The sequence below is a fragment of the Comamonas kerstersii genome (assembly GCF_002056725.1).
GTDB classification, from domain to species: domain Bacteria; phylum Pseudomonadota; class Gammaproteobacteria; order Burkholderiales; family Burkholderiaceae_C; genus Comamonas; species Comamonas kerstersii.
In genome coordinates this window covers 3434927-3545375 of sequence record NZ_CP020121.1, presented here as the reverse complement: position 1 = coordinate 3545375, position 110449 = coordinate 3434927, and the positions used below count along the sequence as shown (strand labels likewise).

The 110449-nt window shown below is 58.5% G+C and carries 113 protein-coding genes and 22 tRNA genes (2 of these 135 cut by a window edge); 61 read left to right on the top strand and 74 right to left on the bottom strand.

Annotation, left to right across the window (positions count from 1 at the left end):
* Positions 1-724, bottom strand: partial view of a nitrate regulatory protein gene (locus B5M06_RS16755; protein ID WP_054066987.1) — the 5' portion only. Its footprint begins 527 nt before the window's first position; the window shows 724 of its 1251 coding nt (coding positions 1-724); it begins with the start codon at positions 722-724; the stop codon falls past the left edge of the window.
* A 69-nt stretch (positions 725-793) separates the two neighbouring features.
* Positions 794-2425: a methyl-accepting chemotaxis protein gene (locus tag B5M06_RS16750; RefSeq protein WP_162777442.1), complete on the bottom strand. Its 1632-nt coding sequence runs from the start codon at positions 2423-2425 to the stop codon at positions 794-796.
* A 288-nt stretch (positions 2426-2713) separates the two neighbouring features.
* Between B5M06_RS16750 and B5M06_RS16745 the strand changes: the two genes are divergently transcribed.
* Positions 2714-3397, top strand: coding sequence for a c-type cytochrome (locus tag B5M06_RS16745; protein WP_077344648.1), 684 nt, complete (start codon positions 2714-2716; stop codon positions 3395-3397).
* A 156-nt stretch (positions 3398-3553) separates the two neighbouring features.
* Positions 3554-4438 (top strand): glutamate racemase, encoded by an 885-nt coding sequence (murI, locus tag B5M06_RS16740; protein ID WP_054066990.1) that lies wholly within the window; start codon positions 3554-3556, stop codon positions 4436-4438.
* 34 nt (positions 4439-4472) lie between these two features.
* Here murI and B5M06_RS16735 read toward each other — a convergent pair whose 3' ends face one another.
* Both B5M06_RS16735 and B5M06_RS16730 read right to left on the bottom strand, forming a co-directional pair.
* Complete coding sequence (locus B5M06_RS16735) at positions 4473-5213, bottom strand: DNA/RNA non-specific endonuclease (RefSeq protein ID WP_420809987.1); 741 nt, start codon at positions 5211-5213, stop codon at positions 4473-4475.
* Between the two features lie 181 nt (positions 5214-5394).
* Positions 5395-5829: an RNA-binding S4 domain-containing protein gene (locus B5M06_RS16730; protein ID WP_054066991.1), complete on the bottom strand. Its 435-nt coding sequence runs from the start codon at positions 5827-5829 to the stop codon at positions 5395-5397.
* 198 nt (positions 5830-6027) lie between these two features.
* Here B5M06_RS16730 and B5M06_RS16725 point away from each other — a divergent pair, with 198 nt between their 5' ends.
* The gene (locus B5M06_RS16725; RefSeq protein WP_054066992.1) at positions 6028-6576 is read left to right on the top strand and encodes a tripartite tricarboxylate transporter TctB family protein; all 549 of its coding nucleotides are present in this window, start codon (positions 6028-6030) and stop codon (positions 6574-6576) included.
* Entirely contained in the window at positions 6567-8093 is a 1527-nt protein-coding gene (locus B5M06_RS16720) for a tripartite tricarboxylate transporter permease (protein ID WP_054067032.1), read from the top strand. The genes B5M06_RS16725 and B5M06_RS16720 overlap by 10 nt, the downstream gene beginning before the upstream one ends.
* Positions 8094-8188: 95 nt before the next feature.
* Here B5M06_RS16720 and B5M06_RS17680 read toward each other — a convergent pair whose 3' ends face one another.
* The 5 genes from B5M06_RS17680 to B5M06_RS16700 form a co-directional block, all read right to left on the bottom strand.
* A complete protein-coding gene (locus B5M06_RS17680) occupies positions 8189-9841 on the bottom strand; it encodes a methyl-accepting chemotaxis protein (RefSeq protein ID WP_080025119.1) in 1653 nt (550 codons plus the stop codon).
* A gap of 345 nt (positions 9842-10186) precedes the next feature.
* On the bottom strand, positions 10187-10354 hold the full coding sequence (locus tag B5M06_RS17285; protein WP_205245376.1) for a hypothetical protein: 168 nt from the start codon (positions 10352-10354) through the stop codon (positions 10187-10189).
* Between the two features lie 18 nt (positions 10355-10372).
* Positions 10373-11470, bottom strand: a complete 1098-nt coding sequence (locus B5M06_RS16710; RefSeq protein ID WP_054066993.1) for a YeeE/YedE family protein — start codon at positions 11468-11470, stop codon at positions 10373-10375.
* A gap of 125 nt (positions 11471-11595) precedes the next feature.
* The gene (locus B5M06_RS16705; protein WP_054067033.1) at positions 11596-12543 is read right to left on the bottom strand and encodes a sulfurtransferase; all 948 of its coding nucleotides are present in this window, start codon (positions 12541-12543) and stop codon (positions 11596-11598) included.
* Positions 12544-12655: 112 nt separating this feature from the next.
* Positions 12656-13558, bottom strand: coding sequence for a LysR family transcriptional regulator (locus B5M06_RS16700; protein WP_054066994.1), 903 nt, complete (start codon positions 13556-13558; stop codon positions 12656-12658).
* 198 nt (positions 13559-13756) lie between these two features.
* Here B5M06_RS16700 and B5M06_RS16695 point away from each other — a divergent pair, with 198 nt between their 5' ends.
* The 3 genes from B5M06_RS16695 to B5M06_RS16685 are packed head-to-tail and all read left to right on the top strand — an operon-like array spanning position 13757 to position 17017.
* On the top strand, positions 13757-14974 hold the full coding sequence (locus B5M06_RS16695; protein ID WP_054066995.1) for a CaiB/BaiF CoA transferase family protein: 1218 nt from the start codon (positions 13757-13759) through the stop codon (positions 14972-14974).
* Positions 14971-15975 carry a hydroxymethylglutaryl-CoA lyase gene (locus B5M06_RS16690; RefSeq protein WP_054066996.1) on the top strand — a complete coding sequence of 335 codons (1005 nt, stop codon included), beginning with the start codon at positions 14971-14973 and terminating at the stop codon, positions 15973-15975. Before B5M06_RS16695 ends, B5M06_RS16690 begins: the two co-directional genes overlap by 4 nt.
* A 58-nt stretch (positions 15976-16033) precedes the next feature.
* The gene (locus tag B5M06_RS16685; RefSeq protein ID WP_054066997.1) at positions 16034-17017 is read left to right on the top strand and encodes a Bug family tripartite tricarboxylate transporter substrate binding protein; all 984 of its coding nucleotides are present in this window, start codon (positions 16034-16036) and stop codon (positions 17015-17017) included.
* Between the two features lie 79 nt (positions 17018-17096).
* On the opposite strand, the gene B5M06_RS16680 is transcribed toward B5M06_RS16685, so the two are convergent.
* Positions 17097-18335: an MFS transporter gene (locus B5M06_RS16680; RefSeq protein WP_054066998.1), complete on the bottom strand. Its 1239-nt coding sequence runs from the start codon at positions 18333-18335 to the stop codon at positions 17097-17099.
* Positions 18336-18757: 422 nt separating this feature from the next.
* On the opposite strand from B5M06_RS16680, the gene B5M06_RS16675 reads away from it, so the two are divergent.
* Positions 18758-19093 (top strand): H-NS histone family protein, encoded by a 336-nt coding sequence (locus B5M06_RS16675; RefSeq protein WP_054067034.1) that lies wholly within the window; start codon positions 18758-18760, stop codon positions 19091-19093.
* Positions 19094-19151: 58 nt separating this feature from the next.
* Here B5M06_RS16675 and hemH read toward each other — a convergent pair whose 3' ends face one another.
* On the bottom strand, positions 19152-20195 hold the full coding sequence (gene hemH / locus B5M06_RS16670) for a ferrochelatase (protein ID WP_054067035.1): 1044 nt from the start codon (positions 20193-20195) through the stop codon (positions 19152-19154).
* A gap of 81 nt (positions 20196-20276) precedes the next feature.
* Between hemH and B5M06_RS16665 the strand changes: the two genes are divergently transcribed.
* Both B5M06_RS16665 and B5M06_RS16660 read left to right on the top strand, forming a co-directional pair.
* The gene (locus tag B5M06_RS16665; RefSeq protein WP_054066999.1) at positions 20277-20972 is read left to right on the top strand and encodes an HAD family hydrolase; all 696 of its coding nucleotides are present in this window, start codon (positions 20277-20279) and stop codon (positions 20970-20972) included.
* Between the two features lie 43 nt (positions 20973-21015).
* Entirely contained in the window at positions 21016-21228 is a 213-nt protein-coding gene (locus tag B5M06_RS16660) for a DUF2788 domain-containing protein (RefSeq protein WP_054067000.1), read from the top strand.
* A 78-nt stretch (positions 21229-21306) separates the two neighbouring features.
* Here B5M06_RS16660 and hpnE read toward each other — a convergent pair whose 3' ends face one another.
* On the bottom strand, positions 21307-22650 hold the full coding sequence (gene hpnE / locus B5M06_RS16655) for a hydroxysqualene dehydroxylase HpnE (protein WP_080025403.1): 1344 nt from the start codon (positions 22648-22650) through the stop codon (positions 21307-21309).
* A gap of 12 nt (positions 22651-22662) precedes the next feature.
* Positions 22663-23502, bottom strand: coding sequence for a presqualene diphosphate synthase HpnD (gene hpnD / locus B5M06_RS16650; RefSeq protein ID WP_054067001.1), 840 nt, complete (start codon positions 23500-23502; stop codon positions 22663-22665).
* A 274-nt stretch (positions 23503-23776) separates the two neighbouring features.
* Here hpnD and B5M06_RS16645 point away from each other — a divergent pair, with 274 nt between their 5' ends.
* Positions 23777-25390, top strand: coding sequence for a methyl-accepting chemotaxis protein (locus B5M06_RS16645; RefSeq protein ID WP_240183964.1), 1614 nt, complete (start codon positions 23777-23779; stop codon positions 25388-25390).
* 67 nt (positions 25391-25457) lie between these two features.
* On the opposite strand, the gene hpnC is transcribed toward B5M06_RS16645, so the two are convergent.
* Positions 25458-26321 carry a squalene synthase HpnC gene (gene hpnC, locus B5M06_RS16640; RefSeq protein ID WP_054067003.1) on the bottom strand — a complete coding sequence of 288 codons (864 nt, stop codon included), beginning with the start codon at positions 26319-26321 and terminating at the stop codon, positions 25458-25460.
* 221 nt (positions 26322-26542) lie between these two features.
* On the opposite strand from hpnC, the gene B5M06_RS16635 reads away from it, so the two are divergent.
* The 14 genes from B5M06_RS16635 to B5M06_RS16570 all read left to right on the top strand — a co-directional run bounded on the left by B5M06_RS16635 (position 26543) and on the right by B5M06_RS16570 (position 35069).
* Positions 26543-26629: transfer RNA gene (locus tag B5M06_RS16635), tRNA-Leu, on the top strand.
* Between the two features lie 86 nt (positions 26630-26715).
* A complete protein-coding gene (gene tig, locus B5M06_RS16630; RefSeq protein WP_054067004.1) occupies positions 26716-28026 on the top strand; it encodes a trigger factor in 1311 nt (436 codons plus the stop codon).
* Positions 28027-28174: 148 nt separating this feature from the next.
* Entirely contained in the window at positions 28175-28783 is a 609-nt protein-coding gene (clpP, locus tag B5M06_RS16625; RefSeq protein ID WP_054067005.1) for an ATP-dependent Clp endopeptidase proteolytic subunit ClpP, read from the top strand.
* Between the two features lie 106 nt (positions 28784-28889).
* Positions 28890-30152 carry an ATP-dependent Clp protease ATP-binding subunit ClpX gene (gene clpX / locus B5M06_RS16620; RefSeq protein ID WP_054067006.1) on the top strand — a complete coding sequence of 421 codons (1263 nt, stop codon included), beginning with the start codon at positions 28890-28892 and terminating at the stop codon, positions 30150-30152.
* Positions 30153-30275: 123 nt separating this feature from the next.
* Positions 30276-32717, top strand: coding sequence for an endopeptidase La (gene lon, locus B5M06_RS16615; RefSeq protein ID WP_054067007.1), 2442 nt, complete (start codon positions 30276-30278; stop codon positions 32715-32717).
* A 107-nt stretch (positions 32718-32824) separates the two neighbouring features.
* Positions 32825-32900 (top strand) — tRNA-Gly (locus B5M06_RS16610).
* 28 nt (positions 32901-32928) lie between these two features.
* Positions 32929-33002, top strand: a tRNA-Cys gene (locus tag B5M06_RS16605).
* A 4-nt stretch (positions 33003-33006) separates the two neighbouring features.
* A tRNA-Gly gene (locus tag B5M06_RS16600) sits at positions 33007-33082 on the top strand.
* 62 nt (positions 33083-33144) lie between these two features.
* Positions 33145-33220 (top strand) — tRNA-Gly (locus tag B5M06_RS16595).
* A 62-nt stretch (positions 33221-33282) separates the two neighbouring features.
* A tRNA-Gly gene (locus tag B5M06_RS16590) sits at positions 33283-33358 on the top strand.
* 63 nt (positions 33359-33421) lie between these two features.
* Positions 33422-33497 (top strand) — tRNA-Gly (locus B5M06_RS16585).
* A gap of 62 nt (positions 33498-33559) precedes the next feature.
* Positions 33560-33635 (top strand) — tRNA-Gly (locus tag B5M06_RS16580).
* A 142-nt stretch (positions 33636-33777) separates the two neighbouring features.
* A tRNA-Leu gene (locus B5M06_RS16575) sits at positions 33778-33867 on the top strand.
* A gap of 230 nt (positions 33868-34097) precedes the next feature.
* A complete protein-coding gene (locus tag B5M06_RS16570; RefSeq protein WP_240183963.1) occupies positions 34098-35069 on the top strand; it encodes a site-specific integrase in 972 nt (323 codons plus the stop codon).
* Here the strand turns inward: B5M06_RS16570 and B5M06_RS16565 are convergent, their stop codons facing one another.
* The 13 genes from B5M06_RS16565 to B5M06_RS16515 all read right to left on the bottom strand — a co-directional run bounded on the left by B5M06_RS16565 (position 35070) and on the right by B5M06_RS16515 (position 41570).
* Entirely contained in the window at positions 35070-35789 is a 720-nt protein-coding gene (locus B5M06_RS16565) for an RES family NAD+ phosphorylase (RefSeq protein WP_054067009.1), read from the bottom strand.
* Positions 35786-36160: an MbcA/ParS/Xre antitoxin family protein gene (locus tag B5M06_RS16560; protein WP_080025320.1), complete on the bottom strand. Its 375-nt coding sequence runs from the start codon at positions 36158-36160 to the stop codon at positions 35786-35788. The genes B5M06_RS16565 and B5M06_RS16560 overlap by 4 nt, the downstream gene beginning before the upstream one ends.
* Before the next feature lie 192 nt (positions 36161-36352).
* Positions 36353-36580 carry a helix-turn-helix transcriptional regulator gene (locus B5M06_RS16555; protein ID WP_054067010.1) on the bottom strand — a complete coding sequence of 76 codons (228 nt, stop codon included), beginning with the start codon at positions 36578-36580 and terminating at the stop codon, positions 36353-36355.
* Positions 36581-36602: 22 nt separating this feature from the next.
* The gene (locus tag B5M06_RS16550) at positions 36603-36833 is read right to left on the bottom strand and encodes a hypothetical protein (protein ID WP_162781742.1); all 231 of its coding nucleotides are present in this window, start codon (positions 36831-36833) and stop codon (positions 36603-36605) included.
* Positions 36834-36886: 53 nt separating this feature from the next.
* Positions 36887-37129 (bottom strand): hypothetical protein, encoded by a 243-nt coding sequence (locus B5M06_RS16545; protein WP_162777445.1) that lies wholly within the window; start codon positions 37127-37129, stop codon positions 36887-36889.
* A gap of 68 nt (positions 37130-37197) precedes the next feature.
* Positions 37198-37434, bottom strand: coding sequence for a hypothetical protein (locus tag B5M06_RS16540; RefSeq protein ID WP_054067013.1), 237 nt, complete (start codon positions 37432-37434; stop codon positions 37198-37200).
* Between the two features lie 25 nt (positions 37435-37459).
* Positions 37460-39376 carry a replication endonuclease gene (locus B5M06_RS16535; RefSeq protein WP_054067014.1) on the bottom strand — a complete coding sequence of 639 codons (1917 nt, stop codon included), beginning with the start codon at positions 39374-39376 and terminating at the stop codon, positions 37460-37462.
* 8 nt (positions 39377-39384) lie between these two features.
* Entirely contained in the window at positions 39385-39786 is a 402-nt protein-coding gene (locus B5M06_RS16530) for a hypothetical protein (protein ID WP_054067015.1), read from the bottom strand.
* A gap of 190 nt (positions 39787-39976) precedes the next feature.
* A complete protein-coding gene (locus B5M06_RS17205) occupies positions 39977-40192 on the bottom strand; it encodes a hypothetical protein (protein ID WP_162777446.1) in 216 nt (71 codons plus the stop codon).
* Positions 40192-40344, bottom strand: a complete 153-nt coding sequence (locus B5M06_RS17200) for a hypothetical protein (protein WP_162777447.1) — start codon at positions 40342-40344, stop codon at positions 40192-40194. Before B5M06_RS17200 ends, B5M06_RS17205 begins: the two co-directional genes overlap by 1 nt.
* On the bottom strand, positions 40341-40694 hold the full coding sequence (locus B5M06_RS16525; RefSeq protein ID WP_054067016.1) for a hypothetical protein: 354 nt from the start codon (positions 40692-40694) through the stop codon (positions 40341-40343). Before B5M06_RS16525 ends, B5M06_RS17200 begins: the two co-directional genes overlap by 4 nt.
* 111 nt (positions 40695-40805) lie before the next feature.
* Positions 40806-41306, bottom strand: coding sequence for an Ogr/Delta-like zinc finger protein (locus B5M06_RS16520; protein ID WP_080025319.1), 501 nt, complete (start codon positions 41304-41306; stop codon positions 40806-40808).
* A gap of 12 nt (positions 41307-41318) precedes the next feature.
* Complete coding sequence (locus tag B5M06_RS16515) at positions 41319-41570, bottom strand: hypothetical protein (protein WP_162777448.1); 252 nt, start codon at positions 41568-41570, stop codon at positions 41319-41321.
* A gap of 66 nt (positions 41571-41636) precedes the next feature.
* On the opposite strand from B5M06_RS16515, the gene B5M06_RS16510 reads away from it, so the two are divergent.
* From B5M06_RS16510 to B5M06_RS17195, 4 genes are read left to right on the top strand one after another with little or no spacing between them, the layout of a single operon-like run.
* On the top strand, positions 41637-41972 hold the full coding sequence (locus B5M06_RS16510) for a helix-turn-helix domain-containing protein (RefSeq protein ID WP_080025318.1): 336 nt from the start codon (positions 41637-41639) through the stop codon (positions 41970-41972).
* A 54-nt stretch (positions 41973-42026) separates the two neighbouring features.
* Positions 42027-43334, top strand: a complete 1308-nt coding sequence (locus B5M06_RS16505) for a hypothetical protein (RefSeq protein WP_162777449.1) — start codon at positions 42027-42029, stop codon at positions 43332-43334.
* Between the two features lie 2 nt (positions 43335-43336).
* Complete coding sequence (locus tag B5M06_RS16500; RefSeq protein WP_054067019.1) at positions 43337-43657, top strand: hypothetical protein; 321 nt, start codon at positions 43337-43339, stop codon at positions 43655-43657.
* A 2-nt stretch (positions 43658-43659) separates the two neighbouring features.
* Positions 43660-44424, top strand: a complete 765-nt coding sequence (locus B5M06_RS17195) for a hypothetical protein (protein WP_162777450.1) — start codon at positions 43660-43662, stop codon at positions 44422-44424.
* A 3-nt stretch (positions 44425-44427) separates the two neighbouring features.
* On the opposite strand, the gene B5M06_RS16490 is transcribed toward B5M06_RS17195, so the two are convergent.
* From B5M06_RS16490 to B5M06_RS16380, 23 genes are all read right to left on the bottom strand, one after another.
* Positions 44428-45438 (bottom strand): phage late control D family protein, encoded by a 1011-nt coding sequence (locus B5M06_RS16490; RefSeq protein ID WP_054067021.1) that lies wholly within the window; start codon positions 45436-45438, stop codon positions 44428-44430.
* A 4-nt stretch (positions 45439-45442) separates the two neighbouring features.
* On the bottom strand, positions 45443-45901 hold the full coding sequence (locus B5M06_RS16485) for a phage tail protein (protein ID WP_338028318.1): 459 nt from the start codon (positions 45899-45901) through the stop codon (positions 45443-45445).
* A gap of 16 nt (positions 45902-45917) precedes the next feature.
* Positions 45918-48857 (bottom strand): phage tail tape measure protein, encoded by a 2940-nt coding sequence (locus B5M06_RS16480; RefSeq protein ID WP_054067023.1) that lies wholly within the window; start codon positions 48855-48857, stop codon positions 45918-45920.
* A gap of 5 nt (positions 48858-48862) precedes the next feature.
* Positions 48863-48991 carry a GpE family phage tail protein gene (locus tag B5M06_RS16475; protein WP_080025316.1) on the bottom strand — a complete coding sequence of 43 codons (129 nt, stop codon included), beginning with the start codon at positions 48989-48991 and terminating at the stop codon, positions 48863-48865.
* Positions 48992-48999: 8 nt separating this feature from the next.
* Entirely contained in the window at positions 49000-49302 is a 303-nt protein-coding gene (locus B5M06_RS16470) for a phage tail assembly protein (protein ID WP_054067024.1), read from the bottom strand.
* Positions 49303-49373: 71 nt separating this feature from the next.
* Positions 49374-49883 (bottom strand): phage major tail tube protein, encoded by a 510-nt coding sequence (locus B5M06_RS16465; RefSeq protein WP_054067025.1) that lies wholly within the window; start codon positions 49881-49883, stop codon positions 49374-49376.
* 31 nt (positions 49884-49914) lie between these two features.
* Entirely contained in the window at positions 49915-51108 is a 1194-nt protein-coding gene (locus tag B5M06_RS16460; protein ID WP_054067026.1) for a phage tail sheath protein, read from the bottom strand.
* 100 nt (positions 51109-51208) lie between these two features.
* Entirely contained in the window at positions 51209-51637 is a 429-nt protein-coding gene (locus B5M06_RS16455; protein WP_240183962.1) for a hypothetical protein, read from the bottom strand.
* A gap of 154 nt (positions 51638-51791) precedes the next feature.
* The gene (locus tag B5M06_RS16450) at positions 51792-54044 is read right to left on the bottom strand and encodes a phage tail-collar fiber domain-containing protein (protein WP_080025315.1); all 2253 of its coding nucleotides are present in this window, start codon (positions 54042-54044) and stop codon (positions 51792-51794) included.
* Positions 54041-54682, bottom strand: coding sequence for a phage tail protein I (locus B5M06_RS16445; RefSeq protein ID WP_054066025.1), 642 nt, complete (start codon positions 54680-54682; stop codon positions 54041-54043). The genes B5M06_RS16450 and B5M06_RS16445 overlap by 4 nt, the downstream gene beginning before the upstream one ends.
* Positions 54675-55535 carry a baseplate assembly protein gene (locus tag B5M06_RS16440; RefSeq protein WP_054066026.1) on the bottom strand — a complete coding sequence of 287 codons (861 nt, stop codon included), beginning with the start codon at positions 55533-55535 and terminating at the stop codon, positions 54675-54677. Before B5M06_RS16440 ends, B5M06_RS16445 begins: the two co-directional genes overlap by 8 nt.
* A complete protein-coding gene (locus tag B5M06_RS16435) occupies positions 55532-55870 on the bottom strand; it encodes a GPW/gp25 family protein (protein WP_054066027.1) in 339 nt (112 codons plus the stop codon). The genes B5M06_RS16440 and B5M06_RS16435 overlap by 4 nt, the downstream gene beginning before the upstream one ends.
* Positions 55870-56586: a phage baseplate assembly protein V gene (locus tag B5M06_RS16430; protein ID WP_162777393.1), complete on the bottom strand. Its 717-nt coding sequence runs from the start codon at positions 56584-56586 to the stop codon at positions 55870-55872. The genes B5M06_RS16435 and B5M06_RS16430 overlap by 1 nt, the downstream gene beginning before the upstream one ends.
* A 52-nt stretch (positions 56587-56638) precedes the next feature.
* Positions 56639-57091: a phage virion morphogenesis protein gene (locus B5M06_RS16425; RefSeq protein WP_054066029.1), complete on the bottom strand. Its 453-nt coding sequence runs from the start codon at positions 57089-57091 to the stop codon at positions 56639-56641.
* 3 nt (positions 57092-57094) lie between these two features.
* Positions 57095-57595: a phage tail protein gene (locus tag B5M06_RS16420; RefSeq protein ID WP_054066030.1), complete on the bottom strand. Its 501-nt coding sequence runs from the start codon at positions 57593-57595 to the stop codon at positions 57095-57097.
* On the bottom strand, positions 57579-58133 hold the full coding sequence (locus B5M06_RS16415; protein WP_054066031.1) for a hypothetical protein: 555 nt from the start codon (positions 58131-58133) through the stop codon (positions 57579-57581). Before B5M06_RS16415 ends, B5M06_RS16420 begins: the two co-directional genes overlap by 17 nt.
* Entirely contained in the window at positions 58130-58684 is a 555-nt protein-coding gene (locus B5M06_RS16410) for a lysozyme (RefSeq protein ID WP_054066032.1), read from the bottom strand. The genes B5M06_RS16415 and B5M06_RS16410 overlap by 4 nt, the downstream gene beginning before the upstream one ends.
* The gene (locus B5M06_RS16405; RefSeq protein ID WP_054066033.1) at positions 58681-58965 is read right to left on the bottom strand and encodes a holin; all 285 of its coding nucleotides are present in this window, start codon (positions 58963-58965) and stop codon (positions 58681-58683) included. The genes B5M06_RS16410 and B5M06_RS16405 overlap by 4 nt, the downstream gene beginning before the upstream one ends.
* Before the next feature lie 2 nt (positions 58966-58967).
* A complete protein-coding gene (locus B5M06_RS16400; RefSeq protein ID WP_054066034.1) occupies positions 58968-59180 on the bottom strand; it encodes a tail protein X in 213 nt (70 codons plus the stop codon).
* Positions 59181-59185: 5 nt separating this feature from the next.
* The gene (locus tag B5M06_RS16395; RefSeq protein WP_054066035.1) at positions 59186-59674 is read right to left on the bottom strand and encodes a head completion/stabilization protein; all 489 of its coding nucleotides are present in this window, start codon (positions 59672-59674) and stop codon (positions 59186-59188) included.
* 110 nt (positions 59675-59784) lie between these two features.
* Positions 59785-60516 carry a phage terminase small subunit gene (gene gpM, locus B5M06_RS16390; protein WP_054066036.1) on the bottom strand — a complete coding sequence of 244 codons (732 nt, stop codon included), beginning with the start codon at positions 60514-60516 and terminating at the stop codon, positions 59785-59787.
* 92 nt (positions 60517-60608) lie between these two features.
* Positions 60609-61625, bottom strand: coding sequence for a phage major capsid protein, P2 family (locus tag B5M06_RS16385; protein ID WP_054066037.1), 1017 nt, complete (start codon positions 61623-61625; stop codon positions 60609-60611).
* Positions 61626-61670: 45 nt separating this feature from the next.
* Positions 61671-62516 carry a GPO family capsid scaffolding protein gene (locus B5M06_RS16380; RefSeq protein WP_054066038.1) on the bottom strand — a complete coding sequence of 282 codons (846 nt, stop codon included), beginning with the start codon at positions 62514-62516 and terminating at the stop codon, positions 61671-61673.
* A 263-nt stretch (positions 62517-62779) separates the two neighbouring features.
* On the opposite strand from B5M06_RS16380, the gene B5M06_RS16375 reads away from it, so the two are divergent.
* Positions 62780-64555, top strand: a complete 1776-nt coding sequence (locus tag B5M06_RS16375) for a terminase large subunit domain-containing protein (protein ID WP_275886671.1) — start codon at positions 62780-62782, stop codon at positions 64553-64555.
* The gene (locus B5M06_RS16370) at positions 64556-65587 is read left to right on the top strand and encodes a phage portal protein (RefSeq protein WP_054066039.1); all 1032 of its coding nucleotides are present in this window, start codon (positions 64556-64558) and stop codon (positions 65585-65587) included.
* A 208-nt stretch (positions 65588-65795) separates the two neighbouring features.
* Here B5M06_RS16370 and B5M06_RS16365 read toward each other — a convergent pair whose 3' ends face one another.
* From B5M06_RS16365 to B5M06_RS16350, 4 genes are all read right to left on the bottom strand, one after another.
* Complete coding sequence (locus B5M06_RS16365) at positions 65796-66344, bottom strand: hypothetical protein (RefSeq protein WP_054066040.1); 549 nt, start codon at positions 66342-66344, stop codon at positions 65796-65798.
* Positions 66345-66434: 90 nt separating this feature from the next.
* Positions 66435-66812 carry an effector-associated constant component EACC1 gene (locus tag B5M06_RS16360; protein WP_054066041.1) on the bottom strand — a complete coding sequence of 126 codons (378 nt, stop codon included), beginning with the start codon at positions 66810-66812 and terminating at the stop codon, positions 66435-66437.
* Positions 66813-66919: 107 nt separating this feature from the next.
* Positions 66920-67408, bottom strand: a complete 489-nt coding sequence (locus tag B5M06_RS16355; RefSeq protein ID WP_054066042.1) for a hypothetical protein — start codon at positions 67406-67408, stop codon at positions 66920-66922.
* A gap of 260 nt (positions 67409-67668) precedes the next feature.
* On the bottom strand, positions 67669-67866 hold the full coding sequence (locus B5M06_RS16350) for a hypothetical protein (RefSeq protein ID WP_080025313.1): 198 nt from the start codon (positions 67864-67866) through the stop codon (positions 67669-67671).
* A 602-nt stretch (positions 67867-68468) separates the two neighbouring features.
* On the opposite strand from B5M06_RS16350, the gene B5M06_RS16345 reads away from it, so the two are divergent.
* Complete coding sequence (locus tag B5M06_RS16345; protein WP_054066044.1) at positions 68469-69086, top strand: DUF6806 family protein; 618 nt, start codon at positions 68469-68471, stop codon at positions 69084-69086.
* A gap of 36 nt (positions 69087-69122) precedes the next feature.
* Here the strand turns inward: B5M06_RS16345 and B5M06_RS16340 are convergent, their stop codons facing one another.
* The 6 genes from B5M06_RS16340 to B5M06_RS16315 form a co-directional block, all read right to left on the bottom strand.
* The gene (locus tag B5M06_RS16340; protein WP_054066045.1) at positions 69123-71348 is read right to left on the bottom strand and encodes a sensor domain-containing protein; all 2226 of its coding nucleotides are present in this window, start codon (positions 71346-71348) and stop codon (positions 69123-69125) included.
* 178 nt (positions 71349-71526) lie between these two features.
* The gene (locus B5M06_RS16335) at positions 71527-72216 is read right to left on the bottom strand and encodes a DUF3334 family protein (RefSeq protein WP_054066046.1); all 690 of its coding nucleotides are present in this window, start codon (positions 72214-72216) and stop codon (positions 71527-71529) included.
* Between the two features lie 295 nt (positions 72217-72511).
* Positions 72512-73525 (bottom strand): glycine betaine/L-proline ABC transporter substrate-binding protein ProX, encoded by a 1014-nt coding sequence (gene proX / locus B5M06_RS16330; protein ID WP_054066061.1) that lies wholly within the window; start codon positions 73523-73525, stop codon positions 72512-72514.
* A gap of 122 nt (positions 73526-73647) precedes the next feature.
* Positions 73648-74751 (bottom strand): glycine betaine/L-proline ABC transporter permease ProW, encoded by a 1104-nt coding sequence (gene proW / locus B5M06_RS16325; protein WP_114070906.1) that lies wholly within the window; start codon positions 74749-74751, stop codon positions 73648-73650.
* Complete coding sequence (gene proV / locus B5M06_RS16320) at positions 74748-76082, bottom strand: glycine betaine/L-proline ABC transporter ATP-binding protein ProV (RefSeq protein ID WP_054066048.1); 1335 nt, start codon at positions 76080-76082, stop codon at positions 74748-74750. Before proV ends, proW begins: the two co-directional genes overlap by 4 nt.
* 546 nt (positions 76083-76628) lie before the next feature.
* Positions 76629-77249, bottom strand: coding sequence for a TIGR00645 family protein (locus tag B5M06_RS16315; protein ID WP_054066049.1), 621 nt, complete (start codon positions 77247-77249; stop codon positions 76629-76631).
* Positions 77250-77482: 233 nt separating this feature from the next.
* On the opposite strand from B5M06_RS16315, the gene acs reads away from it, so the two are divergent.
* The gene (gene acs / locus B5M06_RS16310) at positions 77483-79480 is read left to right on the top strand and encodes an acetate--CoA ligase (protein ID WP_054066050.1); all 1998 of its coding nucleotides are present in this window, start codon (positions 77483-77485) and stop codon (positions 79478-79480) included.
* 182 nt (positions 79481-79662) lie between these two features.
* Here acs and argG read toward each other — a convergent pair whose 3' ends face one another.
* The 4 genes from argG to B5M06_RS16290 all read right to left on the bottom strand — a co-directional run bounded on the left by argG (position 79663) and on the right by B5M06_RS16290 (position 82801).
* Complete coding sequence (gene argG / locus B5M06_RS16305; protein WP_054066051.1) at positions 79663-80994, bottom strand: argininosuccinate synthase; 1332 nt, start codon at positions 80992-80994, stop codon at positions 79663-79665.
* An 88-nt stretch (positions 80995-81082) separates the two neighbouring features.
* Positions 81083-81400 carry a pyrimidine/purine nucleoside phosphorylase gene (gene ppnP, locus B5M06_RS16300; RefSeq protein ID WP_054066052.1) on the bottom strand — a complete coding sequence of 106 codons (318 nt, stop codon included), beginning with the start codon at positions 81398-81400 and terminating at the stop codon, positions 81083-81085.
* 89 nt (positions 81401-81489) lie between these two features.
* Entirely contained in the window at positions 81490-82302 is an 813-nt protein-coding gene (locus B5M06_RS16295) for a glycine zipper 2TM domain-containing protein (RefSeq protein ID WP_054066053.1), read from the bottom strand.
* A gap of 130 nt (positions 82303-82432) precedes the next feature.
* Positions 82433-82801, bottom strand: coding sequence for an ArsC family reductase (locus B5M06_RS16290; RefSeq protein ID WP_054066062.1), 369 nt, complete (start codon positions 82799-82801; stop codon positions 82433-82435).
* A gap of 47 nt (positions 82802-82848) precedes the next feature.
* Here B5M06_RS16290 and folC point away from each other — a divergent pair, with 47 nt between their 5' ends.
* From folC to B5M06_RS16195, 19 genes are all read left to right on the top strand, one after another.
* Positions 82849-84174, top strand: coding sequence for a bifunctional tetrahydrofolate synthase/dihydrofolate synthase (folC, locus tag B5M06_RS16285; protein ID WP_054066054.1), 1326 nt, complete (start codon positions 82849-82851; stop codon positions 84172-84174).
* 23 nt (positions 84175-84197) lie between these two features.
* On the top strand, positions 84198-85064 hold the full coding sequence (locus B5M06_RS16280) for an SPOR domain-containing protein (RefSeq protein WP_054066055.1): 867 nt from the start codon (positions 84198-84200) through the stop codon (positions 85062-85064).
* Between the two features lie 32 nt (positions 85065-85096).
* On the top strand, positions 85097-85588 hold the full coding sequence (locus B5M06_RS16275) for a CvpA family protein (RefSeq protein ID WP_054066056.1): 492 nt from the start codon (positions 85097-85099) through the stop codon (positions 85586-85588).
* Between the two features lie 77 nt (positions 85589-85665).
* Positions 85666-87174, top strand: coding sequence for an amidophosphoribosyltransferase (purF, locus tag B5M06_RS16270; protein WP_054066057.1), 1509 nt, complete (start codon positions 85666-85668; stop codon positions 87172-87174).
* Between the two features lie 182 nt (positions 87175-87356).
* Positions 87357-88571, top strand: a complete 1215-nt coding sequence (locus B5M06_RS16265) for an O-succinylhomoserine sulfhydrylase (RefSeq protein ID WP_054066058.1) — start codon at positions 87357-87359, stop codon at positions 88569-88571.
* Positions 88568-89974, top strand: a complete 1407-nt coding sequence (gltX, locus tag B5M06_RS16260; RefSeq protein ID WP_054066059.1) for a glutamate--tRNA ligase — start codon at positions 88568-88570, stop codon at positions 89972-89974. The genes B5M06_RS16265 and gltX overlap by 4 nt, the downstream gene beginning before the upstream one ends.
* 60 nt (positions 89975-90034) lie before the next feature.
* Positions 90035-90110 (top strand) — tRNA-Ala (locus tag B5M06_RS16255).
* Positions 90111-90150: 40 nt separating this feature from the next.
* Positions 90151-90226, top strand: a tRNA-Glu gene (locus tag B5M06_RS16250).
* Positions 90227-90283: 57 nt separating this feature from the next.
* Positions 90284-90360 (top strand) — tRNA-Asp (locus B5M06_RS16245).
* 90 nt (positions 90361-90450) lie between these two features.
* Positions 90451-90526 (top strand) — tRNA-Glu (locus tag B5M06_RS16240).
* A gap of 61 nt (positions 90527-90587) precedes the next feature.
* Positions 90588-90664, top strand: a tRNA-Asp gene (locus tag B5M06_RS16235).
* Positions 90665-90754: 90 nt separating this feature from the next.
* A tRNA-Glu gene (locus tag B5M06_RS16230) sits at positions 90755-90830 on the top strand.
* Positions 90831-90891: 61 nt separating this feature from the next.
* A tRNA-Asp gene (locus B5M06_RS16225) sits at positions 90892-90968 on the top strand.
* Positions 90969-90973: 5 nt separating this feature from the next.
* Positions 90974-91049, top strand: a tRNA-Ala gene (locus tag B5M06_RS16220).
* 40 nt (positions 91050-91089) lie between these two features.
* A tRNA-Glu gene (locus tag B5M06_RS16215) sits at positions 91090-91165 on the top strand.
* A gap of 61 nt (positions 91166-91226) precedes the next feature.
* Positions 91227-91303: transfer RNA gene (locus B5M06_RS16210), tRNA-Asp, on the top strand.
* A gap of 5 nt (positions 91304-91308) precedes the next feature.
* A tRNA-Ala gene (locus B5M06_RS16205) sits at positions 91309-91384 on the top strand.
* 40 nt (positions 91385-91424) lie between these two features.
* Positions 91425-91500: transfer RNA gene (locus tag B5M06_RS16200), tRNA-Glu, on the top strand.
* Between the two features lie 47 nt (positions 91501-91547).
* Positions 91548-91624 (top strand) — tRNA-Asp (locus B5M06_RS16195).
* Between the two features lie 105 nt (positions 91625-91729).
* On the opposite strand, the gene B5M06_RS16190 is transcribed toward B5M06_RS16195, so the two are convergent.
* Positions 91730-92488: a 3-hydroxyacyl-CoA dehydrogenase gene (locus B5M06_RS16190; protein ID WP_054067190.1), complete on the bottom strand. Its 759-nt coding sequence runs from the start codon at positions 92486-92488 to the stop codon at positions 91730-91732.
* Positions 92489-92740: 252 nt separating this feature from the next.
* On the bottom strand, positions 92741-93298 hold the full coding sequence (locus B5M06_RS16185) for a phasin family protein (protein ID WP_054067191.1): 558 nt from the start codon (positions 93296-93298) through the stop codon (positions 92741-92743).
* Positions 93299-93561: 263 nt separating this feature from the next.
* Here B5M06_RS16185 and B5M06_RS16180 point away from each other — a divergent pair, with 263 nt between their 5' ends.
* Entirely contained in the window at positions 93562-94020 is a 459-nt protein-coding gene (locus tag B5M06_RS16180) for an acyl-CoA thioesterase (RefSeq protein WP_054067192.1), read from the top strand.
* A 25-nt stretch (positions 94021-94045) separates the two neighbouring features.
* Here the strand turns inward: B5M06_RS16180 and B5M06_RS16175 are convergent, their stop codons facing one another.
* The 3 genes from B5M06_RS16175 to B5M06_RS16165 form a co-directional block, all read right to left on the bottom strand.
* Positions 94046-95353 carry an NAD(P)/FAD-dependent oxidoreductase gene (locus B5M06_RS16175; protein ID WP_054067193.1) on the bottom strand — a complete coding sequence of 436 codons (1308 nt, stop codon included), beginning with the start codon at positions 95351-95353 and terminating at the stop codon, positions 94046-94048.
* 266 nt (positions 95354-95619) lie between these two features.
* A complete protein-coding gene (locus B5M06_RS16170; RefSeq protein WP_054067194.1) occupies positions 95620-97035 on the bottom strand; it encodes a sensor histidine kinase in 1416 nt (471 codons plus the stop codon).
* On the bottom strand, positions 97032-97745 hold the full coding sequence (locus B5M06_RS16165) for a response regulator transcription factor (RefSeq protein ID WP_054067195.1): 714 nt from the start codon (positions 97743-97745) through the stop codon (positions 97032-97034). Before B5M06_RS16165 ends, B5M06_RS16170 begins: the two co-directional genes overlap by 4 nt.
* Before the next feature lie 142 nt (positions 97746-97887).
* Here B5M06_RS16165 and B5M06_RS16160 point away from each other — a divergent pair, with 142 nt between their 5' ends.
* From B5M06_RS16160 to B5M06_RS16150, 3 genes are all read left to right on the top strand, one after another.
* Positions 97888-98847, top strand: coding sequence for a Bug family tripartite tricarboxylate transporter substrate binding protein (locus B5M06_RS16160; protein WP_054067196.1), 960 nt, complete (start codon positions 97888-97890; stop codon positions 98845-98847).
* Between the two features lie 131 nt (positions 98848-98978).
* Positions 98979-99527, top strand: coding sequence for a tripartite tricarboxylate transporter TctB family protein (locus B5M06_RS16155; protein ID WP_054067290.1), 549 nt, complete (start codon positions 98979-98981; stop codon positions 99525-99527).
* Positions 99527-101047, top strand: a complete 1521-nt coding sequence (locus tag B5M06_RS16150) for a tripartite tricarboxylate transporter permease (protein WP_054067197.1) — start codon at positions 99527-99529, stop codon at positions 101045-101047. Before B5M06_RS16155 ends, B5M06_RS16150 begins: the two co-directional genes overlap by 1 nt.
* Before the next feature lie 63 nt (positions 101048-101110).
* Here B5M06_RS16150 and B5M06_RS16145 read toward each other — a convergent pair whose 3' ends face one another.
* Together B5M06_RS16145 and nth are read right to left on the bottom strand one after the other, a co-directional pair.
* Positions 101111-102628 carry an SLC13 family permease gene (locus tag B5M06_RS16145; protein WP_054067198.1) on the bottom strand — a complete coding sequence of 506 codons (1518 nt, stop codon included), beginning with the start codon at positions 102626-102628 and terminating at the stop codon, positions 101111-101113.
* A gap of 239 nt (positions 102629-102867) precedes the next feature.
* Entirely contained in the window at positions 102868-103518 is a 651-nt protein-coding gene (gene nth, locus B5M06_RS16140) for an endonuclease III (protein ID WP_054067199.1), read from the bottom strand.
* Positions 103519-103699: 181 nt separating this feature from the next.
* Here nth and B5M06_RS16135 point away from each other — a divergent pair, with 181 nt between their 5' ends.
* Together B5M06_RS16135 and B5M06_RS16130 are read left to right on the top strand one after the other, a co-directional pair.
* Positions 103700-105397, top strand: coding sequence for a long-chain fatty acid--CoA ligase (locus B5M06_RS16135; protein WP_054067200.1), 1698 nt, complete (start codon positions 103700-103702; stop codon positions 105395-105397).
* 164 nt (positions 105398-105561) lie between these two features.
* Complete coding sequence (locus B5M06_RS16130; protein WP_054067201.1) at positions 105562-105999, top strand: universal stress protein; 438 nt, start codon at positions 105562-105564, stop codon at positions 105997-105999.
* Between the two features lie 47 nt (positions 106000-106046).
* Here B5M06_RS16130 and B5M06_RS16125 read toward each other — a convergent pair whose 3' ends face one another.
* Both B5M06_RS16125 and B5M06_RS16120 read right to left on the bottom strand, forming a co-directional pair.
* Positions 106047-106640 (bottom strand): energy-coupling factor transporter transmembrane component T family protein, encoded by a 594-nt coding sequence (locus tag B5M06_RS16125; protein WP_054067202.1) that lies wholly within the window; start codon positions 106638-106640, stop codon positions 106047-106049.
* 2 nt (positions 106641-106642) lie between these two features.
* The gene (locus B5M06_RS16120) at positions 106643-107377 is read right to left on the bottom strand and encodes an energy-coupling factor ABC transporter ATP-binding protein (RefSeq protein ID WP_054067203.1); all 735 of its coding nucleotides are present in this window, start codon (positions 107375-107377) and stop codon (positions 106643-106645) included.
* 140 nt (positions 107378-107517) lie between these two features.
* Here B5M06_RS16120 and B5M06_RS16115 point away from each other — a divergent pair, with 140 nt between their 5' ends.
* The gene (locus B5M06_RS16115; RefSeq protein ID WP_054067204.1) at positions 107518-108069 is read left to right on the top strand and encodes an NADPH-dependent FMN reductase; all 552 of its coding nucleotides are present in this window, start codon (positions 107518-107520) and stop codon (positions 108067-108069) included.
* Between the two features lie 96 nt (positions 108070-108165).
* Here B5M06_RS16115 and B5M06_RS16110 read toward each other — a convergent pair whose 3' ends face one another.
* The gene (locus tag B5M06_RS16110; protein WP_054067205.1) at positions 108166-108549 is read right to left on the bottom strand and encodes a hypothetical protein; all 384 of its coding nucleotides are present in this window, start codon (positions 108547-108549) and stop codon (positions 108166-108168) included.
* Between the two features lie 345 nt (positions 108550-108894).
* Between B5M06_RS16110 and B5M06_RS16105 the strand changes: the two genes are divergently transcribed.
* Positions 108895-109881: a TRAP transporter substrate-binding protein gene (locus tag B5M06_RS16105; protein WP_054067206.1), complete on the top strand. Its 987-nt coding sequence runs from the start codon at positions 108895-108897 to the stop codon at positions 109879-109881.
* Positions 109882-110100: 219 nt separating this feature from the next.
* Positions 110101-110449, top strand: the 5' portion of a protein-coding gene (locus B5M06_RS16100) for a TRAP transporter small permease (protein ID WP_054067207.1). It continues 167 nt past the right edge of the window; 349 of the gene's 516 nt are visible here — the first part of the coding sequence; its start codon is at positions 110101-110103; its stop codon lies beyond the right edge, outside the window.

Here is a 110449-nt window from a genome sequence, read left to right as displayed (position 1 = left end):
TACAGCCAATCCGTCTGAGACGTTCAATGGTGATCTGGTCAGGGCCCATGACGACGAGCTGATTCCACTCAAGGATCAGATCGGCAGGCGCGCATTCCGCGAACACCTGAAAGCAGCGTTCCTGCGACTCAATCAAATGCAGCCAGTGCTGCTGGCGCTCGCTGTCGCTGCGCCCAGCGCTAAAGGCTGCTGCGCCGGTGGCACGCTCCTGACCTGCCAGCTCCTTGCCCTGCATGAAGTGGAACATGGCCACCAGCAGGCGAGAGATGCTGGGGTAAGTGGCGCTGTCTGCGGCTTCAAACACGACCGCCAGCAAGCCTGCAATCAGGCGTGCATAGGCTTGTGTCGAGTCGTTGACGCTCAGGCGCTGCTGCGTGACGTGCTGGCGCAGCGCAGGCAGCGCCTCAATGCCTTGCAATACATAGGCAATATCGCTGCACAGGCGAGCACCTTGCCCACCCGAAAGACTGGAGACATCGAGCGTATGCAGCATGTCGCGCACGGTGGCAATGGCCTGATCGCTGGATATACGCTGCGCCTGCAAGGATTGCGCAGCACGACTGCCTTGGCTGGCCAGCCAGATGCTGGACAGGCCTCTTTCCTTTTGCAGGGCATGGATCAGTTCGGCAAGTGTCCGAACAAAGCTGCTGGTGCGCAGCAGCTGTTGCAGTTCATTGATTTCACACTGGCGTGCAGCGGTCAGAAAGTGCAGAGCAGTATCCATGGCGGGGCTTGGGAATGGTGATTCCCCGCTGTGGTGCAATTTTTATGCCGTAGAGCACCAGACAGGCGCTCAGACCGTGAGCGCAGCGGCTTGCTGGGTGGGCTGACCCGCGCTGCCCAATGATGCTGGTATGCGTTGCAGTGACTCTGTAGGTTGCGCTGCTTCATGCTGCACCTTGAAACGCTGCACCAGTGCACGCAGATGCTCCGACTGGGCGCGCAGGCTGTGGGCAGCCGCGGCGCTTTCTTCGACCAGGGCGGCGTTTTGCTGTGTCATCTGGTCGAGTGAGCCCACGGCTTCATTGACCTGCGCTACGCCGTCACGCTGTTCAGCCGCATGGTGGTTGATGTTTTCCATGACCTGGGTGACATGCTGGATGGCCTGTACCACTTCGGTCATGGTGCTGCCTGCGTCCTGCGCCAGCTGTGCACCATCGGCAATGCGGTCTACGGAGGCCTGAATCAGCGCCTTGATTTCCTTGGCGGCCTGTGCACTGCGCTGAGCCAGGGAGCGCACTTCGGCAGCGACCACGGCAAAGCCACGGCCCTGATCGCCTGCACGCGCAGCCTCTACGGCAGCGTTCAGCGCCAGGATGTTGGTTTGGAAGGCAATGCCGTCGATCACGCCGATGATGTCGGCAATCTTCTGGCTGCGCTGGTGGATGTCGGTCATAGTCTGGACCACGTCATGCACGACGGTGCCGCCATGCTGGGCTACGCCGCAGGCCTGCTGTGCCATCTCTGCCGCCTGCTGGGCGCTGTGGGCAGTGTCCTGCAGGGTCTGGGTCAGCTGCACCATGGCAGCTGCGGCCTGCTGCAGGTGGCTGGAGGTGATTTCAGTGCGCTGTGAAAGGTCCTGGTTGCCCGAGGCGATTTCATCGCTGGCCAGGTGAATGGCTTCACTGCTGTGGCGCACGTCTTCGATCATGCGCGACAGAGACTGCCTCATGTGCTGCAGCGACTGCAGCAGCTGACCGAATTCGTCACGCCGTGTGCTCTGGTGCGTGATGTTCAGATCACCACTGGCAATCTGTTCGGCCATCTGGTTGGCCTGCTGCAGCGAGCGGCGGATGCTGTTGATCAGCAGATAGGCACCCACGGCAATGCCCAGCAGCAGAAACACCATGTTGATGGCAGCGGCACGCACTACGCCCTGGCGTGCGGCGCCCATGTCAGAGCGCATCTGCGCCAGCTGCTCGGCCTGCTGACTCACAAACTGCTGCAGTGCCTGGATGTAGGCCTGTGCGGCCTGGTCATAGCGCTGACGCAGATCCTGCAGCTGCAGGCTGTGCCCCTGCGCTTTCAGTTGCAGCGCCTGTGCACCCAGGCTTTGCAGCTGCTGGCGCTGCTGGGCCAGCAGCTGCACCGTGGCCTGCTGCTCAGCGTCGAGGCTGGTGGTGGTGAGCTGCTGAATCAGCGTCTGCAGCGTGGACTGGGTCTGTGCCATCTGAGCTTCAAAGCGACGGGCATCCTCGGCGCTGCCGCTGGCCAGTGCAGCCTGTGTGCGCACGGTGTTGACCTGGGCCAGTGCGCTCCACTGTGCGGCCTGATCCAGTCGTTGTGACAGCAGGCTGTCCTGCTGGTTGAACTTTTGCTGGTGGCTGGCGGAGTTATAGCCTGCATGGCCCACGATGATGATGGCCCCCAGAACGATGCAGACTACGCTGAGCCAGAGTTTTTTTGTCACGCTGATGTGTTTCATGCGGCGGTTCACCATGACCTTCCAATGCGGCGCTGGTCGAGCGGACCAGCCAGGCGCTTTTCAAAAACGAACGATCGTGCGAAACCCTAGTTGAAACCAAACGTAAGTAAAAGCGTATTGGTGCATACGTGTATTGAGGGTTAGTCCGAGGCTGATTGAGCGTGTTTTTTGCGCTTTGACAAGTTGTTGGATCAAGCTTTGTTGAAGCTGCAGACAGGGGCTGGAATCGCAAGAAGATGTATTGATAATGGTGAGGTTTTGTCCTACACCTCTTGCTTTGAACGACCCATGCATTTGCGCTTTTGTGTTCCACGGCATCTGTGCCTGAAAACCGCATTGATTGCCGCGTTGTCGCTGGTTGCACCATGGTCCATGGCTGGCAGCAACTCCAAGCAACCTATCACCCAGGCAGCGCTGCAGGCGCGTTTGCAGGAGGCCCAGGGCAACCCGGAACTGGGTCAGCGGCTGTACAGCCTCGGCAAGAAAGTCGCAGCAGTGTGTGCCAACTGCCACGGACCACAGAAAAGCCGCGAGTTTCTGGAAGTGCCTTATCTGGAGGGGCAGAACCCGGCGTATCTGGTGGAACAGATTCGCCAGTTCTCGCAGGGTGAGCGCAAGAACGCTTTCATGGAAGGTATTCTCAAGGCCATGAACCGCGATGAGATGGTGGGCATGGTGCTGTTCTACGAGAAGGAAAAACTGCCTGTGCGTCAGCCTGCAGACCAGGAACTGTACGCCCGAGGCAAGGCTTACTATGGGCGCATCTGCATCAACTGCCACGCTGCCGACGGTCATGGCAATGAGCGCCTGCCGCGCATTGCTGGCCAGCATTACGGTTATGTGGACATGACGCTCAAGCGCTACCGCGATGGCAGCACCGTGCGCTCTGACCCGAACATGGCATTCGTGACCAAGGCCATGACGGACCAGGACATTGCAGCGGTGGCCACCTATCTTGAAACCATGCCCTAGGGTGGTGTTCGCGGCGTTGACTGCGAGCTTGCGTATGTCACGAGCCCCTGCAAGGCCCAGGCCTGCAGGGGTTTGTTGTCTGCAGCCTTCGCCCATGGGCTGCGCAGGCGCATACTTGGCGGCTTATTGTGTGGACTTCCGGACTTTTTTCACATCATGACCTTGGCAGCTGCGCCCATTGGTGTTTTTGACAGCGGTATTGGTGGCCTGAGCGTGCTGCAGGCGCTGCGCCATGAATTACCGCAGGAGCACTTTGTCTATCTGGCAGACAGCGGCCATGCGCCCTATGGCGAGCGTGGCGATGCCTTTGTGCAGGCGCGCACGCATGCGATTGCCCACCATCTGCGTGCCCGGCATGGCATCAAGGCGCTGGTGATTGCCTGCAATACGGCCACGGCTGCGGCGGTGGAGTCGCTGCGTGCGGCCCTGCCGGATCTGCCCATGATCGGGGTGGAGCCCGCGATCAAGCCCGCATCCCTTTCCAGCCAGACGCACCATGTGGGGGTGATGGCAACACGGGGCACGGTGGAAAGCCGCCGCTTTCACAAGCTGCTGCACGAGCATGGGCAGCACACGCAGTTTCATGCACAGGCCTGCGATGGCCTGGCACGAGCGATTGAGCTGAGTACGCAGGCCGAAGATGGCGCTATGGAAGTACAAGCGCTTTGCGCCCGCTATATCAGCGCTTTAGGCCAATTTGGCTTGAAGACTGGAGAGATGGACACGCTGGTGCTGGGCTGCACCCACTATGTGTTTGCCAAGCCACAGCTGCGCGCCCTGGTGGGGCCGGATGTGCAGCTGATTGATACCGGCGCAGCCGTTGCACGCCAGACGCGCCGCCTGCTGAACAAGGCGCAGACGCTGCGTGCAGAGCCTGCAGACCGTGACCCGGCGGCGCTGGCTGGGGCGCAGCAGATACAGCTTATGACCACCGGGCAGCTCAGTGCGCTGCAGGCCGCTGCTGCGCGTTGGCTGGATGTGCCTGCCAGCCGCTGCGTGCAAGTGCAGGTAGATTCAAAACCCATAGCTGCCAGCGCTTGATAGATAAGCGCTAGCGGATATTTTTGCTTGAAATTTAATGGGGCTGGACGCCGGGCAGAAATTCAATGCCGGTGCGCTTGACCAGCTCGGCATAGCTGATGGGCTTGCTCACACGTGCATCGTCGCGGTTGGGCTGCCAGTGTGCCCAGGCGCGGTTGGTGCTGGCGTCATAGACCAGCTTGTACAGATAGCTGGGCACAGCCACCTTGTTGTCGCCCACAGTGCTGGGCTTCTGGTCAAACACGGGGCCGGTGATGATGTAGACATCGCCCTTGGCGCGGCTGGCGTAGCTGCGCGTGTCTTTTTCAATGCGTGCCCAGGGGCCGCTGTTCTGCTTCATGGACTGGGGCACCATATTGGCCAGCGAAAAGCTCTGTGCCATGGCCTGTGCGGTGGGCATGTCTGCAGCAGGTGCCATGTGGCCACGTGAGTAACCGGAGTTCCTGTAGTCGCTCAGTTCTGCACGCTCGGCACGAGGCAGACGGGCGTCTGCAAAGAACTTGTTGGTGCGCTTTTCGTCCGCATCGGCTACCAGTGCGCGGTTCATGCGCTGCGCCACATACATGGGCGTGCGTGTATTGCCGTTGTGCATGATGGCAAAGGCGTCATAGCACAGGTCACGCAGTTTGGACTGGGTATGGATGATAGGCGGCTGGCCGGCGGCAAAGAACTGGCGGCAGCTCTTGAAGCTGTCACTGGTTGCAGCGCGTGCTGCGGGTGTGGCGGGGGTACTGGCCTGAGAGCTCGAACTGTTGCCCAAGCAGGCGCTGAGCAGGGTGATGCCCAAAAGGGCACCCAAGGCAGCACGTGCACTGCGTGCTGAAAACTTCTGAGAAATCACGGCAAATCCCTTGCAGCCTATGCGGCTGTTGTTCACAAATCAATAGCAAGGGATTGGAGCAGGTTTTGACAAAAGGTTCCGATGAATGGTTTTTGGGCCTTGTCTGGACAGCGGCTCAATTGCCGTCCCAGCTGGCGCTCCAGCGATCGCCCCAGTCCTGGCGTACGCGCTCGATGCTGCGCCGGTCGCGTTTGGTAGGGCGGCCAGTGTGCTGGGTGGCAATGCTGGCGGCTGGCTCAGGGGCCAGGCGGCGCTGCTCGGCCAGGCGTGCACGCTCGGCCATGCTCTCCTGCGTTTCGGCGTACAGCTGCTGAGCCACGGGGGCTGGGCCGCGCATATTGCTCAGGCCCAGTACCTTGACGGTCTTGGGTACATCACCCTGACGCAGGGCAATGGTGTCGCCTACACGGATTTCACGCGAAGCCTTGGCTGCCATGGCGTTCACGGTCACGCGGTTCTTGCTGATTTGTTCAACCGCAAGACTGCGCGTCTTGTAAAAGCGTGCAGCCCACAGCCACTTGTCCAGGCGCATGGAAGAAATTTCACTCATGGCCGTGATTTTCCCGGATGTAGCAACTTCTGCTGCGAAGGAATATGCATGCTGCTGCGGGTTTTTACTGTCTGCAGCCCTACCGATGAACGGGAAGATGCGGCAGCCTGCCCTTGATCCTGCGCAGAATGACCAACGGTCACAGGTGGCAGCCTGTGTCCTGTCTGCCGCAGTGACGCAATCACAGGAAAGCATGCGATGACGGAACAGAACATCAAGCAAGACAACGAGACAGCCATGGAAAGACAGACATGCCATGCCTGGCAGATGGGCGCGGGGGGCGCTATTGTGCTGGCCGCACTGGCGCTGGCATGGGGGGCATGGCGGATTCCTGCGCAGACGGCGCAAAACGATGGTGGTGCAGCTTTGCTGCCCACGCTGTGCGCTGCAGCATTGCTGTTGTGTGGCGGCTGGCTGGTGTGGGACGCAAGGCATGGGGGCTGGCGCAACATGGCGGCGTCTGCCGGGCAGGGGCAGCTGCAGATCACACCCTGGGTGTGGGTGAGCGCAGGCATGTTGCTGGGTGCACTGCTGATACGCCACAGCGGTTTTGTGCTGGCGGCAGCGCTTTGCTACGTGCTGGCTCTGCAGGGGCTGCGCCGCGCAGCACAGCCTGATCTGCCCTTGCGCGGCAGGCGCGTGCTGACCGATGTACTGGTGGGGCTGGTGCTGGCGGCGCTGGTGTATGTGCTGTTTGTACGGGTGCTGGGCGTGAGCCTGCCAGCGGGGTGGCTGCCATGGATGTGATGCAGGCATTGTGGCAGGGGCTGGTGCTGGCCTGTACCGTGCAGAACTTGGCATGGGCACTGGCAGGCTGTGTGCTGGGCACGGTGATGGGCGTGCTGCCGGGCTTTGGTGCGTCGGCAGCCATGGCGCTGCTGCTGCCCATGACGTTTCATGTGGATGTGACCCAGGCCTTCATCTTCTTTATTGCTGTGGCCTGTGGCGGCATGTATGGCGGCTCGACCACCTCCATTCTTTTTAACGCTCCGGGCGAGACAGCCAGCATGGTCACAGCCATGGAGGGCAAGCGCATGGCGCTCAATGGCCGTGCCGGGGTGGCGCTGGCTACGGCGGCGGTGGGTTCGCTGGTTGCGGGCACACTGGCGGCCTTGTTTGTGGTCTGGGCCGCGCCCTGGGTGGCAGGTATTGCGAGCAAGCTGGGGCCTGCAGAGATCTTCATGCTCATGGTGATGGCACTGGGTGCGGTGAGCGCCGCCATCGGCAAGAGCACGCTGCGTGGAGTGACGGCGCTGTGCGCAGGCATTGCGCTGGCCTGCATCGGCCATGAAACCGTGGGCGGCACGGAGCGGCTCACAGGCGGGCTGCCGCTGCTGTACGACGGCATTGACATGGTGCTGGTAGCTGTTGGCCTGCTGGTCGTGGCCGAGGTGCTGCATGCAGCCATGTTTGAAGGGCGTGTGCGCTACACGCTCAACACCGTAGGGCGTGTACGCATGTCGCGCGAGGACTGGAAGCGCTCCTGGCGGCCCTGGCTGCGCGGTACGGCCATTGGCCTGCCGTTTGGCTGTGTACCGCTGGGCGGCGTGGATATGCCCACGTATGTGAGCTATGCCTCGGAGCGCTATATGGCCTCCGAGCCGCGCCGCAGGGAGTTTGGGCGTGAGGGTGCGATTGAAGGCGTGGCCGGGCCGGAAGCTGCGAACAATGCCACGGTGACGGCGGCCTTGATTCCGCTGCTGGTCATGGGCATTCCCACCAGCAATGCCACGGCTGTGATGCTGGGTGCCTTTCAGAACTACGGCATGCAGCCTGGGCCGCAGTGGTTCAGCAATGGCTACTGGCTGGTGTGGGTGCTGATGGGCTCGCTGTTTATCAGCAACCTCATGCTGTGGGTGCTGAACATGCCGCTGGTGCGCATGTGGACGCCGCTGCTGCGCATTCCCCGCCCACACCTGCATGCGGCCATGCTGGTGCTGGCGACAGCCGGGGTCTATGGCATGCGCCAGAGTGTGGGCGATCTGTGCCTGCTGTATGGCCTGGGGCTGCTGGGCGTGGTCATGCGACGCTTTGACTTTCCTGTCACCCCGCTGGTAATTGGCGTGGCACTGGGGCCACTGGCCGAGGTGCAGCTGCGCCAGGCGCTGGCTGTGGGCCATGGCAGCTGGGCCATCTTTGTGCAGCGCCCCCTGGCTCTGGCGTTGCTGATCGCGGTGGTAGCTTTGATTGCCGCGCCAGCACTGCTCAAAGGCTGGGCCAGACGCCGCATGGCGCAGGCGCGCGGTCAGAAGCGGAATGTGTAGCGCAGCTTGCGTTCAGATCCCAAGAAAAACAAAAGGCCCTGGCATTGCGCCAGGGCCTTTTGCTTAGGGTGAGCCGCTGGTGTGCGGAGCAGCGCTTATTCGATCAGCATGGGCTCCTGCTGGCTGGATGCCAGTGCATGGCTGCGAGGTGCAGCCTGTGCAGCAGCTGCGGGAGCCAGTCGGGGAGCCTGCAGCTGGCTTTCACTGCCGGTCTTGAAAGTGGCTACCAGGCGGTTCAGCTCGGCAGCCTGATAGCTCAGGCTGTTGGCGGCGGCAGCGCTTTCTTCCACCAGTGCGGCGTTTTGCTGGGTGACCTGGTCGAGCTGGGCAATCGCATCGCTGACCTGGCCGGTACCCTGGCTTTGCTCCTGGCTGGCGTTGCTGATTTCCTGAATCAGGGCGGCCACGCTCTGGACCTGCTGCACCACGTCGCCAATGGTCTTGCCCGTGGCTTCGACCAGGGTCGTGCCTTCGTTGACCTGGCTGACGCTTTGCTGGATCAGCAGCTTGATTTCCTTGGCTGCCTCGGCACTGCGACCTGCCAGAGCACGCACTTCGCCAGCGACCACGGCAAAGCCGCGGCCCTGCTCACCCGCACGTGCGGCTTCCACCGCAGCATTGAGCGCCAGGATGTTGGTCTGGAAGGCAATGCCATCAATCACGCCGATGATGTCGGCAATCTTGCGCGAGCTGGCAGAAATGGTTTCCATGGTCTGTGTGACCTGCTCCATGGCCTCGCCGCCCTGGCTGGCAGTGTGTGCAGCATTGCGGGCCAGGGTGGTGGCCTGCTGGGCGTTGTCGGTGTTGCGACGCACGGTAGAAGCCAGCTCTTCCATGCTGGCCGCAGTCTGCTGCAGGTTGCTGGCCTGCTCTTCGGTGCGCTGCGACAGGTCGTTGTTACCGGTCGAGATCTGGGTGGCCCCGGTGGCAATGGACTCGCTGCTTTCGCGGATGCGGCCGACAATGCTCAGCAGGTTGTTGTTCATGCCCTTGAGCGCCAGCATCAGGCGGCCCAGCTCGTCCTTGGAGGTGACTTCAATGTGCGAGCGCAGATCGCCCTGTGCCACGGTCTCGGCCACCTGCACGGCGCTGTCCAGGTTGCGGGTGATGGTGCGGATGATGAGGCTGGCGCTGATGAGGGTCAGTACCAGCAAGATAGCAACGGTCACTGCTGCCAGCATCATGGTACGGGTGCTGGCGGCCTGTGCTTCTTCATAGGCCTGCAGCGCCAGCTGCTCCTGCATGGCAGACAGCTGCTGCAGACTCGCGGCGAGCGGGCTCACGCTGGGGAAAAGCCGGTATTCGATGAAGGAACCCAGACCTTCGTGGTCATCGCGCTCAAAGAGGCGCAGCACATCATCAATGCGCGGAGAAATGGCTTCCAGCAAGGTGTTGACACGGTCAGCCAGCGCTTTTTCCTCAGCAGTGAGTTGGGTCTGCATATAGGCGTTCCAGGCAGCCTGCGCGTCATTGCGCGCCTGTGTCAGCGTGTCCTTGCCGGATTCAGCCAGGATTTGCTGGTTGTAGACCTTGTTCGTGGTTTCCACCAGCTTGATGCCGTAGGCATCGGCAATCAGCTTGAGCTGCTGCATGGGCATCACGCGGTTGTTATAGATGCTGGCCATGCGCTGGTTGGCGCTGTTGAGTTCCAGCATCAGCGTGATGGAGGTGGCCAGTGTCAGCACCAGTAACGAGGCCACCAGCAGCCATAGCTTGGCCCGGATACTGAGGTTTTTTATCGTTTGCATCTCTTCCTTTTTTCCTGCTTGCTCCAGAACGACGGGCTGTGCTCCTAGCACAGTCGGATGGTCGAAGCTGAATCACCAAATGAAATCGACACAAATTGTGGCAGATTGTTACTTTTTGGACGAGACTGAATGGCAGGGCCTCTTGCATGCTGATGAATGCCTGTGCGCGTAATTTGCCAACAAGTGGTGGCACACGGAGGCAATTGGTGGGTAAAAGCGCCGATATGCATCGCGTACTGCGAAGTGAACATTTCCCAATTGCGTTTTGAGGTGGGCCCATGCCCTGCACGCTGGACACAAAAAAGCCCCTGGGGTGACCAGGGGCTGTGTAGTGCGAGGAGGGGCTCAGTCCGGCATGGAGCAATGGCCGCCCTGGACTGCCACGCCCGAGCCTGCGGCGATCAGCGGCGCTTCAAAGCGCAGATCGACGGGCTTGGAGGTGTGAAAGTCCCAGGCCAGAAAGGCCAGCAAAATCACCCAGAACGCGGTGCGCAGTACGACAGTTTGTTTCATGGCTGTGCGTCCTTTCCTTTACAGACCAAAGTGGCGGCGAATGCGCAGACCAAAGATGGTGCCTGCGAAGGCCAGTGGCACCCAGATCCAGCCGTGGATGGAACCCGTGGAAATGCCCGAGAACATGGCGCCCACATTGCAGCCAAAGGCCAGGCGCGAGCTGTAGCCCAGCACCAGGCCGGCGATCAGCACAACGATCCACTGCTTGCCGGTCAGGGCCTTGCCGCAGTCTGGTGAGGAAGCGCTGACCCACAGGGCACCCGCCAGAATGCCGATATTGGTGATGCTGGTTACATCCAGCAGCACGGTCTCATGCAGGCGTGCGGCATTGCCGGGCTGGCTCCAGAACCAGTTGGTGGACAGATCCATCAGGCCAGTGGTGTTGGCAATTTTTGCGGCCCACAGACCAAAGCCATAGACCACGCCCCAGGGCTGGCCGGCAATCACCAGGTTCAACGTGGCAAAGATGGCCAGCAGCACAGCGCCCACGATCCACTTGCGCACGAACATGGGCTTGGGCTGGCGGCCTGCCTTCAGGTGGTAGCGCTTGCAGTAAAAGCTGATGCCTGCGGCCACCAGCGCCAGACCGGCCAGCGTGGCGGCAAGGGCCACATCCCAGCCCCATTCAGACACCAGGCCTACGGGCTGAGTGCGGCCGAGATCGAGCCACCAGCCCAGATGCACGCTGCCCAGAAAGCTGCCAATGGCAAACACGGGCAGCACGGCGGCGTTCATGGGAATGCCCAGACCGGCCTTGTACAGCGTGCCGCTGCCGCAGCCGTCGGCAATCTGCATGCACAGGCCGAAGATAAAGGCGCCCACAATCAGGCTCACGCTGGGTGGGCCAAGGGCGGCGGTCAGTTCAGGAAAGTAGCCCAGCAGCGGCATGGCCATGCAAGCCGCCAGCGCCAGCAACAGCAGCTGGCCAAAGACGCCGGAGGGGTCTTTGTCTTCCACCAGCATGCGCCAGCCCGTGGTAAAGCCAAAGCGGCGGCTGGCCAGCACGCCACCCAGACCGATGCCAACGGCAAACAGCGCGGCCTGGCGCACGGAGACTGACCACAGCAGCCAGCCAAAGAACAAGGCCATCAGAATGGCCAAAGGTAATCGCTTCATGGGAAGGCAACCTCTCTTATTGATACTAAATCAGGAGCGGCTAGCGCTTGAAATATCTAGGTTTCCAATAGATTTCTATGTGAAACCCAATAAATACAAGCGCTGACAGCTCTCTTTTTTTGTTGTTAGTTGAACTTGCGTTCCCACCATTGCTTGGTAGCGCGCATCAGCTGCTCACCGCGGCCTGGCATGTTCTGCATGGCAGGAAAGTCCGGCTGCTGCGTCCAGTCCACCATGGAGCCAGCGTACAGCTTCACATTGGGAATGCCTGCCACTTCGCTCAGGCCAAACCAGTCGGTCGCGGCCCAGTGGCCGGTGTTGCAGAAGGCCACGGCATTCTGGCCTTCAGGCACATGGATCCTGGCGGCAATTTCCTGGGCCTTGTCTGCATCAACAAAGCGGCTGGTCTTGGGCTCGAACCACTGGTTGAAATCCAGCTGCACCGCGCCGGGCAGGGTGCCTGCGAGCTTGGCGGCAGGCGCCTGTGTCTTGCCCTGGTAGAAAGCATCAGGGCGCGAGTCCACCAGCACGGCGTTGCTCAGCTTGAGGCTCTGGGAAATTTCTTCACGGGTCGACAGCCAGCTGGCGTCAAACGTGGGCGCATAGGTGCTGGGCGCGACCTGGATGGCGACGTTGGAGTAAGGCAGCTTGGCAGCTTCCCACTCCTTGAGGCCGCCGTTGAGGATGGACAGCTCCTTCAGTCCCAGCGACTTGAGCGTCCAGTACACGCGCGCCATGGCGCCAAAGTCGGTGGTGTCCTTGCCATGCGAAACGACGACGGCATGGGTCTCAGGCGTCAGGCCCAGGGACTGCACCAGCGCGACCAGCTTGTCATGGTCAGGCAGCTCACCGGGATTGGTGGCAGGGCCGCGCCATTTGCCATACGGGGCATTCACGGCTCCCGGAATATGGTTGGCCGCAAAGTCCTTCGGCGGGCGAATGTCAATGACGCGCACCTGTGGCTGGTCCAGCAGGGCAGAAAGCTCGGTGGGCGACAGCAGCGGCGGGGCGGCAAATGCCCAGCCACTGATGCCCCATGTCAGAGCGATGGCAATAAGAGGTCGGTGTTTCATGAAAGGCAGCCGTTCAAACGCAGTTGCAAGCCACAGCGTGGCCAATGCCATATTGTCCGACGCTGCAAATATGGCTGCAAAAAAGAAAAAATTCTTGCGATATGCCTTGGGGTTATGAAGGGGCGGGTGCCTGCATCTGCATCAGATGGTCCACCAGCGCCCGTGCGACGGGCGGCAGGCCTTCATAGGAGCGCATGCACAGCACCAGCTGGCGGTGTGCCCATGGCTCATCGAGAGTGATGGCTTCAATGGCTAGCGTCTGCCGGTACAGCGCTGCACTCTGGCGGGGCAGCACACCCACGCCAAGCCCCGCCGCCACCATGAGGCACAGGGCGTCATAGCTGGTCACCTGGATGCGCAGTTTCAGCGGCATGTCCAGCTGCGCAGCGCTGCGTGTGAGCTGTGCATTGATGGCGCTGCCCGTGTGTGCGCCCACAAAGTCATAGGCCAGCGCCTGGCGCATGCTGACGCTGCGGTGCGCGGTCAGCGGGTGGCCTTTGGGGGCAATCAGGATCAGCTCGTCCTGCCGGTAGGGGGCAAAGTGCAGTTCGCAGCCATAGCTGCCGGGGTTGAGGATGCCAAAGTCTGCGGCGTTCTGGGCGACGGCCAGCGCGATCTCCGAGCTGACTTTTTCCTGCAGATGCACCTGCACATCCGGGTGCTGGCTCAGAAAGCTTTGCAGCTGCTCTGGCAGAAACTGCGTGATGGCCGAGATGTTGGCCACCATGCGCACATGGCCGCGCATGCCGCTGCCGTATTCGCGCATCTGGCGTGCAATGCCGTCGATCTCGCCCAGCACACTGCGCGCCAGATCCAGCAGGGTATAGGCCGCAGCCGTGGGTGTGATGCCGCGATTGCTGCGCTCGAACAGGCGCACCTGCAGCTGGACTTCCAGCTCCGACAGGCGGCGGCTGGCGGCGGAGGTGGCAATGTGTTCGCGTGCGGCCGCACGGGCAATGGCTTGTTCTTCCATCACGGCCACAAACAGCCGCAGTGAGACAGGGTCGAGTCGCATGCCAGGATTTTGCTTTGCTGTAATGGCAATGCAGGTGGTTTTGGCTCAATCTTTACCAAGGGTAATTACTAATTTTTGCAATTGCTTTGCCGAAATGCGATGGCTGTATCGCAATTGAGCGTTATGCAGTTGCGCTGCGCTTTTGCATCATCCCCTTCACGCCGGGCAGTCAGGGCCTGGCATGGAAAAGAGAAAGCAATGCAAGAGAAGATTTCGCAAAGTCTGCAGCCCGGCGCACTGGCCGGTGTACGGGTCGTAGAGATGGGGCAGCTGATTGCCGGCCCCTTTGCAGGCAAGACCCTGGGCGAGTTTGGCGCTGAGGTCATCAAGATTGAAACGCCGGAAACAGGCGACCCGCTGCGCAACTGGCGCATGATCAAGGATGGCACCTCCGTGTGGTGGCAGGTGCAGTCGCGCAATAAGAAATCCGTGGCGCTGGACTTGCGCCAGCCTCAGGGGCAGGATGTGGCCAAGGCCCTGCTCAAAGAGGCCGATGTGCTGATCGAGAATTTCCGCCCCGGCACGCTGGAAGGCTGGGGCATGTCGCCCGAGGAACTGCAAGCCCTCAACCCCGGGCTGGTGATTCTGCGCATTTCTGGCTATGGCCAGACGGGCCCCTACCGTGATCTGCCAGGCTTTGGCGTGGTGGGCGAGGCCATGGGCGGCCTGCGCCACCTGACCGGCGAGCCGGGCCGTGTGCCTGTGCGCGTGGGGGTGTCCATTGGCGATACGCTGGCTGCCCTGCACGGCACGATTGGCGTGCTGCTGGCGCTGTACCACCGCAAGGTCCATGGTGGCAAAGGCCAGGTGATTGATGTGGCGCTGCATGAAGCCGTGTTCAACATCATGGAAAGCCTGATTCCCGAGTACAGCGCCTTTGGCGCAGTACGTGAAGCTGCAGGCAGTGCATTGCCGGGTATTGCGCCTTCGAATGCCTACCCCTGCCAGGACGGCTGGGTGCTGGTGGCTGGCAATGGCGACAGCATCTTCAAGCGCCTGATGCAGACCATTGGCCGTGAAGACCTGGGCAATGCCCCTGATCTGGCCAACAACGCTGGCCGTGTGGCGCGCGTGCAGGAAATTGATGAGGCCATCGCGGCCTGGACACGCACGCGCAGCATTCAGGAGGTGCTGGACCAGCTCTCAGCCGCACGCGTGCCCGCTGGCCGTGTCTATACCGCCAAGGACATCTACGAAGACCCGCACTACCGTGCGCGCGACATGATCCTGCAGCAGGAAACACGCGATGGCTATACGGTGGATGTGCCTGGCATCGTGCCCAAGCTGTCTGAGACACCGGGCAGCATCCGCTCCAGCGCCCCAGGGCTGGGTGACGATACCGACGCCGTGCTGGCAGGCATGGGCCTGAGCACCGAGCAGATTGCGCAGTTGCGTGCACAGGGGGTGATTCAGTGAGCAGCAATGTCTGGCACGGCGCAGGTCGCCGTATCTATATCCAGGAAGTCGGCCCGCGTGACGGGTTGCAGATGGAAAAGGTCTTTGTGCCGACCCCGCAGAAGATTGCTTTCATCAACGCACTGTCTGCGACCGGTATGGCCAAGGTGGAAGTGACGGCCTTTGTGTCGCCCACGGCTATTCCTGCACTGGCGGATGCGCAGGAAGTCATGCAGGGGATTGCCCGCACAGCAGGCGTGGTCATGACCTGCCTGGTGCCCAACGTCAAAGGCGCAGAGCGCGCCATTGCCAGTGGTGCGGATGAGCTGAATCTGGTCATGTCCGTGAGCGAGACGCACAACCTGTGCAATCTGCGCATGCTGCGTGAGCACTCGTTTGCAGGCCTGCGCGACATCATCACTACGGCCCAGCAGGGCCAGGTGGCGGTGAACGTATCACTGTCGTGCAGCTTTGGCTGTCCCATGGAAGGCGATGTGCCGCAGGATGAGGTGCTGGGCTGGGTGGCACGCTTTGCCGCGCTGGGCGTGCAGGGCATCACCCTGTGCGATACCACGGGCATGGCCAACCCTGCACAAGTGCATGCCATGGTGCAGGCCTTCAAGGCGCGCTGGCCGCAGCTGGGGCTGACGCTGCACTTCCACGACACGCGCGGCATGGCGCTGGCCAATGTGCTGGCTGCCATTGCAGCCGGGGCTGACCGTTTTGATGCCTCGGTGGGTGGTCTGGGGGGCTGCCCTTATGCACCCGGAGCCAGCGGCAATGCCTGTACGGAAACCATCGTGCATGCACTGGCGGCCATGGGCTATGACACCGGGGTGAGTCTGTCTGCATTGACGCAGATTGCTGCGGGCTTGCCAGCACTGCTGGGTCATGAGATGGCCAGCCCCATTGTCAAGGCTGGGCCGTCCTGCCAGCTGCATGCCAGACCTGCGTCCTTTGATGACATCCGCGCGCGAGCGCAGGAGCGGTGGCAGGCTGCACAAGCAGCGCCAGCTTGTTAAGACCAGGGTTTAAGAGAGCCCATAGAGGCAAACAACAACACAATCCAAGGAGATTCGCATGAACACAATGACACGCAAGCAATTCGGGCGCATCGCGCTGGCTGCAGGACTGGCGCTGGGTATGGGCACGGTGGCCAGCGCGCAGGATGGCTATCCGAACAAGCCTATCACCATGGTGGTGCCTGCTTCTGCGGGCGGCACTACAGACCTGGCTGCGCGCATGACTGCACAGGCGCTTGGCCCCGTGCTGGGGCAGACGCTGGTGGTGGAAAACAAGGGTGGCGGTAACGGCAATATTGCGGCGGCCCAGGTCAAGCGTGCAGAAGCGGATGGCTACACGCTGCTGATGCAGTACTCTGGCTTTCATGTGATTTCGCCCCATCTGGGCAAATCCAGCTGGGAGCTCAAGGACTTTGTGCCCGTGGCCAATGTGCTTTCGGCTCCGCAGATCGTAGTGGTGCGTGGTGATTTGCCAGTGAACACCATACAGGAGCTGGTGGCCTATGCCAAGGCCAACCCCATGAAGCTGAACTACGCCTCGTCCGGCAATGGTTCGCTGCAGCACGTGACCGGTGTGCAGCTGGAGCGGGCCGCTGGTGTGCAGATGATGCACGTGCCCTACAAGGGCACAGGCCCTGCGCTGCAGGATTTGCTGGGCGGTCAGGTGGATCTGACCTTTGGTACCGCGCCTCCATTCATGCCCCACATTCAGGCAGGCAAACTCAAGGTGCTGGCTGTCACAGGCAAGGAACGTCTGCCCAGCCTGCCGGATGTGCCCACCACGGCGGAAACTGGCTTTCCCGGTGTGAATGCCACTTCGTGGTTTGCGATGTTTGCACCCGCGGGCACACCTGCTGCCATCGTGAGCAAGCTGGAGTCTGATGTGCGCAATGCGCTGGCAGAACCCGCTTTCCAGCAAAAGGCGCGTGATCAGGGCGCGGCTGCTGACTTCATGGACAGCAAGGCACTGGGTGACATGGTGCAGCGTGACTGGGACATGTGGGCCCAGATCGTCAAGGAAGCCAATATCAAGGGCGACTGATTCGACAGCAATCACTCTTCAAAAAAATGGGCAGCCGCGGTGGCTGCCCATTTTTTGTTGGTGACAAGCGCCTGCAGGCTTACTGCAATTCCTTGCCCTTGAGTTCGGGAATGCACAGGGCCGTGGCAATCATGTCCAGCACATAGATGGCAGCCAGCAGCGCAATCGCCATCTGGAAGCCATAGGCCATGGCCACGGCACCTACGACGACCGGGCCCAGGCCACCCACGCCGCGACCAATGTTGAACAGTACGTTCTGTGCAGTGGCGCGTGCTTCCGTGGGGTAGGCCTCGCTCATTACCGCGCCGTAGCCGCCCATCATGCCGTTGACGAACATGCCCAGAACCGCACCTGCCCACAGCATGGCCGTCGGGTCAGACAGCTGGGAGTACGTCAGCACCATGATCACAGCACCCAGCTGGAAGATCAGGAAGCTGGGCTTGCGGCCAATGCGGTCCGCCAACTGGCCGAAGATCCAGATGCCAGCCATCATGCCGACGATGGTCACGGCGGTCCACATGGACGACTTGGTCAGACTGAAGCCCAGCTGCTTGGACAGGAAGCTGGGCATCCAGATCATGATGCCGTAGTAGCCAAAGTTCTGAACCGATGTCAGCACGATCACGCCAATGCTTACCTTGGTCGTGGCCTTGTCTTTGACCAGCAGCTTGAAGGCTTCAAAGCGCGAGGCTTTACGCTCCTTGGGCTTGCGCACAAACACTTCAGGTTCGTGGATCTTGTTGCGGATGATCCATGCCACCAGGGCTGGAATCACACCCACCAGGAACATGCCACGCCAGCCAATGACAGGCAGCAGCAGGGGCGTCAGCAAAGCGGCTGCCAGCACGCCGACCTGCCAGCCCAGCGCCACATAGGACGAGACGCGGGCGCGGTGCTTGGCAGGCCAGGCTTCAGCCGCCAGCGCCATGCCAATGCCGAATTCACCGCCCAGGCCAATACCGGCGATGGTGCGGTAGATCAGCAGATCCCAGTAGCCGGTCGCAAAGGCGCACAGACCCGTGAAGATGGCAAACAGCATGATGGTCCAGGTCAGCACGCGGATGCGGCCGTAGCGGTCCGACAGTGCGCCAAAGACAATGCCACCGAAGACGGCACCGATCAGTGTCCAGGTGACGAGCGAGCCAGCCTGGCCGGGCGTGAGGTGGAGATCGGCAGAGATGGCGCTGAGCATGAAGCCCAGAATCAGCAGGTCAAAGCCGTCCATGGCATAGCCGACGGCTGAGCCAGTCAGGGCTTTCCAGCTATAGCTGTTCACAGCCGTAGGCTGTGCAGCAGAAACAGAAGTGGGTGAATTCATGGCAGAAGTTGTCCTGAGCAAATACGGAGCGTGAAATCGCTCTTCCAACGGGACAACCCCCAAGGCACAGGGACCGTGGGGCTATGCAGACCAGTGGTCAGTGAGATGCGTGGCGTACCTGATGACGCGCAGCAAAAGGCCTGCAAGAAACGCAGGCCGAAGATGTGGAAACTGATTGTAGAAAAAACGACGAAATGCTACAAAAAAGATGGCGCAACAGCTTAGTGTTTTAGATGGTTTCAGCACATGCTGCCTGCAGGATGGCGAGCAATCTGTCATTGAGGTGAGCGAGTGCAGCAGCCATTTGGCATGAGGGCTTTGTATTGGCCAAATGTGAGCAATGCTTGAATATCTTGCACAATTTCGCCTCTCAAAATACCAATAAGCAGCAGCTGTGGCTGCAGTTTTCTCTGTCATATTTCATGTCCAACTACCAAGAGCTCCTGGCTCGCAAGCGCGAGCTTGAAAAGTCGATTGAAGCAACACGTAAAAAAGAGAGTGTGGAGGCACTGGCCACCATTCGGGAGCTGATTGCAACCTTTGGTTTTACGGCGCAGCAAGTCTTTCCTTTCCAGCCTGCTGCCAAGAAAAAGGTGCAGGCCAAGTACTACGATCCGCAGACGGGCAAGTCCTGGTCGGGCCGTGGCAAGGCGCCCAAGTGGCTCGAAGGTGTGGACCGCAGCCAGTATGAAATTCAGGCGCCGCGCAGCACTCCCAGTCAGCCGCTGGATGAGAACAATCCATTTCCCATCCAGTAAGCACCAAGGGCCGCAAGATGCGGCCCTTTTTTCATGGTGTGGTGTCTATGCCTGTGCTTCAGGCCTTGAGCGGCCAGCCCTGCAGGTGCTGCTGCGCAATCTCGTGCAGTGCGCCAATCCAGGTGGGGTGGTCGTTCAGACAGGAAATAAAGCGGTAGTCCTTGCCGCCTGCGTGCTCAAAGGCTTCTCGTGCTTCCTGGTTGATTTCTTCCAGCGTTTCAATGCAGTCGCTGGTAAAGCCGGGGCACATGATGTCCACGCTCTCCAGCCCCTGTTGAGCCAGCTCGACAAGCGTAGGCTCGGTATAGGGCTCCAGCCACTTGGCCTTGCCAAAGCGTGACTGGAAGGTCAGCACGTATTGCTCCTCGCGCAGACCCAGGCGCTGCGCCAGCAGGCGGCCCGTAGCGTAGCACTCGTCGCGGTAGGGGTCACCCAGTTCGTAGGTGCGCTCGGGTACGCCGTGAAAACTCAGGAACAGCTTTTGGGCGCGGCCGTGCTGCTGCCAGTGCTGTTCCACGGTCTGGGCCAGGGCCTCGATGTAGCCGGGGTGGTCGTGGTAGCGCTGCACAAAGCGCAGCTCTGGAATATGGCGCTGGGTTCTGGCCCAGTCATAGACGGCATCGCAGACACTGGCTGTGGTGGTGCCGGAATACTGCGGGTACAGCGGCACGATCAGAATGCGCGTGGCCCCCTGTGCCTTGAGTGCATCGAGCTGCGCAGGAATGGACGGATTGCCGTAGCGCATGGCGTAGGCCACCAGTACATCAGTGCCTGATGCTTGCAGGCTGCTGCGCAGCAGGCTGGCCTGGCGTTCGGTGAAGTACAGCAGGGGTGAGCCAGTGGCGCCACCTTGGTCCCATACCGTGGCATATTTGGCGGCCGATGCCTTGGGACGGGTGCGCAAAATGATGCCGTGCAAAATAGGCCACCACGCGAGCTTGGGGATCTCGACCACGCGGTCATCGGCCAGAAATTGCGCCAGATAGCGGCGCACGGCAGAAGGGGTGGGGGCATCAGGCGTGCCAAGGTTGCACAGCAATACGCCTGTGCGTTCAGGTTGCCCGGCGGGGCGCTTGGGTTCTGGGGCAAAGCGAGACAGCATGTCTGCCATTGTGACAAAAGCAGGCCCTGCTGCCGAAGCATGCATGGGCAGCCCTAATAGGTTCCAGTATTCTTGCCAGCCATGCTTGACCCATCTCAAATTCGTGCCATTACGCTCGATCTGGACGACACCCTGTGGCCCATCTGGCCTGCTATTCACCGTGCTGAAGAAGTGCTTTTGCTATGGTTAAAAGAGCATGCGGCGAAGACTGCAGCGCTTTTCCCGACGTCAGAGGCTTTGCGCAGCATTCGACTGCAGATCGAGCGTGAGCGCCCCGATCTGCGTCATGACCTGAGCGCGCTGCGCCGCGAATCGATTGCCGAGGCCATGCGCCGGGCGGGCGATGATGAGCGTCTGGCTATCCCCGCGTTTGATATTTTTTTCGCGCAGCGCCAACAAGTGCAGCTGTTTGACGACAGTTTGCCGGCACTGGAGTTCCTGGCGCAGCGCTGGCCCATTGTGGCGGTGACCAATGGCAATGCCGATGTGCAGCGCATTGGCATCGGGCAGTTTTTCCGCGACAGCTTCAACGTCAGCCGCACGGGCTTTGCCAAGCCGGATATACGGATTTTTCACTGCGCGGCGCAAAGCCTGGGCGTGCCCAGTTCGGCCATCCTGCATATTGGCGATGATGCACAGCTGGATGTGGTGGCCGGCCGCAATGCAGGCATGCAGGTGATCTGGGTCAATCGTGAGCACAGGGACTGGCCAGTGCCAGACCAGGCTTCGCCTATGATGGTCAGCAGTCTTGCGCAGCTGTGTGATCTGCTGCGCTAGCTGGCACGGTGGCGTGCTGCGTTGACTTCAAGGAATGTAGACCGTGATTTTTGGCTTTACAGAAGAACAGATTACTGATTTTTTCATGACCTACGGCATCGGGGCGTTCATCCTCTTCATGCTGTTCATCATTGGTCATCTGGCCTGGGAATCCAAGGCGGGCAAGTTCGGTACCTTTGTGCTGTTTCTGGGACTGGCTGTGGGCTTTATCGGCTTTATTGCCAAGGCCGTCCTCCAGTGGTACCTGGAAAAATAATCAAAAACTGAAGCGTCTTGCGCTGAATTTACAAGGGTTTCAGATAGAAAACTATCTGAAACCCTTGTACGTTGGGCGCTAGGCGCTCTTTTTTTGATGAATAGCCTGCGCCACCTGCATGCCGCTGCGCACCGCACCTTCCAGTGTCGCGGGGTAGGGGCCTTGCACATGGTCGCCACAGGCCCACAGGCCTGGCGCAATCCAGGCGGCCGGGCGCTGCACATGCGGCGTGCAGGCAAAGGTGGCGCGCTTTTCGATCACGGTCTGCAGCGGCTGCAGATCGGGCAGGCCAAGCTGCTCGCGTGCCTGGGCGATGACTTGCGTCTGCAGCGCATCCCGCGGCAACTGGCAGGCGCTGACGACCAGCGCAATCAGTCCAGCAGGGCCGCCGAGCTGCAACTTGTCAAACGCAAACTGTGCGGGTGCTGAATCTGGGTGGCTGCGCAAGGCCACCATGGGGGCAGGCAGGATCTGGCCCCGCTGTGGTGGCCGTGCAGTCCAGGCATAGACCGTGGCCAGTGCCGTGTGGGGCAGGGTCTGTGCCGTGGCGGCCCATTCCTGCGCCTGTGCATGGGCGTGCGCTGGCAGTGAGGCATGCTGCAGCAGTCTGGCAGCTTCGACGCTGGGCGTTGCCAGCACCACGGCATCAAACAGCTGGCCCTGCACTTGCCAAGCAGTTTGCGCAGCATCCCAGTGCAGCTGACTCACGCGTGTGCCCAGGTGCAATGCCGCGCCGCGTGCATGCAGCCATTGCGCTGCGCTGGCGGGAAAGAGCTGGCTCAGGTCGGTGCGCGGAATCAGCAGGTTGGAGCCACCTTTGCCGGCAAACAGGCCGTCCTGCAGCACGCGCAGAAAAATACGGCCACTGGCCTGGTCGGCAGGCAGGTTGAGTGCCGAAATGCACAGCGGGTCTATGAAGTCATGCAGCAGCCGCGCGGGCAGGTGCTGGCACAGGTCTGCCACGGTGGCTTTCTCTGCGCAGGCAAATTGCTGGTGCTGCCAGCGGTGGGCTGTGCGCAGCAGTGCCAGTTTGTCATGCCAGCTCCAGCCCTTGGTGCGAAGAATGCCCAGCAAGGCATCCCAGGGTGGAGGCAGATCGGGTAGCTGCAGGCCAGAGCTATCGGCATAGCGCAGATCCAGTGGCAGGCGCAGCAGGGTCTGGCGGGCGTCCACCCCCACGGTTTGCAGCATCTGCAGACAGGCCTGGTAGGCACCGATCAGGATGTGCTGGCCGTTGTCTACCGTCCAGTGCTGGCCCGCAGGCCCTTGCAGGGGGAGTGCGCGTGCGCGGCCGCCCCAGGAACGGCTGGCTTCCCACAGTGTGATGCGGTGCCCCAGCTGCTGCAGCTGTACGGCGCAAGTCATGCCTGCCCAGCCACCACCGATGATGGCAATGCGCAGCGCTGGCGGTTGCTGTGACATGGCTGCGGGCAATTACATACGGCCCAGTGCCTGCATCTTCCAGGCCAGCCACAGCTTGCGCAGCGGCGTCAGCGCAATGCGCTGGTGCAGTACCTGGAAGTTTTCGGCCTCAATCTCGCACAGCAGCGTGCGGTAGATGCTGGCCATCATCAAGCCAGGTTTCTGGGAGCGGCGGTCAGCGGCTGGCAGCAGGGCCAGGGCTTCGTCATAGAGCTGGTGCGCGCGCTCGGCCTCAAAGCGCATCAGGGCCGTAAATCGGTCTGAGTATTCGCGTTTGGTGATTTCGTAGGCCTTGACGTTGAACTGCTGCAAATCGTTGATCGGCAGGTAAATGCGGCCACGCATGGCGTCCTCGCCCACATCACGGATGATGTTGGTCAGCTGAAAGGCCTGGCCCAGCTTGTGTGCATAGGCGGTGGTGGCAGGGTCGGTCTGGCCAAAAATACGGGCAGCCACTTCGCCCACCACGCCTGCCACCAGGTGGCAGTAGCGCTGCAGGCCAGCGTAGTCCAGATAGCGGGTCTGCTCCAGGTCCATCTGGCAGCCGTCGATGATGGCCTGCAGCTGCTGCTGCTCGATCTGAAACGGTGCAATATGTGGCTGCAGTGCCTGCATCACGGGGTGGCTGGGCTTGCCTGCAAAGGTCTGTGCCACTTCCTGGCGCCACCAGGCCAGCTTCTGGGCGGCCACGCCAGGGTCCTGGACTTCGTCCACGACATCATCTACTTCGCGACAGAACGCATAGAACGCCGTGATGGCTGCACGGCGCTGGGTCGGGAGAAATAGAAAGGCGTAATAAAAACTGCTGCCAGAGGCAGCAGCTTTTTCTTGGACGTAGGTTTCCGGGGTCATATGGCGGTAATTGTCCCATGCCTGTAGCCACAGCGCGGGCAGTTGTGACAAAGCGGCTGCTTTTGGTGAGAGCTTGATTTTCGTCAAGGGTTGCGCTGCTTGCTGTGTGCTGCTTGGCGATGGGGGAGGGTGCTGTGTCATGCTTTTCGTTTTTTATGCAACTATCTAAGATCCGTACGTTGCAACCTGACACATATTGATTGAGATGCCCAGCTTTAATTCACTGCGTTTGACACAGCGTTACATGCTGGTCTTCTGCGCTTATTTCCTTTCGATGGTCGTGGTAATCGCTATCAGCTGGCACGGGCTGATGAACGCCAGAGACAGTTTGCGCTACCTGCATGACCAATCCTTGCAGCGCATTTTGCTCGCCGACTCCATCAACGAAAGTGTGGCCCAGGCACGCATGCAGATGTTGCTGGCATTTCAGCATGCGCCAGATAGTGCGCTGGCTGAAGTGCACGATCACCCCGTCGCTGTGCATCTGGAGGCCGTCAAGCACAGTCTGCAGCAAGGCATGGCTTGGCAGCAGGAACTGAACCAGCGCATCGAGCCCGGCGTGGATAAGGATATGTTTGCGGAAGCCATGCGCGTGCAGGATGCCTGGAACAGCAAGCTCTCTGCCATGGTGCAAGCCGCAGAAGGGGGCGACTACAGCAATGATCTGATGGCACGCTTTCTGGCACTGGGTCGTGAGGAGGGCGATATGCTGGTGGCGCTCGTAGGTGCTTTCAAGGGCTTGCAGGTGACGCAGGCCGATGAGGCCTATCGGGCTGCGGACGAGCGCTACCAGGTCAGTATCTGGGTGTTTGTGCTGTGTGTGTTGCTCGGCGGAGTGCCAGCCACGCTGCTGTCCATTTCCTTGCTGAACCGCATGAAGCAGGGCTTCAAACAGGCACATGGCACGGCCAAGGCCATTGCTGCGGGTGATATTTCCCAGCGCGTGGCAGTCAGTGGCAAGGATGAAATCTCTGAGCTGCTGGTGCAGATGGAGGAAATGCGTTCTCACTTGCATGACATCATCTTCAAGGTGCGTGGCGCCGCAGATGCAATTGCGGGTGCGTCCACGCAGGTGGCAGCGGGCACGTCCGATCTGTCTACGCGCACGGAGCAGCAGGCTGCGTCGCTGCAGCAGACGGCGGCAGCGACGGAAGAGCTGTCCAGCACGGTGCAGAATAATGCGGAAAGTGCCATCCGTGCCAGCGAACTGGCGCGTGACGCCACGCAGGTGGCAGAGCGTGGTGGTGACATGGTGTCGCAAGTGGTCACGACCATGGAAGACATCAACCACTCGGCCAAGAAGATTGAAGCCATCATTGGCGTGATCGACTCCATCGCCTTCCAGACCAATATCCTGGCGCTCAATGCTGCTGTCGAAGCGGCGCGCGCTGGCGAGCAGGGGCGCGGCTTTGCTGTGGTGGCCAGCGAGGTGCGTGCGTTGGCTGGTCGCTCGGCAGAAGCAGCCAAGGAAATCAAGACGCTGATTCAGGATTCCGTCAATCGCGTGCGTGCCGGTGGTGAGCAGGTGCATCGCACGGGCGAGACCATGCAGGACATCGTGCAAAGCATTGCACGTCTGGCTGCTATCGTGCAGGAGATTGCAGAAGCCAGTCGTGAGCAGTCCAAGGGATTGGCGCAGATCAACGATGTGGTCGCCAACCTGGATGATGTGACGCAGCAGAACGCTGCCTTGGTGGAGGAGACTTCGGCGGCATCTACCTCGCTGCAGGAGCAGGCCAACCAGATGGCGCAGATGTCTGCACAGTTCATTCTGGAGCAGGGGAATGCCGCCCGGTCGTCCTATGTCAGCACTTACCGACAGCCTGCCAGCATTGCAGGATCTGCTGTGAGTGGTGGGCAGGCTGTGCCAGCCCTGACGCAGCCCTGATCGAAGCAGGCGACGGCCTGTTGCTACCAATGCCAGCCTTGTGCTGGCATTTTGTTTTGCAGGTGCTCTACATCCACAGTGCACGCCAGAGCATGCGTGCAACATCCGTTTTGTGCAAAGTCAGGCGCGTGTGCAGGTTGTGGCCTTGCTGGGCCTGCACTTTGTCCAGAATGCGCAGGCCGCCTTGCACGACCAGGCGTAGCTCCCAGCCAATGCGCCCGGGCAGGCGGTGGACCAGTGGCGCGCCTTGCTGCATGAGTGTGCGTGCCCATGCCGTATTGCTGGCGATGAGTCTTTGGATGTCTAGTGTGAGCTGCAGCGCGTTGAGCTGGGTGCGGCTGACATTGAACCGTGCGCAGTCTGCATCGGTGAGGTAGTGGCGACCGCGAGGAATGTCTTCGCTCAGATCCTGCCAGAAGTTGATCAGTTGCAGTGCCGAGCAGATGGCGTCGCTTTGCGCCAGTGCTTGGTCATCATGTATGCCGTACAGATGCAGCAGCAGGCGGCCCACCGGGTTGGCGGAGCGTCTGCAGTAGTCGAGCAGTTCTGCGCGGTCGGCATAGCTCGTCTGGTCGCGGGTCTTGGCAACGTCCTGCACGAAGGCACTGAGCAGATCGTCGAGCAGGTGTACGGGCAGCTGCCACTGCTGCAGCTGGTACTGCAAGGGGGTGAAGATGGTGGCCCAGCGTGGCTGGGGGGGCTGGCCCTTGGCAATGGCATGCAGTTCCAGTCGGTAGTCCTGTAGTTGCTCCAGGCGCTGTGCGGGACTGGCATCGCCTTCATCAGCCATGTCGTCAGCCGTGCGCGCAAAGGCGTAAATGGCGGCAATGGGTGGTCGCAGGGCGGCCGGGCACAGCCACGAGGCAACGGGAAAATTCTCGTAGTGGGTGATATGCGCGGCCTGCGCGGATGGTGGGGAAGATGCTTTCACCGTGCCATTGTCGTGCGATTTGGCTGTGGTCCATTCAAAGCTTTGAACAGCGCCTCGAGGGCTGTTCTGTGCGCGACGTTTCCCCGCTTTTCAGTGATGTCGCGCAATTGCGCCTGCATAAGAAAAAATGGAGTGGGAAATCGTTGAGGGTTATTTTCGGCGTTAGAATCTTGGATTGACCTATGACGCAGACTGGTCAAAAGTCTGCAGTTATCAAGACCGCGCGGGTGGCGAAATTGGTAGACGCACCAGGTTTAGGTCCTGACGGTGGCGACACCGTGCGGGTTCGAGTCCCGCCCCGCGCACCACATTCCAGTGAGACTATGCGGAATAAGGTGCAGGCTGTGAACTGCAGTCAGCACAGTCCACTATTTCCCCAGAATTAGGAATCACCATGGCCGTTACAGTTGAAACCCTCGAAAAGCTTGAGCGCAAGATTACGCTGAGCTTGCCACTTGCTGCAATTCAAAGCGAAGTTGAAGCTCGCTTGAAGAAGGTTGCACGTACTGTGAAGATGGACGGCTTCCGTCCCGGCAAAGTGCCCATGAATGTTGTGGCCCAGCGTTATGGCTACTCCGTGCAGTACGAAGTGCTGAACGACAAGGTCGGTGAAGAATTCGCCAAGGCTGTGCAAGAAGCCGGTCTGCGCGTTGCTGGTCAGCCCCGCATTTCCGAAAAGGAAGGCGCTGCTGAAGGCCAGGCTGAATTTGAAGCCATCTTCGAAGTATTCCCCGAAGTCAAGATTGGCGATCTGACAGGCGTTGAAGTTGAAAAGCTGACAGCTGACGTAGACGACGCAGCCATCGAGCGTACGCTGGACATCCTGCGCAAGCAGCGTCGCACATTTGCTGTGCGTGCCGCTGACGAAGCCGCAGTGGACGGTGACCGCGTGACCGTGGATTTCGAAGGCAAGATCGACGGCGAAGCTTTTGCCGGCGGCAAGGCTGAAGACTTCCAGTTCCTGGTTGGCGAAGGCCAGATGCTCAAGGAATTTGAAGACGCAGTGCGCGGCATGAAGGTGGGTGAGTCCAAGACTTTCCCTCTGGCCTTCCCCGAGGATTACCATGGCAAGGATGTAGCAGGCAAGACTGCTGACTTCCTGGTGACCGTGAAGAAGCTGGAAGCTGCTAACCTGCCCGAAGTGAACGAAGCTTTCGTGAAGTCTCTGGGTATTGCCGATGGCTCCGTAGAAGCTCTGCGCGCTGACATCAAGAAGAATCTGGAACGCGAAGTGAAGTTCCGCCTGCAAGCTCGCAACAAGCAAGCTGTGATGGATGCACTGCTGTCCGTGGCTGAGCTGGATCTGCCCAAGGCTGCCGTGCAGTCTGAAGTAGCCCGTCTGATGCAGGCTGCCCGTGAAGATCTGAAGCAGCGTGGCATCAAGGATGCTGACAAGGCTGAAATCCCTGAAGACATCTTCCTGCCTCAAGCCGAGCGTCGCGTGCGCCTGGGTCTGGTGGTGGCTGAGCTGGTCAAGGCCAACAACCTGGAAGCTACTCCCGAGCAGCTGAAGGCGCATGTGGACGAACTGGCTGCTTCTTACGAGAAGCCTGAAGATGTGGTTCGCTGGTACTTCGGTGATCGCCAGCGTCTGGCTGAAGTAGAAGCTGTTGTGATCGAGAACAACGTGACCGAATTCGTTCTGGGCAAGGCCAAGGTGAACGACAAGGCAGTGTCGTTCGAAGAACTGATGGGTCAGGCCTAATCAGCTGACTTGAACAAGGCGTTGCTGTTCTGCCTGCAGACAAAGGCAACGCTAAAAAGTTCTTGATCCGGGGCTTGTGCTTTTGGGCACAAGCCCCATTTCATTTCTTGGTTACAGTATTTACTCTGTTTCCACGTTTGGAGAAAACATGAGCGCATTGGATATGCAGGGCCTGGGTATGGTCCCCATGGTGGTTGAGCAGTCTGGCCGCGGTGAACGTGCCTATGACATCTATTCCCGCTTGCTCAAGGAGCGCGTGGTCTTTTTGGTGGGCGAGGTCAACGACCAGTCAGCGAATCTGGTGGTGGCGCAGTTGCTGTTCCTGGAAAGTGAAAATCCTGACAAGGACATTTCTTTCTACATCAACTCGCCCGGCGGCAGCGTCACGGCTGGCATGGCAGTTTTTGACACCATGAACTTCATCAAGCCTGATGTGTCGACACTGTGCACAGGCATGGCCGCAAGCATGGGTGCATTCCTGCTGGCTGCTGGCGCCAAGGGTAAGCGTTTTGCGCTGCCCAATTCGCAGGTCATGATTCACCAGCCTTTGGGTGGTGCACGTGGTCAGGCCACAGAGATTGAAATTCATGCGCGCGAAATTCTGAAGACACGTGAGCGTCTGAACAAGATCCTGGCTGAGCGTACGGGGCAGCCGCTGGAGAAGATCCAGCATGACACCGAGCGCGACTATTTTCTGTCTGCGCATGAAGCCAAAGATTACGGTCTGATCGACAGCGTGATTGAAAAGCGCGCTTGATGATTCAGCGCTGATTGGCTGCAAACGGCGCTTTCCCCCTTCGGGTAGCGCCGTTTTTACATTGCTATCATCCTCTACTCTATTGACGTAACAAGGCGTAGTCCACATGGCCGAGAAAAAAGGCACTACCAGCGAAAAAAATCTTTACTGCACCTTCTGTGGCAAGAGTCAGCATGAGGTGAAAAAGTTGATCGCTGGTCCGTCCGTCTTCATCTGTGATGAGTGCATTGATTTGTGTAATGAAATCATTCGCGATGAAGTGGCGGACACTAGCGCACGCGAGGCACGCGGAGACTTGCCTACGCCTGCGGAAATTAAAGCCAATCTTGATAACTATGTGATTGACCAGGAGCAGGCCAAGCGCACTTTGGCTGTGGCGGTGTACAACCACTACAAGCGCCTGAATCACAAAGACAAGGCTGGCAAGGATGAGGTGGAGCTGACCAAGAGCAATATCTTGCTGATCGGCCCCACTGGCTCCGGCAAGACACTGCTGGCCCAGACGCTGGCACGACAGCTGAATGTGCCTTTTGTGATGGCTGATGCCACCACGCTGACTGAAGCCGGCTATGTGGGCGAGGACGTCGAGAACATCGTTCAGAAGCTTCTGCAAAGCTGCGACTACGACATCGAGCGCGCACAGCGCGGTATTGTCTATATCGACGAAATCGACAAGATTTCCCGCAAGTCCGACAACCCCAGCATCACACGTGATGTCTCGGGTGAGGGCGTGCAACAGGCGCTGCTCAAGCTGATTGAAGGCACCATGGCGAGCGTACCCCCTCAGGGCGGCCGCAAGCACCCCAATCAGGATTTCCTGCAGGTGGACACCACCAACATTCTGTTCATCTGCGGTGGTGCGTTCCAGGGACTGGAAAAGGTCATCGAGAACCGTACAGAAGCCTCTGGTATTGGTTTTGGCGCTGCAGTGCGCAGCAAGGCCAATCGCTCGCTGACCGAGCTGTTCCAGGATATTGAGCCTGAAGACTTGATCAAGTTCGGCATCATCCCTGAACTGATTGGCCGTCTGCCTGTGATTACAGCACTGACAGAGCTCAACGAAGAAGCGCTTGTGCGCATCCTGACAGAGCCTAAGAACGCGCTGGTCAAGCAGTTCAGCAAATTGCTGGGCATGGAAGGCGTGGAGCTGGAAGTGCGACCTTCTGCACTGACTGCGGTTGCTCGCAAGGCGATTGCCCGCAAGACAGGTGCACGTGGTTTGCGTTCCATTCTGGAGCAGGCCTTGCTTGGCACGATGTTTGAGCTGCCCAATCTGGAAAACGTCGAAAAAGTGGTGGTTGAAGAGGCCACCATTGTGGAAGGTAAGGCGCCGCTGCTGGTTTACCGGGAAGCTGCAAAGAAAGCATGAACTGTCTGAATGTGAGGCTTTGTGATGACAAAGCCCGCATCGGCTACCGCAAGCCCGGATAGTTTTGCTACCTAAAGAATATGCATTGCTGTGCGTATGCGCAGTGATTGGAAGGATAGTTCTATGTCAGAACCAACTGATTTGAGCACTGTGGAATTGCCGCTGCTGCCTTTGCGCGATGTGGTGGTGTTTCCGCACATGGTCATCCCTCTGTTTGTGGGGCGGGTGAAAAGCATCAAGGCGCTGGAGCTGGCCATGGAGGCCGATCGTCGCATCATGCTGGTCGCGCAAAAGGCCGCATCCAAAGATGAGCCCAGTGCTGATGATCTGTTTGAAATTGGCAGCATCTCTACCATCTTGCAGATGCTGAAGTTGCCCGACGGCACGGTGAAAGTGCTGGTCGAAGGGCAGCAGCGCGCCAAGCTGCTGAAAGTGCAGGACCTAGAGTCGCACTTCATGGCGCAGTGTGAGCCGCTGGAAGTCAAGGCTGGTGCTGACTCAAACAAGCAGGAAAGTGAGGTTGAGGCGCTGCGCCGCGCAGTGTCTCAGCAGTTTGAGCAGTACGTCAAGCTCAACAAGAAGATCCCATCCGAGATCCTGACCTCAATTGCAGGCATTGAAGATGCAGGGCGTCTGGTCGATACGATTGCAGCGCATCTGCCGCTCAAGCTCGATCAGAAGCAGGCTGTGCTGAATCTGGCAGATATCAAGGAACGTCTTGAGAATCTGTTCGAACAGCTGGAGCGCGAAGTTGACATTCTGAATGTGGACAAGCGCATCCGTGGTCGTGTCAAACGCCAGATGGAAAAGAGCCAGCGTGACTTCTATCTGAATGAGCAGGTCAAGGCCATTCAGAAAGAGCTGGGCGAAGGCGAAGATGGCGCAGACATCGAAGAGATCGAAAAGAAGATCAAGTCTGCCAAGATGCCTGCTGAAGCTCGCAAGAAGGCAGAAGCAGAGCTGAAAAAGCTCAAGCTGATGTCACCCATGTCGGCAGAAGCGACGGTGGTGCGCAACTACATTGATGTGCTGACGGGTCTGCCTTGGAGCAAGAAAACCAAGATCAAACACGATCTGGAAGCTGCAGAGGAAGTGCTCAATGCCGATCACTTTGGCCTGGAAAAGGTCAAGGACCGCATCCTGGAATACCTTGCAGTGCAACAACGTGTGGACAAGGTGAAGGCGCCTATCTTGTGTCTGGTAGGCCCTCCAGGCGTGGGCAAGACTTCGCTGGGGCAGTCCATTGCCAAGGCAACTGGCCGTAAATACGTGCGCATGGCACTGGGTGGCATGCGTGACGAAGCGGAGATCCGAGGTCATCGCCGTACCTACATTGGTGCTATGCCTGGCAAGGTACTGCAAAGCCTGGAAAAAGTGGGTACACGCAATCCACTGTTCTTGCTCGATGAGATCGACAAGCTGGGTATGGACTTCCGGGGTGATCCCTCGAGTGCTCTGCTGGAGGTTCTGGATCCCGAGCAGAACAACAAATTTGGCGATCACTACGTCGAGGTTGACTTCGACCTGAGTGATGTGATGTTTGTGGCGACATCGAACTCCATGAACATTCCTCCGGCCTTGTTGGACCGTATGGAAGTGATTCGTCTGTCGGGCTATACCGAAGATGAAAAGCTCAATATCGCCAAGCGCTACCTGCTGCCCAAGCAGATTGGCAACAACGGCCTCAAGGAAGCAGAACTGGAAGTCAAGGACGATGCCATTTTGGACATCGTGCGTTACTACACGCGTGAAGCCGGTGTGCGTTCGCTGGAGCGTGAACTGTCCAAGATCTGCCGAAAGGTGGTCAAGGGTTTGCTGCTGAAGAAGCTCAAACCCAAGGTCGTGGTGGATGCATCCAACCTGGATGAATATCTGGGCGTGCGCAAGTACATGTACGGTCGTGCAGAGCAGGAAAACCAGGTGGGTCAGGTTGTAGGTCTGGCCTGGACGGAAGTGGGCGGTGATCTGCTGACCATTGAGGCTACGACGATGCCCGGTAAGGGCAATATCCTGCGCACTGGCTCCTTGGGTGATGTGATGAAAGAATCCGTGGAGGCTGCACGTACTGTGGTGCGCAGCCGTTCACGCTCCCTGGGGATTGAGGATGTCATGTTTGAAAAACGTGACATCCACGTCCACGTTCCTGATGGGGCAACACCAAAGGATGGGCCAAGTGCAGGTGCTGCCATGGCTACTGCCTTTGTGTCGGCGCTGACGGGTATCCCTGTACGCGCAGATGTGGCCATGACTGGTGAAATTACCCTGCGTGGTGAAGTCACAGCCATCGGTGGCCTGAAAGAGAAGCTGCTGGCTGCGCTGCGAGGCGGCATCAAGACCGTGCTGATTCCTCAGGAGAACGTGAAGGACCTGCAAGAGATTCCAGACAACGTCAAGACTGGCATGGAAATCATCCCTGTGCGCTGGATTGATGAAGTCTTGAAGATCGCACTGGAACGTATGCCTGTTCCTCTGGAAGAGGAAGAGGAAGCGGTTGCTCCTGCTGTGGTGACCAAGGCTGCAACAGCTAAGCCAGCGGCCAAAAAAACGCGTGCAGTGAAGCATTGATAAAAAACGTAGCGCTTTTTTCTGGAACAGCAAAAAATTGCGCTACAATTCATTCCATCGCAGCGATGCACAAGTTCTGTTGTAGAATTTAAGGCTTCGCTAGATAAGCGGGAATAGCTCAGTTGGTAGAGCGATACCTTGCCAAGGTATAGGTCGTCGGTTCGAACCCGATTTCCCGCTCCAAAGGTTTTAGGGCTTCGGTCCTTGGAATGGCGCGATAGCAAAGCGGTTATGCAACGGATTGCAAATCCGTCTAGTCCGGTTCGACTCCGGATCGCGCCTCCAAAATGCGGGAATAGCTCAGTTGGTAGAGCGATACCTTGCCAAGGTATAGGTCGTCGGTTCGAACCCGATTTCCCGCTCCAGGTTCTTTCAGGGAGCTTGTCAGTCGATAAGCTCTTTTGTTTCTGAGATATCAGAGGCACATGCGGGAATAGCTCAGTTGGTAGAGCGATACCTTGCCAAGGTATAGGTCGTCGGTTCGAACCCGATTTCCCGCTCCAGGTTCTTTCGGGGAGCTTGTCAGTCGATAAGCTCTTTTGTTTCTGAGATATCAGAGACGCATGCGGGAATAGCTCAGTTGGTAGAGCGATACCTTGCCAAGGTATAGGTCGTCGGTTCGAACCCGATTTCCCGCTCCAGGTTTTTTCAGGGAGCTTGTCAGTCGATAAGCTTCTTTTGTTTCTGAGATATCAGAGACGCATGCGGGAATAGCTCAGTTGGTAGAGCGATACCTTGCCAAGGTATAGGTCGTCGGTTCGAACCCGATTTCCCGCTCCAGGTTCTTTCAGGGAGCTTGTCAGTCGATAAGCTTCTTTGTTTCTGAGATATCAGAGACACATGCGGGAATAGCTCAGTTGGTAGAGCGATACCTTGCCAAGGTATAGGTCGTCGGTTCGAACCCGATTTCCCGCTCCATTTTCAAAGGGAAGCAAGTGCTTCCCTTTTTCATGTCTGAGGCACAATGCCCAGTGCGTGAAAAACCGTGAAATCGGCAGAAAATGTTCGAAGATCGGTTAAGCTAATGGTTTGCGCAGTACGGAGTTTGCTCTGTGTTGCAGCCCCGATGGTGGAATTGGTAGACACATCAGACTTAAAATCTGCCGCCTATAAAACAGGCGTGCCGGTTCGATTCCGGCTCGGGGCACCACCAACAAATTTCGTTGGAATGAACTGAACAGTACCTAAGCTCGTTTTCTCCTCTGAAAACGGGCTTTTTTCTTGCCTGAACTGTCCTCCACACACGTACCGAACAGCACCAAAATTTGGCGTAAATTACCCAAAAATTACGCATTTGGTACGCATGCGATTACGCATCGAGATGTTGGAGGCAGGGTGGCTTACTACAGAAAATTGAAGACTGGCTGGCGAGCAGAGGTGGTGCGCGACGGGGTACGCAAGTCCGCGGTGCGGCCGACGAAAGCTGAGGCACAGGCCTGGGCAGTGGCTGAAGAGGCTGCGATTTTGGCCGGCACGCGTGGTCAGTTTCCCAAGCGGACGCTGGAAGAGGCTATTGAGAAGTACCGCAAAGAGGTCATCAGCAAAAAGCCAGCCAACCGCCAGCGTGCTGACAACCTGCGGCTGGACTCGCTGATCAGAGATTTCCCATGGCTGACGGGTAAGGTCCTGCACGAAATTACGGGCACTGACCTGGCCAAATGGCGCGACACCCGGCTTGAAACCGTGCTGCCCAACACTGTGTTGCGTGAAGCGCAGCTTTACCGCCCCATCTGGACCATTGCCATCAGAGAGTGGCGGTGGGCGGGCGAAAGCCCATGGAAGTCCATCAAGCTCCCAGCCAAAGGCCTGGCACGCAGGCGCACGAGCGCGTGGTCAGAGGTGCGGCTGATGTTGCGTAATGCCGGTGTTACGCATGGGCAGCCACCACAGTCACCCATGCAAGAAACGGCCTGGACCATGCTGGTGGCCTTGCACACCGCCTTGCGCAGTGGGGAAATCTTGCGCATGAGCCGCAGCACGGTAGATCTCAAGCGCCGCGTCTACACCCTCAACGAACACAAGACCGCTGGCCATGTTGGTGTGCGCAAGGTGCCACTGACGCGACGCAGCCTGCGCGTGCTGCAGATGCTGGATGCTGCAGCAGCAGCAGCTGGCCGGGACAACTTCTTCACCATCAGTGATGCCAGCCGTGATGTGCTGTACCGCAAGCTGCGAGACCGGGTGATGGTGGAGGGGCTGCATTTTCACGACCTGCGCGCCACGGCATTGACCTGGCTGGCCAAGCGCGTGGATGTGATGACCCTGGCGCGCATCAGCGGGCACACCGATATCAACATGCTCTACAACACGTACTACCGGGAGACTGCGGAGGACGTGGCAGCACGAATTTGACTACTCATGCCACTCAAATTGAGCTGATCCGTCTTTTCGGCGCATTAGGACGGCATCGCGAGTTGCTTTGCAAATCCATTCTTGTTTAGAGCTCTCAATTTCTGCATTGGTAGCATGCAAGGCGTCAGGTGTAAATACAGCTGCCAAAGGGCAGGTCGGAGCGCGCACGGATTCGTACTGTATCCATTGGATGTTCGCAGCAGCAGCAGCTTCTGCGAGCTTGTGGGTTGCACTGTAATCGGACGTATGTTTCCACAGATGTGAGCATGTTGACCAGGGCATATCCATTAAATTGATAGCAAGACCCTCTACTGATGCTTGGTAAAAGGTGTGAAAGGTCATCACTGGTCCATCTGTCGATAAACCGGCACTATCAAGAATAAAGCGCATGCGCCAGTACGCGATCTCAGAGCATGCACCTTCAAGCGTTGATGAGCCGTACCACAGGCCACTTTGTTGGCTTGGGCGGAACCTAGAGCTGTGCTGTGGGAAGTAACGGAACGGACTTAGAAGTAGGTAGTGCTTTGGGCTCTGTGGCTGAATAGTTGGAGGCTTGCTTTCCTCCAACAATTGCTCAAGCACATCTTGCTCTTCAAGTGTGTCCACTAGTTGCATGGAGGCGGCAATGTACTGGGTCTCTACCCCCCGCCATGCACCCTCCATGCGTAGCGCTACGCTGTGCGAGTACAACCACTCAGGATCCCATGTTTCAGCCTTCATGATGCTGCTCGCATACCATCCAAATAAGCCAAGGTACGCACCAAGCCATCAGTCCTACGAATGAGCTGGCTTGGAATGCCCAGCAGGGCCTTGTTGTGACTGTTCATCCAGCGTCTGCGTTTGTCCGTGTCTCCACCGATCAGCGGCTCAAGAGAGCGATAGATACGAATCAGCATCAAGGCGAGCTCGCCTTCTTTTGAATTTGGGTTAATTGGCCGGTTATTGGCCTTCGTACGAGAGATGGTCGGCTCACTAACACCAAGCACAGCAGCCAATTCAGCACTGGTCAAGCCAAGTTGCTCTGCTGCATTCAGAGTTGCTTTAGTAAGGACGAGAGCTCTATCCGGGGTTGCTCTTGGTGTTGCTAGCATGACGCCTCTCCTCTGCTTTGTTGAAGGTGATCACGGATGGTCGTGATGTCGTTGTTATGTCTGGGCATGATACTAAAAAAAGATCATCATGGTTTATTTTGAAAACAAAATGAATTTCTCTTTCATTTGATTGAGTAGGTGATGCCCAGGTTCAACTTGAGCACCTGTAAGTTCTTAGTACTGTTCAATCTTTCATTTTGCTTTCCCCATCCAAGCCCGTACATCGCTTGTGCGCCAGTACCGAATCCTGCGACTGACATTGATAAACGGCTTCGGAAAATCCACGCGCTTGGTCAGGCGGCTGGTGACGTGCTGACGGGTGCAGCCGAGCAGGGCGGCAATGCCAGCGGTGTCCAGACGTGGGGCCGAGCTGATGCTGGTCTGGCTTTGTGCGGTGGGGGTGGCTTCAGTCTTATTCATAGTCTTTTGCTCCTCAGTGGATTCAGTTGGCAGGTTCGGTGATCTGGGTGACTTGCATGGGCGCCGCGGCCAGGCCTTCCAGGACGCGCAGGGTGGTAAACAGCTCCTGCTCGCGGTTCATCAGTTCGCGGCCGCGCACGTTGAACCAGGAATCAGCGGGCATCTGGTTCAGCTCGTCTTCCACCAGTGCTTTTTCACGCTGCAGGCGCTTCAAGATGCAAGGCAAAGTCATGGCGCTAACTTCGGTTTTCATAGCGGCTAGCGCTTGCAATTCTTGGTTTTTCATTGCTTTTCGTCCTTATTTCATTAATCAGCAAGCACTGAGCGCTCATTTTTTTGAACAAGTGCAGCAAACAAACCCTGCAGTTCGGTGGTCAGCTTTCCTGCGGTGCCGCGCCTTTTGTTACTGCCGCTCAGGCGGCATGCGTGGCAGTCATCGGAAAGCTTGTCCGCCTTTGTGATGTCGTAGTGAAAGAAATCCTGATCTGCTGGCCAGTCTTCGCCGCAGCGCGTGCAGGTCTTCTCATTCAGAACAGATGCAGCTTTCATGTTTTTCAACTCCTTTTTTGCTAGCTGCTAGCGCTTTGTTTGCAAGCGTTAGCAATTTTTTTGATGATTTATGCGTGAGCGCTCTTGAGGGGAATGACCCGGCCAGCGGCTGCTGGCAGCTCCAGATCCAGCCCTGTCTGCCGCGCAGCCATGGCGGCGGCAGCTGCTTCGCGCTCCGCCTTGGCCGCAGCGCGGCGCATGTCCGCAAAGCGCTTGGCCAGATCGGTCCTGGCTGCGGGCGTGTACTTGAAACCAGAGGCCTGATCGAGCAGGCTTCGACTTGGTTCGGTGCGTTTTGCAGGCATCGCTACTCCTCCTGTGTGCTTCAGGTCAGAAAAACGGGATGGGGGAAGGACCGATGGAGCGCCATTCGGCGTCCGTGCGGTGGATCGGGACGGGCAAGCAGTCCTCTGCTTCATGCCTGCCGCGCCCTAAAAGTGCTCTGCGCAGTGCCCCTGTCAGACGGGCTCTACAGTTATTGAAACCAGTCCAAGCGCGCGGCAAAGCCGCACGTGCCTCGCCTACGGCGAGGGAACAGCCGGGGTTGCTATCTGTGCAGGTGTCGGGGTTGAACGTCTCAGTCTCAGCAGCCACAGGGCTCCATGCCATGCGGCGGCTGATCAGCCACTGGCCGCGAATCGTCTGCAGCCCCACCACACGGCCAGTGCGCAATTCTTCGCCGTACTGGTTGCAGGCACCGGGCTGCAGCGGGCGGTGCGCCATACGCAGATGCGCCTGACTGCGCGGCACACAGTGGCCACCCATGGCCTCCATGTACACCCGCCAATTGGCCTGAATATTTCCTTCACGGTGGCACGCCACCCATGCACGCATCGTGGTGGTGTCACCACTGGCATGCAGATGGTTGATCTGGTCACGCCCCACGCGGCGCAGCTCACGCCACACGCACACACTGGGCATGCCAATGGGCTGAAACTGGCGAATCCCCCAGAAACCGGCCCACGCATCCACACGGCAGTGGCCCGGCATGTCGTTTTGCTCCACATCCCACAGCTGGCCCTGCACCACGTCCAGGTGGTCAGCCAAAGCAGCATGGCCCACGCTCTTGGCGATGTACTTGGCCACATAGCCAGCAGCACCGCCGCTTTCCATGCGCTTGCAATTGACGCGGTTAACAGCAGCACCTTTTTCGTCTCCATACTCTTTGAGCCACCACACCTTGGCCGCCAGCTCTACATAGCGCGCCTCGGCCTCCGTCTCTGCCCAGATCAGCATGTGCCAGTGGGGCGTGGCATCGTGGTGGGGCTCCGCCACACGAATGCCGTAAATCTTGATTTGCTTGCTGTTCAGGTGCGCGCGCAGCCGTGCCCAGCACTTGCGCAACCACATCTGCGCATCACGCGGCGTGCTGTAGCCGTCATATTTGGGGTTGGGGCGTGGCTTGCCGCCAGCACCCACCGTCATGGGGTGAAACTTGCTGGGCGCGGTAAACGTAAAGAACAGCCCTACATGGTTGCGTGCATCGGCGTACTCTTCGGCACCGCGAATGCGCGTCATCAGCTCACCACCACGAATCACCGGGTTGGACGGCGACAGCGCAGCCAGCTCAGCCAGCGTCCAGATCTGGCCCGCCTCGTTCTTGAACAGACTGCGCTTCATGGAGGCTTGGTTACGCTCTTTTTGTGCAAGTCGGTTACGCACGGCCCAATCACTGGCATAGCCGCCGTGCTTGCGGTTCACAATACCCAGCCTGATGTTGCCAGCCTCTACCACGCGGGCCACATGCTTGCGCAGCAGGCGCCGCCACCATGCGGGGTCATGGGCACGCTTAATGTCAGGCTCACCCTGCAGCGGTTTGCTTTCCTGCACACCCAGCATGCGCAGCAGCAGGCGCACGGCATCCAGCCTTGCGGCCTCGTCGCAGCCCTCAGCCACCAAGGCAGCATCCAGCTCCTGAGCCTCTGCCACCAGGCGCTTGGCCAGCTCACAGATCTCGTAGTCGCTCAGGTTCCAGCTGCTGGCACGGCCAAAGCGCTCGTCAAACTCCGCAATCGCCTGCATGGCATCCCAGCTCTGCAGCCACAGCGGTGCAGGGTCTGGGTTGTGCAGGTCCAGCTTGCCCAGGCCGCTCAGCTCAATAGGCTGGCGCCATTGCTCGGGCACTGCGCGCAGCAAAGCCTCCAGCGCACGCTTGGCCATCCAAGGTGCAGGCTTGTTGCGCTTCCAGTCCTTCAGTGAGCTGGTGGGCAAACTGCGCATCACGCGCTGTGCAGGCTTGCGTGCCATCGTTCACCTCACACCCGGCTACACAAAGCAGCCACCTGCGAGAAGACGCGCTTTGCCAAGCGCATCTCAGCCTTCACCGCATTGCGCTCAGCGGGTGTGAACTCACGCCACGCACGGCAGGCCAGCGTTTCCAGATCACCATCAATACCGGCCAGCATCATGATCATCACGCGGTGCTCATGGCCAATACGTGCCCACTCACGGCTCTCACCATCAAACCACGTGCCCAGGCTTGCCCTGCGCAGCAGCTCATTGCGCTGTGCTTTCAGCCGTTCACGAATCTCTGGCACTGTCAGCGCAGTCACCGGCTTGCCTTCATGCGCAGGCTTCTTGGGCTTGATCGACTTGAGCGCCTTGGCCTCAGCCTTGAGCTGGGCTGCCAGCTCCGCAGGGGTTACCGCTGCATTCATGGCTGTACCTCACTTTGCGCTTTGAACCACAGCCAACTTGCGAGAACCCAGCCATTCAATACAAAGTACAAGGCCAATGCACACCAAGTACCGGCTGGATGCCCACTCATGGCACCAAGTAACCCAGTTAGTGCTGCAACAATCAGGACACACCATCGCATGCGCCCCGCCAGCACCCAACTGCTGAAGTTCAGACTTTTTTTGCTGCGTTTACGAAAACGCTCGTGTTATTTGCCTCTGCAGCATTTGCCACTTGGAGGTGGTTTGCATTAGCTGCTGAAGAGCGCTCTTTGCTTAGCTTGCTCGTCTGTGCATTGCTCTGGTTGTTATGGCTGCTGTCCACGCTGTTTGAATGGTCAGTACAGAGGCGCAAAGCGCGTGCCAAGTGATCTTGTTGCGCAGGCATCACATCTCCTCCACACGTACAGCGCAGGCGTACCAGGCATCGCCAAACTCTTGCTCTACTGCGTGCAGCGCCTGGCGGCAGTTCTGGGCCATCACCTGAACGCGGCGGCGGGTGCGGTGTTCGTCCACGTGGGTAATGCGAAACAGGCTCATGCGGCACCGCCTTCCTGCACAGGCTTTGGCTCAGCCGCCAAAGCTGCCTTGAATGCAAGCGTGCCAACACCCGCCAGCAGTAGCCCACCTCTGTAACGCAGGCTCCAATAAAGATCAGCTACTCGGTGCTCACAAGCAATACCGCCCCACCAAAGCGCATCAGCTGCAACCTTGTCCTCTTCACTGTCTTCCGGCGCTTTTAAAAAAGCGTTACGCAAAACCTCAGCCGCTCGCTGGTGTCTATCAATAGCGCGCAAAAATATGCTTACCGTCTCCCAGTGACCACATGGCTCTGCCACGCTCACAACTGGCCCCATCACACTGCAGGTGGTTTGATCTACAAGTTGCATCGCATACCTCACTGAAAAAAGGCGTAAGAAAGTCCGCAGCGCCTGCGCATCAGGCTCTGTCGGGGTGAACTCAGAAGGGGGGAAAGAGGGCGCTTTAGGCGCTAGGTGGCATCAGTCAGGGGGCGGCCCTCCCTGCTGCATGAACAGGTCAGCCGTCACCGGGGCGGTGTTGCTGGTCACATGTTCGGCGCTGGCCGCGTGGTCCAGCTGGGCGCGCAGCATGTCGCGGCGCACGTGGGTGGAAAGGGGTAGATTGACGCTGGGGTCTGGCGTGGCAGATGGCGACAAGGTGCGCACAATCTCTGTATTGGCCACAAAAGTGTGGCCACACTCTGCATTCACGCAGCAATACACAGACTGCCGCGTCAGCACCGTGATCTGCTCACTGGTGCGAATCACGCAAGGGTGCTTGCAGTGCGGGCACTGCAGGCGCATGGCCTCCTTGTTCGTGCCCTTCCACTGCTTGGCCGGTACTGACTGGTTACAGCGCTGCGCGGAAACACCTTCCCCAGCACGCGCCTTGTCCGCAGCTTCATTCAGGCGCTTGCTGGCAACCAGAGCAGCCGCAACGCTTTGAGAATGACGGTCAGGAAATTGGAAGTTGCCAGCCATGGTGCACAGCCTTTACTTGCTCACCAGGTCTGCCGCAGTCAGCTCAATACGGCCCTTGCGGCGGTACTCCGCCATGCCCATCAGGTAGACCATGCGCGCAAAGTTGCTGGAGCTGCGGCCCTCGGCCTTGGCCTTTTCATGGGCCTCTTCCAGTTCATGTTTTTCCAGGCGCAGCGCAATGGGTTTCTCATGCACCAGCCGTGCTACCGAACCGGAGTGCTTGCGCGTCATCGTGGCGGGGGTGGTTGGAGCTGATGTAGTCATGTACTATCGGCCTCAGATTGTTACAACGTAAACGCATTATGAGCAGAATTCTGCTCGTTTCAATACATGCAAGAGAAGAATTTCGCATCTTATGGGGATCGACTCAGGGAAGAGCGCATCCGCATTGGCTTGCAACAGCTTGATTTAGCTGATTCATGCACCGTTTCCAGACGGACACTGTCTTCTTGGGAGAACGGTGAAGCCACGCCCAACGCCCCAGCTCTTGCTGTCATGGCCGGACTAGGTATTGATGTTCTTTATGTGGTTACAGGCCAACGCGCTGGCGAATCTGAAGCCACGCTGGCACCAGCTGAACGCGCATTGCTGCAGGCTTGGCGCGACAGTGATGAGAAGGGGCGGGCACTGCTGAGTGCTGCAGCTGAAGTTTTGAAGCAGGAGTAAGTCACGGGTGACTTATGCAGCATTTCTGATAATTATTAGAATCTGAGGTTTCACTTGAAAAAAATATCAGAAAAAAGAAAAAAATACTTGGCAAGATATTCTAAATTTGCCATGAGAAAGCTTAAAAGAAAAAATAAAAATAAGGAGAGTGGCAAAAGAAGGGGGAAATTTTCTTCAAATGAAAGTAGATCTTTTCTTCTTAAAAATATTGGCAGCGGGTACTTTGGTTCAGCAAGAGAAAAAAGGGTTTATGAACCTGCTTTTCCTCGAGATTTTTCTTTATTAAATAATCCTAAAAGAACACTTAAGGCTATATTGAAGCTTGCAAAATTTGGGGCTCAGCGTAAGAAAAAGTGTCACTTAAAGATTGACCAATCTAAATTATCGACATGTGATATTGCAGCAATAGCTCTACTTGATATTATCCTTTTAGAAATGAAGGATGAAGTTGAAGATGGTAAGGCTCCAGATCTTGATCTGGAGGGGGTTATTCCCAAAAATCAAGAAATGGCGACCCTTGTGAGGGCCATTGGGACTCCTAAGCACTTAAATATTCCTGAAGCACAATTACATTTTATTGATAGTCAAAAACTTGAGATCTTTGACAAGAGAGTCACGCAACGAAAAAAAATGGTTACGCCCCTTGTGGCAGAGACCAGAGAAAAAATTGCAGAAGATTTTATTCTTCATATATCAAGATGTTTGACGGCTACTAAATCTGTTGAAATTAATGAGGATGGAGTTACCCATCTAAGTGCAATTTTGGCAGAAATTATTAACAATGCCGAAGAGCATGCTGGGATGACAGATTGGTCTCTATTAGGTTATTTGAATTTTAAACAAGAGATTCCAGTGCTTGAAGTTGCCATGATTAATTTTGGTAAAACGATGGCTCAAACATTTCAAGAGCTGGATAGAGATGGATATACGTGGCGTCAAATTAAACCTTATGTGTCTGAGCATGTTGGGCGTAGATTATTCAGTTCTTCATGGAAAGAAGATGATCTGCTGACTATCATGGCTCTTCAGCCAAACATTAGCTCTAAAAATTACTCTACTAACAGTACGAGAGGAGCTGGAACTACTCAGCTTTTAGAATTTTTTGAATTTATGGATTCGTTTTTCCATGGGCAAGATGCATCTGCGCAGATGGCTATCATCTCCGGCAGTACCTACATCTACTTTGATGGAACCTATAGCCTTGAAGCGTCTGGAACCCGGAAGGCCATCGCGTTTAACCCTAGCAATGATCTTACAAAGAGACCCGACAAAGAGTACGTCCAGCACTTAAGTGATGTATCCTTCCCTGGTACCATCATCAGCATCAAGCTGCCCCTCCCTGTTGTCGAGGCAAATGACTAGAAATGGACAAGATTGTGAATGTAAACCTTAGTGAATTCCAGGGCCGCATCCTCTCTGGGCGTGAGCGCGGGACGCAGGCACGTGAGCTCATGTCGATCGATAAGCTTGATCAAGGGAACGACAAGGTTCATGTAACGTTCCCTACAGGTTTGTGGAGTGTTAGTAGCTCGTTTTTTTTGGGTATGTTTGGTCCAAGTATTATTGCTGCAGGTACTAAAGATGCTTTTAAAAATAGATATTCATTTGAAACAAAAGATTCAATTAAAAAATTAATAGACGGATATATAGATTTTGCATTGCAGAATAGAAATATATTTGGATGATTATGAAATTTATACAGCGCCTCTTAGGCGCTTTTTTTTTGACTTTATCCTTTTGTTGCTTTTCTCAAGTTAGTGAGGGTGAGTTTGATTACTCATTAACAACTGAATTGCATAGAAAAGATAAAAAAATCTTTTTTGTCAAAAATTCGTCGTATTCATTCCCGATGGAAATTATTGATAAAAAAGAGAATGCAATTAAGATTTCTAGTGTTGATTCGACTGCTGTTTCATGGATTGGCCTTGGTATATCAGTTTTGTCATTTGTTATTGCTATATTTGTTCCGGTTTATCTTAATGATAGAAATAATAAAAAGTCAGTATTGGATGATTTTTGGGCAAGACAGGTACTGTATCCGGAATATTTAAAACCTCTATTGGATTATTGTCAATGGGTTAGAATTAATATTAATGATCAATTTGATGAGGTTAAATCTGATTATTTAAACTCATATTATTCTAGTTTTTTTGATAGATTGGTGCATTTACATGCGTTAGCAAATGCTCTTAAAGTGAATTTCGACCATTCTATATTAGAGTCAACGCATAGAGAAATGCAGGATTACGTTGCTAAATATATCAATCTTTTAATTGATGGCTCTGTTATATTCAGAGATGTTGATATGGAAAAGATCATTGATTCAAGTCAAATTTCTGAAGAAAGAAAGATTCGACTTTTGTTAGGATATAAGAAAAAAATTGACAAATTGACAAATGATTTATTTAACGAGTTTATAAAAATAATGATGAATATGCAGAAAGGTAAATGATTTTCATAAATTGTATTTAGAGAAAACTTCCATCACCGCCTTCGTTGTCCACCCATTCCCCTCATTGAGGGTGTGCGTCACTTCCTTGACCAGCCAGCCCTGGCCATCAATCTCAGGCTTAAAGCCTTGCACGGTAATGGGGGTCTGGGCGGCGATTTCCGGCCTGCCCATGGCCAGCGTCAGCTCAAAGGTGGCAGCACCGCGCTCCAGGCGCTGCATTTCTGCGCGGGCGGCGTGCAGGGCGTCTGCTTCGCTGGCGTAGGTCTCTTTCAGCGTCTTGACGTTGCCGGTCTTTTTGCCCGCCACCACGCTTTTGCGTTTGCCGTTCACGCTGTCTGACCAGAAGGCTTTCACGCCGTCATAGGCGTCACGTTCGCTGCTGCTCCAGCGGTGCTGGTCACCGTCTCGCCGGGTAATGTGGATCTGCGGCAGCTGCTCACCCTTGGCGTTCTGGCTGCCCGTAATGGGCATGAACAGCAGGTGCTTTTTCTTGACGGTGGCCACCGCGTCATACTGCCGCGCCAGCCGGGTGAGAAAGTGCATGTCGCTTTCATTGGTCTGCAGCAGGTGCTGCACGGCAATGCTGGCCAGCTGGGCGGCCACCTTGTGGGTCAGGTTGCTGCTTTTGGCCAAGTCCGCAATGACTGCGCCCAGGGTGGTGTTGCGCCATGTGCGTTCCTTGCGGTTGCGGATTTCGCCGCCCATGTCTGCAGACCGTGCGCGGATGGTGATTTTGTCTGGCGCACCGCTGTGCTCCACCTCATCCACCACAAAGCTGCCCTTGTCCACCAGCTGCTGGCCGCGCCAGCCAATTTGCAGCTCAATTTCTGCCTCTTTGCGGGGAATGGCCAGCTGGCCGTCACTGTCGTCCAGCTCCAGATCCAGCTGGTCGGCGCTGTTGGCGCGGCCTTCGGTGAGCGTCAGGCTCATGAGCCGGGGCTGGATTTTGGCGGAAATGTCTTGCCCGCCTACCACCAGCCGGTAGTCGGGTGCCAGGTGCTGCTTTGCGGCCATGGGGCTATTCCTCTCCCGGGGCCACGGCCACGAACTGGCCGCGCTCGTTCACTTGCACCTGTTCGCCACCGGCGTCATCGTCCACACGGCTGAGCTGCAGGGTAAAGCTCACGCGGGTGGGGTTGCCGTAGCGGTCGTGCAGGGTGCCGGTTTCGCTCAGGCTTTCAATGGCGAACTGGCCAAACACCTCCCCCGCGCCGCTGACCAGGGCAAAGGCCTGCCCGGTGTCGCCCATGGCGCGCAGCTCGGCAATGCTGCCGTAGTTGCCAATTTCCTGCGGGGCAATCCAGCCCTTGAGGTTGATGGTCTCTTCCCCCTTGCCCACGTACTGGCGGGCAGGGCGGGCGCCCACGCGGCTGTTGCTGGGGTGCCGCCAGCTGTTGCTGCGGGTGAGTTCGTCGTAGGGCAGGCTGTCCAGGCCAAAGATGAACTGGCCCAGGGCCATGAGCATGGATCCGTGCATGGTGGCGGTGTCTTTCTTAACTCAGGTCACTCAGGGCGCTGCGGCCACGGCTGGCACGCTGGCGTTCACGCCGGTCCAGCTCTTGCGAGACGGCGCGGGCAATGGCCTGCGGGTCCATGCCGGGCGCGGCGTGGATGTGGATTTCTGTATGCCCACCGGCTACAGGGGCCGCGCGCACGGCTGCCTGGCCAGCCTCAATGCCGTTGGCTGCGCCCTCACTGATCCAGCCACCAAACTGCGTGAACACCTTGGAGGGGCTGGCAATGCCCAGCCTTTCCTTGAACCAGCTGGCGGCGGACGATGCCACGCCCACCACGGTGTCTTTCAGCGCTGCCAGCTTGCCGGTGATGCCGTTGATGATTCCACTCACCAAGTCTGCGCCAAACTGAACAAATTTGGGGATGATTGACACGAGCGTCACCACCAAATCAGCCAGCCAAGCGCCAAAACCTTGCCCGGCTTGTGTGGCTCCTTCAATGGATTGCTTGCTCGCCTCAAACGGAGCAACCAGTTGGCTGACCCAGCCCCACACGGCAGACAAAGCGCCCACCAACATGTCCCAAAGTGGCGCAAGGGCAGACAACACGCCACCCAAAGCACCAAAGGTGGCTGAAAACATGGGGGCCAGTGGTGCCAGCCCTTGCACAAAGCCCTGCCAGAAGCCTGCAAAGAAGGCCTTGATAGGGTTCCAGAATTTGATGATGAGTAATGCCGCACCCGCAATTGCCGTGACAGCCAAGCCAATGGGGTTCATCAGCAGCGCACGCCCCACCAGCTTGATGGGCAGCAAGAGACCTTTGAATGCACCGGCCAGCATGCCCAAGCCAGCGCGCAAGCTTGCGGCCGTGAGCTTTTTCAGACCCAGCAATGCATCAGTAGCAATGCCTTTAGGCCCTCGCATAGCGGCATACATGGCAATGCTGGCTGCCGCTTGCCGTGCGCTGGCCAAGGCTGCTGCCTTGAGCGAGAGCACATAGGCCCACACTTTGACAGCAGCCCCCTTGGCGGCAAAGCCCGCCTTGGCAAAGCCTGCCCATGCGGCTTTACCAAGACCAACAAATGCGGATGGCAAACCCTTGGCAGCCAACCACATGCGGCTGAGCGCACCCGGCACAGCCTTGCCTGCGGCGATTGCCAGTTTCACCGGCTTTTGCAGCGCAAGGCCAATGGCGGTCAGGGCAGAGGGCACGACTTTACCTGCTGCCACGGCAGAGCCGCCAAGCGCTTTAAACCCGCCAAGCAGTGAAGGCAGGCCTGTGCGCAGCGCCATGGCTGCAGCTTGTGCAGACAGCAGGCCACCGCGCACGAATGTGAAAGCATAGGCACCTGCAATGGCGGCAATTTTGAGCGCCATGAGCGCGGCCACTACCATGACAACCGATGTGACAAGGCCTTGGTTTTCTTGCATCCAGCCGTAAAAGGCCAAAGCCACGGGCGCAAATGCAGCCATGGTTTGATTGATGGCGGGCAGCAAGCCAGCCCCCAAAGCAGTGACCACGGTTTTGACGCTCTCGCTGGCTTTCTTCATTTGCTGCTGGGTGGTGTTGCCCATGCTGTCAAACTCAGCTTGCAAGCTGGTGATGTACTTGGCTTCGTCATTCACCATCTCAAACGCCGCCACCAGACCATCTACGCTTTTCACAATCTGCGCAGCGGGGCCAATGGATTCATCACCAAATAGCATTTTCATGGCAGGGGCAAGCTGGTCAGGGGCCAGCTTTTGCAGGCGCTTCATCACATCCACGATGGCTTTTTCAGGCGCTTTTTGCATTTGCTTGGCCAGTTGCTCGGCATCCACATCCAGCATTTCAAACACTTTGAGCTGGCTTTTGGAGGCAGCGAAGCCCACCGTCAAGGCCTTCATGAAGTTCTTGGAGGCCGTGGCCGCAATTTCTTCCGTGGCACCACCAGAGAGCATGGTTGCGGCCAGCGCTGCAGACTGGGTTTGATTCAAGCCCATGGCAGACAGATAGGCGCCCTGACGGCGCATGACTCCGCCAATATCCAGCGCCGTCGCGTTCATGCTGTTGGCAATGTGGTTCACAGCTCCAGCCAGCGCGGCGGCTTGGTCCATGCTCAGGTTCATGCCGGAGCGCCAAGCTTTGAGCATTTCACCGGCTTTTTCGCCCGTGGTGTCAAAGGCCACGCCCATCTTGGCAGACACCTCTGCAAACTGTGCCCATTCGCTTTCGGCAAAGCCCGCCTGGCTGGCGGCAATGTAGGCACCAATAATTTCTTCACGGGCCACACCCGTTTCCACCGCCAGTTTTTGCGCTGCGTTGCCAATAGCGGAAAGCTCTTGCGGCGTCTTGTTGGCGACCTTGTTGAGTTCAGCCAGGCGCTGCTCCCAATCCACGGCCATCTTGATCGGTGCGCCCAGCGTAGCGGCAAGGGCTACACCGTCTAGCAGTGCACCACGGGCCTGCCCGCGCGCTGCCACGTTGGCATCTTGGGCTTGCTTGATACCAGCCGCACGGCGCTGCATATCAGCCTGCTTTTTCAGAGCCTCTGTTTGCGCTTTGATGCGTGCAGTAGTGGCAGCAATATCTGCTGCCAAGCGCTGCTGTGCACCGCTCACATTGGTGATACCCAAAGACGTGAGGTTGTTGCGTAGCTTGAAAACGGTTGACTGCTGCTCTTTGAATTTGGCAGTCTGCTTTTCAATGGCCGCCTCATGTTTCTTGATTTGCGCAGCACTGGCCATGCCGGTGTTTTGCAGCACTTGAAGGTTTTGCTTCATGACCTTCAGCTGATTGCTGCTTTCACGCATGGCCTGCGTGTGCTTTTCAAAGTTGCCCAGCGCGGCTTGCTGGTTGTTGAGCTGCTTGAGCTGTTCACGCGCGGCCTTGAGGGTGCCTGCCGCGTCCTGGCTGCCCTGGCTGATGCGCTTGAGCGGCGCCAGCGCCTTGTCTGCCAAGTCCAGCACAACGCGCAAGCGCAGGTTTTTTTCAGCCATGGGGGTTACGCCTCAGATTGATGGAGTTGGTTGTGTATGCCGACGGCGCGTTCACGCCAGTCCAGCAGTTCGTCGACGCTCATGGCGTCCAGGTCTGCCAGTGGCCAGTGAAAGAAGAAGGCCACGTGCGCCATGGCGTCTTCTATGCGCTGGGGAAGTCGGCTCTGTCCGCTTTTGGGACCAGAAAGCTCACCACGGCGGTGCCCAGCTGCACAAGGTCTGCGGGGTCGAGTTTTTCTACGTCCTGCTTGAGCAGCATGGGCTCTGTGACGCGGGGCAGAAGGCTGTGCAGGGCGTTGGTTTCCAGGCGCAGCAAGTCAGTGAGCGAGAGGCCGCGCAGCGCACCGCTGAGAGGCTTGCGCACGGTGATGGTGTTGACTTCTTTGCCGCCGGTGGTGATGGGGGTGTCCAGCGTGATGGTCTTTGTGGTTTGGGTGTTGTCCATGGTTCAGGGGGAAGAGTGAGTCAGGCAAAAAGGGGGCTGGCCGTGGCGGTGCACGGCCAGTGCGAGGGGGTTTAGATGCCGAGGATGTCGCGCACGGTCTGCATCAGGTCAGTGCCGCCCACGTTTTCAATCAGGCCGGTGGGGTCCATTTCAATGAGCACTTCACCATCCCATTCCAGGCGGTAGTAGCTCAGGGCGGCTTTGGCTTTGAACTCGGTGTCATCACCGGCCTTGCCAGAGCCCATGTCCAGCTCTTCCCAGCGGCCGCGCATGAAGACTTCCACCTTGCTGTAGTCGCCCGAGTCATCGCGCTGCACGGCACCGGCAAAGCGCAGCGGCACGCCGCCAATGCCCTTGGCCCCCCATTGCTTGAGCAGCTCTTTCATCCAGCCGCCAGCGGTGACTTCCAGCTCCAGCGCTTCGGTGCCCAGATCGACCTTGACTGGGGTGCGCATGCCACCAGCGCGGAATTCTTCGAGCTTGCGGGTCAGCTTTGGCAGGACGACTTCGGTGACTTCACCGGCGTAGCTGGTGCCATCTACAAAGAGGGCAAAGTTCTTGAGTTTGTTGGGCATGCCCATGGTGTTTGCTCCTGGTGTTCAGTGGTTGGGCTTAGCTTCCGGTTTGCACGCGGGTGGCAAAGTCAGTGAAGTAGCGGTCTGTAATGCGCTGCTTGAACGTCAGGTTCTCCAGCGGCGGCACGGGGGTGTAGTCGTAGTCAATGAAGGCCTGGCCTTCCTTGAGCGTTGCTTTCTGGTTGGCCTCGGCGTCAAACCAGGCCTCGCCGCCCAGCAGGTAGCCGCCGGTGGTCAGCTCGCGCATCTTGGCGTTCACGCCTTCCAGGATGTCTTTCATCAGGCTGGGGTGCAGGGGCTTGTCTACGGCCCACATGTGGGCTTCGGCAATGCTGTCGGCCAGTACGTGGGCTGTGCGCACGGCAGATTCAAAGCTGAACAACGGGTCATCAGCGCAGGTGCGGCTGCCCCAGAAGCGGTAGCCCTCGCGGTTGATCAGCGTGGTGATGTCGTTGCTGTTGAGCAGGCCTGCATCGGTGGCGGGGTTTTGCAAGTCCCAGTAAATATCCTGCTTGATGCCGGTGACGCCATTCACGCCCACGTTCGACAGGGTCTTGTGCCAGCCTTGCTCCAAGTCCAGCTTGGCACGCAGGCCCAGGGCGTAGGCCTCGGTATATGCGGTGACGGTGGCATTGGCCGTGGTGTCCCAGCGCTGGAAGTCGCCGTGGATCAGCATCAGCTCACGCTTGCCAAACTCGCCGCGGTACAGCAGCGAATCTGCCACCACGTCTTTGTAGCAGCCGCAGTACGCCATGGCGCGCAGTTGCTCACCCAGCGTGGCCAGCGCGGTGGCCACGGGCTGGGTGGCCAGACCAGGCGCACCCAGAATGCGGGGCTTGACGCCCAGCTTGCTCTGCGCAGCCAGCAAGGCCTTCATGCCGGTATAGGTGCCGTCTTCTGCCACGCCGCCAATCACGTTGCTGGTCAGGCTGGCGGCCTTGGCTTCTGGGGTTTCGCCCTCGCCATCGGGCACGCGCACCACCACGATCACGGGCAGGCACTGCTCGGCAATGGCATCCAGCGATGCGGCCAGCGTACCCAGCTTGCCCGCCTTGGCAATGGCGTTGCGGGCGTGGGTAATCAGTACGGGCTTGTTGTAGGGGAAGACGGCTTCGTCAGCGTCTGAGGCTGTGGCCACCAGGCCGATGATGGCCGTGGAAATGGTACGGATGCTGCGCACGCCCTCGGTGATTTCGAGGACTCGCACGCCGTGGTGGTATTCGGTAGACATGGGCGCTGTGGTGGGTTGAGTTGGCGACCCTTCAAGGGTGCCAACTCCCCCTCACACATGCCAGCGCGCGCGCGTGTAGCGGTGGGTGCTACAGCAAAAGCTAGGCAGGCTGTGGCTCGCGCAGGTCGGTGGTGGGCCAGCCTTGGGTGGTGTCGTAGGCCTGCAGTGCTTGGCGTGATGCTTCGCCAGCTTCTAGTAGTGTGCTGATCTGGTCTTCGTGCCACTGCCGAATACCTGTCAAGAGGCCAGATACCTGACGGTAGGCGGCATCTTTTTGCAAGATGCGCAAGGCCAGTTGCAGCCGATCAAGCCCACGTGCGGCGGCACATTGGTCAATCCATGGGGTGATGGCATTTGCGTCTGCTTGCAAGGCTTGTGCTTCTGCCAGCTGCACGGGCCAACTCTCGCGCTCGTGGGCGGGGTAGTTGTTGGCCAGCTCGCCCATGCGGCGGGTGTATTCGGCGTCTACTTGCGCTTGGGATGCGCAGGCCAATTCTGCGACCGTGGCGGCTCGATGCTGTGCGGGCATAGGCATTCCGTCAGCATCCGACTCTATCTGTCCGCCGCTTTGAAGTAGCGTTTTATATAAGTCTTCCGAGATTTCTTTGGCATCGTCAGGAATCTCGGCGTGTACCGCAGACAGATAAAATCCGTTTGTGCTGGGCGAATAAAAATACTTCATATCAATATCCAATAGAAATCCAAGAAACAGTAGTGAAACTAAGCGCTTGGTGAGAAGCGTCAGCCATCACAGTTACCGCTGTGAGACTGTTTGAAGAAGCAATTGCCCCAATCATCCCATTGGGGATGACTACCCCATAGTTAACGCATGCAACAGCAGCTGTATGTTGCGTGGCATAAGCAATGGGCAGTGAGACGGTAACTGGCGAATCGTTAGCAGGGACATCTGTTTTGCCCGCGTTAATAATGAAGCCCCCAAGCCAGCTCGGGAATGCAATACCAAACAAGCCCCCGCTTTTGACAATAGTAAAGCCGGCCCGCAGTTTTTTAGGTGTAACCGCCCGCGCATCGTCAGTGCCCGCATTTACTTCCGCTTGCGTGGCAATCTCAAGCAACCCTGTGCGTGATTCTGTGGCAGTACGCGCAGCAAGTGCCGCAGGCGTTACAGCCTTACTCGCATCTGTGCCTGCTTGTGCTTCCGCATTTGTGGCCAGCGTAACCTTGCCCTTGGCCGAGCTACTAGCTGCCGGAACAAAGGTGTCAACCGCCCCCTTCAGCACGGCTGCTGTAATGACTCTGGCAGCCGTAGCAGTCCCGGTGTTCGCCTCGCTGGCACTCATCGTGCTGTACGTGGTGTTATTGTCCGTGCCCGCCACCCATGTAGTGCCATTGTGCTTCAGCACCTGACCACTTGTGCCCGTAGGCAGGATTTCAGCAATCGTCCACGCTACATTGGCCGATCCATTCACAGACTTCCCTGTTGCGCCGATGGTCATAGTTCGAGCGGTTCCCCAATTGGCCGTCGTGATGTTGGCACTGCCATTGAATGATGTGCCGTTAATCGTGCGCGCTGTAGCCAGCGTGGTTGCTGTCGCGGCATTACCTCCGTTAATAGCTGCTTTTACACCTGCAGGTGTTACCGCGCGTGATGTATCTGTGCCAGCAGCCGCCTCTGCAGTCGTGGCCAGCTCAACCAGGCCGGTGCGTGATTCCGTGGCAGTACGGGCAGCCAAGGCCGCAGGCGTTACCGCCTTACTCGCATCTGTGCCTGCTTGTGCTTCCGCATTGGTGGCCAGTGCAACCTTGCCACTGGTTGCGCTACTAGCAGCCGGAACAAAGGTGTCAATCGCCCCCTTCAGCACGGCTGCTGTAATGACTCTGGCAGCCGTAGCAGTCCCGGTGTTCGCCTCGCTGGCACTCATCGTGCTGTACGTGGTGTTATTGTCCGTGCCCGCCACCCATGTAGTGCCATTGTGCTTCAGCACCTGACCACTTGTGCCCGTAGGCAGGATTTCAGCAATCGTCCACGCTACATTGGCCGATCCATTCACAGACTTCCCTGTTGCGCCGATGGTCAGAGTTCGAGCGGTTCCCCAATTGGCCGTCGTGATGTTGGCGCTGCCATTGAATGACGTGCCGTTAATCGTGCGCGCTGTAGCCAGCGTGGTTGCTGTCGCGGCATTACCTCCGTTAATAGCTGCTTTTACACCTGCAGGTGTTACCGCGCGTGATGTATCTGTGCCAGCAGTTGCCTCTGCAGTCGTGGCCAGCTCAACCAGCCCGGTGCGCGATTCCGTGGCAGTGCGTGCGGCGAGCTTTTTAGGCGTTACGGCTACGTTATCCAAAGACCCGGCATTGACTTCGTTTTGGGTGCCAATGCGCAGTACGCCACGTAGCGTTTCAGTTGCCTGGGCAACTTGTTCGCGCAGCAGTTGAGCCACACGCAATGGGCTCATCCAGCGACCAACGGCAGTGCCTTGCTTGGCTTGTTCTTCAGTAGCTTCCAGCCTTTGCACCCAGTCACGTGACGCAATCACAATGGCAGGGTCGATCTTCAGCGTGACTGTGGCGGTATGCGCAATCTCCACCACAATGCGAATGATCAGTTCGCTGCCTGCGCCTTCGGCCAGCATTGGCTTGGTAGTGGCTGGGTAGTTGCCAACGGCAATGCATTGGTTGCCATCCTCACCGCCCATGATGGCGGTTTCCCTGACAACATAGCCGCCCCGATCAGATGGGATGACGGCTTCCACAACGATCCAGCTAGGGTTGTCAGGGTCTGGCTCAATGCTGGATATGGCCAGCCGATCAACCTCATGAATGACACCCGTCTGTGTAGGGCTGGGCACAGGTTCAACCCCATTGCCATCGCCCAGGACCAAGTGAGTCCAGGGCACGGCGGTTTGCTGCATGTGCGCATTCGCATGGAGCGCAGCGCCAAGATTGGTAAGCGTGGTGAAGTATTTCTGGCTCATGGTGCTGTCATGGGGTAAACAGTGGTGGTATTTGCGCCATGGGTTCCGAAGGCCATGTGCATGGCGACCGGCTCTGGCGTAATGTCTTTGGCCTGCAGTGGGTACACCGTGGTTTGAGTGCCGCAAAGCAGCTGCATGGCGAAGTACATGCCGCCACGGCTTTGCATGGAGGTGCGCAAGGTGCGCAGCACGCTGCGCTGGGCCTTGTTCTCTTCAATCAGGGCATGGGCGCGCTGGATGGCACCTTGGGTCAGGGGCCGGTCCACCACAGCAATGTCCACATCAAAGTGCGACCAGTGCTCGGCGTCCACGGGCTTTTCAATGACACGCACACTCTCAAGGCCGGAGCGCAGCAGGGCCTCACGCACGGCCCAGACCGTGCCTTTTTTCTTGTGCAGCCGGATGGATGCGCCCACCATGGCACGTTGCTGGCCTTCAGTCCACGCAGGGTCCCACTCGTCCACGCTCCAAGCCCATGCCAGCCAGGGCAGCAGGTGCAGCGGGCAGGTGAGGTGGTTCCACAGCTGGCGGATCTCTTCCGGGCTGTGCGGCATGGCGCTTGCCTTTGCCAAGGCGCGCTCCAGCGGCGTGGCGTTGGGGGGCAGCAGTGTGGCGGCGCGGGTGGATGGGCTAGACATAGCTGCCCTCTGCCAATGTGACGTTGATGGCCGTGCAATGGGCTACCTGGTGCGGCTGCACCTCGATGTCTTGCATGCGGGGGTCAAACAGCACGCTTTGTACGCCCTGCACATGCAAGGCAGCGGCCAGACCAGAGACGGAAATGTCATACCCCAGCTTGCGGCAGCTGGCCAAGTAGGCATTCAGGCTGGCCAAGGCACGCTCGAGCACGCTGGCCTGTGTGGGGCCGGGGTAGGCGCGCAGCTGGGCGATCACTTCAAAGGGGATGACTTCGGCAGAGACCACTTCCACCGTGTCGCTCATGGGGCGCACGTCATCAGCGCTGAGCTTGGTGGCCACAATGTCCAGCAGTTCCTGGGCAGCGCTGCCGTCACCTTCGGCGCTGAGCACCACCACGCGCACGGTGCCGCCGGTGGGCGTGATGGGCATGGCGTCCTGCACCCGGGCATCTGCACTCAGTGCGTGAAAGATGTAGCTGCCTTTGCTGCCAGCCACCGTGAGGCCTTCAAACGCCATCTGGGCGCGGCGGCGCAGCTGCGCGTCGGTCTCGCCAGGCAACTTCTCCACATCATTGTTGGCGGCAAACACTTCAAGGTCTTCACCTTGTGCATAGGCCAGCATGCAGGCGTGGGCACTGTCGTTGATGCGGGCCTGCATGGCCATGTTTTCATAGGCAATGCGCTGCAGCACTTTGACCAGGGGCTCAGACTCCAGCGCAAGGATGGTGTCAATCTCAGGCTCTACGCCTGCCATCTCTTCACGCACGATGGACTTGAGTCGCTGCAGCTCGGCCTCAAAGTCCAGCGGCTGGACCACGTTGGGGGCTGGCAGCTGCGAAAAATCCACGCTCATGCGGCACCTCGCAGTTGCAGGGCGGCAGACAGGTTGACGGCCTGGCCCAAGTATTCGCCTTGCAGATGCACCGTGGCCTGACCAGGCAAGGCCCCGTTGCTGATTCCCACGCGGGTGACGCGCAGGCGCGGCTCCCACTTCATGAGGGCGCTGGCAATGGCGGCATAGGTGCGCAGGCGGGTGTGGGCGTTGTCTGGCTGGTCAATCAGGCTGGGCAGCAGGCTGCCATAGGTGCGGCGCTCCAGGCGCGTGCCCAGCGGGGTGGTGAGAATGTCTGCCACGGACTGTTTGACGTGGTCCAGGCCTGTGAGGCGGCGTCCTGTGAAGCGGTCCATCAGTTGGGCACTCCTGCGCCGTTGTTTGCGTGGGTGTGGTTGCTGCCCACGTTTTTGCCGTTGTGGGTAAGGCTGCCCCCTTGGATAGCCATGCCGCCCTGGATGGCGTTGGCTCCACCTTCACCAGCCTGGCCAGCCACGCCGCCGTTGAAGGTGAGCAGCTTTTGCACCGTGACTGCGCCGGTGAATTCGGTGGCCGGGCTGTCCACCTTGAAGCTGGGCGTGGTCAGCGTGGTGCCATCTGGGGTGATGTGCAGCTGTGAGCCACCCACATTCAACGTGATGGCGTTGGCAATGTTGAACACCAGTGTGCCGGTGGTGCGCTCGTATTCCCAGAATTCAGAGCCGCTGAAGTCATGGCGCTCGGCGTTCAGGTTGGCAGTGGCTTGCGGCATGTCGCTGCTGAACAGGCCGAGCAGGGCCACGGCGTGGTTCAGGTCGCCTTCTGGCGCCAGCACCAGGCAGGGCTCATTGGCAACAGGTGGACGCCAGTGGCGGGTGTGCTGCACACCTCCTGCGGCAAGGCTGATCCACTGGATGTGGGTGGTGACCAGGTCTTCACTCAGGCGCACAGTGCAAGTGGCAGGGGTGGAGCTGCTGCCAGGGCGCACGTCTTCCACCCGGCCAAAACGGATCATGTTGGCAATCAGGCGGTACAGCTCAATGGGGCTGAGTTCAGGGGGCAGCGCAGACATGCCGCCATGGTGTCTTGCCATGCGCACGCGCGCCAGCGCGCGCACGTGTAGCGGTGGCTGCTACATCAACGCATCAGAAATGGCTCAGGTGGTCCAGCACAGCATCCAGCAGCTCATTGATCTGCGCATCGCTCACCCCCAGCAATGGGCGGGCCGGGTACTGGTAAGAGGCTCCGTCTGCAGCGACCTGGTCACGCAGGCCATAGTGGTGCACACGGGCAATGGCAGCCGTGCGGCCCACAAAGGCCACCACGGCCTCATTGCCCTGACCAATGGCCTTGAGGTGGCGCACGGTACGCAGTTTGCGGAACATGGGCCCCTGGCGGAGCTTGCCTGCACGGTCACGGCTGCGGTGCTTGCGCGGCTCCCAGGCTTGGCCGTCTGGCCCCTGCTGGGCTGCCATGTTGGCCTGGTTACCCCGGCGCAGGCGCTGGGCTAGCTGGCGCGAGAGCACGCGCTGCTCTGCGGGGGAGAGCTTGGCCAGCAGAGGGGCCAGCCAGGTTTCAAGGCGCTGCAGGTCGCTCATGGCTTACGGCTGAACACCCGGGTGGCTCGGCGGAAAGTTCCACTCAGCCACTTTCTCGCCTTTTACGAAAAGCTCCCAGTGCTCTTGCATGGGCAGATATGACGGCGGCGTGTCACTGACGTGCGTCAGCGTGATGCCCCCCGGGACGTCCTGGCGTGCACGTGCAATGACGCGCTCAGTCAGGTCCAGATGGATGATAAGGTCCATGCTGGCGGCGTTCAGGTACTCGGCGTCAAAGCGGATGCCCTTGCGGTCCGGGTTGGCCAGCAGATCATGCTGATGCACTTGCAGCCAGCTGAGTAACGGTGCCATGACGCTGTCTGGGTGGTCCACCCAGTCCAGCAGCTGCAGCTGCATGGTGTAGCTGTACTCCCACGACAGGGTGCCCGTGGCCGTGCAGCGCACGCTGCCGTTCAGGACAAAGATTTTCAGCAGCTCCGGGTTGTGGGCAATGCGCGGCAGGGCGGCCGTGAGGTGTTCGCGCAGCTTAATGGGCTTGAGCATGGCCAGCCTCCAGATGCAGCAGGGTGGAGCGCCATTCGTCCATCTGCTCTTTTACGGCGTTGTACTGGGCAATGCAGGTGTTGAGCTCGCGGATGGCGGCATCACCTTCTTGGGGGATGGCGGCAAGATCTGCTGCTGCCGCTGGGTCAAGTTGGGCGTGCGTGGCTGCAGCTGCAGCGGCGGCATTTCCGGCGGGGCGAACGCTGTCGCTGGTGCAGCTGGCGGGCACGATGGGGACGCGCACGCTGACAGTGCCAGCACGCAGGCCAGCAACATGGGCTTGGTGGTCTTCATTGGCTTTTCCTTGGGCTTGAGAGAGCTGGGCGTAAAGCGTTGCGATGTGCTGGTTCAGGCGCTCTTCGCTGGCCTTGCGCTCACCACGCAGCCAGGCGGCATTGGCGGCGGCGCGGCGCTGCAGGTCCTGCAGCTCGGCCTTGTCTGCCTGGGCGTGGCGGTGCGCCTGGTATTGCATGCCAGCGGTGGCGGCCAGCACGATGATGATGGTGTAGAGCAGCGCGTCTGCAATCACGTCTTTCATGCACTCACCCCTTTGCGGCAAAAGCTGGTTTCAGCCTGGCGGCGGTTGGCCAGGCCTTGAATGAAGGTGTAGACCTTGGCTCCGGTCTTGGGGTCAAGGTGGCTGGTAAAGCTCCAGACGGGGCGGCCAGCGTCAGACATGCTCAGGCGGCGGCAGCCGGTTTCCCAGTCGCCCCGGTTGAATGCCTGCATGGCCAGGCTGGAGCAGGTGCTGGGGTGCCCAAAATTCCAGGCGTGGCTGCTGGCTGCATCAAACACGTACTGGGGCGGCAGCCGCTTGAAGCACTGGGCCAGTGCGGTCTGCACGCGCTGCAGGGCGGCGGCTTCTTCACGGGCGCACTTCTCGGCGCTCCAGCGCTCCCCCACGATGATGGGCGTGGTGGTGACATGGCGGGTCAGCCCCTTGCACACGGTGGGCAGGCCACCGGCGAGCTGGTCGGCATAGACCACGTGCTGCTCAGCGCCTTCCCACTGGCCGAGAAAGCCCAGCAGGGCAGCGCTGGCCAGAATCAGGCTGCCGCCAAGGTGGGGGAAATACTGTCGACGGTTCACAGTGCTCCCCCTCGGATTTGCTGCATGCGCAGCTGATGTTCAGCCTCTTTGCGGCGCTCTTCGGCTTGCTTGCGTTCTTCGTCAGCCAACTTGAACTTGTATTCCTTGCGTCGGTAGTAAACGCTGACAATAAAACCCAGTACAGCTACCACGGCACCCACAAGCCCAAAGAACTGGTTGGACAAAAAGAAGCTCAAGCCCGATGTGCCCGCACCAGCCACGGTAACTTTGCCTGCTACGCCAGCAGCATTGGCAGCTTCAATTGCAGATTCAACTTTCATCTTCAGTCCCATAGCTGTGTCAGTTGTTGGGTCGGTGGTGTGGGTAGAACTGGCATCAGCACCAGCATGCCCTGGGGCAGCAGCAGGCCATGCCTAGCCAGGCCGGGGTTGGCCTGCAGTACGGCTTCCACGGCACCCTGTGTGCGGCCGTAGTAGCGCCAGCACAGGGCGTCTACGGTTTCGTTTTGCTGGGTGCGGATGTGTTGCGCTGCCATGTGCGTCAGATCAGTTCAACGGTGCAGCGTGCAGTGCCGAGCAGGTCAGAGATGGCCCAGCGCTGCTTGCGGCGCAATTCACCGAGCTGGGTGACCAGGTCTTCCGTCACCCGGGCCTCTTTGCCGCTGCCATTGGGGGTGGTGGAAATGTTGCGGTACATCTCCAGCAGATCTGCTTGCAGGCAGTGGTGCACGGCGCGCTGGTACTGCAGCACCTTGGCGCTGATGCCGCCTACCTGCGGGGCTGGTACGTCTTGCAGCCTGGTGTAGCCCCAGCGAGTGCGTTGCTCATCGGCCCAGGACTGCAGCTCTGCATTGATGGTGAGCATGGCGTCTTGCAGGGCAGGGAGCAGGCGCGCAGTGGTGACGGTGCCGTCCAGCCTGCACGCTGCGCGTACTTGGGCGGGCTGCATGTCCGGGAAGAAGCCGTCATTGGTCACATCGGGCTCTTGCTCAGCGGCCGGCGGGTTGGCAGTAACGATGAAGGCAGACATGGGCGGCAACAGGTCAAGGGTGTAGGGGGACGGTGGTCAGGGGCGTTGGCTGGAGCGCAGCGGGTAGCTGGCAGGCCGCAGCCCCTGAGCCGTCCGGGTGCGGGGTTCGCTCAGTTGGGGGCGGCTGGCTGCAGCTCTTTCAGGCGGCGTTCCAAGCGCTCCACGTCTTTTTTCACGCCAGCCTTGTCGTTCAAGGCCATGGCGCGTTGCAGGTGCTGGTGTGCGATGTGCACCTTGTCCAGCTCCAGCGCTTTGATTTCGTCGGCACTCAAATCCTTGGTGCCGGTCTTGCCCATGGCGGCCCAGCCAATGGCCTTGTGCAGCTTGGCGCGTGCCTGGTCATGGGCATCCAGCCCATGGGTCAGCTCGTCCGCCTTGGCCAGCACGGCCAGGGCGTTCACGCCGGTCAGCTGGCCTTTGATGGCGGCTTCGCTGATTTCGTCCAGCAGCAGCGTGGGCAGGTTGCGGTTAAAGCGGTCGGGCAGCTGCAGGCCATGGCGCACGCAGTAGGCGGCTACGTCCAGCGCTGGCTGCCAGTCGCCCACGTCCAGCATCCACACCAGCAAGGTGGTGACAACGAGGTCTTGCACGCCAGCGTCTGCCTCCAGCACGCCGTCCAGGTAGTCCATGTACTCGGGCAGCAGCTTGCGCTTGGCTTCCACCTTTTTCTCGGTGGACTGAATGTCTTTGAGTAGGCGCATGTGCGCATGCAGCTGGGCCAGCACCAGCTCATGCTGGCTGCCCTGGGCGGTGCCGCCGAATGGGTCGGCAGCTGCTGCGCGCTCGGCTTCTTGCTGGGCCAGTACACGGGCCATGTGACGTTGTGCAGGTGTCTTGGGCATGTGCTTTTGTGAGTGGGGGTGGCGAAAAAAGAGCCGCTGCGCTTGGTAGGTGCAGCGTCAGCGGCCCAAGGTCTTGCGACCGGAGACAACGGTTAACCGCCTTGGACAGGTGGCTCGTATTCCTGAATGTTTTCCACCAAGGCCACCAAGTCGTAGTCCTCCACCACAAAGGCGTCATTGGAGGACTCAAAGGTCTCAACGCCGTTGCGGGCTGGGTTTTCGATGATGGCGCGGCGGCGCTTGCCTTCTTGGTAGTAGATGGACAGGTTGTCCAGGCGGGTGATGAGCACCGTCCCAGCAGGGAAGTAAGGTGCCATCACGGCAGGCAGTCCGCCCAGGCGGCGCTGGCTCACCACAATGTCTGCGGCCAGCTTTTCGGTGGGGGCCTCTTGACCATCCACCAGCGGGAACAGCTTGTCGTTCATCAGGTCGCGGCCGACGAGTACGACCAGGTCAGGGTCATCACGGTGCACGGTGTCCAGCAGCTGGATGGCGTCAAAGACCAGACCATCCAGCGACTTGTAGTCAGCATCTGCGTGGCCGTAAGTTGCACCATTCAGAACGCGCTCTTCGGCGTTCTCGCGGATGTGTTGCAGCCAGCCCTTGGCCACGTCTTGCAGCAGGGGGTTGTTGGTGATGTTGGTGTCGGCAGCTGCGCTGGTGCCGTTAAAGCCAATCATGATGCGGTCCAGTGCGCAGCGCTCCACGATGGCACCGCTGATACGGGTCTGGAAGTCTGGGAACTTGGCCCAGGCATCCAGCTTGGCGTAGGGGAGGTAGGTGTCGTAGTCGGTCTGCTTGCAGAAGTATTCGTTTTTTACCAGTCCCGTCACATCGCGTGGGCTGCGGCGGCCTGCACCGCTGGTGTCTGTGCGGCCAGCGATGGTGCCGGAGATGGTCAACCCAATGGCTTCGCCCACTTGTTCTTCCACTGGCACGATGTTGATCATGCTCAGGAATTTGCTGGACTGCTGCAGCTTGGTCTCCAGCTTTTGCTGGGCCGATGGGGTGACGTTGAATTTCTTGCTGACATCAGCAACGGCGATGGAGCACAGCGCGGCGATCTGGTTCAGATAGCCGTTGAACAAAACGCGGGTTTCGTTACGCATGGGGGCGTTCCTTGGGTGTGGTGGGTTGTACGAATGGGCGAGGGCTTAGAACTCGGCCAGTTGCTGACCGTTTCCGCCCGTGGCAGCAGGGCGTTGCGTGCCTTGCTCCTGCGTGCTGAGCTTGGTGACCAGGTCTTTGTGCTCTGCCTCCAGCTTGGTGAACTTGGTTTGCAGCTCAGCCAGCGCAGCGGCGTCCTTGGCCTGTTGGGCGCTAAAGGCTTGCGCCATGCCTTGCATGGCAGTCAGGGCAGCAGCCACATCGGGCGCCTGGGTGCTGTGCTGCTGCACGGCGGGAGCAGGCTTGTCGCCACCCATGAGCTTGGTCATGACGGCGGTGAACTTTTCCAAGGCGGTGGCCAGTGGGCCTGCAACCACTTCGGGCTGTTCGGCTTCCAGCTCCAGCGTGAATTCCATGGCGGCAGTGAACAGCGTGTCTTTGCTGGTCTTGCGGCCTGCCAGTGGGTTGGCGTCTGGGTTTTGCTGGGCAAAGGTGAGCAGCTCCGTGCCCAGGCTGGCGGGGCTGTCGGTGACGGCCAGGCCGACCAGGTAGGCTTCGCCGGTGTCGGCAAAGTTTGGATCCACTTCAATGGAGGTGTAGAGCTTTTGGCCAGCCTTGTTCATAGCGATCAGGCTTTCCAGCGGCTTGATCTGCGCAAACAGGGCCAGCTTGCCGTCCTCCACCTGCTCTGCCTTGACGGCCAGCACATCGCCCTGCGCGGCAAATGCGCTGTCAGGCAGCAGGCCGCGCATGTGCTCGATCCAGACGCGGGCACCGTATTTGGCCGGGTTGAAGTTTTTGGCCATTTGCTCGATCCAGACACGCTGGATGGCACGGCCATCGGTGGTGGCACCTTCAGTGGCCACGCGGAACCATTTGGACTTTTGAGGCATGGGCGTTCAGTGGGTTGGTTGCAGGGATGCTTTGCAGCGGTAGCCTCTATGGTCTGGCCGACCCCCTGTGAGCGGCAAACGCTTTGCGCTGTAGCGATGCTTGCTACATAAACGCGCAGGTGCACGCGCGCGAATGCACGCCCAAACTGGCGGGTATGCCTGCCACTGAAAGCCGAAAAACGCGTTTGCGCCAAGGCCAGCACAACCCTTTTCCGTTTCCTGATGCCGAAGCTGCCGCCCCTGAAGCGGCTGAGCTGGACGTGCTGCGCGCCTTGACTGACACCAGCCAGGACAAGCGCCGCAAGGCCCGTGCGCTGTACTGTATGGGCTGGCGCGTGACGCACATTGCCGAGCACATTGATGTGCCCCGCACCACGGTGCATGAGTGGAAAGCGGCCGACGGCTGGGACAAGGCCAAACCGATTGACCGGGTGGAGGGCGCGCTGGAGATGCGGCTGTGCACTTTGATCAACAAGGAAAACAAGACCGGCGGGGACTTCAAGGAGATTGACCTGCTGGGCCGCCAGATTGAACGCCTGGCCCGTGTGCACAAGTACGCAGAGACGGGCAAGGAAAGCGACCTGAACCCGAACATCAACGCCCGCAACGCTGGCCCCAAGCGCCAGCCTGACCGCAGCGGCCAGCTGGGCGGGGAGGATGGGCTGGAAAAACTCAAGGCGGCCTTCATTGACAGCTTGTTCAAGTACCAGCTGACCTGGTGGCAAAACAGCCAGCAGCGCACGCGGGCCATTCTCAAGAGCCGCCAGATCGGTGCCACCTGGTACTTTGCGCGCGAGGCCTTGATTGATGCGCTGGAGACCGGGCGCAACCAGATCTTTCTGTCTGCCAGCAAGGCGCAGGCGCATATCTTCAGGGGCTACATCATTGCCTTTGTGAAAGAGGTGCTGGGTGTGGAGCTCAAGGGCGATCCCATCGTGCTGCCCAACGGGGCCACGCTGTACTTTCTGGGCACCAATGCACGCACAGCCCAGGGCTACCACGGTAATTTCTACTTTGACGAGTTCTTCTGGACCCAGTCTTTTGACCAGCTCAACAAGGTGGCCAGCGGCATGGCCATGCACAAGAAATGGCGCAAGACGTACTTCAGCACGCCAAGCAGCCTGCAGCACCAGGCATATGCCTTCTGGTCTGGCAACCGCATCAACCGTAGGCGCAGCAAAGAAAACCGCATTGAGCTGGATCTGAGCCATGACCGGCTGGCCGGTGGCTTTACGGGGGAAGACAAGATCTGGCGCCAGATCGTCACGGTGCTGGATGCCGCTGCTGGCGGGTGCGATCTGTTTGACCTGGACGAGCTGCGCTTTGAGTACAGCGACGAGGAATGGGACAACCTGCTGATGTGCGGGTTTGTGGACGAGAGCTTTGCCGTATTCCCGCTGACCGAGCTGATGCGCTGCCATGTGGACAGCTGGGTGGACTGGGCCGATGACTGGAAGCCTTTTGCCCTGCGGCCGTTTGCCTTCAAACCGGTGTGGATTGGCTATGACCCCAGCCACACAGGTGATGCTGCTGGCCTTGTGGTACTGGCACCGCCAGCCTTGGCTGGCGGCAAGTTCCGCGTGCTGGAACGCATGCAGTTCAAGGGCGCGGACTTTGAAGGGCAGGCGGAGGCCATCCGCAAGCTCACACAGAAATACAACGTGGAGCACATCACGATCGACACCACCGGCCTGGGCCAGGGTGTGTTCCAGATCGTGCAGAAGTTCTTCCCCGGCGCGCGTGCGCTGCAGTACAGCGTGGATGTGAAGACGCGCCTGGTGCTCAAGGCCCAGAGCGTGATCCGCGCAGGGCGGCTGGAGTTTGACGCGGGGGACGTGGACCTGCAGCGCAGCTTTATGGCCATCAAGCGCGAGATGACGGCCAGCGGCCGCAGCGTGACTTATGCCAGCGGGCGCAGCGAAGAGACCGGCCACGCCGACTTGGCCTGGGCCTGCATGAATGCTTTAGACAACGAGCCGCTGGAGGCTGCCGCCGTGGGCGGTGCGCAGCACAGTGGCGTGACCTTGGAGATTTGCTAAATGACTGACACGGCCACCGTAGTGCAACCGCAGGCAATGGAAGCCTTTACCTTTGGAGAACCGGAGGCGGTGCTGGACCGGCGCGAGATTTTCGACCTGTTCGAGTGCAACCTGATCAATGGCGAGTGGTATGAAATGCCGGTGAGCGTGGACGGCCTTTCGCGCATGCTGCGCGCTGGGGTGCACCACGCCAGCGCTATCGACTTCAAGGCCAAGGTGCTGGCCAGCACGTTCAGGCCCCACCGGCTGCTGGATGGGCTGACCATGGTGAAGGTGATCAAAGAGTATCTGGTGTTTGGCAATGCCTACTTGGAGCGGCCACGCAACCGGCTGGGGGAGACCATGCCGCTCAAGCACAGCATGGCCAAGTACACGCGCCGCCACAAGGATCTGCAGCGCTTTGGCTTCATGCCCCGCTGGAATGAGGTGCATGAGTTCCTGCCCGGCAGCGTCTGCCACATCATGGAGCCGGATGTGGACCAGGAGATCTACGGCGTGCCGCAGTACCTGGCCAGCCTGCAGTCCAGCCTGCTCAATGAATCGGCCACCTTGTTCCGCCGCCGCTACTACACGAACGGGAGCCACGCGGGCTTTATCCTGTATCTGACCGACCCCACCCCCAACCAGCAAGACGTGGACGGCCTGCGCACCGCACTCAAAAGCGCCAAAGGTATTGGCAACTTCCGCAACCTGTTTTTTCACAGCCCCAATGGGCAAAAGGATGGCATCAAGCTGATCCCCATCGGGGAGGCCACAGCCAAAGACGAGTTCCTCAACATCAAGAACGTCAGCCGCGATGACCAGCTGGCTGCCCACCGCGTGCCCCCTGAGCTGATCGGCGTGGTCCCCGCCAGCGGCGCGGCTTTTGGCAACGTGGTCAACGCTGCCCGTGTTTTTGCCCGCAATGAGATCCAGCCCCTGCAGGCGCACCTGTCGGGCGTGATCAACGCTTTCATGGGTGACGAGGTTTGCCGGTTTGACACCTACCGCTTGGCAAGCGTGGATGAACCCCAGCCGCAGGCACTGAAGTAAGCGCCGGTATTTGCTGGAAATGACGAAGCCCCGCAGTGCGGGGCTTCGTTTTCTGGATGGAGTTCTGCTAACGACCCAAAGCAGACAGTCAAGTTACTAATACCCAAGGTAAGCGGTGTCGGAAGGAACGCAGCGACTGGAGCGCACCAACGAGGATCAAGACAAGGGCGAAGCCTTTGCCTTCGTTGGCGTCCGCTTGACCGCTAAGTTAGGTGACAGATTTTTTTCGCTCTTCATATTGACGTTCAATGCGTTTATGAAGCCGGCTTAGCTCTTCCTTGTAGGTCGCCTCAGCTTGCTCAAAAGTGAGGTCTCGAAAGTTAACTTCCTGTACAAAGTGCTTCGTCATACCTTTGGAAATTTTGTCTCGATAGCGTTCAAACCGATCCAGTGCAAAGTAGTCGTAAATCTGATCTCTCACCCGCAATGTTTTGGGGGCTGAGATATCAGACACCAACTCATGAATTTTGTGGCCGACTTGATTGCGGAGGTTAATGATGCCTTGTAGGTCTTCGCTTTCTTTCTCGGTAATGATCTCTTTGCCGACAAGTATCTGAAAGGCCTTTTCCATTGGTCGTTTACTCCCCTCTGGGAGTAGTGCTGGACGGGATGTTGTATAGGTTGCAAATTTGTCGCTAGCACGCATTGAACCGATTACAAAAGAACGAAGTGATTCGACTTGATGAAGCAGCAAGACCATCTGAAGCGCCCGATACTTCAGGATGTTCTTTTCTAAGGCGGGGAGTTTGGGGCGCATTTTGCTATTGCCTTAACGTAGAAGTGACCGGCACGCTGCGGCAAGGGGGCGCGGCGTGTCCGTGTGGGCGTGTCCATGTCCGTCGCCATGTTAGATCCTGCCGCTACCGTCGTCGTCCGTTTCCGCAGTGCTCTTGCCGGGGTCTATGGCCGTCAGATTCTTTGCGTGCTCCAGGACATGCTCCAATTCCGCCATGGAAAGGCCTTCGACATGCACCACGGTGTTCTCCTTCGTGGTGATGATCACCTTCCGACCGCGCCTGCTGTTTATGAACGCCACAACAACTGTCGCAAGGGCGCCCCACATCGCAGCGCTGCCAACGGCCTGCATTATCTCCAGTACACCCGACGAGGCCATAGGAACCCCAGCTCGGACTTGGGGCATCTGGTACTTGACCCCGTGCTCATTCAGGAGCTGAACGAAGGGTCCGAAGCTGTCCTTGAACAGGTGAACGGGTAGTGATTTCATGGCGCTTCCAGCGAGATCTAACGAACTAAAGTAAGCGGCGGCTGGGAGCCTTCCGATTGAGCGCCAAGTTAGGCGCTGCTGACTTAGTACATGGGAGCTGTGTAAATTCAACCATCATTTTCAAGCGGCGGAAGCGGTACGGTTTTTATAAGGCTACGAAGTTGGAGGAAGTCTTTTCGCCTCGCCGCGGCAACAAAATCCCTCTTCCGATAGAGCTTGCCATTGCCAAGATGCATTACCAAATTCTGGTCGTAGTTGTGTGCATGCGGCGAAGATGGAAAAGGGTCAGCGTCGTTCTGATGAACCGTCCAAACCTCTCCGTTGACCTTGTACTGCTTCTTGCGCACAAACACAGGTAGTTCGGGTGGGAGGATGGTGCGTTCCAGAATAATCCGCTCGTTGAAGGCAGGAAACTGCGACAGAAACTGCTCATCTAGGTGCTGAATGGCTTCTTCGATGCTATTTGGTTGCAGCCCTTTGGCAATCAAGTGCTCCGCTACTTTGAACGGATCAAGGACTCTTCCGACCTCCCGCTCGACATCGAACTGAATTTGTTCAAACTGTGCGGCATAGAGCAATCGTGTGATGGGGTTCATTGTGGAGTGGGAGCTCTTAGGAGCCTAACTAGATTTAGGAAGCATGCGATGTACATGTTCTATTTCACCTAATACTCTAAGAGAGCGCAACTTGCCAGGCACATTTGCTGTTCTAGTGTTTAGACAAACTTAAAAATTTAATCTCATTCTTTAGTGGATACTGAAAATCTATGTCCGAAGGTCTGCTTCTGGCCGAACTCTGACATTCGTTAATTTCAAACACAAAGCCCCGCATTGCGGGGCTTTACTGTACTAACCATTCACTTCTGTTGGCAGCGATCTGCCAACACACCAGCAGCTTCGTCCAGCTGCCTGGCTATCGGCTTGAGGATCGAGTGAATGCAGGACGCACTCACCTTGTTTTGCTGAGCAGCTTCAAGTAGCTCACACAACGCACCAACACGTTCGCTGGCTTGGTCTATCTCTTTCTGGATGATCTTTGCGCTCTCTGAAGGCATGGCATTACTGTGCGGACTGTATGTAAACACAGTATAGGTGAGTGACGCTCATGTAAGCAAATGCTTTCACTCGCCACAACTTCATCCACGCCCCCCAGCGCGCGCTCGAGACCCCGCCTCGCCCGCCCGCTTCGCGTGTGGATTTCGACGACACCGCCGAAAAGCTGCGGAATAAGCCGTTGCGCCGCTTTGCGGTCAGCGAACCCATTTCAAACAAAGACGGGTTTTGACGGCTTCTGATGCACTCTCAGCCTGTGGATGGGGCTCATTTCAGGCGCACTATCGGCATGTGGAGGCGTGTCTCGTGTTTACGCACGGATTACGCATTTGCGGTTTAACACAATGATTTTTCAGGTTCTTTGATTCCGGCTCGGGGCACCACTGCAAAGCTTCCATCAGGAAGCTTTTTTTATTTCCATGCTTGGATCCTGCGATCTTTGGAAGGCTGCTTTTGACGGCTGCCACATTGGCAGCATTGTTGTATGCAGCATGCGACAATGTGGCTCCAGCCAGAGGAGGGTTTTGCTCGCAAAACTCGCTTGGCTTCCTCTTTAGTGTCTGAATGCTTTGGGCCGTCAAAGACACCTGATGTGAGTAGAACAATGTCTAGCTATAACGCCCCTTTTGAAATTCATGTGCACGGCCAGGTGCTGTTACGCCCGGACGTCACGTTTGAACAATTGCAAGAAGCACTCAAGCCACTGTGGTCGTATGCTGGCGCGCGTTCGCTGGCAGATGGTTCGGTCAGTGCTTACGAAGAAGAACCAGGTATTCAGTTCAATGCCAAGGAAGGTCTGGTTCAGATGTGCTGGACCGTCTCCGGTGATAGCGATTTTCGTCAGTCGCTGGACGATATGTGCATGGGGCTGAACGAGCTGGCACAGGAAGGTGCTGCGATTGAGGTCACCTTCTATGACGCCGAGTTCGATGAAGAGGATGGCGACCGCTCTCAGGATGCGCGTGATGACTTCATGATGCTGTTTGTTGGCCCCAATCCTGCGGCCATCATGAAAGTCCAGCGCGATATGCTGGTCCAGGATGTGATTCACATGATGGAGCGCCACTTCGATGCCTCGGAGCTGCTGGGCGTGGTCGCAGAAATCGACAAACTCTTCATGCAGCGTTTTGACAGTCTGCTGAGCTCGTTGGAGCTGGGTAAGCTCCCACCCAGCAGCGGTGGCGGTTCCCGTGGTGGTCATAGACCACGGCATATGCACTGATGAGATGAAAACAGGCCCGGCCACGAGCCGGGTTTTTTATGCCATTTCTGCTGCCTGCCAGGGGCGATAGGTTTTCAGTAGCTGGCTGATCTGCTCGGCCGACACTGGTTTGCTGAACCAGTAGCCTTGCGCCTCATCACAGCCTTGTTCGCGAAGAAATGCGAGCTGTGCCTGGGTTTCCACGCCTTCTGCCGTGGTCTGGATGCCCAGTGCTTGTGCCATTCGGATGATGGCACTGACGATGGCACGGTCGTTGTGGTCGTGATCGATATCGCGGATGAAAGACTGGTCGATCTTGAGCTTGTAGATCTGAAAACGTTTGAGCTGGCTCAGTGACGAGTAGCCTGTACCAAAGTCGTCAATGGACAGCCAGACGCCGCTGCCGCGCAGGGCATCCATGGTAGAGGTCGCAGCCTTGGGGTCCAGAATGGCTACCCCTTCTGTCAGTTCCAGCTCCAGTGCATGCGGTGGAATGCTGTATTCCAGCAAGATGCGATTGATCAGCTCGGGCAGCTGAGGCTGGTGGAACTGGATGGCAGACAGGTTCACAGCCACTTTGAGCTGTCTGAAGCCTTGCCTGTGCCATGCTTGGAGCTGGCGTATGGCATTGCGCAGTACCCACTCGCCGATTTGCAGGATTTGCCCACTGTCTTCAGCTACAGGAATGAATTCCGCAGGAGAGACATTGCCGAGTTCAGCCTGGTTCCAGCGCAGCAGTGCTTCTACGCTGCGAATCTCGCCTGTGTGCAGGCAGATCTGAGGCTGGTAGTGCAGCGTGAACTCATCGCGCTCCAGAGCGCGGCGCATGGCATTTTCCAGCTGCAGCGCCCTGACAGACTTGGCATGCATCTGCGGGGTGAAGAAGCGATAGGTGTTACGCCCTTCCAGCTTGGCGTGGTACATGGCGACATCGGCCGATTGCGTCAATGCATCAATGTCGTCACCGTCCTGTGGGTACAGTGCAATGCCCATGGATGGCGCCATGCTCAGCTCATGGTGACCAATCTGATAGGGCTTGAGTGAGGCTTCCTGCAGTTTGCCCGCCACGCGTGCGGCGCCCTGTGCGTTGGCGCCGGGCAGCAGCAGCACGAACTCGTCACCGCCCACCCGTGCGACAGTGTCTCGGTCACGCACTACGGCGCGCAGGCGTTTGGCAATTTCCTGCAGCAGCGCATCGCCTACCTTGTGGCCCAGCGAATCATTGACGTGCTTGAAGCGGTCCAGATCCAGAAAAATGACGGCCAGCGGGCGGTTGTTGCTGCGTGCGTCCTCGATGGCCTGCTTGCTGCGTTCAGCCAGAAAAGCGCGGTTGGGCAGGCCTGTGAGGGTGTCGTAGTGCGCCATCCAGTGAATGCGTTCCTGAATGCGCTTGCGGTCTTCCACTTCCTGATGCAGCGTCTGAATGGTTTCGCTGAGCTGGTTGGTGCGCTCCTGCACCTGGCGTTCCAGTTCGGCCTGTGCTTCGGTCAGCATGGCCTGAATGCGCTTGCGTTCGGTGATGTCCAGCAAGATCCAGACTTCGCCCTGTGAGCGGTCCTGTGGATCCACCCAACGGCTGCGTACCTCGCAGGCAATGTCGTGCCCTTGATGATGACGCAAGCTGATCTCGCCCTCAAATGAACCTGTGTGGCTGTTGCTGATCTGGGTGAGTACATCCAGCGGCGAGTGGCACAGCGCAAAGGACGGAGACATATTGCTCAGTGCCAGCAGTGTCTCCGGCTCATAGCCCAGCATCTTGCACAGGTGCTGGTTGCAGCGGGTCAGCGTCCCCTGCTTGATGTAGGCAATGCCAACGGCAGCAGTTTCGAAAAGTAGTTGCTTTTCACGCAGCGCCTTGGAGAGCATGGCTTTGCGCTGCCGTTGCTCATCAATGTCATCCACGATCCATACAGCGCCTTCATGCGGTGCAGATGGGTTGATCAGATGGCCGCTCAGGCTGCTCCAGAAAAGGTCGCCGTTGCGGCGGCGCAGGCGTCGCTCGGTTTTGAAGGTCTTACCCTGACGCATGCCGACACAGGACATGCGAATCAGCGCTTTGAAATCGTCAAGCGATGGATGCAGCTGTGCACTGCGAACGCCAACTACTTCATCATGGCTGGTAAATCCAAAAATTTTGGCGAAGTGCGGATTGCAGCGGACGATGGTGCGATTTTTGACGAATGCAATGCCGACACAGGCACTGTCCAGCAGGGCTTTTTGTTCACGCAATAAGCGTTCAAGATCAAACGCTGGAGCTTCAATCTCGCCAGTATTCAGGGACATGTGCAGAAACGGTGCAGATGAGAGGGCAGGCTTTCGCTGACATGCAAAAACCGGGCAAGCTCGAGCAGGCTTATAGCGGGAGCGGCATGTTTCTGAGGAAGGTGCAGGAACACGTATGAACCACTGTTTTCAAAGTCCCATGAACACATGACGGGTGTGCTGTTTGTGATGTCTGGGCTTACATGCCCAGAGACTTCAACAGTGCATCGGTTTCATCCGTGGAGGATGTACCGGCAGCAGTCGGGGTGGGGGGGGGCTGGGTGTTGACCTGTGCCAGGATGGCGTCAGGGTCTACTTCTGAGCTGTCAAAGTCATGGAGCTTGATGAACTCCGTGTTATCCACAGCCAGCTCCAGATAAAAAATGTTATTGCTGGCCGTGTAGAAGGTCACGCGGCGCGCTTGTGGATTGTCCAGATTGGCGTCCACGCTCAGCTGTACCTGCTTGCTCAGCACCAGCATCTTTGGCTGGTTCTGGGTGATATGGGTTTGCAGCTCCCGGCGAATTTTTCCGGTGAAGTCGCCCACGACCTGGTTCATCAGCTCGCCCATCACATTGCTGACATCGTCCGAGGTATGAGAAGTGGCTAGATCCGATTCAGACATGCCCATATTGAGCATATAGCTACGGTATAGCTCCATGGCAGCGGCTGCCGAGAAATTGATGATGACCAGCCCGGAAAATCCACCGTCAAACAGCACGAAGCAGCCGATGTCTGGCTTGAGATAGGTTTTTTGGATACGTTGCACCATGCCGGAGTACTGGATCTGGCAGGTGGTGGCGACATTCAGCACGCGGGTGACAGAGTTGCAGAGACTGACGAGCAGGTCGTCGGTGCCTTGGGCTGTGGTTGGGGCTTTGTCGCTCATGGTTGTAGATGATGCAGGAAACACAATGTTGCTGATTATGTGTGTTTCTGCATGCGGTGGTGCAGAGTTGGTGGCGTAGCCATCTTTAGCTGTGCAGCTGGGTGCGCTGCATCAAAAGAAAAGGAGGCCGTTGGCCTCCTTGGGTTGGTTGATGCTCACACTTGTGCCCAGGTTTCTGACAGAAGGCCTGATGCCAGCATGGCGACCATTCGTGCACTTCCTGTCAGGGCCTGCATGCTCGCCATGGACGAAGCATGTCGTGTGCAAAGCGGGATGCCCGCCTGTTGCAGGATGGTTACTTGGCCGCGGCGCGTGCCTGTTCCAGCCAGCTGTCAAAGGTTTTCTGATGGGCCTTGATCCAGCCTTCCACATGGCGGTCGATGTCTGCAGGCTTGTTCTGGCCCTTGCTCATGGCATGGTTCTGGGCGTTGATATCGCTCACGGGCAGCTGCATGATTTCAAACAGCTTGGCGGCGGCAGGGTTGGCTTCTGCCCACGCCTTGTTGGCCAGGATGTGCTGCTTGTTCACGACAAAGCCATAGTTCTTGCCATTGGGCAGCTTGGTGTCTGTGCCTTTTTGTTCGCCAGGAGCGGAGGAGAAGGGTACTTCCAGCCACACCACATCCTTGCCGGGCTGCAGCTCATTGCTGACCCAGTAAGGGGTCCAGGTGTAGTAGAGGATGGGCTTGCCTGCCTTGTAGCGAGCAATGGTGTCAGCAATCAGTGCTGAGTAAGTGCCTTGCTGGTGCGTCACCGTATCGCGCAGTTTGTAGGCGTCCAGGTGGTGCTCGATCATGGCTTCGCAGCCCCAGCCTGGGTTGCAGCCGGTCAGATCGGCTTTGCCATCACCATCTGCGTCAAACAGCTTGGCAATCTTGGGGTCGCGCAGTTGGTCGATATTGGTGATGTTGTACGCATCGGCAGTTTTCTTGTCGATCAAGTAGCCCTGTGCAGCGTTGTCGGAGTACACGCCTTTGCGGTAGAGCTTGGCATCGCCGCCAGCGTTTTTGTAATAGTCAGCGTGCAGTGGATTCCAGTGTGTGGCGATGAAGGTGGCATCACCATTGCCCAGGGCCAGGTGGGCTGTGGGGTATTCCACTTCACGGATAGGCTGTACGTCATAGCCGAGCTTTTCCAGGGCTTTCATGACCAGCTGGGTCTGGAAAGTTTCCTCGGCAATCGAACTCTTGAGGGGATAGACCTTGACGCCTTTGCCGGGCAGTTCGCTGGCCTGGGTGCTCAGACAGCCCAGGGCCAGGGTGCCAGCGGCAATGCTGGCCAAGGTGCGTGGGGAACGAAATATGGACATCATGTCATCCTCCTTGTAAAAATCTGAAAGAAATTGCTTGCTAGCGCTTATGTATCAAGCGCTAGCTGCTATCAATTACGAGCCAATAACACAAGCCTTGGGGGGCAGTTGTGTGAGTGGCTCTAAGACGCTTTGCTGTTGCGGCGAGCTTGCAGCAGCCAACCCAGGGGGCCCTGGTTCCACCAGTGCTGGCCGCCGCGGCGAGGTTGACCCATGGCCTGAGTGATGCGGTCCAGCACAATGGCCAGCAACACGATGCCCAGGCCACCCACCGTGGCCAGTCCCATGTCCAGGCGGCCAATACCGCGCAGCACCATCTGGCCCAAGCCACCGACGGCGATCATGGAGGCGATCACCACCATGGACAGCGACAGCATCAGGGCCTGATTGATACCGGCCATGATGTTGGGCATGGCCAGGGGCAGCTGCACTTTCCATAGCATCTGCCAAGGTGAAGCCCCGTAGGCACGGCTGGCTTCGATCAGGTCAGGACGCACCTGGCGAATGCCCAGATTGGTCAGGCGCACCAGTGGTGGCAGGGCAAAAATGATGGTGACGATCACGCCCGGCACATTGCCAATGCCAAACAGCATGACCACCGGCACCAGATAGACAAAGGCGGGGGTGGTCTGCATGGCGTCCAGCAGCGGGCGGGTCCAGCGCTGTGCACGGTCACTGGATGCAATCAGAATGCCCAGCGGCAGTCCAATGACGATACAGAACACCAGTGAGGTCAGCACCAGCGACAGGGTGACCATGGCTTCGGGCCAGATGCCCAGTGCAGCCACGGCAGCCAGCGCGACGGCGCTGCCAATGGCCAGGCCACGACCTGCAAACTGCCAGGCGAACAGAGCGATCACGGCAGTGAGTACGGGCCAGGGCAGGCTCAGCATCATGTCTTCCACGCCGCTGAGGGTGGCATCAATCGGTGTGCGTACCAGCTGAAAGAATGGGCGGAAGTTATCGACGACCCAGCCCAGCCCCTGGTTGATCCAGGTTTCAATGGGCAGGCCGTCGGCGCGGATCTGTTCCCACAGAGTCGCTGGTGCATCGGCAGGAGCGCTGCCGTTGAGCAGCCAGTCCGATGGTGCTTCTGCTGCTTCGGGTGTGGCAGCTGGGCTGGCCCATGGATCTGCGGCATTGGTTGCCTCGGTGCTGCCTGCTGCTGCCCAGGGATCCGCTGCCGTGGTGCTCCATGGGTCGCTGTGCGAATTCATGTCACTCATGCTTGTTCTCCTTGTACGCGTGTGGTGTCGCTGTCAGTGGCTTCGTGCATGACCGTGGGCGAGTCAGCTTCACCGGTAGGGAACAGAGGATTGAGCTTGAGAGGTGGTGGTGAAGCTGGCGCGGCTTGCACCGGCGGTGTATCGCGATCCAGGAAGCGCATCAGCGTGGTGTGGCTGATCACTCCGAGGAACTGGCGCTGCGTTCCAATCACTGGCAGCGGGCAGGGTGCAGAGACCATGAGACCAAACAGATCGGCGACAGGCGTGTTTGCGTCGACAGGGACCACGTTGTCGATAAAGGCGTGTTTGAGTCCCAGCATGCCCTGATGGCCGCGCAGCGCATTGCGCAGCGATTGTGAGGACACCACGCCCAGCAGACTGCCGCGTGTGCTCAGCACACAGGCAAATTCGCGGTCGGAATCTTCAATCAGGCGCAGGGCTGCGCGGCAGCCACGATCACTGTGCTCGGAAATAATGCTCAGCGCAGGGCGCGCAATATCCGAAGCCTTGAAGACGGCTGCAGCATCTACGCCCTTGATGAAGCTGCGCACATAGTCATTCGCAGGGCTGCGCAGAATCTCGTCGGGTGTGCCAACCTGGATGATCTGACCATCCTTCATGATGGCAATGCGGTCGCCAATACGCATGGCTTCATCCAGATCGTGCGAGATGAAGACGATGGTGCGGCGCTTGGTTTCCTGCAGGCGCAGCAGCTCAGACTGCATTTCGGTGCGGATGATGGGGTCCAGTGCGGAAAATGCCTCATCCATCAGCAAGATGGATGGATCGGACGCCAGTGCGCGGGCCAGGCCTACGCGCTGCTGCATGCCGCCGGACAGCTCATCGGGGTAGCTTGCTCCCCAGCTGCCCAGACCCACTTGCTCCAGTGCTGCCTGTGCGGCCTGCTGGCGGGAGGCCTTGTCTACTCCGGCCATTTCCAGGCCGAAGGCGGTGTTATCCAGCACGCTCATATGGGGCATGAGCGCAAAGGACTGGAACACCATGGAAATGTCTTTGCGGCACAGGTCACGCAGCTGTTTGTCGTGCAGGGCATTGATGTCCTGACCCTCCACCAGGATGCGTCCGCTGGTGGGTTCAATCAGGCGGTTGAGCATGCGCACCAGCGTGGATTTGCCGGAGCCAGACAGGCCCATGATCACGAAGATTTCACCAGCCTCGATGGTGAAGTTCGCGTCGAACACACCGATGGATTGCCCTGTGCGTTCGAGGATTTGTTGCTTGGAAAGCCCTTGGCGCACCAAGTCCAAGGCTTGTTTGGGGTGGTCACCAAACACCTTGAAGACGTTTTCGATGCGAATTTGTTTGGCCACTGGTTGTCCTCCCTTGAGTTGTTCTTGGGGGTTAAACACAGTGCAGCCGCGTCACAAGCGTAGCTTGGACGGCCTACACGCGAAGCCGGAAGTCGTGCTAGCCGATGCACCAGTGCATCACGAATGTCATGCACTGCAGTCAAGGGGATAGACCGGGCCCGAATGGCAGCGTGGTGGTGCGCAAGGGCCGCGAGAGAGGGCAGAGGCAGCGCACAGGGCGTGCGTCACATGATCCAAACATGTCCGTGCATCAGTGCCAGAAATCCGGCGCTGTGATGCAAGCAACTGACAAGTTCAGCACTTGCATCGGGTGAATCCACATGCCTAAACACGCGGATTACCTGCATGGCAGGTTGTTAATAAGGCGTTTATTCTAACTATTGAGTATATGAGTGTCAAGAATTAATTGCTGTCAGGAATCATTTCAAATGGTTGGTGTGTGCTTGCATTCCTTATGCTGGGCAGCATGTCGTGGCTTAAAGTACAAAAAAATGCCCTGCACGTGGTGGTCGTGCAGGGCATGCTGTGCAGGCTCACAGTTGCTTATCAGTGTGCGCTATGGCTGCTGCTGTGTACCAGCTTGTCGGTATAAGCGATGGCGAGTGCGCTGAACAGGAACACCACATGAATGATGGTCTGCCACATCAGCACTTTGACGTCGTAATTGCCAGCGTTGATGAACGTCTTGAGCAGATGGATGGAGCTGATGCCGATGATGGACAGCGCCAGCTTGACCTTGAGCACTGATGCATTGACGTGGTCCAGCCATTCAGGCTGATCAGGGTGGCTGTCCAGGCCCAGGCGGCTCACAAAGGTTTCGTAGCCACCAACAATGACCATGATCAGCAGGTTGGAGATCATGACCACATCAATCAATGCCAGTACGACCAGCATGATGATGGTTTCGTTCAGGCTGGTGACGTGGGCATCGGGCTTGTAGCCAATGTTGGTAATCAGCGTCTGGAGTGCTTCCTGATTGCCAAATGCAGCTTCAATCAGGTGCCACAGTTCAATCAGGAAATGCCAGACGAAAACGCCTTGTGCTGCGATCAGGCCCAGGTACAAAGGCAGTTGCAGCCAGCGGCTGGCAAAAATAATGCTCGGAAGAGGGCGCATTGGAGAAGCAGCCGGTGAAACAGGCTTGGTGGGAGGCTCGTGGGGATCCATACGAAGGGGCAAAAGAGAGAGTCAAAAAAAGCCGACCAGTGCCGGCTAAGCAAGAAACGCAGGGACGAAATTGTAGGTGTCTTGGAGAGACGCTGTAGGCGCAAGTCCTGACTTCCTGAGCGGTTTATAAGACTGTCATACGCATAGAGTCAGTGGGGTGTAAGTACCAGCGCAGACATTTGCCATCAAATACAGCTCACCAAGAGCATCTAATAAAGCAAGGAGACAAAGCCATGAATGCACCCAGCTCAGCCATTGAATCCGTACTGGTGGAAAACCGCGTGTTTCCCCCTTCGCCTGCCACACAGCAGGCAGCGCGCATTTCGGGGATGGCCGCATACCAAGCCCTGTGCGCAGAAGCCGAGAAGGATTACGAGGGTTATTGGGCTCGCCTGGCGCGCGACAATGTTGTGTGGAGCAAGCCTTTTACCCAGGTGCTCGATGAGAGCCATGCGCCGTTTTACCGCTGGTTTGCCGATGGAGAACTTAACGCCAGCGCCAACTGTCTGGACCGCCATATCGGCACGCCCGTCGAAAACAAGACGGCCATCATTTTTGAGTCAGACGATGGTCAGGTCACCAAGGTCACCTACCGTGAATTGCTGAACCGCGTTGCACAGTTCGCCAATGGCTTGAAGGCACAGGGCATCCAAAAGGGCGATCGCGTGCTGATCTACATGCCCATGACGATTGAGGGCATTGTGGCCATGCAGGCCTGCGCGCGTCTGGGTGCTACGCACTCCGTGGTGTTTGGCGGCTTTTCTGCCAAGGCCGTGCACGAACGCATTGTGGACGTAGGTGCCTGTGCCGTGATTACCGCCAACTACCAGATGCGTGGCGGCAAGGAGCTGGCGCTTAAGGCCGTGGTGGATGAGGCGCTGCAAATGGGCGGCTGCGAGTGTGTCAAGCATGTGTTTGTCTATGAACGTACGCAGACGTCCTATAGTAAGACAGAAGGCAGAGACCTCACTTTTGAGCAGCTGCTGCAAGGCCAGTCCACCGAGTGCCCTGCTGTGCCCGTAGAAGCTGAGCATCCACTCTTTGTGCTCTATACCAGCGGTTCCACGGGCAAGCCCAAGGGTGTGCAGCACTCCACGGGTGGCTACATGCTGTGGGCTAAGCAAACGGTGGAGTGGACCTTTGACGTGCAGCCCAGCGATGTCTTCTGGTGCACGGCAGACATTGGCTGGATTACCGGTCACACCTATGTGGCTTATGGCCCGTTGGCTGCAGGTGCAACCCAGATCGTCTTCGAAGGCGTGCCAACTTACCCCGATGCGGGGCGTTTCTGGCAGATGATCGAGCGCCATGGTTGCACCATTTTCTACACGGCACCCACAGCCATTCGCTCATTGATCAAGGCAGCTGAAGCAGATGAGAAGGTGCATCCCAGGAACTGGAATCTGTCGAGTCTGCGCATTCTGGGCAGTGTGGGGGAGCCCATCAACCCCGAAGCCTGGATGTGGTACTACAAGAACGTGGGCGGTGAGCGCTGCCCCATCGTGGACACCTTCTGGCAAACCGAAAACGGTGGTCACATGATTACCCCGTTGCCCGGGGCTACACCGCTGGTGCCCGGCTCCTGCACGTTGCCGCTGCCCGGCATCATGGCGGCCATCGTCGATGAAACGGGTAACGACATGCCCAATGGTGCAGGCGGCATGCTGGTGGTCAAGCGCCCATGGCCCAGCATGATTCGCAACATCTGGGGCGACCCCGAGCGCTTCAAGAAGAGCTATTTCCCCGAGGAACTCGGCGGCAAGACCTATCTGGCAGGCGACGGTGCCGTACGCAGTGAAGACCGTGGCTACTTCCGCATCACGGGTCGTATTGACGACGTGCTCAATGTCTCTGGCCACCGCATGGGCACCATGGAAATCGAGTCAGCCCTCGTTGCCAAGACCGACTTGGTGGCCGAGGCTGCCGTGGTGGGCCGTCCTGATGATCTGACCGGTGAAGCAATTTGCGCCTTTGTGGTGCTCAAGCGTCCGCTGCCAACGGGTGAAGAAGCCAAGCAGATTGCCAACGAGCTGCGCAACTGGGTCGCCAAGGAAATTGGCCCGATTGCCAAGCCCAAGGACATCCGTTTTGGTGAAAACCTGCCCAAGACCCGCAGCGGCAAGATCATGCGCCGCCTGCTGCGCTCGATTGCCAAGGGCGAAGCCATCACCCAGGACACCAGCACGCTGGAAAACCCAGCCATCTTGGATCAATTGGCGAAGACCAATTGATCCAAGCACAGCGAATGGCTGGGTTGGCGGCGCTTGCGCCGTCAAAATCCCGTCATTCTTGAATAATTGGCGAAGCCCCATTGATCCAAGCACATCAAAAAACAAAGCCCACCGTTTGGTGGGCTTTGCTGTGATGGCGCTGCCTGTCTTTGCAGGCAGCGATTCGGAAGTTTGCTTACTTCTTACTTGTTACCCAGCTGAGGCAGAGAGTTGGCGCTGCTCACGCTCAGCAGGCCAGCCTTGGAGTACACGGCCAGCTTATCGCGGGTGTCGATCAGGTCCAGGTTGCGCATGGTCAGCTGGCCGATGCGGTCTTCTGGGCTGAAAGGTGCGTCTTCGACCTTTTCCATGGACAGACGCTCAGGTGCGTAGGTCAGGTTGGGCGACTCGGTGTTCAGGATGGAGTAGTCGTTGCCACGGCGCAGTTCCAAGGTCACGGTGCCGGTGATGGCGCGTGCCACCCAGCGCTGCGAAGCTTCGCGCAGCATGATGGCCTGGGGGTCAAACCAGCGGCCCTGGTACAGCAGACGGCCCAGCTTCAGGCCATTGATGCGGTATTGCTCGATGGTGTCTTCGTTGTGAATACCGGTGACCAGACGCTCGTAGGCAATGTGCAGCAGGGCCATGCCGGGGGCTTCGTAGATGCCGCGGCTCTTGGCTTCGATGATGCGGTTTTCAATCTGGTCGCTCATGCCCAGACCGTGGCGGCCACCGATGCGGTTGGCTTCCAGGAACAGGGCCACGGGGTCGGCAAACTCCACGCCGTTCAGGGCAACGGGACGGCCTTCTTCGAAGGTGACGGAGACTTCTTCAGCCTTCACTTCCACTTCTGGCTTCCAGAACGCCACGCCCATGATGGGGTTCACGATACGGATGCCGGAGTTCAGGTGCTCCAGATCCTTGGCTTCGTGGGTCGCGCCCAGCATGTTGGAGTCGGTGGAGTAAGCCTTTTCCACGGACATCTTGTAGCCAAAGCCTTCCTTGATCAGGAACTCAGACATTTCCTTGCGGCCGCCCAGTTCGTTGATGAAGGTGCTGTCCAGCCAGGGCTTGTAGATCTTCAGCGCGGGGTTAGTCAGCAGACCATAGCGGTAGAAACGCTCGATGTCGTTGCCCTTGAAGGTGGAGCCGTCACCCCAGATGTTGACGTCGTCTTCCTTCATGGCAGCCACCAGCATGGTGCCGGTCACAGCACGGCCCAGAGGGGTGGTGTTGAAGTAAGTGATGCCGCCGGTAGAGATGTGGAAAGCACCTGCCTGGATGGCGGCGATACCTTCGTTGGCCAGCTGAGGGCGGCAGTCGATCAGGCGTGCCTTTTCTGCGCCGTATTCCATGGCCTTGCGAGGAATGGCATCGTAGTCCTCTTCGTCAGGCTGGCCCAGGTTGGCGGTGTAGGCATAGGGCAGCGCGCCCTTGTTCTTCATCCAGCGCAGTGCTGCGCTGGTGTCCAGGCCGCCAGAGAAGGCGATGCCGACTTTTTGGCCGACAGGTACGGATTGCAGAATGGTTTGCATAAGAATTCTCTTTAAATTTAATAGCTGCAAGCGCTTGCTACATAAGCGCTAGAGGCTAAAAAGGCTTGTAATCAAACAGAGCGCCCGATCAAGCGTAGTGGCAGATGTAGTGGTAGGCCTCGGTCACGCGGATATCAAACTTGGAATTGGCGGGAATATGAAAGCTTTCACCCACGGTGGAAGTCTTCCATTCGTCTGTGCCATCGAGCTTGTATTCGCAGGAGCCGCCTACGCATTCCATGATTTCTGCAGCAGCTGTGCCAAAAGTCAAAGTAGCGGGAAGTACCACGCCCACGGACTTCTTGGTGCCGTCGGCCAGGGTGAAACTGTGGCTGACACACTTGCCGTCAAAGTAGACATTGGCCTTGGTCGTCAGGGTAACGCCGGAGAACTGCTCGGTTGTCATGTGAACGCGTAGTCGCTGAAGTTGGATTGAAGCTAGCCATTTTAGGCCAGCTGCGCTGTGCTGCGGGGTTCGCGCAGTGCGGCGCAGATTCAACGCCAGTGCGGTGGGGAATGTGGCCCTGAAGGTGGGGGAGGGCGCCAGCCTGGCGGTGGAGGTGGCCTCTGGCCATAGGCTGGGGGTGGAAAGTAGCCGGGAGGAGGTGGCGGGGGGCGATACCCGGGAGGTGGTGGCGCATAGCCACCAGCGTTGACACCAATGACGATGGGCACGGGCGGCGGCATGTACTCAATGCTGTTGGTGGTGACTGTCACACCCGCAGGAGCGCTCTGGTAGACGCCGCCAGGGCCTGTATAGCTGATGCCTGTACTGGCAGAAGACGATGAGTAACTGCCCTTGGGTTGTACTGTTACATCAAGCCATGGACCGGGGTCATAGTCCAGCTGGGTGTGGTAGCGCTGGCCGGCGTACTCATAGCTCACGTCGTAGCCGACGGTGTGGTTTTCATAACGGGTGGTATTGGTGCAGCGGCGCACGGTTTCGTAATTGGGCTGGCCGTTGGCGCTTTCTATGCTGTTGCCAATCAGTCCCCCTGCCACTGCACCGACTACGGTGCTGGGCCCGCGGGTCGAGGGCTGGTAGTAGCCATGTGGGCCGTGGCGACTGCCGTGCCCCAGAGCATTGCCAGCCAGGCCGCCAATCACTGCACCCACAACGGCGCCTGTGCCTGTGACACGCTGGCCGGTGTAGACCTCGTCGTTGTCACATAGCTGCTGCGGCACGGCAACCTGCTGCATGACGGGCACTGCAGAGATCACACGGGCTCGCACCTGCTCCTGCGCCCAGGCCAGGTTACATGCCAGCCCGGCGGCCATGGCAGCACCGATCCAGTGTTTGCTTCCCATATCTCATCACTCCTTGCTCAGTCCATGAAGCTGCACTTCACAGATGTTGGAGGCAGTGTAGAGGAGGGCGCCCAAGCCTGTGTGCAGGGCTGGTAAAACTTGCGTAAAGCCAGAGGAGCGTGTCAATGCCTCAGGCGTTCAGGCTGGCAGCCCAGTCTTCGGCCTTGAAACCTACGGTGATGCGGCCATCCATCCACTCTACGACGGGGCGCTTGATGATGCTGGTGTGCTCCTGCAGCAAGGCGGCGGCAGAGGCGGCATCGGTCACCTGGGCCTGAACGGCAGCATCGAGCTTGCGCCAGGTCGTGCCCTGGCGGTTGGTCAGCTTTTCCCAGCCTACGGCCTGCATCCAGGTTGCGAGCTGCTCGGCGGTTACGCCCAGCTTCTTGAAGTCGTGGAATTCGTAGTCCAGCCCCTGTGCTGTCAGCCAGGCGCGTGCTTTTTTCACTGTGTCACAGTTGGGGATGCCGTAAACACGAATAATCTTGGTGGTACTCATGGTGCAGATGATGATGCATGTGTGGGTGCGCGACAATCACGAACTGTATGCACAGCACTTTTTCCACACTTCCCGAGTGGCTTGCGCACTGCGAGCAAATTCATCCACAGAACATTGCCATGGGCCTGGAGCGTGTACGCGAAGTCGCGCAGCGCATGGCGTTGAAGTTTGACTGCCCCGTCATTACGGTGGCTGGCACCAACGGCAAGGGCTCTACCTGTGCCATGCTGGAGGCCGTGGCCCTGCAGGCGGGCTATAAGCCCGGCGTCTATACCTCGCCACACCTGGTGCATTTTGAGGAGCGTTGCCGCATTCACGGTGAAATCGCCAAGGCTGAGGACTTTCTGCCGCACTTTGAAGCCGTGGAAGCCGCACGCCTGCAGGGTGAAGAAATCCTGCTGACGTATTTTGAGTTCACCACGCTGGCCATCCTGCGCATGCTGAGTCTGTCCAAGCTGGATGTCGCCATTCTGGAAGTGGGCCTGGGCGGCAGGCTCGACGCTACGAACGTGGTGGATGCTGACTGCGCCATCATCACCAGCATTGATATCGACCACGCCGCCATTCTGGGTAATGACCGCGAAACCATTGGCCGCGAGAAGGCCGGCATCATGCGTCCAGGCCGACCTGTGATCGTGAGCGACCCCGTGCCTCCACAGAGCGTGCTCGATCACGCGGCCGAGATCGGCGCAGACCTCTGGCGCTTTGGTCATGACTTCAACTATGAGGGTGACCGCCAGCAGTGGGGCTGGGCAGGGCGTGGCCGTCGTTATGCCGGGCTGTCCTATCCGGCCTTGCGTGGTGCCAACCAGCTCATGAATGCATCGGGCGTGCTGGCGGCATATGAGGCGCTGCGCCAGCTGGTGCCTGTGACTGCGCAGGCCGTGCGCACGGGCCTGGCCATGGTGGAGCTGCCCGGACGTTTTCAGATCATTCCGGGCCAGCCCACGCTGGTGCTGGATGTGGCGCACAACCCCCATTCCGTGGCGGCGCTGACCGCCAATCTGGATGCCATGGGCTACTTTCCTACGACGCATGCGGTGTTCGGTGCCATGGCAGACAAGGACCTGACGCCTATGCTGCTCAAAGTCGGGCCGCTGATCGACCGCTGGTACTTCACTGACCTGCCCACACCGCGCGCAGAAAGTGCTTCCAATTTGCAACAAAAGTGGAGCGCTCTGCAGATGGTGGCAGGCGCTACACGAAGTGAAGTGCCTGTTAACTTGTATCAGAACCCGCAAGAAGCCCTGCGCGCAGCGGTAGAGGCTGCAGACCCGGCTGATAGAATCGTAGTTTTTGGCTCGTTCTATACGGTAGGTGAGGTCTTGAAGGATGGGCCACCTCGCCTGCATGCCAAACACTTGGGCGAATAAGGTCCGCCGCGCGACGCATATCCATGGCACTTTTTAAATTCCGCTGGCCTGGTCAGAAAAAGGAAAGTGAGCAAACGCCTGTGCGGCGTTCCCGGCTCGCTCAGTCCGAGAGCGTGGAGGACATGCGTCGTCGGGCGCAGCATCGCCTCATCGGTGCTGCCGTCCTGGTGGCGCTGGGTGTGATTGGCTTTCCTATTCTGTTTGATACCCAGCCACGTCCCATTCCCGTGGATGTGCCCATCGAAATCCCCGATCGCAACGAAGTCGCTCCCATGATGGTGCCTGGGAATCAGGCGCAGACCGAGACAGGTTTGCGCGCTGAACAGGGCGCAGGCGGGGCTGCCCCCTTCGTGCCTGATGCCGCTCTGGATGATGGTGAGGAGCTGGTTGGCAATGAGCCTGCGCCTTTGGCTGTCCCCAAGCCGCCAGAGCCTCCGCGTCTGGTGCCTGAGCCTGCAGCTCCTGCCACAGTGCCAGTGCCTAAACCTGAAATCAAGCCGGAACCCAAACCCGAGCCCAAGCAGGAAGTCAAGCCTGAGCCCCAGCCCGAACGTCCCAAGCCCGCGGTGAGCGAGGCTGAGCGTGTGCGGGCGCTGCTGGAAGGTCGCACGCCAGCGCCGGCTGCTGCGGCAGCACCGGCCAAGGCTGAAGCTTCCAAGCAAGGCCGCTTCATTGTGCAGGTGGGCGCGTTTGCTGATGGTTCCAAGGCTGCCGAGGTACGCGGCAAGCTCGAGCGTGCAGGCCTGAAGACTTATGTGCAGGTCATCGAAACCAAGGATGGCAAGCGCACCCGTGTGCGCGTAGGTCCTTTCGAGTCACGTGATGCAGCAGACAAGGCGGCCACACGCATCAAGGGCATGGGGCTGGCGGCGTCGGTGCTGACTTTGTGAGCATCATTGCAACGCGAGGATAAGCAAACAACATGGCTGTTCTGGATGGCGTGCTGCTAGGCATCCTCGTAGTGTCCATGCTGCTGGGTGCGTGGCGTGGTCTGGTCTTTGAGCTGTTTTCACTCGTTGGCTGGGTGGTCGGTTTTTTCGTTGCACGACTGTTTGCTGCAGATGTGGCAGCCTGGCTGCCGCTGGATGGTTTTGATCCAGCCGTGCAATACGGTGCTGGTTTTGTGCTGGCCTTTGTGCTGATTGTGTTTGCATGGGGGCTGCTCAGTGCCCTGGCCAAGCAACTCGTGGAATTTGTAGGTTTGCGGCCTGTTGATAGAACGCTGGGTGCGGTTTTTGGCGTTTTGCGCGCTGCTGTACTGATTTTGGTGCTGGCGGTGGTCGTAGTTTCCACACCTCTGCGCGAGCATGATTGGTGGACACAATCGCAGGCAGCGCCATGGTTAACAGACGCGGTGGCAAGTGTCTTGCCCGCGCTGTCCGTGCAATGGGGAAGGTGGTTGCCTTCTACCTGAGAGAGTGAGGGCTGTGCCAACGGCATGGTCTGCAAGCAAAGACCGCGAGAGCAATCTCGCATAGATGGAAATCGACTATGTGTGGAATCGTCGGGGTGGTAAGCACCACGCCTGTGAATCAACTGATCTACGACGCCTTGCTGCTGCTGCAGCATCGTGGCCAAGATGCTGCCGGTATCGTCACTCAGCAGGAACGCAAGTTCTTCATGCACAAAGCCAAGGGCATGGTGAAGGATGTGTTCCGCACCCGTAACATGCGCGCCCTGCCTGGCAATGTGGGCCTGGGTCAGGTACGTTACCCTACGGCAGGCAATGCCTCCAGCGAAGAGGAGGCGCAGCCCTTCTACGTGAATGCTCCGTTTGGCATCGTCATGGTGCACAACGGCAATCTGACCAACGCCAAGCAGCTGCGCGAAGAGCTGGCATCTACCGACCACCGCCACACCAATACCGAGAGCGACTCCGAAGTGCTGCTCAACGTGCTGGCGCACGAAATCGGCCGTGCTTCCAGTGGTGCCCCCTTGACGCCTGATGAGGTGTTCAAGGCGGTGCGCGCCGTGCACAAGCGCATCAAGGGTTCGTATGCCGTGATCGCGCTAATCGCAGGTTACGGTCTGCTGGCCTTCCGTGACCCCTTCGGCATTCGCCCCCTGTGCATGGGCCGTGGTGCAGACGGTACCTACATGCTGGCCAGCGAATCTGTGGCGCTGGAAGGCACGCTGCACACCTTTGAGCGCGATATTGCTCCCGGCGAGGCCGTATTCATCGCCAATGATGGCACCGTCCACACCGAGCAGTGCGCTGAAAACAGCCAGCTCTACCCCTGTGTGTTCGAGTACGTCTATCTGGCGCGTCCGGACTCCACCATCGATGGCATCTCGGTCTACCAGGCACGCCTGAACATGGGCGAGACCCTGGCCAAGCGCGTGATCTCCACCGTTGCGCCTGATGAGATTGATGCGGTCATTCCTATCCCAGAATCCAGCCGCCCCAGCGCCATGCAACTGGCGCAGCTGCTGGGCAAGCCCTACCGCGAAGGTTTTGTGAAGAACCGCTACGTGGGCCGCACCTTCATCATGCCCGGTCAGGCGGCACGCAAGAAATCCGTGCGCCAGAAGCTCAATGCCATCAGCAGCGAGTTCAAGGGCCGCCGCGTGCTGCTGGTGGACGACTCCATCGTGCGTGGCACCACCTCCAAGGAAATCGTGCAGATGGCGCGTGACGCCGGTGCTGTGAAGGTGTATCTGGCATCTGCTGCGCCTCCGGTGCGCTATCCCAATGTCTACGGTATTGACATGCCTACCAAGTCTGAGCTGGTGGCCAACGGTCGCAGCGTGGAAGAAATCCGCGAAGTGATTGGCTGCGATGCACTGATCTACCAGGACGTGGAAGCCATGAAGCAGACCATTGGCAAGATCAACCCTGCAGTCAATGGCTTTGAGGCATCGTGCTTTGATGGCACCTACATCACCGGCGACATTTCGGACGCAGAAGTGACTGCGCTGAACGAAGGGCGCAATGCAGGCGGTGAGGAGTCCGATGTGGATACCTCTCGTCTGTCCTTGCCTAACGCCCAGGAGCAATAAGTTCTAAACTGGGCGTCATAAGCCCGGTATCACAATAAAAGGAGCTGCTAGCGCAGATCTGGCAAGCATTTCAAAGTGTTTTGATATTGAAATGCCCACAGATCAAGCGCTAGATGCTCCTTTTTTTATTGAGCATGCCTTGAATAGGATGCTGCATTCAGTTTGATAGAGGAATAGCCGTCGTGACCGAGAAAACACTCCCACAAGGTCTGCACCCTGAAACCCTGGCCGTACGCGAGGCGCTGCCCCGCAGCCAGTGGGGCGAGCACTGCGAAGCGCTGTACATGACCAGCAGCTTCATCCAGCCCGACTGCGAAACCGCAGCCCGTCGCTTTGCTGCGCAGGAAGAGGGCTATACCTACAGCCGCACCTCCAACCCCACCGTCACCAGCTTTGAAAAGCGCCTGGCAGCCATGGAAGGCACGGAGTGCGCCGTGGCCACCACGACGGGCATGTCGGCCATCCTGCTGGTGGCGCTGACCACGCTCAAGGCAGGTGACCACGTGGTGTGCTCGCGCTCCATGTTCGGCTCCACCATCAAGCTGCTCGGCACGGAAATGGCTCGTTTTGGTGTGGAAACCACTTTTGTGTCGCAGACCGACATCAATGAGTGGAAGGCGGCGATCAAGCCCAATACGCGCCTGTTCTTTGCCGAAACCCCCACCAACCCGCTGACAGACCTGTGCGACATCGCTGCGCTGGCCGAACTGGCCCATGCCCACGGTGCGCTGCTGGCGGTGGACAACAGCTTTGCCACTCCTATCCTGCAGCAGCCCGCCAAGCTGGGTGCGGACGTGGTCGTACACTCGGGCACCAAGTTCCTTGATGGTCAAGGTCGCACCATGATTGGCGCGGTCTGCGGCTCCATCGCTTTGGTGGACAAGGTCATGGGCACTTTCCTGCGCAGCGGCGGCCTGAATGCAGCGGCTTTCAATGCCTGGACGGTAATGAAGGGCCTGGAGACTCTGTCACTGCGCGTGAAGGCGCAAAGCGCTGCTGCGCTGGAGCTGGCCCAGTGGCTGGAGGCCCACCCCAAGGTGGCGCGTGTGTACTACCCCGGCCTCAAGAGCCACCCGCAGCACGAGTTGGCCATGCGCCAGCAAAACGGCATGGGCGGTGCGGTGCTGTCCTTTGACGTCAAGGGCGATACCCCTGAGCAGTTGCGCAAGAACGCCTTCCACGTTGTCGACCATACCCAAGTGTGTAGCATTACGGCTAACCTGGGCGATGTGAAGACCACCATCACCCATCCCGCCAGCACTTCGCATGGCCGCCTGACTGAGGAGCAGCGTCAAGCTGCAGGTCTGGGTCAGGGACTTATTCGTATCTCCGTGGGGCTGGAGCACTTGGACGATATCAAGGCTGATCTGTCTCGCGGACTGGACACCTACCAATGACACAAAAAGTACGTACCCGTTTTGCACCTTCGCCCACTGGCTTTATTCACCTGGGCAACATCCGCTCGGCGCTGTACCCATGGGCATTTGCCCGTGCCAATGGCGGTGACTTCATTCTGCGTATTGAAGACACCGACCTGGAGCGCTCGACCCAGGCATCCGTGGATGTGATTCTGGAAGGCATGAAGTGGCTGGAGCTGGACCACGACGAAGGCCCCTTCTATCAGATGCAGCGCATGGACCGCTACAAGGAAGTGCTGGCCCAGCTGCAGGAAAAAGGCTATGTCTATCCCTGCTACATGAGCATGGAAGAGCTGGACGCTTTGCGTGAAAAGCAGATGGCCAACAAGGAAAAGCCCCGCTACGACGGTACCTGGCGTCCAGAAGAGGGCAAGGTGCTGCCCCCCATCCCCGAAGGCGTCAAGCCCGTGCTGCGCTTCAAGACACCCAAGACCGGTGTCGTGGGCTGGGATGACAAGTGCAAGGGCCGTATCGAATTCCAGAACTCGGAACTCGACGACCTCGTGATCGCACGTCCTGATGGCACGCCCACCTACAACTTCTGCGTGTGCGTGGACGATATGGACATGGGCATCACCCACGTCATCCGCGGTGACGACCACGTGAACAACACCCCTCGCCAGATCCACATCTTTGAAGCCCTGGGTGCAGCCGTGCCTACCTTTGCTCACCTGCCTACCGTGCTGAACGAGCAGGGCGAAAAGATGAGCAAGCGCAATGGCGCCAAGGCCGTGACCCAGTACCGTGACGAAGGCTATCTGCCTGACGCCATGGTGAACTATCTGGCACGTCTGGGCTGGAGCCACGGTGACGACGAAATCTTCTCGCGCCAGCAGTTCCTGGAGTGGTTCAATCTGGATCACCTGGGCCGCAGCGCTGGCCAGTTTGACGAAGCCAAGCTGCGCTGGGTCAATGCCCAGCACCTGAAGATGACGGACGACGCCAAGCTGGCTGCACTGGTCAAGCCTTTTGTGGTGAAGGCCGGTGTGGCTGAAAGCCTGCTGGACGCGGACGACCGCTTGGTACGTATCTGTGCACTGTTCAAGGACCGCTGCGAAACCCTGGTCGATCTGGCCAACTGGGCCAAGCTGTTCTATGTGGACAGCATTGAGCGCAACGCCGAAGACTACGCCAAGCACGTAACCGAAGCAGCCAACCCCATCCTGGATGCATTTGCTGCAGCCATGGAAACCGTGGAGTGGAACAAGGAAGCGATTGCTGCAGCCATCAAAGAAGTGCTCAAAGCCCAGGGCGTGAAGATGCCTGTACTGGCTATGCCTGTGCGTGTGCTGACTGTGGGCTCTGCCCATACGCCATCGGTGGATGCAGTGCTGGAATTGCTCGGACGCGAAAAAATTCTCTCGCGTTTGAAAAATCGCTAAAAATCCATCTATAATTCAATTCTTCGCTCAACACAGCAAGCAATTGTTGTGTTGTCAAGAGGGGGTATAGCTCAGTTGGGAGAGCGCTTGCATGGCATGCAAGAGGTCATCGGTTCGATCCCGTTTACCTCCACCAGAATTTAACGGTCAGCAGTAATGCTGAAAGTTCTAGGATTGACCCTATCGTCTAGAGGCCTAGGACACCACCCTTTCACGGTGGGTACCGGGGTTCGAATCCCCGTAGGGTCGCCAAGTTAAAAAGCAACTTGGTTTTTGCAAAAAATGCAAAAATAAATTGCTTTTTTCCTCGGAGTGGTAGTTCAGTTGGTTAGAATACCGGCCTGTCACGCCGGGGGTCGCGGGTTCGAGCCCCGTCCACTCCGCCAGTTAGTTTGTTTAGTCGGTTCGATTAAATAAGCGCCTTGAAAGTAAAGGGCGCTTTTTTAATCGGTGCGAAAGCAAAGATTCTAGGTTATGACCCTATCGTCTAGAGGCCTAGGACACCACCCTTTCACGGTGGGTACCGGGGTTCGAATCCCCGTAGGGTCGCCAAGTTTGAAACGCTTGGTTTTGCTGCTAAAATAATAGCAACGAAACACAAAGTTTTCTGCCAGGAGTGGTAGTTCAGTTGGTTAGAATACCGGCCTGTCACGCCGGGGGTCGCGGGTTCGAGTCCCGTCCACTCCGCCAGTTAGTTTGTTTAGTCGGTTCGATTAAATAAGCGCCTTGAAAGTAAAGGGCGCTTTTTTAATCGGTGCGAAAGCAAAGATTCTAGGTTATGACCCTATCGTCTAGAGGCCTAGGACACCACCCTTTCACGGTGGGTACCGGGGTTCGAATCCCCGTAGGGTCGCCAAGTTTGAAACGCTTGGTTTTGCTGCTAAAATAATAGCAACGAAACACAAAGTTTTCTGCCAGGAGTGGTAGTTCAGTTGGTTAGAATACCGGCCTGTCACGCCGGGGGTCGCGGGTTCGAGTCCCGTCCACTCCGCCAGTTTTGGGGGTATAGCTCAGTTGGGAGAGCGCTTGCATGGCATGCAAGAGGTCATCGGTTCGATCCCGTTTACCTCCACCAGAATTTAACGGTCAGCAGTAATGCTGAAAGTTCTAGGAATGACCCTATCGTCTAGAGGCCTAGGACACCACCCTTTCACGGTGGGTACCGGGGTTCGAATCCCCGTAGGGTCGCCAAGTTTGAAACGCTTGGTTTTGCTGCTAAAATAATAGCAACAAAACACAAAGTTTTCTGCCAGGAGTGGTAGTTCAGTTGGTTAGAATACCGGCCTGTCACGCCGGGGGTCGCGGGTTCGAGTCCCGTCCACTCCGCCAGTTTTGGGGGTATAGCTCAGTTGGGAGAGCGCTTGCATGGCATGCAAGAGGTCATCGGTTCGATCCCGTTTACCTCCACCAGAATTTAACGGTCAGCAGTAATGCTGAAAGTTCTAGGATTGACCCTATCGTCTAGAGGCCTAGGACACCACCCTTTCACGGTGGGTACCGGGGTTCGAATCCCCGTAGGGTCGCCAAGTTTGAAGCGCTTGTGCTTGAGAAAAGCTAGCAATGCTTCCTGCCAGGAGTGGTAGTTCAGTTGGTTAGAATACCGGCCTGTCACGCCGGGGGTCGCGGGTTCGAGTCCCGTCCACTCCGCCAGAAACACAAAGCCGTACTAATAATAATTAGTACGGCTTTTTTGTTTTTGCTTTTATAAAAAATGCCTCCAGCAGGAGGCATTGTTGCAATGCATGTTCATGTGCTTTATTTGGGGGCCAGGCGAATGGCACCGTCGAGGCGAATCACTTCGCCGTTGAGCATGTCATTTTCAATGATGTGCTTGACCAGCTTGGCATAGTCTTCGGGCGTACCCAGGCGGCTGGGGAAGGGAACACCTGCAGCCAGCGCATCCTGTACTTCCTGCGGCATGCCAAATAGCATGGGTGTCCCAAATATGCCGGGGGCGATCGTCATGTTGCGAATGCCGTTGCGTGCAAGATCACGCGCGATCGGCAATGTCATACCTACCACACCTCCTTTGGAAGCCGCATAGGCTGCCTGGCCTATTTGTCCGTCATAAGCCGCAATGCTGGCTGTGGAGATGATGACGCCGCGTTCACCAGTGGATTCAGGCGTGTTCTTGCTCATCGCCTCGGCTGCCAGGCGAATCATATTGAAGCTGCCGATCAGGTTGACCTGAATCACTTTCTGATATAGCGCCAGGCTGTGAGCCCCGCTTTTGCCTACGGTTTTTTCAGCGGGCGCAATGCCGGCGCAATTGACCAGGCCTGCAAGCATGCCTGCACGAGTCGCTTGCTGGACGACGGCCTGGCCATCGGCCTCACTGCTGACATCACATGGCACGAATATGCCGCCAATGGTATTGGCTACGGCCAGGCCTTTTTCCTGCTGCATGTCTGCAATGATGACCTTGGCACCATGGGCTGCCAGCATGCGTGCCGTGCCTTCTCCCAGGCCTGATGCACCACCGGTGACGATAAATACCTTGCCCTGTATTTCCATGCTTTATGCTCCTTGGAATCTCTTTGACGTAAACGTCAATTATGAAAGGGCGGCCAAGTAAAGACCAGTCAGTGCAGCTATGTAGGGACGAAAAAAAACCCGGTTTGTGAAAACCGGGTTTAAAGGGATCCAAGAAACGGGGGTTTCAAGAGGATCCAAGGAGACAACTGGTAACCAGTGAACTGGTTGATGCTTCGAATTATAGGGTAAACCCTAGAAATTGTCCAATGGTTATCGAAGCATCAGGAAATATCAGGCTTTGGCCTTGCTGGAAGAGGCTGCAGGTGCTGCTGTGGTGGTTGCTGTTGCGGCGACGGCCTTCAGGTTAGCGTCCACCAGGTCAGAAGCTTGCTTTACCGCTTTTTGTACGCTTTCAAAAGCATTGTTGGCAGCAGAGACTGCGCTCTTCATCATGGCTACAGCGGTTTCCGAGCCGGCTGGAGCGTTCTTTGCAGTGGAGTCCACCAGATTGTTGAAGCTCTGCTGAAATTCGCTGGCTTTGCTTTCCAGCGCCTTGCTGACTTCGGCAGAAGTGCTGGTAGCGATGTTGTACAGGTGACGGTTGTAAGCCGCCGTTTTTTCAGCCAGAGGCTGGAACAGGCTGGTTTGCAGAGTGACCAGCTCCTGAATGTCCTTGGCATTCAACAGAGCCTGGCTGTGGCTGGCAGCTTCAGACAGCGCTGCACGTGTAGCAGCCATGTTCAGTTCCACAATCTTCTCCACGCCTTCAAAAGCCTTGTTGGTCAGGCCAAACAGGGTTTCGAGATTTGCCTTGTGTGCAGCAGCAATTTGTTCAGGTGTCAGTGCCATGGTCGTGTACTCCGTTGAATGGGGGACAGGTGAGCAGCTGCATCTTTCAAATTCATGTTGCAATGCAGCATGCAGAGGATTTTTGAGCAAAGCAGTGATTGCTGCAAGCAGTTTTTGCTGCGCTGCAACAAAAAACAGTATCAATGGTGAAAAAGGTCGCTAATTGCGTGTGTTTGCGACAGATGCGGTGTGAAAGTGTCGCATCAGGGCGACGATGTCGCTCGGGTACACGTTGATGCATTGCGCCTGCAGAGAATGCAGGCATGACATCAGACACTTCATCTACCAGCAGGGCTGCTCCTCAGTCACGGAGTGCGTATCGTGTGTTCCGCAGTATTCCTACCCGCTGGGCAGACAACGATATCTATGGACATGTGAACAATGTCGTCTACTACAGCTGGTTTGATACGGCAGTCAATGCGTTTCTGATTGAAGCTGGGGCGCTGGATATTCACGCAGGTGAAACCATTGGCCTGGTGGTGGAGACGCAGTGCAACTACTTTGCCCCCCTGGCATTTCCTCAGATGGTTGAAGCAGGCCTTCGCGTAGCCCGCCTGGGCAGCAGCAGTGTCCGGTATGAAATCGGACTGTTTGCGCAGGGGGAAGCTCAGACGGCGGCGGCCGGGCACTTTGTGCACGTCTATGTGCACCGGGAAACACGCCGTCCCTGTGCATTGCCTGCTGCGTTGCGACAGACGCTGGAACCGCTGGTGGTCTCGTAGTCAGTTCCTCCAGCGCGCGGTGTTATTAATCTAAACGGATAGTGGGGCGCAGGCGTGAATTCATCATGTCCACCAGCCACAGCAGTCCCCCGCGCCAGAAGCCGTAAAGGCGTGCCTGGTGAGAGCGATACAGCCAGATGTGGCTGAGCATGGCCAGCCGTCCGCGAATCAGCCCACCGTTGAACAGGCCAAACTTGCCCAGAGAGCCGTAGGCGTCATAGTGGGCCAGCGATACCAGCGCGCCGAAGTCGCGATAGGCAAAGCCTGTGCCGTTGTAGGCATGGGGGCAGGCCAGCATCTTGGGAAACAGCTCGATCAGATAGCGTGCCTGCTGGTGGGCAACCTGAGCAGTAGGAGGCAGTGGCTGCGTTTCTCCGGGAAGGGTGTAGCTGGCGCAGTCACCGACGGCATAGATATCAGGGTCTGCAGTCTGCAGATCATCATTGACGATCAGCTGATTACCGCGGGTGGTGGGCAGGCCAAGGGTAGACAGAAAGTCGGGTGCCTTGACGCCTGCGGCCCAGACGCTCAGTCCCGCAGGAATTTGTTCGTCACCGTCCAGTACCAGTGAAGCAGCATGTGCGGCCTGTACCTTTCGATTAGTCAGCACACGCACTCCCAGTTTCTCCAGCCGGGTTTGTGTGGCAATGGAAATTTCTTCGGGGAAGCTGGGCAGGATGCGTGGACCAGCCTCGATCAGCACGATCTGGAACTTGGCTGCCTTGCCCAGCGCGCCGTAGGCTTCCGCGCTCTCAGACAGCTGCACCAACTCTGCTGCCAGCTCTACGCCGGTCGCACCTGCGCCGACGATGGCGACCTGCAGCGTTTCCCCTTCGGTCATGCAGCGCAGCATGCGCAGGCGGATTTCGCGATTGAACTCATCGGCCTTGCGGCGTGAATCGATCATGTAGCAGTGCTGCAGCACACCGGGTGTGCCAAAGTCGTTGGCACCGCTCCCCACTGCAATCACCAGCTTGTCGTAGGCAAGGCGGCGAGTGGGCACTACCTCGCGGCCATCTTCAGCGACGATGGGGTCGAGAATGATCTCCTTGCGTTCACGATCCAGGCCTGACATGGCTCCAGGCTGGTAGGCAAAGTGGGCATCCGTAGCCTGGGCGAGGTAGGTGGTCTGCTGCTGGGCCAGGTCGCGGGTGCCTGCGGCAATGGTGTGCAGCATGGGCTTCCAGACATGGGCGGAGTCCGCGTCGACCAGGGTGACGGAGCCAATGTGCGCATCCTTGAGTTTGCCCAGTGCCGAGGCGATTTCCAGCCCTGCTACACCACCACCTACGACCACGATGCGCGCTGGCGCTTTCTGCTTTTCCAAGCCCATGTTCAATTCCTTGCCTGCAATTGGTTATCTATGCTTTTTTGTATGGGTGCTATGCACTGCAGGACGGAATTCTGACTACTTTTTTTGTAGCTTGAAGCGCTTGTAATTATTGGCTTATCTTGGGATTTATGTCTGATAAAAGAGTGCTTCGGAATAGATAGCTGAGCACAAAGCGTTGGCGCACGTCCTGATCCCGTACAACACCACAGAACAACAATGGCACGTTCAAGCCATGGCTGCCTGTAAGGTTTTTCAGATGTTGAGGCTCAGACCATGTCTGGGCTGGCCTGTGGCAGGCAGGCCAGGACTTCCAGTCCAGCAGCGCTTCGGTTGCGCAACTCCAGCGTGCCGCCAAGGGCATGCACGATGTCGTGGCACAGTGCCAGGCCCAGGCCGAATCCCTGGTGTTCGCCATGGCTGACGAATGGCTGGTACAGGTGCTCCTGCAGCGCTTTGCTCAATCCAGGTCCTTCATCAGCGATATACAGCTGTGCCTGCTGCTGTGCATTCAGTGATAGCTTGATGAGCAGGCTGCTGTGCGCTGGCGCATGGCGTACAGCGTTGTGCAGCAGATTGCGCACCAGCTCGCGCAGCATCCAGGCATGGGCCTGGACCATGACGAGGGTATCAGCTTCCAGCACAAAGTCCAGGTCTTTGTCTGCAATCAGAGGTGCGAGGTCAAGGCTGACCTCTCGCACTACCGCATCCCAGGCCAGGCATTCACGGGGCTGCTCACGCAGCTGCTCGACTTTGGCCAGTGCCAGCATCTGGTTGGCCAATTCTGTAGCACGGTCTACCGTACCTTCGATTTCTTCCAGTGCCAGCATGGGGGGTACATCACCACGTCGGGCGGATTGGACCTGTACCTTGAGCACGGCCAGTGGTGTGCGCAACTGGTGCGAGGCATCGCGCACAAAGCGCTTCTGGTCGTGCAGCAGGCCACGCAGGCGCTCCATGATGCGGTTGGTGCCATCAAGCAGAGGCCGCAGCTCGCGTGGAACCGTATGCAAGGGGACTGGGCGCAGATCGCCCTGTGGGCGCTGGCCCATGGCTTCTCCGACCACGCGGACCGAGCGGGTGACGCGGTGCACAACCAGCAGCACCGTCAGCGTGACCAAGATCAGCAGTACAGCGTGTTGCCACAGGGTCTGGCCCAGCAGCTCCAGCGCCAGGTTTTCGCGCAGCTGCAGAGTTTCTGCTACCTGAATGATGGCCATGCTGCGTCCGGTTGCGCTGGCAACAGGCTGCAGCAGCACGGCCATGCGCACTGGGCGGTCGCGGTACTCGCTGTCATAAAAATCCACCAGTGCGGCGTAAGGCGGCTGCTGTGGAAGCTGGCCTTGCCACAGGGGAAGATCGGGAAAGCCCGACACCATCTCACCACTGAGGGTGGAGACGCGATAGAACATACGGGTCTGGGTGTCGGCTTCGAAGGCTTCCAGCGCTGAGTAGGGTACGGTGGCGCTGATGGTGGCATGTGCTTCGTAGCCCTGCACATCCAGCTGCTCGCCAATGGTCTTGGCTGAAGCCAGCAGGGTGCGGTCATAGGCGGTGTGCAGAGCACCCAGCGCTTCGTGGTAGACCACCCAGGTGTTCCAGCTGATGCAGAGCAATATGGGCAGCAAAATCCCTGCCAGCAGGCGGGTACGCAGCGACCAGGCGGGCAAGCTTGGGGAGTTCATGGCTGGGGCGCAGAGGTAGACCGCGAGGTTGACAGACGCAGCAGATAGCCCAGACCGCGAAGTGTGACCAGATCCACCCCGGTACCCGCCAGTTTCTTGCGCAGGCGGTAGACCACGACTTCAATGGCCTCGTATTGCACATCCTGTGCGCCCGGAAAGACCTGGGCATACAGGCGCTCCTTGGCAATAGCCTGACCGGGCTTGCCCAGCAGTGCCTGCATAAGGGCACGTTCACGAGGGGTGAAGTCCATGGGTGCGCCCAGGTGGTAGATGGCACCGTCATGCAGGTCCAGCCGCAGATTGCCAAATACGGTCACAGGACCATCTGCCGCAGGTGTAGCTGTGGCTGCTGCCGTGCGGCGTACCAGAGCATGCAGCCGTGCTTCCAGCTCATCCAGGTCAAAGGGCTTGGACAGATAGTCATCGGCGCCCGTGTTCAGCCCTAGCACGCGGTCACCCACGGTGCCTCGGGCCGTAAGAATCATCACCGGCGTGCGGCACTGCTGCGCGCGCATGGCCGCCAGAATTTGTAGCCCATCCTGACCAGGCAGGCTCAGGTCCAGCACGACCACATCTGGCTGGAGCTCCTGCCAGCGCGCAGGGGCCTGATGACCATCGGCACATGTGCTTACCTGCATGCCGCGGCGCGTCAGGGCGCGCTGCAGGCTGGTGCGCATGGCGCTGTCGTCTTCTACCAAAAGAATATGCATGTGGTGCACGTTAGCACTGCAGCGCTGTATCTGAGCTGCATCACCCCTTCGGGTTTGCACTGAGCAAACAAGACAGCCGTTTGACAGCGTTCACAGCCATCATGGGCAGTGCAAATGCAAGCTACAACAAGGAGACACATCCATGCGTCGCGATACCTTTCTGAAGAGCATGGCAGCGCTGGCTGCCGCTGGACTGCTTTCACAGGCACAGGCACAGGCTGTTGCCATGAAGATGATGCTGCCCGCTAACCCCGGTGGCGGCTGGGACACGACGGGGCGAGCGCTTGGCAAGGCGCTGCAGGATGCCGGTGTAGCCTCTACGGTGACCTATGAGAACAAGGGGGGTGCGGCTGGTGCCATTGGTCTGGCGCAGTTCGTCAACGGCAGCAAGGGGGATCCCAACGCCTTGATGGTCATGGGGGCGGTGATGCTGGGTGGCATCATCACGGGCAAGCCGCCTGTATCGCTGCAGCAGGCTACGCCGCTGGCACGTATCACCAGCGAATACAACGTGTTCGTGCTGCCAGCCAACTCACCCTTCAAGACCATGGACGAGGTAGTTGCACAGCTCAAGAAAGACCCGGGCAGCGTCAAGTGGGGCGGCGGCTCGCGTGGCTCGACCGAGCACATTGCCGCCTGCATGATTGCCAAGGCCGTGGGGGTAGATCCGGCCAAGATCAATTACGTGGCTTTCCGTGGGGGCGGCGAGGCCATTTCCGCCATTCTGGGTGGCAACGTCACCGTGGGTGGCAGTGGCTACAGCGAATTTGCGGAGTACATTGCCACAGGCAAGATGAAGCCGATTGGCGTGACCTCTGCCGAACGCCTGCCAGGCATCGACATTCCCACGCTCAAGGAGCAGGGCATTGATGTGGAAATCGGTAACTGGCGCGGCGTTTATGGTGCCCCCGGCATCACCCGTGAACAGCGTGATGCTCTGATCACCAAGCTCGAAAAAGCCGTGCAGAGCGCTTCCTGGCAGGAGTCGATCAAGAAGAACGAGTGGACACCAGCATGGCTGGCTGGTGATGCTTTTGCCAGCTTTGTGGACCAGGAGTTCAAGAATCTGCGCGAAATCATGACCAGCGCAGGCATGGTGTAAGGCGGTAGGCAAGCCCCTGTTCGGAGGCAGGACGGGGCTGTTCCCCCTTTTTAATTACTCTGTTCTTGATAGCTGCTAGCGCTTTCTGGATAAGCGCTAGGGGCACTTTTTGCTCAAAAAAGGAAATGCTGATGCAAGAAGCATGGAATACGCCATCACCGCAGTGGGAAAGTGCCATTCCTGCTGCCCGGTGGCAGGCCGCAGTTGGTGGCCTGGTATTACTGGTAGCCATTGGTATGGGTATAGGAGCCAGCATGATTGAAGGCGATGCAGGCTATGGCGGTGTGGGCCCCAATTTTCTGCCCTGGCTGTGTGCAGTGGCGCTGGGCATGTGCGGCATCTGGTTGATGGGGGAGGCATGGACGGGTGGTTTCCGCCATGCTGCAGAGCCCGGCGGCAGCGCACGCGCTGATCTCGGTCCATTTGTCTGGGTGTCGGCCGGGCTGCTGATCAATGCGGGTCTGATTGAGCACCTGGGCTTTATTTTGAGCTGTGCGCTGTGTTACCTGCTGGCTGTGCAGGGGCTGCGCCGAGCGCAAGGACAGCAGCATGTGCTCAGTACTCGCATGCTGGTCAAGGATGTGCTCACGGGCTTGGTGATTGCCGCTCCCGTGTACTGGACCTTTACGCAATTGCTGGCCATTAACCTGCCAGGGCTCACAAATACGGGGTGGCTGTGATGGACTTGTTTGATGCATTGCTGCAAGGCTTTGCCACGGCGGCCACGCCCATGAATCTGCTGTGGGCCTTGCTCGGCTGTGCGCTGGGCACGGCCGTGGGGGTCTTGCCGGGCATAGGCCCTGCGGTGGCGGTGGCCATGCTGCTGCCGATCACCGCCAAGGTGGAAATCACGGCATCCATGATTTTCTTTGCCGGTATTTATTACGGCGCCATGTATGGCGGATCGACCACCTCCATTCTGCTGAACACGCCGGGGGAGACGGCCAGCATGGTCACGGCCATGGAAGGCAACAAGATGGCCAAGAGTGGTCGTGCCGGTGCGGCACTGGCAACGGCTGCCATCGGCTCCTTTGTGGCAGGCACGATTGCGACGGTGGTGGTGACGCTTTTTGCACCCGGGGTGGCTGAGTTTGCCGTGCGGCTGGGGCCGCCAGAGTATTTCATGCTCATGGTGCTGGCCTTTACCACCGTGTCCGCGGTGCTGGGGCAGAGCATGGTGCGCGGCATTACATCATTGTTTCTGGGGCTGGCCATGGGCTGCGTGGGCATGGACCAGATCTCTGGTGCTGCGCGCTACACCGGCGGCAAGATGGAACTGCTCGACGGCATCGATATCGTGCTGGTGGCCGTAGGCCTGTTTGCCGTGGCCGAAGTGCTGTATTACGCCCTGTATGAAGGCAAGGTCAAGGAAAGCCAGAACGCCATCAGCCGCGTGCACATGAATCGTCGTGACTGGAAGCGTTCCTGGCCTGCATGGATTCGTGGCACGGTCATTGGCGCTCCCTTTGGCTGCATTCCTGCGGGGGGCACGGAAATCCCGACCTTTTTGAGCTATGCGACGGAGAAAAAGCTGGCCAAGGGCGAGGACAAGGCCGAGTTTGGCACCAAGGGCGCCATTGAAGGCGTGGCAGGCCCGGAGGCCGCCAACAACGCCACGGTGACAGCAGCCTTGATTCCGCTGCTGACGCTGGGCATTCCCACCAGCAACACCACGGCCGTATTGCTGGGCGCGTTTCAGAACTATGGCATCAACCCTGGCCCGCAGCTGTTTGACAGTGCGCAGGTGCTGGTATGGGCGCTGATTGCATCGCTGTATATCGGCAATGTGATGCTGCTGGTGTTGAACCTGCCGATGGTGGGCATGTGGGTCAAACTGCTGCGCGTGCCCAAGCCGCAGCTGTATGCAGGCATTCTGATTTTTGCCACGGTGGGGGCTTACGGCATGCGCCAGAGCACGTTTGACCTGTTCCTGCTGTTTGGCATGGGGCTGCTGGGTGTGCTGATGCGGCGTTTTGACTTTCCCACGGCCCCCGTGGTGGTTGGCATGATTCTGGGGCCGCTGGCCGAGGCGCAAATGCGCAATGCGGTGGCGATTGGAGAGGGTAGCTTCAGCATTTTTGTGCAGCGTCCCATGTCGCTGACGCTGGTCATCATTGTGCTGCTGGTACTCATTGTGCCGCGCCTGTTGCAGTACTGGGCGGCCCGGCGGGCTGCGTGCCAGGTTCCTGTGGCTACATGATGTGAAGCCACCAAGCAAAACGGCCCTGCAGATGCAGGGCCGTTTTTTATCGCAGCGAGGCGATTATTTGAGGGTCATGTAACCCATCATGGGCCAGTAGGTCAGGGCAAAGATTACCAGCAGCACCGTGGCCGCAATGGTGATGACAAAACCGGTTTTCACGTACTGCTTGATGGTGAAGGTGTCCGTGCCGTAAGCCAGCATGCCCTGGGGTGAGTTCACGGGCAGGATAAACCCGAAGCTCACCACAAACTGCAGCAGCATGGTGATGCCGATGGCGTTAATGCCGGGGGTCTCCACGACCTGCAGCACGCTGATCACGATAGGGATCATGGTCGAGGCCAGCGCCGTGGCGCTGGCAAAGCCCAGGTGAATCACGATCAGGAACATCGACAGCAGCATCAGGATGGCAAAGGCCGAGGCGTTGACCAGGCCCAGGTTTTCCACAATCTGCTTGGCCAGCCAGGGCGCAGCCTGCGTTTTCAGCAGGGCAGAGCCCATGGCGATACCGACGGCAAACAGCACCACAGTGCCCCATGGGAAGCCCTTTTGCGATTCCTTCCAGCTCATGATGCCAATGCGGGGCATGAGCATCAGGGTTACGGCCACGATGGTCGAAGAAGTGGTGTCCACCTTGTGCAGCACGCCTTCCGTTGCCCAGAAGCCCAGCAGCACCAGGGTGATGACCAGCAGCTTCCACTGGTTGGCCGTCATCTTGCCCAGCGCCTGCAGTTGCTGGCGCACGGCTTCGCGGCCACCTGCGATGTGGTCCATCTCGGGCTTGAGCATGCGCGTCATGATGAAGTACAGCAGCACGGTCAGGCAGGCCGAGAAAGGCGCGCCTGCGACAAACCATTCACCCCAGGTGATGGTTTCGCCAAACTGACGCTCGATAAAGCCAATCGCCACCATGTTCTGAGCGGCTGCGGTCTTGATGCCCACGTTCCAGACACTGGCGGTCTGGGCTGCGGTAATCACCACCAGTGCGGCGAACTTGCTGCGGCGGTCTGCACCAAATGCGGTCAGAAAGCCCAGCATGATGGGCATCAGACAGGCCACACGGGCAGTGGCGCTGGGCACGATAAAGGACAGCAAAAAGCCGACCAAAATGGCACCCATGACCACGTGGTTGGCGCGTGCAGGCACATAGGACAGCACCTGCAGCGCAATGCGCTGGTCCAGGCGCGTCGCCGTCATGGCTGCCGCAATAAAGCAGGCGGCTGCCACCAGCACGACAGCGCTGTTGCTAAAACCGCCCAGGGCATAGGGCAGGGCGGCTTTGGTGCCCATCATCACTGCATCTGCACCTTCCTTGCCGGGCACGGGGCTGATGGCCAGCAGGCCGATCATGAGCGAGCCGATGAGCAAGGCGGAGACGGAATAATCCAGCGCCTCCGTCATCCAGACAATCACGGCAAAGGCCAGAATGCCCAGCATCATCTGGCCTGCCTGGGGCAGGCCGGCGATGGGCGGCATGAAAACGATGCTCAGCAGGACGATAAAGGCCGCCACCAGGCCAATTTTCGGCATGAGTTTGGCTGGAGCCGGTGTGGCTTGAGGTGCAGTGGATGCACTTTGCATGAAGCTTCCCTTGTTGTTGATATGCGGTTCTGTGAACGCAATGTAGAGCCCCTAGGGTTTCTACTTATTGATGTGCGTCAAGCCTTGTCCCAGGTCAATTCTGACGGGCACAGAACCGGTTCTAACCGCAAGAGCGCGCAAGCATTTGTCAGCCATGTGCTGTGCAGCGCGTGATCATGTTTGCCGAAGCTGCTCTGCAAACTGCAGCGGCCAAAGGGTGGGGCGATCGGTGCCTGCTATCAGGATTTACGTGCTGGTGCTTCAGTCTTGGGTTTGAAGTCGCAGTAGGGGGACACCAGACATTCCCAGCACTTGGGCTTGCGTGCCTGGCAGACATAGCGGCCCAGCAGAATCAGCCAGTGGTGGGAGTTGACGGCGTATTCCGCAGGCACGCGCTTGAGCAGCTGCTTTTCCACTTCCAGCGGTGTTTTTCCGGGGGCCAGACCGGTGCGGTTGCTGACGCGGAAGATGTGCGTGTCCACCGCCATGGTCGGCTGACCAAAACCGACATTGAGCACCACATTGGCCGTCTTGCGGCCCACGCCGGGCAGGGTTTCCAGCGCTTCGCGCGTGCTGGGTACTTCACCGTTGAACTGCTCCACCAGAATGCGGCAGGTCTCCATCAGGTGCTTGGCCTTGCTGCGGTACAGGCCAATGGTCTTGATGTAGCTCTCCAGTCCTTCCAGCCCCAGGTCCAGAATGGCTTGCGGGGTGTTGGCAACAGGAAAGAGTTTGCGCGTGGCTTTGTTCACCCCCACGTCCGTGGCCTGGGCAGACAGCAGTACGGCTGTGAGCAGCTCAAAGTTGCTGCTGTACTCCAGTTCGGTGCGAGGCTCGGGGTTGGCTTCGCGCAAGGTGGCGAAGAAATGTTCGATATCGTTTTTTTTCATCGGGTCTGCAACGGGTGACGCAAGATGCTGCGATTCTCGCGCGAGTGGCGGTGTGCCGGGCGCTGCGGGGATAAGCCTGCTGGTCGCGCAGGTGACCTGTGATGGGGTGCTTCCCGAATGTGAAAGCACGGCAGAGCCGCTAGCGTGTACTGCACTCGCAATCCTTGATGGAGCTGACCGTATGCGTTTGCACGACCAACACTGGCCCCGCCGCGTTCCCCGCACTTTGACGGCACCTGCCACTTCCCTGTGGGACAACCTTGAAACCAGCGCGCGCCGCTATCCGGACAAGGTGGCGCTGCAGTTCTTTGGCCGCACGATCAGCTACCGTGAACTGGCCGATGGCGCTCAACGACTGGCAGCCTGTCTGCATGCTGCCGGTGTGCAGCGCGGCGATCGCGTCATCCTGTTCATGCAGAACCTGCCGCAGCTGGTGATGGCCCACTTTGCCATCCTGCGTGCCAATGCCGTGGTGGTACCCGTCAACCCGATGAACCGTGCGCAGGAGCTGCAGCACTACATCACCGATGCAGGCGTCAGGCTGGCCATGACTACGGCCGATCTGGCGCCTGAACTGGCACAGGCCAGTGCAGCGCTTCCACACGAACACAGACTGCAGCACATGGTAGTCAGTCAGGTTGGTGAATACCTGCCACCGGAGGCAGAGCGTGAACCTGTGCCCGAGGCCTGGCAGGCATGGCTGACCACGCAGCACCCGCTGCCCGCGCTGGAATGCGGTGAAGTGCTGAACTGGCAGCAGGCACTGGCCTGTACCCAGCCAGTGCCCTCTCTTGAGGTGGGGCCGCAGGACCTGAGTGTGCTGCCCTACACCAGCGGCACGACCGGCCTGCCCAAGGGTTGCATGCACACGCATGCCAGCATCATGTGCAATGCCATGGCTTCAGCGGTCTGGGGGCAGGCAACCAGTGAGAACGTGGCGCTGGCGGTCATTCCCATGTTTCACATCACAGGCATGGTGGCGATGATGCATGCCATGGTCTACGTGGGCGGCACCATGGTGCTGATGCCGCGCTGGGACCGTGAACTGGCCGGGCGCTGGATCTCCAAGTACCGCATCACCAACTGGACCAATATCCCGACCATGGTGATTGACCTGTTTGCCAGCCCGAACTTCAGGCAGTTTGATCTGAGCAGCCTGACCTACATCGGCGGCGGAGGCGCAGCCATGCCGCAGGCCGTGGCGCAGCGCCTGTACGATGAATTCCGGCTGCGTTATCAGGAAGGCTATGGCCTGACGGAGACGGCGGCCCCCTCGCACAACAATCCCCCCGAGAACCCGAAGCAGCAGTGCCTCGGCATTCCCTTTATTGGCACAGATTCCCGCATCATCGATCCGGATACGCTGCAGGAAGTGCCTGTGGGGGAGCAGGGCGAGATCGTGATCAGTGGGCCGCAGCTGTTTCAGGGCTACTGGCGCAATGAGGCGGCTACGCGTGCCGCCTTTATCGAGCTGGATGGCAAGCGCTTTTTCCGCACGGGGGATCTGGGGCGCATGGACGAGGACGGGTACTTCTTCATCACCGACCGGCTCAAGCGCATGATCAACGCCAGCGGCTTCAAGGTATGGCCTGCCGAGGTGGAATCCATGATGTTCCTCCACCCTGCCATTCAGGAAGCCTGTGTGATCGCCGCGCGCGATGCCTACCGTGGTGAGACGGTCAAGGCCGTGGTGGTGCTGCGTCCGCAGTACAGGGGGCAGGTGACCGAGGACGATATTACCTCCTGGTGCCGTGGGCACATGGCCGCCTACAAGGTGCCGCGTATGGTGTCTTTTGTCGATGCACTGCCCAAGAGTGGCAGTGGCAAGGTGATGTGGCGCGTGCTGCAGGAGGCAGAGCAGTCTTGCCCTACAGCTTGAACGTGTTAAGTTCGCAGCCAGGCTGCCGCCTCTCATCGCGCGTGAACGGATCCGTGCAAGAGGGGCATCAATTTGATGCGAATCAAGATTGCCCGGAGGTGACAGGCGCAGACTGTACCTATGGGTAGCGCACAATCTACCGTTGATTATCGAGAGGAGTTTTCATGTTCAAGCACATCCTGGTTCCCGTGGACGGTTCGGAAACATCGCTGCAAGCCGTGTCCAAGGCTGCTGAGCTGGCCAAGGTATTCAATAGCGAAGTCACAGCGGTGTACGTGCTCGACCCTTATCCCTTCACGGGCGTGGGTGCGGATTTCGCGTACGGTCAGGCGCAATACCTGAGCGCTGCAACAGCAGAAGCCAACAAGGCACTGGAAGACGTGACCGAGCGCATGAAGGACACGGGCGTGACCGTCAAGACCCTGGTGGGCGAAGGCCATGCCATCCACGAAGGCATTGTGCGCGTGGGTGAAAACGTGGGTGCGGACCTGATCGTCATGGGCTCGCACGGCCGCCGCGGTCTGGAAAAGCTGGTGCTGGGCAGCGTGGCACAGCGTGTGCTGCAGACTGCCAAGGTGCCTGTGTTGGTGGTGCGCGGCTAAGCGGCTTTAGCCATCCACAAGACAACGCTGCTTTCGGGCAGCGTTTTTTATTGCCCCAGGCGGGCGAACAAGGCATCGCCCACGCGTTTGGCGGTCTGCAGCATCTGGATGCTCAGTGGCGCCAGCAGCCGGAAACCACCGGGCTTGCCGGTGCGCAGGCGGTAGGCATCGTCCAGGCGCTTCCATTGCACAAAAAAGTGCTCGATAAAGCGGATCATCAGTGCCAGTTGCAGCGCAAAGCGCTGGGATGGAAAGCCCAGTCTGGCCAGCGGGGCCAGCAGTGCCTCCAGCAACTCCAGAATGCGGGAGGGGTGGGTCGTCACGGTCAAGGCCACACCCAGCGTAGAGGCACAGGCCAGGCGCAGGGCGCTGGTGGTGGCCAGTGCATAGTTGCCCATGAAGGCATGAAAGCCCGCAATCAGCAGCGCGGCGATCAGCACAGAAATGATCAGGCGGCGCGCAATGCGTGTGGCCTTGCCGAGACTGAGCCACAGCAGACCGCAGGCCACGGCGCAGCCCACCATGATGGCAGGTGACTGTAGCATGAACAGTGCGGTGCTGAGCACGGCCATCAGCACCAGCTTGAGCGCAGGGCTGACGCGATGCAGCCAGGTGAGGTGTTCGCTGTAAAGACTGCCCATGCCTAGCCCTGTTGCTGGAGGATGCGCTGGCGCACATCGGCTTCGTAGGCGGCGCAGACTTCGTGGCCTGCACCATCGGCACGCACCTGTCCCTGGTCCAGCCAGATCACACGGGCAAAGTCACGCACGTGGTCCAGCAGATGGGTGGAGACAATGACTTGCTGCTGAGCTTGCGCAATGTCGCGCGCCAGCTTGGCCTGACCGGGCAGGTCCAGGCTGGCATAGGGCTCATCGAGCAGCAGGCTGCGTGGTGCGGCCAGCAGCAGGGCCAGCCAGCACACATGCTGACGCTGGCCCTGACTGAGGCTGGTGACGGCGCGCTCGGCCCAGTCGGCCAAGCCCCGCTCCTGCAAAAAAGCCAGCGCCTGTGCCTTGGCTGCTTTTTTGTTCAGACCATGTGGCTGCAGGCCCAGGGCCAGTTCTTCGACCACGGTGGGGAAGATGATCTGGTCGTCCGGGTTCTGGAACATCATGCCCACCCAGCGTGCGCGCTGCGCACCTGCGGCATGCAGGTCCTGCCCCTGGCTCAAAACCTGGCCCTGGTCTGGCACTTCCAGCCCGCACAGCAGGCGCAGCAGACTGGTTTTGCCCACGCCGTTGTCCCCGATCAGACCGATGCGTGGCTCATGCAGCTGCAGGCTCAGGCTGGAAAAAACGGTGGTGCGACCACGCTGCAGGCGCACCTGGCGCAGTTCCAGCGCGGGCTCGGATGAAGAAGGGACAGAAGAAACATTCATGCAGACAGACACAGACGGCTCAAGGCAGAGCGCATTCTGCCTGATTGGCATCCGCAGACAGCGCTTGTAGGTATGTGCCCACGAAGTGCTTCAGGGCAGGGGCGCATAATGGGTCTTCCACCAACTCTGGAGTGATTGTTATGAGCCAAATCCACATCGCCGTGATCGTGGGCAGTCTGCGCAAAGACTCGTTCAACCGCCAGCTGGCACAGGCCGTGATCAAGATGGCCCCTGCCGGGGTGCAGTTCACGCCAGTGCCTATCGGTGATCTGCCCCTGTACAACCAGGATGCAGATGGCAATGAGGTGGCAGCTGTCAAGCAGTTTCGCGATGCGCTGCGCGGTGTGGATGCTGTGCTGTTCGTGACGCCAGAGTACAACCGCTCCATCCCTGGTGTGCTCAAGAATGCGCTGGATCAGGGTTCACGCCCGTACGGGCAAAGCGTCTGGGATGGCAAGCCTGCTGCCGTGATGGGCATGTCGCCCGGCGCGGCAGGCACTGCCATGGCGCAGCAGCACCTGCGCAATGTGCTGTCCTTCCTGAACATGCCCACGCTGGGCCAGCCTGAAATGTTCCTGCAATACAAGGACGATTTCTTCACGGCCGATGGCTCGGTCGGTGAGCGCAGCCATGCCTATGTGCAGAAGTTTGTTGCGCAGTTTGTGGCCTGGGTGGAGCAGCACCGCAAATAAGCAGTGCCTTAAAAAAGATAGCTGCTAGCGCTTGATTTAAAAGGGTTTTAGATATGAAAGTATCTGAAATCAAGGTATATCAAGCGCTGGCAGCTTTTATTTTGATAGTTGCTGTGCGTTTTGGGCGCGGTCAATGGCCTGCGCAATGGCTTTGCCCGTGGCTTGCACGCCAGGCTGGTTAAAGCCTTCGCCTGGTGTCACAGCAGGGTGGGCCAGCAGGTAGGCACGGGTTTCGCGTGCCTCAATGATGGCTGGGTTGGGAGCAGGTGGCGTGTAGGCCGCAGCTTCCCGCGTGCTTGCCAGATAGGTGCGGTATTGCTGCTCCTGCTGGTATCGCTGGGCTGCCTGCTGGTTCTGGGACTGCATCCAGTAGCCGCCCACTACCAGTGCAGCAACCAGTACTACCACCACAGCAACCAGCCACGACACCAGCGCAGAGTCATTGCTGGTCGAGGCGGGGACAGGGGCTCTTGTTGCCATACATCTTTCTCAGGATTTGAAACCAGTGGGCATTGTAGAGAGCTGCGACACATTGGGTAACGATTGTCCCTGAGCAGCAGTGCAAACACTTCGCGGCTGACGAAGGGTGCTTCTTTTTTCGGTAGGTGCGTACAAACACGTAGCGAATCGCAAAAAAACCTCTATTTATTTTTAAGTCATTGTTTTTATTTTTATTTTTTCTTTTGCGAATCAATGCGCAAAAGATGCCCGCAGGCATGCCAATTTGGTGCGTTGGTACATAATTTTCCTTTTTGAGCTTTGTTGCGTGTACTTGTTTCAAGTCAGCACAAGGCTATTTGCTCCATACATGAAGAGGGACAATTCATGGCCTTGATTCGCCGTACTTTTATTGCCGCTTGTGCCAGCGCCGCTGTGACTTTGACTGCTGGTCACGCCATGGCTGCACCCAAGGAAGTCAAGCTGGGTTATGCGCTGGCCGTGAACTCGCACTACGGTGCCGCCGCCAAAGCCTGGGCGGATTCGGTGGAAAAAGCCACCAATAATGCTTTTGCCATCAAGCACTTTCCTTCCAGCGCCCTAGGCGGTGAGCGTGAACTGATTGAAGGCCTGCAGCTGGGCACCGTGGAAGCAGCGATTGTCTCCACCGGCGCACTGAGCAATTTTGTGAGCGATGTGGGCATCGTCGACATTCCCTTCCTGTTCCGCGACACCCAGCACGCCCGTGCAGTGCTGGATGGCAAGTTCGGCCAGGACCTGCTGGCCAAGTTCCAGCAGCGCGGTCTGGTTGCGCTGGCATGGGGTGAGCAGGGCTTCCGCCACCTGACCAATAACAAGGTGTCCGTCCAGAACGTGGCTGACCTGAAGGGCCTGAAGATCCGCGTGACCGAGAACCCCGTGCACATCACGGCTTTCCGCACGCTGGGTGCAGCGCCTACGCCCATGTCCTGGCCCGAAGTGATCAGCGCCCTGCAACAGGGCACGATCGACGGTCAGGAGAACCCCATCTCGGTGCTCACTTCCTCCAAGCTGTGGGAAGTGCAAAAGCACCTGACACTGACTTCTCACGTGTACGCCCCTGTGGTGCTGGTGCTGTCTCCCTCTTTCTGGGGTAGCCTGACCGATGCGCAGAAGGCCGCCTTTACCGAAGGTGCCAAGGCCGGTGCCCAGGCTTCCCGCGCCTTTGTGGATGATGTGGAAGCCAAGGGCGTGGAAATGGCCAAGAGCAATGGCATGCAAGTGGTCGAGAACGTGGACGCCGCTGCCTTCCGCGCCGCCTTGGAGCCTGCTTACAAGCAGTACGCCAAGAAGTTTGGCCAGCAGACGCTGGATGCGATCGCTAACGTGAAGTAAGCAGGCGCATCTGCTGTTTCACTGTGGCCATTCAAAGCCTGCGTGTGCTGTGAGCAGCCCCGCAGGCTTTTTGCTGTCAGCTGCTGCTCGCAGTCCATGCAGTGGATGCAGCGATGTGGTGCATTGGTTCCCGTTCGCTGGCTTTATGCCTGCTGGTCGGGAGTGTGACTCTTGAATGAAAGCGCTGTGGGCGGCTCTGCCAGTCCACGACAACAAGCTATGCTGGATCGCTTTGAACGAGGATTGGTACTGGCCAATCGCTGGTTACTGATTTTTTTGCTGCTGGCCATGGCCTGCATCGTGTTTGCCAATGTGGTGCTGCGTTACTCCACAGGGGATTCCATCATCTGGGCCGAAGAAGTGGCCCGCCACATGATGATCTGGGTGGCCTTTCTGGGTGCAGGTCTGGCGCTGCGTTTTGGCGGCCATGTCGCCATTGACAACCTGCACCGTGCGGTGAAAACGCGCACCGCGCAGGTGCTGCGCAGCATGGTGGTGCTGGGCCTGTCTGCCTTCTTCATCTTCATGGCCGTGGCCTCCAGCGACTATGTCTGGCGCACACGCTTTC

Bases quoted from the DNA above. Each gene is read 5' to 3' on its own strand.
- B5M06_RS16750 (WP_162777442.1), bottom strand. From the start codon at position 2,425: ATGAAACACATCAGCGTGACAAAAAAACTCTGGCTCAGCGTAGTCTGC.
- B5M06_RS16745 (WP_077344648.1), top strand. From the start codon at position 2,714: ATGCATTTGCGCTTTTGTGTTCCACGGCATCTGTGCCTGAAAACCGCA.
- murI (WP_054066990.1), top strand. From the start codon at position 3,554: ATGACCTTGGCAGCTGCGCCCATTGGTGTTTTTGACAGCGGTATTGGT.
- B5M06_RS16730 (WP_054066991.1), bottom strand. From the start codon at position 5,829: ATGAGTGAAATTTCTTCCATGCGCCTGGACAAGTGGCTGTGGGCTGCA.
- B5M06_RS16725 (WP_054066992.1), top strand. From the start codon at position 6,028: ATGACGGAACAGAACATCAAGCAAGACAACGAGACAGCCATGGAAAGA.
- B5M06_RS16720 (WP_054067032.1), top strand. From the start codon at position 6,567: ATGGATGTGATGCAGGCATTGTGGCAGGGGCTGGTGCTGGCCTGTACC.
- B5M06_RS17680 (WP_080025119.1), bottom strand. From the start codon at position 9,841: ATGCAAACGATAAAAAACCTCAGTATCCGGGCCAAGCTATGGCTGCTG.
- B5M06_RS17285 (WP_205245376.1), bottom strand. From the start codon at position 10,354: ATGAAACAAACTGTCGTACTGCGCACCGCGTTCTGGGTGATTTTGCTG.
- B5M06_RS16710 (WP_054066993.1), bottom strand. From the start codon at position 11,470: ATGAAGCGATTACCTTTGGCCATTCTGATGGCCTTGTTCTTTGGCTGG.
- B5M06_RS16705 (WP_054067033.1), bottom strand. From the start codon at position 12,543: ATGAAACACCGACCTCTTATTGCCATCGCTCTGACATGGGGCATCAGT.
- B5M06_RS16700 (WP_054066994.1), bottom strand. From the start codon at position 13,558: ATGCGACTCGACCCTGTCTCACTGCGGCTGTTTGTGGCCGTGATGGAA.
- B5M06_RS16695 (WP_054066995.1), top strand. From the start codon at position 13,757: ATGCAAGAGAAGATTTCGCAAAGTCTGCAGCCCGGCGCACTGGCCGGT.
- B5M06_RS16685 (WP_054066997.1), top strand. From the start codon at position 16,034: ATGAACACAATGACACGCAAGCAATTCGGGCGCATCGCGCTGGCTGCA.
- B5M06_RS16680 (WP_054066998.1), bottom strand. From the start codon at position 18,335: ATGAATTCACCCACTTCTGTTTCTGCTGCACAGCCTACGGCTGTGAAC.
- B5M06_RS16675 (WP_054067034.1), top strand. From the start codon at position 18,758: ATGTCCAACTACCAAGAGCTCCTGGCTCGCAAGCGCGAGCTTGAAAAG.
- hemH (WP_054067035.1), bottom strand. From the start codon at position 20,195: ATGCTGTCTCGCTTTGCCCCAGAACCCAAGCGCCCCGCCGGGCAACCT.
- B5M06_RS16665 (WP_054066999.1), top strand. From the start codon at position 20,277: ATGCTTGACCCATCTCAAATTCGTGCCATTACGCTCGATCTGGACGAC.
- hpnE (WP_080025403.1), bottom strand. From the start codon at position 22,650: ATGTCACAGCAACCGCCAGCGCTGCGCATTGCCATCATCGGTGGTGGC.
- hpnD (WP_054067001.1), bottom strand. From the start codon at position 23,502: ATGACCCCGGAAACCTACGTCCAAGAAAAAGCTGCTGCCTCTGGCAGC.
- B5M06_RS16645 (WP_240183964.1), top strand. From the start codon at position 23,777: ATGGTCGTGGTAATCGCTATCAGCTGGCACGGGCTGATGAACGCCAGA.
- tig (WP_054067004.1), top strand. From the start codon at position 26,716: ATGGCCGTTACAGTTGAAACCCTCGAAAAGCTTGAGCGCAAGATTACG.
- clpP (WP_054067005.1), top strand. From the start codon at position 28,175: ATGAGCGCATTGGATATGCAGGGCCTGGGTATGGTCCCCATGGTGGTT.
- clpX (WP_054067006.1), top strand. From the start codon at position 28,890: ATGGCCGAGAAAAAAGGCACTACCAGCGAAAAAAATCTTTACTGCACC.
- lon (WP_054067007.1), top strand. From the start codon at position 30,276: ATGTCAGAACCAACTGATTTGAGCACTGTGGAATTGCCGCTGCTGCCT.
- B5M06_RS16565 (WP_054067009.1), bottom strand. From the start codon at position 35,789: ATGAAGGCTGAAACATGGGATCCTGAGTGGTTGTACTCGCACAGCGTA.
- B5M06_RS16560 (WP_080025320.1), bottom strand. From the start codon at position 36,160: ATGCTAGCAACACCAAGAGCAACCCCGGATAGAGCTCTCGTCCTTACT.
- B5M06_RS16555 (WP_054067010.1), bottom strand. From the start codon at position 36,580: ATGAATAAGACTGAAGCCACCCCCACCGCACAAAGCCAGACCAGCATC.
- B5M06_RS16550 (WP_162781742.1), bottom strand. From the start codon at position 36,833: ATGAAAACCGAAGTTAGCGCCATGACTTTGCCTTGCATCTTGAAGCGC.
- B5M06_RS16545 (WP_162777445.1), bottom strand. From the start codon at position 37,129: ATGAAAGCTGCATCTGTTCTGAATGAGAAGACCTGCACGCGCTGCGGC.
- B5M06_RS16540 (WP_054067013.1), bottom strand. From the start codon at position 37,434: ATGCCTGCAAAACGCACCGAACCAAGTCGAAGCCTGCTCGATCAGGCC.
- B5M06_RS16535 (WP_054067014.1), bottom strand. From the start codon at position 39,376: ATGGCACGCAAGCCTGCACAGCGCGTGATGCGCAGTTTGCCCACCAGC.
- B5M06_RS16530 (WP_054067015.1), bottom strand. From the start codon at position 39,786: ATGAATGCAGCGGTAACCCCTGCGGAGCTGGCAGCCCAGCTCAAGGCT.
- B5M06_RS17205 (WP_162777446.1), bottom strand. From the start codon at position 40,192: ATGCCTGCGCAACAAGATCACTTGGCACGCGCTTTGCGCCTCTGTACT.
- B5M06_RS17200 (WP_162777447.1), bottom strand. From the start codon at position 40,344: ATGAGCCTGTTTCGCATTACCCACGTGGACGAACACCGCACCCGCCGC.
- B5M06_RS16525 (WP_054067016.1), bottom strand. From the start codon at position 40,694: ATGCAACTTGTAGATCAAACCACCTGCAGTGTGATGGGGCCAGTTGTG.
- B5M06_RS16520 (WP_080025319.1), bottom strand. From the start codon at position 41,306: ATGGCTGGCAACTTCCAATTTCCTGACCGTCATTCTCAAAGCGTTGCG.
- B5M06_RS16515 (WP_162777448.1), bottom strand. From the start codon at position 41,570: ATGACTACATCAGCTCCAACCACCCCCGCCACGATGACGCGCAAGCAC.
- B5M06_RS16510 (WP_080025318.1), top strand. From the start codon at position 41,637: ATGCAAGAGAAGAATTTCGCATCTTATGGGGATCGACTCAGGGAAGAG.
- B5M06_RS16500 (WP_054067019.1), top strand. From the start codon at position 43,337: ATGGACAAGATTGTGAATGTAAACCTTAGTGAATTCCAGGGCCGCATC.
- B5M06_RS17195 (WP_162777450.1), top strand. From the start codon at position 43,660: ATGAAATTTATACAGCGCCTCTTAGGCGCTTTTTTTTTGACTTTATCC.
- B5M06_RS16490 (WP_054067021.1), bottom strand. From the start codon at position 45,438: ATGGCCGCAAAGCAGCACCTGGCACCCGACTACCGGCTGGTGGTAGGC.
- B5M06_RS16485 (WP_338028318.1), bottom strand. From the start codon at position 45,901: ATGCACGGATCCATGCTCATGGCCCTGGGCCAGTTCATCTTTGGCCTG.
- B5M06_RS16480 (WP_054067023.1), bottom strand. From the start codon at position 48,857: ATGGCTGAAAAAAACCTGCGCTTGCGCGTTGTGCTGGACTTGGCAGAC.
- B5M06_RS16475 (WP_080025316.1), bottom strand. From the start codon at position 48,991: ATGGCGCACGTGGCCTTCTTCTTTCACTGGCCACTGGCAGACCTGGAC.
- B5M06_RS16470 (WP_054067024.1), bottom strand. From the start codon at position 49,302: ATGGACAACACCCAAACCACAAAGACCATCACGCTGGACACCCCCATC.
- B5M06_RS16465 (WP_054067025.1), bottom strand. From the start codon at position 49,883: ATGGGCATGCCCAACAAACTCAAGAACTTTGCCCTCTTTGTAGATGGC.
- B5M06_RS16460 (WP_054067026.1), bottom strand. From the start codon at position 51,108: ATGTCTACCGAATACCACCACGGCGTGCGAGTCCTCGAAATCACCGAG.
- B5M06_RS16455 (WP_240183962.1), bottom strand. From the start codon at position 51,637: ATGCCCGCACAGCATCGAGCCGCCACGGTCGCAGAATTGGCCTGCGCA.
- B5M06_RS16450 (WP_080025315.1), bottom strand. From the start codon at position 54,044: ATGAGCCAGAAATACTTCACCACGCTTACCAATCTTGGCGCTGCGCTC.
- B5M06_RS16445 (WP_054066025.1), bottom strand. From the start codon at position 54,682: ATGTCTAGCCCATCCACCCGCGCCGCCACACTGCTGCCCCCCAACGCC.
- B5M06_RS16440 (WP_054066026.1), bottom strand. From the start codon at position 55,535: ATGAGCGTGGATTTTTCGCAGCTGCCAGCCCCCAACGTGGTCCAGCCG.
- B5M06_RS16435 (WP_054066027.1), bottom strand. From the start codon at position 55,870: ATGGACCGCTTCACAGGACGCCGCCTCACAGGCCTGGACCACGTCAAA.
- B5M06_RS16430 (WP_162777393.1), bottom strand. From the start codon at position 56,586: ATGGCAAGACACCATGGCGGCATGTCTGCGCTGCCCCCTGAACTCAGC.
- B5M06_RS16425 (WP_054066029.1), bottom strand. From the start codon at position 57,091: ATGAGCGACCTGCAGCGCCTTGAAACCTGGCTGGCCCCTCTGCTGGCC.
- B5M06_RS16420 (WP_054066030.1), bottom strand. From the start codon at position 57,595: ATGCTCAAGCCCATTAAGCTGCGCGAACACCTCACGGCCGCCCTGCCG.
- B5M06_RS16415 (WP_054066031.1), bottom strand. From the start codon at position 58,133: ATGAAAGACGTGATTGCAGACGCGCTGCTCTACACCATCATCATCGTG.
- B5M06_RS16405 (WP_054066033.1), bottom strand. From the start codon at position 58,965: ATGAAAGTTGAATCTGCAATTGAAGCTGCCAATGCTGCTGGCGTAGCA.
- B5M06_RS16400 (WP_054066034.1), bottom strand. From the start codon at position 59,180: ATGGCAGCGCAACACATCCGCACCCAGCAAAACGAAACCGTAGACGCC.
- B5M06_RS16395 (WP_054066035.1), bottom strand. From the start codon at position 59,674: ATGTCTGCCTTCATCGTTACTGCCAACCCGCCGGCCGCTGAGCAAGAG.
- gpM (WP_054066036.1), bottom strand. From the start codon at position 60,516: ATGCCCAAGACACCTGCACAACGTCACATGGCCCGTGTACTGGCCCAG.
- B5M06_RS16385 (WP_054066037.1), bottom strand. From the start codon at position 61,625: ATGCGTAACGAAACCCGCGTTTTGTTCAACGGCTATCTGAACCAGATC.
- B5M06_RS16380 (WP_054066038.1), bottom strand. From the start codon at position 62,516: ATGCCTCAAAAGTCCAAATGGTTCCGCGTGGCCACTGAAGGTGCCACC.
- B5M06_RS16370 (WP_054066039.1), top strand. From the start codon at position 64,556: ATGACTGACACGGCCACCGTAGTGCAACCGCAGGCAATGGAAGCCTTT.
- B5M06_RS16365 (WP_054066040.1), bottom strand. From the start codon at position 66,344: ATGCGCCCCAAACTCCCCGCCTTAGAAAAGAACATCCTGAAGTATCGG.
- B5M06_RS16360 (WP_054066041.1), bottom strand. From the start codon at position 66,812: ATGAAATCACTACCCGTTCACCTGTTCAAGGACAGCTTCGGACCCTTC.
- B5M06_RS16355 (WP_054066042.1), bottom strand. From the start codon at position 67,408: ATGAACCCCATCACACGATTGCTCTATGCCGCACAGTTTGAACAAATT.
- B5M06_RS16350 (WP_080025313.1), bottom strand. From the start codon at position 67,866: ATGCCTTCAGAGAGCGCAAAGATCATCCAGAAAGAGATAGACCAAGCC.
- B5M06_RS16345 (WP_054066044.1), top strand. From the start codon at position 68,469: ATGTCTAGCTATAACGCCCCTTTTGAAATTCATGTGCACGGCCAGGTG.
- B5M06_RS16340 (WP_054066045.1), bottom strand. From the start codon at position 71,348: ATGTCCCTGAATACTGGCGAGATTGAAGCTCCAGCGTTTGATCTTGAA.
- B5M06_RS16335 (WP_054066046.1), bottom strand. From the start codon at position 72,216: ATGAGCGACAAAGCCCCAACCACAGCCCAAGGCACCGACGACCTGCTC.
- proX (WP_054066061.1), bottom strand. From the start codon at position 73,525: ATGTCCATATTTCGTTCCCCACGCACCTTGGCCAGCATTGCCGCTGGC.
- proW (WP_114070906.1), bottom strand. From the start codon at position 74,751: ATGAGTGACATGAATTCGCACAGCGACCCATGGAGCACCACGGCAGCG.
- B5M06_RS16315 (WP_054066049.1), bottom strand. From the start codon at position 77,249: ATGGATCCCCACGAGCCTCCCACCAAGCCTGTTTCACCGGCTGCTTCT.
- acs (WP_054066050.1), top strand. From the start codon at position 77,483: ATGAATGCACCCAGCTCAGCCATTGAATCCGTACTGGTGGAAAACCGC.
- argG (WP_054066051.1), bottom strand. From the start codon at position 80,994: ATGCAAACCATTCTGCAATCCGTACCTGTCGGCCAAAAAGTCGGCATC.
- ppnP (WP_054066052.1), bottom strand. From the start codon at position 81,400: ATGACAACCGAGCAGTTCTCCGGCGTTACCCTGACGACCAAGGCCAAT.
- B5M06_RS16295 (WP_054066053.1), bottom strand. From the start codon at position 82,302: ATGGGAAGCAAACACTGGATCGGTGCTGCCATGGCCGCCGGGCTGGCA.
- B5M06_RS16290 (WP_054066062.1), bottom strand. From the start codon at position 82,801: ATGAGTACCACCAAGATTATTCGTGTTTACGGCATCCCCAACTGTGAC.
- folC (WP_054066054.1), top strand. From the start codon at position 82,849: ATGCACAGCACTTTTTCCACACTTCCCGAGTGGCTTGCGCACTGCGAG.
- B5M06_RS16280 (WP_054066055.1), top strand. From the start codon at position 84,198: ATGGCACTTTTTAAATTCCGCTGGCCTGGTCAGAAAAAGGAAAGTGAG.
- B5M06_RS16275 (WP_054066056.1), top strand. From the start codon at position 85,097: ATGGCTGTTCTGGATGGCGTGCTGCTAGGCATCCTCGTAGTGTCCATG.
- purF (WP_054066057.1), top strand. From the start codon at position 85,666: ATGTGTGGAATCGTCGGGGTGGTAAGCACCACGCCTGTGAATCAACTG.
- gltX (WP_054066059.1), top strand. From the start codon at position 88,568: ATGACACAAAAAGTACGTACCCGTTTTGCACCTTCGCCCACTGGCTTT.
- B5M06_RS16190 (WP_054067190.1), bottom strand. From the start codon at position 92,488: ATGGAAATACAGGGCAAGGTATTTATCGTCACCGGTGGTGCATCAGGC.
- B5M06_RS16185 (WP_054067191.1), bottom strand. From the start codon at position 93,298: ATGGCACTGACACCTGAACAAATTGCTGCTGCACACAAGGCAAATCTC.
- B5M06_RS16180 (WP_054067192.1), top strand. From the start codon at position 93,562: ATGACATCAGACACTTCATCTACCAGCAGGGCTGCTCCTCAGTCACGG.
- B5M06_RS16175 (WP_054067193.1), bottom strand. From the start codon at position 95,353: ATGGGCTTGGAAAAGCAGAAAGCGCCAGCGCGCATCGTGGTCGTAGGT.
- B5M06_RS16170 (WP_054067194.1), bottom strand. From the start codon at position 97,035: ATGAACTCCCCAAGCTTGCCCGCCTGGTCGCTGCGTACCCGCCTGCTG.
- B5M06_RS16165 (WP_054067195.1), bottom strand. From the start codon at position 97,745: ATGCATATTCTTTTGGTAGAAGACGACAGCGCCATGCGCACCAGCCTG.
- B5M06_RS16160 (WP_054067196.1), top strand. From the start codon at position 97,888: ATGCGTCGCGATACCTTTCTGAAGAGCATGGCAGCGCTGGCTGCCGCT.
- B5M06_RS16155 (WP_054067290.1), top strand. From the start codon at position 98,979: ATGCAAGAAGCATGGAATACGCCATCACCGCAGTGGGAAAGTGCCATT.
- B5M06_RS16150 (WP_054067197.1), top strand. From the start codon at position 99,527: ATGGACTTGTTTGATGCATTGCTGCAAGGCTTTGCCACGGCGGCCACG.
- B5M06_RS16145 (WP_054067198.1), bottom strand. From the start codon at position 102,628: ATGCAAAGTGCATCCACTGCACCTCAAGCCACACCGGCTCCAGCCAAA.
- nth (WP_054067199.1), bottom strand. From the start codon at position 103,518: ATGAAAAAAAACGATATCGAACATTTCTTCGCCACCTTGCGCGAAGCC.
- B5M06_RS16135 (WP_054067200.1), top strand. From the start codon at position 103,700: ATGCGTTTGCACGACCAACACTGGCCCCGCCGCGTTCCCCGCACTTTG.
- B5M06_RS16130 (WP_054067201.1), top strand. From the start codon at position 105,562: ATGTTCAAGCACATCCTGGTTCCCGTGGACGGTTCGGAAACATCGCTG.
- B5M06_RS16125 (WP_054067202.1), bottom strand. From the start codon at position 106,640: ATGGGCAGTCTTTACAGCGAACACCTCACCTGGCTGCATCGCGTCAGC.
- B5M06_RS16120 (WP_054067203.1), bottom strand. From the start codon at position 107,377: ATGAATGTTTCTTCTGTCCCTTCTTCATCCGAGCCCGCGCTGGAACTG.
- B5M06_RS16115 (WP_054067204.1), top strand. From the start codon at position 107,518: ATGAGCCAAATCCACATCGCCGTGATCGTGGGCAGTCTGCGCAAAGAC.
- B5M06_RS16110 (WP_054067205.1), bottom strand. From the start codon at position 108,549: ATGGCAACAAGAGCCCCTGTCCCCGCCTCGACCAGCAATGACTCTGCG.
- B5M06_RS16105 (WP_054067206.1), top strand. From the start codon at position 108,895: ATGGCCTTGATTCGCCGTACTTTTATTGCCGCTTGTGCCAGCGCCGCT.